Source organism: Ruegeria sp. BG7, assembly GCF_056535685.1.
Genome location: NZ_JBQFIU010000003.1, coordinates 112,618 through 216,406, shown reverse-complemented (window position 1 = coordinate 216,406; position 103,789 = coordinate 112,618). Strand labels below are relative to the sequence as shown.

The 103,789-nt window shown below is 55.7% G+C and carries 109 protein-coding genes, 6 pseudogenes and 1 riboswitch (1 of these 116 cut by a window edge); of the genes and pseudogenes, 53 read left to right on the top strand and 62 right to left on the bottom strand.

What is annotated here, in order from left to right; genetic code table 11:
- Window positions 1-170, bottom strand: a 170-nt coding sequence (locus ACR3EH_RS22150) for a VirB3 family type IV secretion system protein (RefSeq protein ID WP_480634887.1), incomplete at its 3' end; no start/stop codon positions are given.
- 34 nt (window positions 171-204) lie between these two features.
- Here ACR3EH_RS22150 and ACR3EH_RS22145 point away from each other — a divergent pair.
- Window positions 205-492 (top strand): hypothetical protein, encoded by a 288-nt coding sequence (locus ACR3EH_RS22145; protein ID WP_480634889.1) that lies wholly within the window; start codon window positions 205-207, stop codon window positions 490-492.
- Here the strand turns inward: ACR3EH_RS22145 and ACR3EH_RS22140 are convergent.
- The 3 genes and pseudogenes from ACR3EH_RS22140 to ACR3EH_RS22130 all read right to left on the bottom strand — a co-directional run.
- Window positions 450-793 (bottom strand): annotated as a pseudogene (locus ACR3EH_RS22140) (lytic transglycosylase domain-containing protein); the annotation flags it as partial. The gene ACR3EH_RS22145 and the pseudogene ACR3EH_RS22140 overlap by 43 nt on opposite strands.
- Before the next feature lie 799 nt (window positions 794-1,592).
- Window positions 1,593-1,904, bottom strand: coding sequence for a thermonuclease family protein (locus tag ACR3EH_RS22135; protein ID WP_171676710.1), 312 nt, complete (start codon window positions 1,902-1,904; stop codon window positions 1,593-1,595).
- Window positions 1,905-2,056: 152 nt separating this feature from the next.
- Window positions 2,057-2,413: a hypothetical protein gene (locus tag ACR3EH_RS22130; protein WP_171676708.1), complete on the bottom strand. Its 357-nt coding sequence runs from the start codon at window positions 2,411-2,413 to the stop codon at window positions 2,057-2,059.
- Between the two features lie 483 nt (window positions 2,414-2,896).
- Between ACR3EH_RS22130 and ACR3EH_RS22125 the strand changes: the two genes are divergently transcribed.
- The 4 genes from ACR3EH_RS22125 to ACR3EH_RS22110 all read left to right on the top strand — a co-directional run bounded on the left by ACR3EH_RS22125 (window position 2,897) and on the right by ACR3EH_RS22110 (window position 6,078).
- Window positions 2,897-3,283 carry a hypothetical protein gene (locus tag ACR3EH_RS22125; protein ID WP_171676706.1) on the top strand — a complete coding sequence of 129 codons (387 nt, stop codon included), beginning with the start codon at window positions 2,897-2,899 and terminating at the stop codon, window positions 3,281-3,283.
- A gap of 365 nt (window positions 3,284-3,648) precedes the next feature.
- Window positions 3,649-4,917 carry a helix-turn-helix domain-containing protein gene (locus ACR3EH_RS22120; protein WP_171676704.1) on the top strand — a complete coding sequence of 423 codons (1,269 nt, stop codon included), beginning with the start codon at window positions 3,649-3,651 and terminating at the stop codon, window positions 4,915-4,917.
- Between the two features lie 208 nt (window positions 4,918-5,125).
- Window positions 5,126-5,596 carry an autoinducer binding domain-containing protein gene (locus ACR3EH_RS22115; RefSeq protein WP_480634882.1) on the top strand — a complete coding sequence of 157 codons (471 nt, stop codon included), beginning with the start codon at window positions 5,126-5,128 and terminating at the stop codon, window positions 5,594-5,596.
- A complete protein-coding gene (locus tag ACR3EH_RS22110; RefSeq protein ID WP_480634881.1) occupies window positions 5,545-6,078 on the top strand; it encodes a hypothetical protein in 534 nt (177 codons plus the stop codon). Before ACR3EH_RS22115 ends, ACR3EH_RS22110 begins: the two co-directional genes overlap by 52 nt.
- A gap of 417 nt (window positions 6,079-6,495) precedes the next feature.
- Here ACR3EH_RS22110 and ACR3EH_RS22105 read toward each other — a convergent pair whose 3' ends face one another.
- Both ACR3EH_RS22105 and mntR read right to left on the bottom strand, forming a co-directional pair.
- A complete protein-coding gene (locus tag ACR3EH_RS22105) occupies window positions 6,496-6,993 on the bottom strand; it encodes a L,D-transpeptidase family protein (RefSeq protein WP_171676746.1) in 498 nt (165 codons plus the stop codon).
- A 472-nt stretch (window positions 6,994-7,465) separates the two neighbouring features.
- The gene (gene mntR, locus ACR3EH_RS22100; protein WP_171676701.1) at window positions 7,466-7,918 is read right to left on the bottom strand and encodes a manganese-binding transcriptional regulator MntR; all 453 of its coding nucleotides are present in this window, start codon (window positions 7,916-7,918) and stop codon (window positions 7,466-7,468) included.
- A 116-nt stretch (window positions 7,919-8,034) separates the two neighbouring features.
- Here mntR and ACR3EH_RS22095 point away from each other — a divergent pair, with 116 nt between their 5' ends.
- The 5 genes from ACR3EH_RS22095 to phnE are packed head-to-tail and all read left to right on the top strand — an operon-like array spanning window position 8,035 to window position 12,257.
- A complete protein-coding gene (locus ACR3EH_RS22095; RefSeq protein WP_480634880.1) occupies window positions 8,035-9,531 on the top strand; it encodes a cytochrome c peroxidase in 1,497 nt (498 codons plus the stop codon).
- On the top strand, window positions 9,498-9,887 hold the full coding sequence (locus ACR3EH_RS22090; RefSeq protein WP_480634879.1) for a hypothetical protein: 390 nt from the start codon (window positions 9,498-9,500) through the stop codon (window positions 9,885-9,887). The genes ACR3EH_RS22095 and ACR3EH_RS22090 overlap by 34 nt, the downstream gene beginning before the upstream one ends.
- Window positions 9,887-10,747 (top strand): phosphate/phosphite/phosphonate ABC transporter substrate-binding protein, encoded by an 861-nt coding sequence (locus ACR3EH_RS22085; RefSeq protein ID WP_171676699.1) that lies wholly within the window; start codon window positions 9,887-9,889, stop codon window positions 10,745-10,747. Before ACR3EH_RS22090 ends, ACR3EH_RS22085 begins: the two co-directional genes overlap by 1 nt.
- The gene (locus ACR3EH_RS22080) at window positions 10,744-11,514 is read left to right on the top strand and encodes a phosphonate ABC transporter ATP-binding protein (protein ID WP_171676697.1); all 771 of its coding nucleotides are present in this window, start codon (window positions 10,744-10,746) and stop codon (window positions 11,512-11,514) included. The genes ACR3EH_RS22085 and ACR3EH_RS22080 overlap by 4 nt, the downstream gene beginning before the upstream one ends.
- On the top strand, window positions 11,514-12,257 hold the full coding sequence (phnE, locus tag ACR3EH_RS22075; protein WP_171676695.1) for a phosphonate ABC transporter, permease protein PhnE: 744 nt from the start codon (window positions 11,514-11,516) through the stop codon (window positions 12,255-12,257). The genes ACR3EH_RS22080 and phnE overlap by 1 nt, the downstream gene beginning before the upstream one ends.
- A 202-nt stretch (window positions 12,258-12,459) precedes the next feature.
- On the opposite strand, the pseudogene ACR3EH_RS22070 reads toward phnE, so the two are convergent.
- A pseudogene (locus tag ACR3EH_RS22070) lies at window positions 12,460-13,219 on the bottom strand (transglutaminase-like domain-containing protein).
- 97 nt (window positions 13,220-13,316) lie between these two features.
- Window positions 13,317-13,745, bottom strand: coding sequence for a MerR family transcriptional regulator (locus ACR3EH_RS22065; RefSeq protein ID WP_170424832.1), 429 nt, complete (start codon window positions 13,743-13,745; stop codon window positions 13,317-13,319).
- Window positions 13,746-13,922: 177 nt separating this feature from the next.
- Here ACR3EH_RS22065 and ACR3EH_RS22060 point away from each other — a divergent pair, with 177 nt between their 5' ends.
- The 7 genes and pseudogenes from ACR3EH_RS22060 (at window position 13,923) to ACR3EH_RS22030 (ending at window position 18,357) form a co-directional block, all read left to right on the top strand.
- Window positions 13,923-14,522: an SCO family protein gene (locus tag ACR3EH_RS22060; protein ID WP_371810752.1), complete on the top strand. Its 600-nt coding sequence runs from the start codon at window positions 13,923-13,925 to the stop codon at window positions 14,520-14,522.
- 5 nt (window positions 14,523-14,527) lie between these two features.
- Window positions 14,528-14,950, top strand: a complete 423-nt coding sequence (locus ACR3EH_RS22055; RefSeq protein ID WP_171676691.1) for a disulfide bond formation protein B — start codon at window positions 14,528-14,530, stop codon at window positions 14,948-14,950.
- Window positions 14,947-15,606, top strand: coding sequence for a DsbA family protein (locus ACR3EH_RS22050; protein WP_171676689.1), 660 nt, complete (start codon window positions 14,947-14,949; stop codon window positions 15,604-15,606). Before ACR3EH_RS22055 ends, ACR3EH_RS22050 begins: the two co-directional genes overlap by 4 nt.
- Window positions 15,607-15,660: 54 nt before the next feature.
- Complete coding sequence (locus tag ACR3EH_RS22045; RefSeq protein ID WP_171676687.1) at window positions 15,661-16,104, top strand: copper chaperone PCu(A)C; 444 nt, start codon at window positions 15,661-15,663, stop codon at window positions 16,102-16,104.
- A complete protein-coding gene (locus ACR3EH_RS22040; RefSeq protein ID WP_171676685.1) occupies window positions 16,104-16,730 on the top strand; it encodes an SCO family protein in 627 nt (208 codons plus the stop codon). The genes ACR3EH_RS22045 and ACR3EH_RS22040 overlap by 1 nt, the downstream gene beginning before the upstream one ends.
- Window positions 16,727-18,093 (top strand): annotated as a pseudogene (locus tag ACR3EH_RS22035) (peptidoglycan DD-metalloendopeptidase family protein). Before ACR3EH_RS22040 ends, ACR3EH_RS22035 begins: the two are co-directional and overlap by 4 nt.
- A gap of 99 nt (window positions 18,094-18,192) precedes the next feature.
- A complete protein-coding gene (locus tag ACR3EH_RS22030; protein ID WP_170481525.1) occupies window positions 18,193-18,357 on the top strand; it encodes a hypothetical protein in 165 nt (54 codons plus the stop codon).
- A gap of 52 nt (window positions 18,358-18,409) precedes the next feature.
- On the opposite strand, the gene ACR3EH_RS22025 is transcribed toward ACR3EH_RS22030, so the two are convergent.
- A complete protein-coding gene (locus ACR3EH_RS22025) occupies window positions 18,410-18,814 on the bottom strand; it encodes a hypothetical protein (RefSeq protein ID WP_480634885.1) in 405 nt (134 codons plus the stop codon).
- Window positions 18,815-18,817: 3 nt separating this feature from the next.
- A pseudogene (locus ACR3EH_RS22020) lies at window positions 18,818-20,145 on the bottom strand (heavy metal translocating P-type ATPase); the annotation flags it as partial.
- Window positions 20,146-20,930: 785 nt separating this feature from the next.
- On the opposite strand from ACR3EH_RS22020, the gene ACR3EH_RS22015 reads away from it, so the two are divergent.
- Window positions 20,931-21,203: a hypothetical protein gene (locus ACR3EH_RS22015; RefSeq protein ID WP_171676679.1), complete on the top strand. Its 273-nt coding sequence runs from the start codon at window positions 20,931-20,933 to the stop codon at window positions 21,201-21,203.
- A 42-nt stretch (window positions 21,204-21,245) separates the two neighbouring features.
- Here the strand turns inward: ACR3EH_RS22015 and ACR3EH_RS22010 are convergent, their stop codons facing one another.
- The 4 genes from ACR3EH_RS22010 to ACR3EH_RS21995 all read right to left on the bottom strand — a co-directional run bounded on the left by ACR3EH_RS22010 (window position 21,246) and on the right by ACR3EH_RS21995 (window position 24,278).
- A complete protein-coding gene (locus ACR3EH_RS22010) occupies window positions 21,246-21,908 on the bottom strand; it encodes a L,D-transpeptidase (RefSeq protein ID WP_171676677.1) in 663 nt (220 codons plus the stop codon).
- A 614-nt stretch (window positions 21,909-22,522) separates the two neighbouring features.
- Window positions 22,523-23,068, bottom strand: coding sequence for a c-type cytochrome (locus ACR3EH_RS22005; RefSeq protein ID WP_171676675.1), 546 nt, complete (start codon window positions 23,066-23,068; stop codon window positions 22,523-22,525).
- Window positions 23,069-23,106: 38 nt separating this feature from the next.
- Window positions 23,107-23,574 (bottom strand): DUF411 domain-containing protein, encoded by a 468-nt coding sequence (locus ACR3EH_RS22000; protein WP_171676673.1) that lies wholly within the window; start codon window positions 23,572-23,574, stop codon window positions 23,107-23,109.
- 74 nt (window positions 23,575-23,648) lie between these two features.
- On the bottom strand, window positions 23,649-24,278 hold the full coding sequence (locus tag ACR3EH_RS21995) for a cation efflux transmembrane domain-containing protein (RefSeq protein ID WP_171676671.1): 630 nt from the start codon (window positions 24,276-24,278) through the stop codon (window positions 23,649-23,651).
- A 73-nt stretch (window positions 24,279-24,351) separates the two neighbouring features.
- Between ACR3EH_RS21995 and ACR3EH_RS21990 the strand changes: the two genes are divergently transcribed.
- Window positions 24,352-24,768, top strand: coding sequence for a MerR family transcriptional regulator (locus ACR3EH_RS21990; RefSeq protein WP_171676669.1), 417 nt, complete (start codon window positions 24,352-24,354; stop codon window positions 24,766-24,768).
- Window positions 24,769-25,265: 497 nt separating this feature from the next.
- On the opposite strand, the pseudogene ACR3EH_RS21985 reads toward ACR3EH_RS21990, so the two are convergent.
- The 7 genes and pseudogenes from ACR3EH_RS21985 to ACR3EH_RS21955 form a co-directional block, all read right to left on the bottom strand.
- Window positions 25,266-25,580: pseudogene (locus tag ACR3EH_RS21985) on the bottom strand (transglutaminase-like cysteine peptidase); the annotation flags it as partial.
- 496 nt (window positions 25,581-26,076) lie between these two features.
- Window positions 26,077-26,580 carry a hypothetical protein gene (locus ACR3EH_RS21980; protein WP_171676556.1) on the bottom strand — a complete coding sequence of 168 codons (504 nt, stop codon included), beginning with the start codon at window positions 26,578-26,580 and terminating at the stop codon, window positions 26,077-26,079.
- A gap of 66 nt (window positions 26,581-26,646) precedes the next feature.
- Entirely contained in the window at window positions 26,647-27,345 is a 699-nt protein-coding gene (locus tag ACR3EH_RS21975; protein WP_171676554.1) for a CbtA family protein, read from the bottom strand.
- Between the two features lie 4 nt (window positions 27,346-27,349).
- Window positions 27,350-27,520, bottom strand: a complete 171-nt coding sequence (locus ACR3EH_RS21970) for a CbtB domain-containing protein (protein WP_170481539.1) — start codon at window positions 27,518-27,520, stop codon at window positions 27,350-27,352.
- 34 nt (window positions 27,521-27,554) lie between these two features.
- Window positions 27,555-27,770: riboswitch (cobalamin riboswitch) on the bottom strand.
- Window positions 27,771-27,951: 181 nt separating this feature from the next.
- Window positions 27,952-28,287: a DUF1636 family protein gene (locus tag ACR3EH_RS21965; protein WP_170481541.1), complete on the bottom strand. Its 336-nt coding sequence runs from the start codon at window positions 28,285-28,287 to the stop codon at window positions 27,952-27,954.
- Window positions 28,288-29,420: 1,133 nt separating this feature from the next.
- Window positions 29,421-30,044: a transglutaminase-like cysteine peptidase gene (locus ACR3EH_RS21960; protein WP_253762183.1), complete on the bottom strand. Its 624-nt coding sequence runs from the start codon at window positions 30,042-30,044 to the stop codon at window positions 29,421-29,423.
- 348 nt (window positions 30,045-30,392) lie between these two features.
- Window positions 30,393-30,812 carry a MerR family transcriptional regulator gene (locus ACR3EH_RS21955; protein WP_170481544.1) on the bottom strand — a complete coding sequence of 140 codons (420 nt, stop codon included), beginning with the start codon at window positions 30,810-30,812 and terminating at the stop codon, window positions 30,393-30,395.
- Window positions 30,813-30,957: 145 nt separating this feature from the next.
- On the opposite strand from ACR3EH_RS21955, the gene ACR3EH_RS21950 reads away from it, so the two are divergent.
- A complete protein-coding gene (locus tag ACR3EH_RS21950) occupies window positions 30,958-31,281 on the top strand; it encodes a hypothetical protein (RefSeq protein WP_171676552.1) in 324 nt (107 codons plus the stop codon).
- Between the two features lie 4 nt (window positions 31,282-31,285).
- Window positions 31,286-31,504, top strand: coding sequence for a GDCCVxC domain-containing (seleno)protein (locus ACR3EH_RS21945; RefSeq protein ID WP_247748072.1), 219 nt, complete (start codon window positions 31,286-31,288; stop codon window positions 31,502-31,504).
- Between the two features lie 211 nt (window positions 31,505-31,715).
- Here the strand turns inward: ACR3EH_RS21945 and ACR3EH_RS21940 are convergent, their stop codons facing one another.
- The 11 genes from ACR3EH_RS21940 to ACR3EH_RS21890 all read right to left on the bottom strand — a co-directional run bounded on the left by ACR3EH_RS21940 (window position 31,716) and on the right by ACR3EH_RS21890 (window position 41,323).
- Window positions 31,716-32,192, bottom strand: a complete 477-nt coding sequence (locus ACR3EH_RS21940) for a DUF411 domain-containing protein (RefSeq protein ID WP_171676550.1) — start codon at window positions 32,190-32,192, stop codon at window positions 31,716-31,718.
- A gap of 347 nt (window positions 32,193-32,539) precedes the next feature.
- Window positions 32,540-33,088 carry a ubiquinol-cytochrome c reductase iron-sulfur subunit gene (petA, locus tag ACR3EH_RS21935; RefSeq protein WP_170515728.1) on the bottom strand — a complete coding sequence of 183 codons (549 nt, stop codon included), beginning with the start codon at window positions 33,086-33,088 and terminating at the stop codon, window positions 32,540-32,542.
- A 59-nt stretch (window positions 33,089-33,147) separates the two neighbouring features.
- Window positions 33,148-33,678 (bottom strand): c-type cytochrome, encoded by a 531-nt coding sequence (locus tag ACR3EH_RS21930; RefSeq protein WP_171676548.1) that lies wholly within the window; start codon window positions 33,676-33,678, stop codon window positions 33,148-33,150.
- A gap of 113 nt (window positions 33,679-33,791) precedes the next feature.
- Window positions 33,792-34,070, bottom strand: a complete 279-nt coding sequence (locus ACR3EH_RS21925; protein WP_170515721.1) for a DUF2933 domain-containing protein — start codon at window positions 34,068-34,070, stop codon at window positions 33,792-33,794.
- Window positions 34,071-34,087: 17 nt separating this feature from the next.
- Window positions 34,088-35,401: an APC family permease gene (locus ACR3EH_RS21920; RefSeq protein ID WP_171676546.1), complete on the bottom strand. Its 1,314-nt coding sequence runs from the start codon at window positions 35,399-35,401 to the stop codon at window positions 34,088-34,090.
- Window positions 35,398-37,683: a copper-transporting P-type ATPase gene (locus tag ACR3EH_RS21915; RefSeq protein WP_171676571.1), complete on the bottom strand. Its 2,286-nt coding sequence runs from the start codon at window positions 37,681-37,683 to the stop codon at window positions 35,398-35,400. Before ACR3EH_RS21915 ends, ACR3EH_RS21920 begins: the two co-directional genes overlap by 4 nt.
- Window positions 37,684-37,815: 132 nt before the next feature.
- A complete protein-coding gene (locus tag ACR3EH_RS21910) occupies window positions 37,816-38,865 on the bottom strand; it encodes a YncE family protein (protein WP_171676544.1) in 1,050 nt (349 codons plus the stop codon).
- Between the two features lie 132 nt (window positions 38,866-38,997).
- Entirely contained in the window at window positions 38,998-39,357 is a 360-nt protein-coding gene (locus ACR3EH_RS21905; protein ID WP_171676542.1) for a hypothetical protein, read from the bottom strand.
- 84 nt (window positions 39,358-39,441) lie between these two features.
- Window positions 39,442-39,810, bottom strand: a complete 369-nt coding sequence (locus ACR3EH_RS21900; protein ID WP_157054266.1) for a hypothetical protein — start codon at window positions 39,808-39,810, stop codon at window positions 39,442-39,444.
- Window positions 39,807-40,529, bottom strand: a complete 723-nt coding sequence (locus ACR3EH_RS21895; protein WP_371810746.1) for a TVP38/TMEM64 family protein — start codon at window positions 40,527-40,529, stop codon at window positions 39,807-39,809. Before ACR3EH_RS21895 ends, ACR3EH_RS21900 begins: the two co-directional genes overlap by 4 nt.
- Before the next feature lie 251 nt (window positions 40,530-40,780).
- Window positions 40,781-41,323: an EF-hand domain-containing protein gene (locus ACR3EH_RS21890; RefSeq protein ID WP_253762181.1), complete on the bottom strand. Its 543-nt coding sequence runs from the start codon at window positions 41,321-41,323 to the stop codon at window positions 40,781-40,783.
- A 172-nt stretch (window positions 41,324-41,495) separates the two neighbouring features.
- Between ACR3EH_RS21890 and ACR3EH_RS21885 the strand changes: the two genes are divergently transcribed.
- The gene (locus ACR3EH_RS21885) at window positions 41,496-42,221 is read left to right on the top strand and encodes a response regulator (RefSeq protein ID WP_171676540.1); all 726 of its coding nucleotides are present in this window, start codon (window positions 41,496-41,498) and stop codon (window positions 42,219-42,221) included.
- Entirely contained in the window at window positions 42,218-43,615 is a 1,398-nt protein-coding gene (locus ACR3EH_RS21880) for an ATP-binding protein (protein ID WP_170481601.1), read from the top strand. Before ACR3EH_RS21885 ends, ACR3EH_RS21880 begins: the two co-directional genes overlap by 4 nt.
- A gap of 73 nt (window positions 43,616-43,688) precedes the next feature.
- On the opposite strand, the gene ACR3EH_RS21875 is transcribed toward ACR3EH_RS21880, so the two are convergent.
- The 6 genes from ACR3EH_RS21875 to ACR3EH_RS21850 all read right to left on the bottom strand — a co-directional run bounded on the left by ACR3EH_RS21875 (window position 43,689) and on the right by ACR3EH_RS21850 (window position 54,148).
- Window positions 43,689-44,309, bottom strand: coding sequence for a class I SAM-dependent methyltransferase (locus ACR3EH_RS21875; protein ID WP_171676538.1), 621 nt, complete (start codon window positions 44,307-44,309; stop codon window positions 43,689-43,691).
- 566 nt (window positions 44,310-44,875) lie between these two features.
- Window positions 44,876-45,217 (bottom strand): copper-binding protein, encoded by a 342-nt coding sequence (locus tag ACR3EH_RS21870; RefSeq protein WP_171676536.1) that lies wholly within the window; start codon window positions 45,215-45,217, stop codon window positions 44,876-44,878.
- 29 nt (window positions 45,218-45,246) lie between these two features.
- The gene (locus ACR3EH_RS21865) at window positions 45,247-48,426 is read right to left on the bottom strand and encodes an efflux RND transporter permease subunit (protein WP_171676535.1); all 3,180 of its coding nucleotides are present in this window, start codon (window positions 48,424-48,426) and stop codon (window positions 45,247-45,249) included.
- A complete protein-coding gene (locus tag ACR3EH_RS21860; protein ID WP_171676534.1) occupies window positions 48,423-50,618 on the bottom strand; it encodes an efflux RND transporter periplasmic adaptor subunit in 2,196 nt (731 codons plus the stop codon). Before ACR3EH_RS21860 ends, ACR3EH_RS21865 begins: the two co-directional genes overlap by 4 nt.
- A gap of 617 nt (window positions 50,619-51,235) precedes the next feature.
- Complete coding sequence (gene cueR, locus ACR3EH_RS21855; protein ID WP_152460772.1) at window positions 51,236-51,622, bottom strand: Cu(I)-responsive transcriptional regulator; 387 nt, start codon at window positions 51,620-51,622, stop codon at window positions 51,236-51,238.
- 15 nt (window positions 51,623-51,637) lie between these two features.
- Window positions 51,638-54,148 (bottom strand): heavy metal translocating P-type ATPase, encoded by a 2,511-nt coding sequence (locus tag ACR3EH_RS21850; protein ID WP_171676533.1) that lies wholly within the window; start codon window positions 54,146-54,148, stop codon window positions 51,638-51,640.
- Window positions 54,149-54,321: 173 nt separating this feature from the next.
- Here ACR3EH_RS21850 and ACR3EH_RS21845 point away from each other — a divergent pair, with 173 nt between their 5' ends.
- Window positions 54,322-54,519, top strand: a complete 198-nt coding sequence (locus ACR3EH_RS21845; RefSeq protein ID WP_152460774.1) for a heavy-metal-associated domain-containing protein — start codon at window positions 54,322-54,324, stop codon at window positions 54,517-54,519.
- Window positions 54,520-54,555: 36 nt separating this feature from the next.
- Here the strand turns inward: ACR3EH_RS21845 and ACR3EH_RS21840 are convergent, their stop codons facing one another.
- The 8 genes from ACR3EH_RS21840 to ACR3EH_RS21805 form a co-directional block, all read right to left on the bottom strand.
- Entirely contained in the window at window positions 54,556-55,284 is a 729-nt protein-coding gene (locus ACR3EH_RS21840; RefSeq protein ID WP_480634878.1) for a DsbA family protein, read from the bottom strand.
- 1 nt (window position 55,285) lies between these two features.
- Window positions 55,286-55,759 carry a c-type cytochrome gene (locus ACR3EH_RS21835; protein ID WP_171676532.1) on the bottom strand — a complete coding sequence of 158 codons (474 nt, stop codon included), beginning with the start codon at window positions 55,757-55,759 and terminating at the stop codon, window positions 55,286-55,288.
- On the bottom strand, window positions 55,759-57,129 hold the full coding sequence (locus ACR3EH_RS21830; RefSeq protein WP_171676531.1) for a multicopper oxidase family protein: 1,371 nt from the start codon (window positions 57,127-57,129) through the stop codon (window positions 55,759-55,761). Before ACR3EH_RS21830 ends, ACR3EH_RS21835 begins: the two co-directional genes overlap by 1 nt.
- A gap of 39 nt (window positions 57,130-57,168) precedes the next feature.
- Entirely contained in the window at window positions 57,169-58,068 is a 900-nt protein-coding gene (locus tag ACR3EH_RS21825; RefSeq protein WP_171676530.1) for a c-type cytochrome, read from the bottom strand.
- Between the two features lie 9 nt (window positions 58,069-58,077).
- Window positions 58,078-58,647 (bottom strand): c-type cytochrome, encoded by a 570-nt coding sequence (locus ACR3EH_RS21820; RefSeq protein WP_171676529.1) that lies wholly within the window; start codon window positions 58,645-58,647, stop codon window positions 58,078-58,080.
- Window positions 58,648-58,707: 60 nt separating this feature from the next.
- Window positions 58,708-58,890 carry a hypothetical protein gene (locus ACR3EH_RS21815; RefSeq protein ID WP_157054267.1) on the bottom strand — a complete coding sequence of 61 codons (183 nt, stop codon included), beginning with the start codon at window positions 58,888-58,890 and terminating at the stop codon, window positions 58,708-58,710.
- 153 nt (window positions 58,891-59,043) lie between these two features.
- Complete coding sequence (locus ACR3EH_RS21810) at window positions 59,044-59,493, bottom strand: c-type cytochrome (RefSeq protein WP_171676528.1); 450 nt, start codon at window positions 59,491-59,493, stop codon at window positions 59,044-59,046.
- A gap of 68 nt (window positions 59,494-59,561) precedes the next feature.
- Window positions 59,562-60,152, bottom strand: coding sequence for a L,D-transpeptidase (locus ACR3EH_RS21805; RefSeq protein WP_171676527.1), 591 nt, complete (start codon window positions 60,150-60,152; stop codon window positions 59,562-59,564).
- A 348-nt stretch (window positions 60,153-60,500) separates the two neighbouring features.
- Here ACR3EH_RS21805 and ACR3EH_RS21800 point away from each other — a divergent pair, with 348 nt between their 5' ends.
- Entirely contained in the window at window positions 60,501-60,773 is a 273-nt protein-coding gene (locus tag ACR3EH_RS21800; protein ID WP_171676526.1) for a hypothetical protein, read from the top strand.
- A 10-nt stretch (window positions 60,774-60,783) separates the two neighbouring features.
- Here ACR3EH_RS21800 and ACR3EH_RS21795 read toward each other — a convergent pair whose 3' ends face one another.
- The gene (locus ACR3EH_RS21795) at window positions 60,784-61,437 is read right to left on the bottom strand and encodes a L,D-transpeptidase (protein ID WP_171676525.1); all 654 of its coding nucleotides are present in this window, start codon (window positions 61,435-61,437) and stop codon (window positions 60,784-60,786) included.
- A 365-nt stretch (window positions 61,438-61,802) separates the two neighbouring features.
- Here ACR3EH_RS21795 and ACR3EH_RS21790 point away from each other — a divergent pair, with 365 nt between their 5' ends.
- The 3 genes from ACR3EH_RS21790 (at window position 61,803) to ACR3EH_RS21780 (ending at window position 64,541) form a co-directional block, all read left to right on the top strand.
- Window positions 61,803-62,114, top strand: a complete 312-nt coding sequence (locus ACR3EH_RS21790; protein ID WP_171676524.1) for a DUF2933 domain-containing protein — start codon at window positions 61,803-61,805, stop codon at window positions 62,112-62,114.
- Window positions 62,115-62,153: 39 nt separating this feature from the next.
- On the top strand, window positions 62,154-62,327 hold the full coding sequence (locus tag ACR3EH_RS21785) for a hypothetical protein (protein WP_171676523.1): 174 nt from the start codon (window positions 62,154-62,156) through the stop codon (window positions 62,325-62,327).
- An 87-nt stretch (window positions 62,328-62,414) separates the two neighbouring features.
- Window positions 62,415-64,541 carry a protein-disulfide reductase DsbD family protein gene (locus tag ACR3EH_RS21780; RefSeq protein ID WP_253762179.1) on the top strand — a complete coding sequence of 709 codons (2,127 nt, stop codon included), beginning with the start codon at window positions 62,415-62,417 and terminating at the stop codon, window positions 64,539-64,541.
- 9 nt (window positions 64,542-64,550) lie between these two features.
- On the opposite strand, the gene ACR3EH_RS21775 is transcribed toward ACR3EH_RS21780, so the two are convergent.
- From ACR3EH_RS21775 to ACR3EH_RS21755, 5 genes are all read right to left on the bottom strand, one after another.
- Window positions 64,551-65,009, bottom strand: a complete 459-nt coding sequence (locus ACR3EH_RS21775) for an ATPase (RefSeq protein ID WP_171676522.1) — start codon at window positions 65,007-65,009, stop codon at window positions 64,551-64,553.
- Between the two features lie 114 nt (window positions 65,010-65,123).
- Complete coding sequence (gene ccmI, locus ACR3EH_RS21770; RefSeq protein WP_171676521.1) at window positions 65,124-66,272, bottom strand: c-type cytochrome biogenesis protein CcmI; 1,149 nt, start codon at window positions 66,270-66,272, stop codon at window positions 65,124-65,126.
- Window positions 66,269-66,757 carry a cytochrome c-type biogenesis protein gene (locus tag ACR3EH_RS21765; protein WP_171676520.1) on the bottom strand — a complete coding sequence of 163 codons (489 nt, stop codon included), beginning with the start codon at window positions 66,755-66,757 and terminating at the stop codon, window positions 66,269-66,271. The genes ccmI and ACR3EH_RS21765 overlap by 4 nt, the downstream gene beginning before the upstream one ends.
- Window positions 66,754-67,323 (bottom strand): DsbE family thiol:disulfide interchange protein, encoded by a 570-nt coding sequence (locus tag ACR3EH_RS21760; RefSeq protein WP_171676519.1) that lies wholly within the window; start codon window positions 67,321-67,323, stop codon window positions 66,754-66,756. Before ACR3EH_RS21760 ends, ACR3EH_RS21765 begins: the two co-directional genes overlap by 4 nt.
- A 4-nt stretch (window positions 67,324-67,327) precedes the next feature.
- Window positions 67,328-69,322 (bottom strand): heme lyase CcmF/NrfE family subunit, encoded by a 1,995-nt coding sequence (locus ACR3EH_RS21755; protein WP_171676517.1) that lies wholly within the window; start codon window positions 69,320-69,322, stop codon window positions 67,328-67,330.
- A gap of 236 nt (window positions 69,323-69,558) precedes the next feature.
- On the opposite strand from ACR3EH_RS21755, the gene ACR3EH_RS21750 reads away from it, so the two are divergent.
- Both ACR3EH_RS21750 and ACR3EH_RS21745 read left to right on the top strand, forming a co-directional pair.
- Complete coding sequence (locus ACR3EH_RS21750) at window positions 69,559-70,389, top strand: transporter family protein (RefSeq protein WP_171676515.1); 831 nt, start codon at window positions 69,559-69,561, stop codon at window positions 70,387-70,389.
- Window positions 70,390-70,401: 12 nt separating this feature from the next.
- Window positions 70,402-70,626, top strand: coding sequence for a hypothetical protein (locus ACR3EH_RS21745; protein ID WP_171676513.1), 225 nt, complete (start codon window positions 70,402-70,404; stop codon window positions 70,624-70,626).
- Window positions 70,627-70,673: 47 nt separating this feature from the next.
- Here the strand turns inward: ACR3EH_RS21745 and ACR3EH_RS21740 are convergent, their stop codons facing one another.
- Window positions 70,674-71,339 carry a hypothetical protein gene (locus tag ACR3EH_RS21740; RefSeq protein WP_171676511.1) on the bottom strand — a complete coding sequence of 222 codons (666 nt, stop codon included), beginning with the start codon at window positions 71,337-71,339 and terminating at the stop codon, window positions 70,674-70,676.
- A gap of 230 nt (window positions 71,340-71,569) precedes the next feature.
- Here ACR3EH_RS21740 and ACR3EH_RS21735 point away from each other — a divergent pair, with 230 nt between their 5' ends.
- The gene (locus ACR3EH_RS21735; protein WP_171676509.1) at window positions 71,570-72,625 is read left to right on the top strand and encodes a tyrosine-type recombinase/integrase; all 1,056 of its coding nucleotides are present in this window, start codon (window positions 71,570-71,572) and stop codon (window positions 72,623-72,625) included.
- Window positions 72,626-72,679: 54 nt separating this feature from the next.
- Here the strand turns inward: ACR3EH_RS21735 and ACR3EH_RS21730 are convergent, their stop codons facing one another.
- Both ACR3EH_RS21730 and ACR3EH_RS21725 read right to left on the bottom strand, forming a co-directional pair.
- Window positions 72,680-73,024, bottom strand: coding sequence for a type II toxin-antitoxin system RelE/ParE family toxin (locus tag ACR3EH_RS21730; protein WP_170417859.1), 345 nt, complete (start codon window positions 73,022-73,024; stop codon window positions 72,680-72,682).
- The gene (locus ACR3EH_RS21725) at window positions 73,021-73,278 is read right to left on the bottom strand and encodes a type II toxin-antitoxin system ParD family antitoxin (RefSeq protein ID WP_170417856.1); all 258 of its coding nucleotides are present in this window, start codon (window positions 73,276-73,278) and stop codon (window positions 73,021-73,023) included. Before ACR3EH_RS21725 ends, ACR3EH_RS21730 begins: the two co-directional genes overlap by 4 nt.
- Window positions 73,279-74,114: 836 nt before the next feature.
- On the opposite strand from ACR3EH_RS21725, the gene repA reads away from it, so the two are divergent.
- The 9 genes and pseudogenes from repA (at window position 74,115) to ACR3EH_RS21680 (ending at window position 82,112) form a co-directional block, all read left to right on the top strand.
- Window positions 74,115-75,299, top strand: coding sequence for a plasmid partitioning protein RepA (repA, locus tag ACR3EH_RS21720; protein WP_170417853.1), 1,185 nt, complete (start codon window positions 74,115-74,117; stop codon window positions 75,297-75,299).
- Window positions 75,299-76,267: a plasmid partitioning protein RepB gene (gene repB, locus ACR3EH_RS21715; RefSeq protein WP_171676507.1), complete on the top strand. Its 969-nt coding sequence runs from the start codon at window positions 75,299-75,301 to the stop codon at window positions 76,265-76,267. Before repA ends, repB begins: the two co-directional genes overlap by 1 nt.
- Before the next feature lie 177 nt (window positions 76,268-76,444).
- On the top strand, window positions 76,445-77,500 hold the full coding sequence (locus ACR3EH_RS21710) for a helix-turn-helix domain-containing protein (RefSeq protein ID WP_171676504.1): 1,056 nt from the start codon (window positions 76,445-76,447) through the stop codon (window positions 77,498-77,500).
- 153 nt (window positions 77,501-77,653) lie between these two features.
- On the top strand, window positions 77,654-78,763 hold the full coding sequence (locus ACR3EH_RS21705; protein ID WP_171676503.1) for a Fic family protein: 1,110 nt from the start codon (window positions 77,654-77,656) through the stop codon (window positions 78,761-78,763).
- Between the two features lie 244 nt (window positions 78,764-79,007).
- Window positions 79,008-79,121: pseudogene (locus ACR3EH_RS21700) on the top strand (IS6 family transposase); the annotation flags it as partial.
- Window positions 79,110-80,702 carry an IS21 family transposase gene (gene istA, locus ACR3EH_RS21695; RefSeq protein ID WP_371810747.1) on the top strand — a complete coding sequence of 531 codons (1,593 nt, stop codon included), beginning with the start codon at window positions 79,110-79,112 and terminating at the stop codon, window positions 80,700-80,702. The pseudogene ACR3EH_RS21700 and the gene istA, both read left to right, overlap by 12 nt.
- Window positions 80,699-81,430 carry an IS21-like element helper ATPase IstB gene (gene istB, locus ACR3EH_RS21690; RefSeq protein WP_171676501.1) on the top strand — a complete coding sequence of 244 codons (732 nt, stop codon included), beginning with the start codon at window positions 80,699-80,701 and terminating at the stop codon, window positions 81,428-81,430. Before istA ends, istB begins: the two co-directional genes overlap by 4 nt.
- A gap of 127 nt (window positions 81,431-81,557) precedes the next feature.
- On the top strand, window positions 81,558-81,764 hold the full coding sequence (locus tag ACR3EH_RS21685) for a hypothetical protein (protein WP_171676454.1): 207 nt from the start codon (window positions 81,558-81,560) through the stop codon (window positions 81,762-81,764).
- Between the two features lie 12 nt (window positions 81,765-81,776).
- Complete coding sequence (locus ACR3EH_RS21680; RefSeq protein WP_171676499.1) at window positions 81,777-82,112, top strand: ion channel; 336 nt, start codon at window positions 81,777-81,779, stop codon at window positions 82,110-82,112.
- Window positions 82,113-82,177: 65 nt separating this feature from the next.
- On the opposite strand, the gene ACR3EH_RS21675 is transcribed toward ACR3EH_RS21680, so the two are convergent.
- Window positions 82,178-83,494, bottom strand: coding sequence for a tetratricopeptide repeat protein (locus ACR3EH_RS21675; RefSeq protein ID WP_171676497.1), 1,317 nt, complete (start codon window positions 83,492-83,494; stop codon window positions 82,178-82,180).
- Between the two features lie 139 nt (window positions 83,495-83,633).
- On the opposite strand from ACR3EH_RS21675, the gene ACR3EH_RS21670 reads away from it, so the two are divergent.
- The 5 genes from ACR3EH_RS21670 (at window position 83,634) to ACR3EH_RS21650 (ending at window position 88,376) form a co-directional block, all read left to right on the top strand.
- A complete protein-coding gene (locus tag ACR3EH_RS21670; protein ID WP_171676495.1) occupies window positions 83,634-83,897 on the top strand; it encodes a hypothetical protein in 264 nt (87 codons plus the stop codon).
- Between the two features lie 16 nt (window positions 83,898-83,913).
- The gene (locus tag ACR3EH_RS21665; RefSeq protein ID WP_171676493.1) at window positions 83,914-85,581 is read left to right on the top strand and encodes a sulfatase-like hydrolase/transferase; all 1,668 of its coding nucleotides are present in this window, start codon (window positions 83,914-83,916) and stop codon (window positions 85,579-85,581) included.
- A 95-nt stretch (window positions 85,582-85,676) separates the two neighbouring features.
- Entirely contained in the window at window positions 85,677-86,408 is a 732-nt protein-coding gene (locus ACR3EH_RS21660) for a hypothetical protein (protein WP_171676491.1), read from the top strand.
- 119 nt (window positions 86,409-86,527) lie between these two features.
- Entirely contained in the window at window positions 86,528-87,637 is a 1,110-nt protein-coding gene (locus ACR3EH_RS21655) for an HlyD family secretion protein (RefSeq protein ID WP_171676489.1), read from the top strand.
- 43 nt (window positions 87,638-87,680) lie between these two features.
- Window positions 87,681-88,376 carry a lipid-binding SYLF domain-containing protein gene (locus tag ACR3EH_RS21650; RefSeq protein ID WP_171676487.1) on the top strand — a complete coding sequence of 232 codons (696 nt, stop codon included), beginning with the start codon at window positions 87,681-87,683 and terminating at the stop codon, window positions 88,374-88,376.
- A gap of 362 nt (window positions 88,377-88,738) precedes the next feature.
- Here the strand turns inward: ACR3EH_RS21650 and ACR3EH_RS21645 are convergent, their stop codons facing one another.
- Entirely contained in the window at window positions 88,739-89,650 is a 912-nt protein-coding gene (locus ACR3EH_RS21645) for a homocysteine S-methyltransferase family protein (protein WP_171676485.1), read from the bottom strand.
- A gap of 540 nt (window positions 89,651-90,190) precedes the next feature.
- Here ACR3EH_RS21645 and ACR3EH_RS21640 point away from each other — a divergent pair.
- Entirely contained in the window at window positions 90,191-91,696 is a 1,506-nt protein-coding gene (locus ACR3EH_RS21640) for an AMP-binding protein (protein WP_253762177.1), read from the top strand.
- A gap of 96 nt (window positions 91,697-91,792) precedes the next feature.
- Complete coding sequence (locus tag ACR3EH_RS21635) at window positions 91,793-92,638, top strand: MBL fold metallo-hydrolase (protein WP_171676481.1); 846 nt, start codon at window positions 91,793-91,795, stop codon at window positions 92,636-92,638.
- A 926-nt stretch (window positions 92,639-93,564) separates the two neighbouring features.
- Here ACR3EH_RS21635 and ACR3EH_RS21630 read toward each other — a convergent pair.
- Window positions 93,565-93,924 carry an ArsR/SmtB family transcription factor gene (locus ACR3EH_RS21630; RefSeq protein WP_171676479.1) on the bottom strand — a complete coding sequence of 120 codons (360 nt, stop codon included), beginning with the start codon at window positions 93,922-93,924 and terminating at the stop codon, window positions 93,565-93,567.
- 93 nt (window positions 93,925-94,017) lie between these two features.
- Here ACR3EH_RS21630 and ACR3EH_RS21625 point away from each other — a divergent pair, with 93 nt between their 5' ends.
- The 6 genes from ACR3EH_RS21625 to ACR3EH_RS21600 all read left to right on the top strand — a co-directional run bounded on the left by ACR3EH_RS21625 (window position 94,018) and on the right by ACR3EH_RS21600 (window position 100,552).
- The gene (locus ACR3EH_RS21625; RefSeq protein WP_171676477.1) at window positions 94,018-95,019 is read left to right on the top strand and encodes a succinylglutamate desuccinylase/aspartoacylase family protein; all 1,002 of its coding nucleotides are present in this window, start codon (window positions 94,018-94,020) and stop codon (window positions 95,017-95,019) included.
- A gap of 1 nt (window position 95,020) precedes the next feature.
- Complete coding sequence (locus ACR3EH_RS21620; RefSeq protein WP_171676475.1) at window positions 95,021-95,998, top strand: threonine ammonia-lyase; 978 nt, start codon at window positions 95,021-95,023, stop codon at window positions 95,996-95,998.
- The gene (locus ACR3EH_RS21615) at window positions 95,995-96,660 is read left to right on the top strand and encodes an aquaporin (protein ID WP_171676473.1); all 666 of its coding nucleotides are present in this window, start codon (window positions 95,995-95,997) and stop codon (window positions 96,658-96,660) included. Before ACR3EH_RS21620 ends, ACR3EH_RS21615 begins: the two co-directional genes overlap by 4 nt.
- On the top strand, window positions 96,653-97,843 hold the full coding sequence (locus tag ACR3EH_RS21610; RefSeq protein ID WP_171676471.1) for a MalY/PatB family protein: 1,191 nt from the start codon (window positions 96,653-96,655) through the stop codon (window positions 97,841-97,843). Before ACR3EH_RS21615 ends, ACR3EH_RS21610 begins: the two co-directional genes overlap by 8 nt.
- Window positions 97,840-98,550, top strand: a complete 711-nt coding sequence (gene arsH / locus ACR3EH_RS21605) for an arsenical resistance protein ArsH (RefSeq protein ID WP_171676469.1) — start codon at window positions 97,840-97,842, stop codon at window positions 98,548-98,550. Before ACR3EH_RS21610 ends, arsH begins: the two co-directional genes overlap by 4 nt.
- Before the next feature lie 265 nt (window positions 98,551-98,815).
- Window positions 98,816-100,552, top strand: a complete 1,737-nt coding sequence (locus ACR3EH_RS21600) for an adenylate/guanylate cyclase domain-containing protein (RefSeq protein WP_171676467.1) — start codon at window positions 98,816-98,818, stop codon at window positions 100,550-100,552.
- A 219-nt stretch (window positions 100,553-100,771) separates the two neighbouring features.
- On the opposite strand, the gene ACR3EH_RS21595 is transcribed toward ACR3EH_RS21600, so the two are convergent.
- From ACR3EH_RS21595 to ACR3EH_RS21580, 4 genes are all read right to left on the bottom strand, one after another.
- Window positions 100,772-101,188 (bottom strand): MBL fold metallo-hydrolase, encoded by a 417-nt coding sequence (locus ACR3EH_RS21595; protein ID WP_253762175.1) that lies wholly within the window; start codon window positions 101,186-101,188, stop codon window positions 100,772-100,774.
- A gap of 79 nt (window positions 101,189-101,267) precedes the next feature.
- Complete coding sequence (locus ACR3EH_RS21590; protein WP_171676466.1) at window positions 101,268-101,876, bottom strand: hypothetical protein; 609 nt, start codon at window positions 101,874-101,876, stop codon at window positions 101,268-101,270.
- Window positions 101,845-102,774 (bottom strand): homocysteine S-methyltransferase family protein, encoded by a 930-nt coding sequence (locus ACR3EH_RS21585; protein WP_171676464.1) that lies wholly within the window; start codon window positions 102,772-102,774, stop codon window positions 101,845-101,847. The genes ACR3EH_RS21590 and ACR3EH_RS21585 overlap by 32 nt, the downstream gene beginning before the upstream one ends.
- A gap of 119 nt (window positions 102,775-102,893) precedes the next feature.
- Window positions 102,894-103,789, bottom strand: the 3' end of a protein-coding gene (locus tag ACR3EH_RS21580; protein ID WP_171676462.1) for an ATP-binding protein. Its footprint extends 2,734 nt past the window's final position; 896 of the gene's 3,630 nt are visible here — the last part of the coding sequence; the start codon falls outside the window, past its right edge — the gene reads right to left on this strand; its stop codon occupies window positions 102,894-102,896.

Sequence of the window (103,789 nt, the reverse complement as noted above, 5' to 3'; positions counted from 1 at the left end):
AGGCGAAGCACGGTGTAGAAAGCAAAACCCGCAATGATTGCTGGCGCTATTCCGAACATGAAGAACGAAAGCATGGTCATCCCGAGGATCACCAGCAGATAGATCACGGGTAGGCCGCCCCATTCTGCAGGACGGCTTAGGCCGCGAAAGACGGTATTTCGGCGCGGCATCGATCAGGCTCCGATGAATGTATCGGCAAGGCCAATGACGGCACCCACAACAATCGCGACCACTGGACCCTTCAGCGAGCCCCGAACACACATAGGCAAGACAGCCCCAGATGAAGCCGACAGCGGCAAGGCTGACGCCAACAACCTTGGAGTCGGCCAGCGTTTCGTTGATAAAATCGCCAATGGCATCTTGCAGCCAGCCAGCGGAGGCGGGAGCTGCACTGACGATAATCATTGCCAGCGCGAAGAACGCGGTCTGTTGGATGAAGTGGGTTCTTTTCATGAGGAAGTGCTCACTTTGCTTAGGATGATCCGCACGTAGTTGCGGGTTTCGGTGAAGGGGGGGACGCCGCCGTATTCGACGACGCGGTGAGGCCCGGCGTTGTAGGCGGCAAGCGCCAGCTTCCAGGTTCGAACTCGCGGTACTGCGCCGCCAAATAGCGGGCACCACCGTCGAGGTTTTCTGCAGGGTTCTTTGGGTTCACGCCCAGGTCTTTCGCCGTTCCGGGCATGAGCTGTGCGAAGCCATAGGCACCCGGCGACAGAGCATCAGCCTGATACCGGCTTTCCTGCCAGACCAGCGCCATGAACAACTCTGCCGGAATGTCATGGCGTTCCGCCGCTGCGTGGATTTCTTTAACGATCCGCTCCTGCGACCAGCCGCCCGAGGATCTGCGAGGCCGCGGTGCCTTGCCCGCAATCTCGATCTTTTCTGTGGCTTGGCCTTCGGAGCTTCCGGTTTTTCATCGAGAGTGTACTCGCGCATCCGGATTGGACAGACGATGCCATTAACGATTTCTGCCCGCGCACCGTTCAGATACACGCTGCCGTCCGGTTCGTATTCGATGACCTGTGCACTGGCATCCGTTCCCAAAGCCGCCGTCAAGAATGCCAACAACGGCCAAACGGCGTTGATCCGACATCTGTTTTCGGTGAAGCTTTTGATGGAGCTGGTCACTAATTTGTCCTCCAAATTAGGTCAGTAGTTTTTACATAATTACTATTATGGGGCGCGGCGTTGGGTCATCGGGGCAGCGGGTATTCAGGTGCCACGAAACAGCACTGTGCCCGTCACGGGCTTTGTAGAAAGCCAGCGTTTTGCTCGGATCAATCAGCCTGAAACTTTGGCCGAAGTGTTGGGATACCCTGCTCGCCTCGGTTGTCAGTCAGCGCTAAGCGGTCGGAGGTGCAGATACCTTGTCCAGGGTCGCACCCATTGACTCTGGCGCGGTGCTGTCCAATCTAGGATCGGCATCTGGGGTTACTGTTTTTACCATAGTACAGTTCTCTTGATGTTGGAGGAATGCCCGGATGGATTTGGGGCGTTTCTTGTCCTGTCGGTTGTTGGCGCAATCGACAGGACCGCTCACTGCTCGGTGGTTTTGTTCAGTTTTTCTTTAAGCCGTCGTTCAGTCCTTTCGTCTAACCGCACCAGGACCCGCGTTTTCCGCCCGCGTATGGGCGCGCGAGGCCTTCAGAAATCAGGATTGATCCAACCTCTTTTCCGCTGACACGCGCGGTCGCGAGGAGGCGGCCGTACCTGTCCATTTCCGGGTTAATTTCCAATTCCACCTGGCCGTTGGTTTGAATGATTTCCCTCAGGCGATCTTTGGCTCTCAGTCCCAAAGCTTTTTCGGCGTCGCATTGTGCGCGGAAGGTCTCAGGCGCATCAAACCCAACAAGCCGATACCGGTCGTCACCATGGTCGATCGTGTCGCCGTCAACGGCGATCACCTCAGATGCGCCAAGATTTTTGTTTGCCTAGTTGGTTCAATCCAAACCGCAGCAATGAACAAAGACGTGAGTACAGCGCTGAGAAGCAAGAGCCGTCTCATGCGCGCAACCCAAAGACACAAGGCGGCAGCTCGTTCGCGCGTGGCCAGTCGTTAGGTTTTGGATTCCGCGTCCAGGGCTTGGGCTGCTTCGAGACCCTCCGGAGTGATCGACTCGATCGTATAATCCGACTTGACGCAGAGAATGCGCCCATCCCCAAATTCCTGGTGATGCTTAAAAAGCCCCGGCCAAAGATCGAACTCTCTGGGCTCAGCCCCCGCGCGTGAGATCTTCGACTTGCACAAGGCCCCGACATAATTCGGTGAGCTGTATATGCAGTGGTACTTAGGTCGTCCAAGGGAAGCGAGTCCGATAAATTCGTAGCGGCATGTAAAGGGAACCTGATCCTCTTTCAGGCCCCGGACCATCTCGATGGTTACCACAGTGTATTGTCTCTTGTTGTCCGCCATGACGACCCCCTATGGGCCGTCTTCTACATCCAAAAGTTGTGGACTAAAACACAATCTACGTCAATATAAGAAAGTCAGCCAATATACGAAATTGGATTGTCAGAAATATATTGGCCGGATATTGCTTAAGCGATTCGCAAGCAGGAGAGACCATCTTGAAACACTCAAAATCCGGAAATCGAACTCGCGCGAAGGCCCTTGCAGTCGCACTCGCCACACTGCCGGCATCGCAGGCCAGTGCCTATCCAATTGACTGCGCGATATTTCTTTGTCTCGCCGGAGGCTTCACCCGATTGCACCGCAGCCAGGGCGGAATTCATTCGGCGCATCACACCCTATCCGGTCGAGCCCCCGCTCCAACTCTGGCGCTGTCCGATGAACGCGTCACACAACACCTCAGGTCGGGGTCCAGTGGAAAGGCTGGAAGCTATCAAGCGCACGAGTGCCAGCCCTATTCCAGAGCTTCCATCTGACGATACGACAGTGCCATTGCTGGTAGATGCTGCGATCTCGATAGAAGCAATCCAGGCATTTCATGGCCAGTCCGGCGATAGCTTTCAAGCCACACCGATCAGCGTCGATCTTTCCTCACCCGATTTCGACGTTGTGAGATCCATCAGGGTTTGGGATGTGCGTCACTACAGCTATCGCCGTCGGTCACGGGAGGGAGATTGCGAGCGTTCGCTTGATCTGGTCGTTGGTAGCTATGACGACAACGTAAGCTTTCAATGGTCCGATCAGGCTCCCGCGCCAATCCCAGCCTGGCTGCCCCTTGGCAATCGATGTGAGCCTCCCAGCACCTTTCGCGGTGTTGGTGTTGAGTGGACAGACATATTCGGGTTCAGCGATTACGAACTCATCCGATACTGACGTTGTTTGCCTGGTAGGTGAATGCATTGCCACTGCAGAAGTCAGTGAACGTGCCAGCCGCATTGGCAACGAGGCCGTCTGGGCCAGAGGAACACCCCAAACCCTAAAACAAAAAACCGCAAGGCGGGGCCTCAGCGGGGATCTTCTTAAGTCAAGTTTGATCACCTGATTTATAGGAAATTCCCAAAATTCTGACAAGGATAAACGCATCTGTGCGAACGGTTTTTCTCTGTCTTTTTGCTGAGGTTCGACGCGCCTTGCTTCCCCGATGAGAAGCAGACCATGAGACCGTTGAACCATACCGAATACCCTGCCCCGCGAAGCTGCGATGACAATTCCGGCCTTTTAAAAGCGAGGCCAAAGCCATGAGCTTTCGGCACATTTCATCTGCCAAACTTCAAAGTGCGCGACGCTACCACAACGGCCTTCCCGAAGGCTGGAACCGTGACAGGTTTCGGCAGCTCTGTGTATGCTATGCCCAGATCAGGGGCGCATCGGCCCAGTGTATTCGCACCTATGAGATAATAATCGACATGATCTCGCCATCTGCTTTTCGGGACCCGTCTCTGGAACCCTTTTGCTACGCGCGACAGGAAACACTCATTGCCGGGCGTGGATTGACAGATCGGACAATCCACAATCATGAACGCGAGCTGGAAGCCATTGGCCTGATCGAGCGCAGGCTCGGCGCTAATGGCGCGCGGTGTAAGCGCAAGGGGCTTGGCCTATTCCTGACCCCTGCCCTGAACCTCATTCCCGAGATGCGCGACGCAGAAGTGCGGAGCAAGGCCGAGAAGAAAGAGCATGATGCGTTGCGCGGTGATCGATCACGGCTTTATCGATATGTAAAGTGCAGCCTCGCAGTGCTTACTTCACTTCCCTGCCCTCCTGACGGCGTGGAAGACATGATGAAGGAATTTCGATCCTGGCCGCGCGCCGACAAGCTGAAATACATGTCGCTGGAGGCGCTTAGGCTACATGTTCAGGCGGCTCACGACCTTTGGAAGCGGATCGAAGATCATATCGCAAAACCCGGTGAAATTTCGGGTGAACCCGAAGCTGGTTTCGGGTCCCATATACAAGACCATATTGAAGAAAAAATTCTGTCCTGTAACGCCGATGGCGAAGTAACAATGTCCTCGGCTGAAGCCTCGGAACCAGATTGTTCTGGCTCTGGGCCTGACGGCCCTCCGAATTGCTTAGAAAGCAATCATCCGACGGATCTGATATCATGCAAGGCCCAAAACCTGCCTCGGGTGAACAATCACATCCTGTATGACCTGGCCTCACCTGAGCTGCGCATGCATATCGATATTGCCGGGGGTGGAGTTCAGAATTCCTCTCCGACACTCTATGCGATCGAGACCGGCGTTTGGTCCCGGCTTTCGGAAATCGGCACCAATATCTCCGCTTGGCATGCGGCAATCGAACGGTTGACCATCATGGGGGCAATCGTGGCTGGAGTGGTCACGGATGCGAGGCTGAGTGATCCGCGGCTGCCGCCCGTGGTTAATCCGGGCGGATATCTTCGCGGAATGGTTAAGGCGGATGAACGAGGTGAATTGAACCTGATTTCCAGTTTCATGGGGCTGTTGGCGCGAAGGGCGCGGGAGGAGGACGACGGGCTTCGCTAGGATACGAGATCGTTGCTCCAACCCTGCTCGTTGGTATGTTGCCAGCTTCGCAAATTCATGGGCCTCACCGGCAAGATTTTGCTCTGTTTCCGCCTCCAGAACAGAACTGTATACAAACCTATGATTGGCTACGGGAATTCCCGAGTGGTTTGTTCGGCTTTAGGTTGCTACTGGGTCGCGAAGGCGACGCGGAACAGAAAGACGACCTATGAAAATCGCAGATATTGGCAATTCTGAACTGGATTTCCGGCAAACCGGGGAGGCACGCCTCCAGGAGATTTGCCAAAGGTTTGGATTGGAAAATGCTTCCTATGCCCATATCGACAAACATCACAACGTTGTCCACGGCTGCACCACGTTTTCAGCCGAATGGGTCAGGTATTACGTTGACAACGATCTGGTTCTGGCCGATCCCCTCATTCGGTTTGGCGCCACAATGATCGCACCGATCGACTGGTCAGTGTTCGACAACCAGGCTGACTACGCAGCGCTTTTTGAGGCAGCCCGAAAATTTGGCGTTGGACGTAACGGTCTTTCCATTCCGGTTATCAACCCCTTCGGGAGCGGGGCGTATTTACCGTCACGTCCAATGCTCCTCGCACCGAATGGGACGCATTGGTCGCGAAAATGCTCCCTGCCCTGCGCCATGAGGCACAGGTTCTGCACCTGCTTGCCCTAGATGTCATTGAAACTGTATTCAACTTTCCCTCGGATTCCCTGTCAGGCGATGAGCTGGATGTGTTGAAGATGCTCGCGTCGGGTTTGATACCGTCTGTCATTGCCAGGCAGACGGGGCATTCTTCGCGAATGTTAGAGGCACTGACTGCTTCAATCACCACCAAGCTCAAAAGCCGGACGATTGAACAAGCAGTGGCGCGGGCAGTCAGTACTGGATTTCTTAAGTGGAGCGATTTCTTTGCCGACCCTGTGGCCGAACTGGTCAATATGGAAAGTCAGCGACTATGCGGTGGGATTGTCCGTTGGGGTGGCAGGTCTCACGAGTTTATCGCTTTTGAAGACGGCAGACTGGTTCGGAACGCTGATAGCTTTCAGCCGGTCCAGATCACGGATCTCGCGAGAGAGTTTAACTTGAGTGCAAACGAGGTGGTCGAGGAACTTGCGTGTAACCGTGATCAAAGATTGCGGATTAGGTATCTCTGAATTCGGCTAAAACGCACTGCTTTGTCTTTGAAAAAGCCCGCAGGTGCATGTTTCACATAATTTACCTTACGCCGCTGTGCCACCGTAGTAGAGCTCACTCTAACTCTGGTTTCTAAATCTCCTATTCTGCTGAAAATGCGTCACGTTCAAAGCTTGACTACAGAGCCCTTAGACGCGAAGGCAGTAGACGCTGTCACCTTCGTTCGAACAGCCAAAAATTGGAGATTGAGGCCGTATCTCTGCAATGCCCTAGTATAACGGAGGATCTTGCCCAGCGTGGTTTCACAGGACGTGCTTACCAGTTCGCCGAAACAGCGAGTCTGGCGTTGGCCGTGAAAGCTCCAGTAATAGCTTCTGACGCCGTCAACGTAGCGCCAAGGCAAGTCCGCAATCGTTGTCTATTTGGAACCTGTCCCTCTATGAATAGATTTCGATTGGCGTTCCGTCTTTGACCATAGCGTAGATCTCTTCAATCTCCTGATCTGTGACAGCGACGCACCCTGCGGTCCAGTCACGCTTGTTCGTGGGATCAATTCCAGGGCGAGGGCCGCCATGTATAAAAATATCACCGCCCGGAGAACGACCCCGAGCTCGGGCAAACGCAGAATCCGCCTCGTTCGGATAAGAGATTCCGATTGAAAGATGGAAAAGACTTTCGGGATTGCGACGGTCAATTACATAGGAGCCTTCAGGTGTTCGCCCGTCTCCTTCGAATTGCTTGTGACCTTCGGGGGCAAATCCGAGTCCAATCGGAAAAGTTCGCAAGACACGCTCACTACCATCGAGGATAAGTAGGCGCTGCCCTTTGTATAGTCGAAGCCGAGTCACAACCGGCCCATTGTAAGTACGGAACTTGCTTGCACAGCCAGACAAAAAGGCGGCTATGCAGCCAGAGAGAAACAGACGTCTTTTCATAGGAACTGCTCGGCTCATTTTGATTTTTGTCAAAAGAATACCACTAAAGGCCAGTTGAACAAAGGTGTATTGGATCTCGCTAGGACAGGAACCGAAAACTAACTGATCAGTTGTGGCCACCTCGTCAGCAGTGCAATGAGTGCCACTTTGATTTCGACATATGTTATTCTTACGCAGTCTTTTAGTTTCGCCCATTCAGTATGGAGATCGCTGCTTTATTCAGATATTTTGCCGCTGGAAATCTTAACGCCGATTATTAAGTGAGCCAGATCGTCTACCGAATTGGATTCTTGTTCTAAGGGTTCGTTCACTACGCTGCACCTGTGTCGATTTTCAGGTACCACGTAGTTTCGTGCCGCGGGCCACTCACCCTCAGATAGCGTCACTATCTAGCTGCAACTTAGGACAATCTCTGTCGATCTGAAATTAGATCTGCCAAATTTCGCAAACATATTTGAGGCTCTATTTGCTTCTACTTTGCTTCATCGGCCCGCCCAACGAACCGTTCAAACACTGCAAGAGTTTCGTCACTTACATGATGCTCAATGCCTTCAGCGTCATGCTCTGCGACTTCCGGTGAAACGCCCAAGGCGATCAGGAACTCCACGACAATCCGGTGACGCCTTCTACAAGCTTCCGCCAATTGACGCCCGGCATCGGTCAGCTGAAGTGAGCGGTAGGGTATTTGCTCAATGAAACCCTCTCGTTTTAAACGAGCCAAATTCTTGGAAACCGTAGGTTGGGTCACGCCCAATCGCTCGGCTATTTCGACCGGGCGCGCCGCGCCATTCTGATGGATCAGCTCCGCGATAAGTTCAACGTAGTCTTCAACCATTTCGCTTTGGTGGGCCTGTCGCACAGCCTCAAACCCGCTCGCCTGGGTATCAATACTACGATCTGAATTTACCGGTTTTGTTTCGGTCATCGGCTCATGATTACGTCGCTGGTCTAGTCTCCAGTGTATGCACCTGAAAGCCGAGCTTGACAATGAGCATGCCTTCATCATTAAATTAGACAAGGCTAACTTTAATAGACAGTGCTATGAAACATCTGATAGCGTCCACACTTCTTTGCGCACTGCCAGTGATCGCGGATGCCACGGCGATTGAAGAATCGCCTTGGGCCCCACGCGCTGCCGCGTATCGACTGACCTTGTTCATGGGGAACCTAACCCCGGTTCCCTGGGATGAAATTGAGAGGAGTTGGACTTCGCCCGCACCTGGCAGTGACATTCAGGTCGCTCCCCTATCACGCGTCTCCGACAACGAAGCGCTTGCGATCAACCAAGCTATGCAAGCCGAAGATCGGCAGGCGCTGTTCGAAGCAAGCACAACTGCCATTGCGGAGGGAATCCTGCGCCATCTGGATGTCGCAAAGACCGCGCTGGGTCAGCCTGAGGCGGCCCGCGAGGTCGCGCAAGCGGCTGCTCTGTTCCGCGCATTCGAAGATGGTATCAAGGCTGCGGACACGTCGGCGGCTCGCGACCTGGGTCGGGCATGGCTGGTTCTGAACTCCACCCTTGGCAGCGCAGGAGTACTGGGCAACGGCGCCCAAACGGTGGATGCCGACCAATTTGCAGAAGCTCAGGCCATTGTCGCTGCCTATATTCGTGCCAACTATCTGCCATCCGAGTATGCCCAACGCGACAAGTTAACACCGCTGCCTGAAACAGTTGTGCTTTCCGGCGAACAAATCACAATGCCCGCCACGCTGCCGCCAGGGTCAAACATCGGAGATCAGGCGCAGCTGCCGCGGCTGGTTCTTCAGTTTGAGGAGGCGGGTGAGGATGAAGCTAATCTACCGCTGGTGGCCTACGGTGACATGCTGTTCGACAGCCCCGAAATCTTCGGCGGCCCGGCGCGTGAGTTGGGCATCGCCTGCTCGACCTGCCACAACCGCTCCGACGTGAACCGGGATTTCTTCATTCCGGGCCTTTCATCCCATCCGGGTGGGATGGATGTGGACGGATCGTTTTTCAATCCAATGTTCAATGACCGGACCGATGATCACTTGGACACGCCTTCTATGCGTGGCATCCGCTTTACCGCACCTTATGGCCGCGACGGGCGCGAACCCAGCCTGCGCCGGTTCATCCGAAATGTGATTGTGACCGAATTCGCGGGAAAGGAACCAACGCCGTTCCAACTGGACGCGCTGGAAGCCTATGTCAAACAGTTCGACTTTCTTCCCAACCCAAAGATCGACCGGTCCGGCAAGCTGACCGATCTGGCGTCAGATGCCGCCAAGCGCGGGGAGTTGCTGTTCAACACCAAATTTGCCGGACTTGGTGACAAATCCTGCGCTTCGTGTCACACGCCTGACCGTCAGTTCCGCGATGGTCTGACCTACGACATCGGCAGCGCTGAACCACCATTCCCCGGCGGCACGGCTTCTGCGTTCGAAACCCCGACGCTGCGCAACGTCAATTTCACTGCACCTTACATGCATGACGGATCGCTGCCGACGCTGGCCAGCGTTGTTGACTGGTTCAATGATACCAAAATTTGGGTTTGGACGAAGCACAGCGCGCAGATCTGACGGCCTACGTCGAAGCTGTTGGAGACGGTGAAGACCCCTATCAAGTATTCGAAGGTCGCAACAGCGTATTCCGCTTGTCCTGGGAAGAGCTGACGACATTCGCCAGTACGCTCGATACCCTGCTGCCGATGCAGGATGCCGAAAACATAGCGGTTCTGATCGACACGGTAGCTCCTGATCTGGCCGCGGATGCCAGTGTCATGGTCAATCAGAACGCCAAGCCCGAAATCTACGAATTCGCCGCGATCCTGCGAGCGGTTGGCGATGCCAGCGCCGAAGGAAACTGGACCGAAGCCATCCGCCAGTGGGAACTGTTCAAGTCCATGCAGGCCGAAATTGACGAGAGGATGTTCTGATGTTGTCGCGCCGCAATTTTCTGGTCGCTGCAGCCGCATCTGCAGCCATGCCCGTAATGGCTGCAACTGACCAGGGGCTGAAGCTGGCCTTCATCCCGCAGGAGAACCCCGAAAAGCTGTTGGGTGACATCAACGTCATCACCGGCTGGCTTTCAGAGCAGATGGGCGTCCCGGTCACGGGGTTTGTCACGTTCGACCACGCTGCTGCCGTTGAGGCGCTGCGCAACGGTGATGCCGATATCTCGTTCATGGGAGCGTTGCCCTTTGTGTTGGCCGAAGACCAGATCGGCGCCGTACCGCTATTGTCCGAGGTTTATCGCGGGCAACCCAGCTATTCGGGCCGGGTCTTCGTGCGGCGTGACAGCGGAATCGAAACGCTGGCCGATCTCCGGGGACGTGACATCGCCTTTTCCGATCCGGTCTCGGAATCCGGTTACATCTATCCGCTTGATCTGTTTGTGCGCGCCGGGCTGTTCGCGGGCACGGGCGATGCCGACAGCTTTTTCGGGCAGAAATTCTTTGCTGGCGGATATCAGCAAGCGATGCAGGCCATGGCCAACGGACTGGTCGATGCGGCAGGCGCAAGCCAGTATGCCGATCTCTATCTGACCCCGGATCAGCAGGCCGAGGTCAAGGTGCTGGCGGAATCAGAACAAATTCCCAGCCACGCAATCATTGCCCGCCCTGATCTGGACGCCGGGCTGCAGGCAAAGTTCATTGAAACCATGCTGCGCCTCAACGAGAGTGAGAACCGTCATCTGTTGGCCTACCTCTATGGCCCGGATGGCTATCTTCCTGCTGATCCATCGGTTTACGAGGGCGTGCGCGAGACTGCGCGGCGGTATGGGTTTCTGAAATGAACCCTGTAGTTTCACTCAACGCGGTATCGCAGCACTTTGCCAGTGCGGCAGCTCTTACAGATGTTTCAATATCAGTGCAGCCCGGTGAAAGCGTCGCGCTACTCGGTCCTTCGGGTGCGGGCAAATCAACGTTGCTGGCGTTGTTGGACGGTCGTTTGAGCGGTTGGCAGGGCGAGGCTCAGGTTTTGGGCCAGCCACTTTTGGCAACAGGAATTCCATCCCGCGAGGACCGTGCCAATACTGGCTTTGTCTTCCAGGAATTCGCATTGGTTGATCGGCAGAGTGTTTATCAGAATGTGATGAACGGTCGGATGGGCCGGATGAATATCTGGTCCTCACTCTGGGGTCGGTTCCGGGAAGAGGACCATATGTGCGTGACACGAGCGCTTCAGGATACGGGGCTGTCCGATCTGGCAAGCCGCCGTGCCGATCAGTTGTCGGGTGGACAACGGCAGCGCGTTGCGATTGCCAGATGTCTGGCACAAGAACCCGAGTTGATCCTTGCGGATGAGCCCGTCAGCAATTTGGATCCTGCTCACGCCGAACGAATTCTGAGCCTGATCACCAGCTCTGCACGTAGCCGCGGAATCGGCGTCATTTTCAGTTCGCATCAGCCAGACCTGTCGCGCCGCTTTGCTGAGCGCATCATAGGCCTGCGAGATGGCGTGGTATTGTTCGACAAACCGTCGGCTCAATTGACCAACGGGGACATCGATGAACTGTATCACGGTGCCGGTGTCACATCGGGGCTGCGTGTAGTCAGTTGATGGGCCGATCTGTCATTTGGGTCATGCTGGCACTGGCGATCCTATGGTCGTTGACCAGCGGGGATATGGGATTGGGCAAGCTGCCAGGCGCGGGCCCCCGTCTGGCAGAGTTTCTGGGGCGTATGATTCCACCTGACCTGTCCGTTTGGCGCGAGGTTCTGACGGGGCTGGCCGAGACACTGAGGATCGCCATTCTGGGAACATTGTTTGCTGTAATCCTGTCCGCGGGACTGGCCGTTCTGGCGTCTGAAACTATGGTGTCACCAGCGATCTGGCGTCCCGTCCGTGCCTTGCTTGCGGTTATCCGTTCGATCCCGCTGATCCTGGTCGCTATGCTAATGGTGGGCGCTGTTGGGTTGGGTCCACTTCCCGGTATTCTGGCAATCACATTTCACGCGACCGGCATGTTGGCAAAGTTCTATGCGGAAGCCATCGACAACGTTGCTATCGCTCCTGTGGCGGCGCTTGAAAGCGCGGGAGCCAACAGAATTCAACAGTTGCGTTGGGCGATCTGGCCGCAGATGGCGCCTGTGATCATGCGCGATACCGTATTTCGGTTTGAACTAAATCTGCGCGAAAGCCTGATACTGGGCATTGTCGGTGCCGGTGGCATCGGGTTGTATGTGCAAACCTATGTACGGTCGTTTCAGTATGAAAAGGCTGCGACCGTGACGTTGGCAATCATTGTTCTGGTTTTATTGTCAGAGGCGCTGAATACGGCCTTGCAAAAACGATTCAACTAAGCCGGAATTTCCGAATTCTCCAAAGAAAAGGCTCGCGTCTTTCCTTTTCTTCCATCGCGGTTGAAGGTTGGATGCTTCGCTTGAAACCGGGACGGTGTAGTCTGCTACACACGCCCTCACGCTGGTTTGTTAAAGCCTCAAGCTTGCTTGATTGATTGAAAATCGCCTGCGTTGAGGAAAATTCTTGGTTCCAATCTAGCGTTCAAACGGATTCACCGCTGTTTCCATGGGAATGTGTTGCCGAAACAATTGCTACCAGCCTGCCAGTGCGTAGTGCTCTGACACGTGCGTTCATCCAATGCCTCACGACGACTCGGTACATCAGTTCACGGAAAAAGCCAAAGTTCTGCCTGTGACGGACATAGAAGGAGTCAGGAGTCAAAGACCCCAAAATCCTGCACGATGCCGTTTCTTTGAATGTATGTGTCACGGCCTTCCCATTCGACCTGGGGATCGCTCAGGCAATCCGTCCCCACACCATACCCACACAGGCTTTCTGTTTTGGGAAATGTCTGCTGCAACACGCGTAAGAAAAGCTCATCCAGAATAAAGCCTTCCAGCTTTAGCCACGTACCCTCTGCTTCGACTTCGACCCATGAATGCACAATCTCCGTCGGCGCCATCGGATAGAAAAGCTCGGGAACCACACCCCTCTGCAATTCTTTGTGGATCGTAAAGCCATGCAAACGGCATCGGATACCGCTGCCGCGAAACAGTGCCATCAGAAGAGTGCCCTTGGTATTGCATTGCCCATAGCCATTGGCGAGTACCTCTGACGCCGGGATATCGTCTGCACGGTTGTAACCAAAGGCAATCTCGTTACGCACGAAATCATAAATAGCGCCAATTCGATCCAATACAGGCAGATCGGGCCAGCTCCGTTCAGTTATGAGCCCCAAAATTGCGGGTGTTTCAAAATCAAGCAGAGGTGTGGCGGTTAGCAACGGGTCTCGGTTCAGCATTTGGTCTCTCGTCGAATCAACTCAGAAAGACTTGTAATTGCTATAGTGACTATAGCTTCAAGAGGCTAATTCCAGTTCGCAATAACGCTGCCCGGAGTTAGGCGCCGATGTCTTCGTGATCAGTAAGACATTCGGAATGATCGCGTAGAACTTCGAGAACGCGACAATCCGAGGTGTTGCCGCCACTGCATTCATGCACCATGCGCTCTAGCTCGGTCCGCAACGCTTCTAGCCGCGCCATTCTTTGCTCAATCTGTTTGAGTTGTCGGCGCGCGATACTGTCGGCTTCATGACATGGGCGATCCGGATCGTCGGACAAATCAAGCAGTTCGCGTATCGCCTCAAGCGAAAACCCCAATTGGCGGGAATGACGGATGAATGCAAGGCGATCCAGTTCGGCATGGCCGTAACGCCTCTGGCCACCTTCGGTGCGCCCCGGTTCCGGCATAAGTCCGATCTGCTCGTAGTAGCGGATCGTCTGAACCTTGGTTCCGGTCTTTTTTCCAAGCGTTCCGATCGTCAGCATCTGGGTCTCCTTACAAAGCTACAGCTTATGTAGGCTCGGGTTGACGCCGCACAATAGCACCTTCTAGACGGTGGACCTGTGACACCCAGCCGCAGGCTCAAAATCCCCTTTGAACCTCTAGCAGGTAGAGGGTGTACATGCCGTTCTGAACCAAGAATCACAGGCGGACGGCTAACTTTGAAACTGACCGTATTTCAAAAAATCTTATGGGTACTGGCTGGTGTCGCAACGGTGGCATTTGCCTATCTGATGCTGTGGTCAGAATATAGACCTGCGCGGATTGAGGAGGGGTCTGTTCCGTTCGAAGCCAGGTTCGAACTGACAGATCACTCTGGTGTTGTCCGTACCCAGAACGACTTTGCAGGCAAGTGGATGTTGGTGTTTTTCGGTTTCACCAACTGCCCCGACGTTTGCCCTACAACACTGTCCGAGGTGGCAGCAGTGCAGGAAGGTCTGGGAAATCAATCAACCCAAGTGCAACCTATCTTCATATCCATCGACCCCGAGCGCGACACTCCGACCGTCCTGGCCGAGTATATACCACTTTTCGATGCGGGGATCATTGGGCTTACAGGCACGCCAGAACAGATTGCGCAAACGTCCAAGACCTTTCCGATTTTCTACGAACGGATCGAACAAGCCACTGCGCCGGACGGTTATACGATGGGGCATACCTCTCATCTGTTTCTGTTCAACAAGGACGCTGGATTCGTTCAGTCCTGGTCATATGGCACGCCTGCCGAAGAAATTCTTGCGGATCTGAAACAGAGACTCTGAGCACCATGTCCCGGTTTTCCAAAGATACACTTCTTGGCCTGGCCTGGGCGATTGCCCTGGTTGCGTCTCTTTCTGTTCTGTTCATTGGAGAGATCCTGGGGCAGACGCCCTGTGTGCTGTGCTGGTTCCAGCGTGCGTTCATGTTCCCATTGGCGATCGTACTGGGGCTTGGCCTGTGGTGGCAGGACCAGAACGTGGGCCGATATGGGATAGCACTGGCATTGGGGGGCGCTGCTGTCGCCTTGTGGCACATGGGCCTGTATGCTGGTCTAATCCCCGAAAAAATCCAACCATGCTCGGCCAGTGGTCCGTCCTGCACGGACGCAAATCAAAGTGTTTTGGGCATCCCGATTCCGCTGATGGCGCTCGTTTCATTCGCGCTAATCGGCGTTCTGTGCGCCCTTTCACTCAAGGAGAAACAAGTATGAACAGACGTGGCCTGATTTTGTCCGTTCTCGCATTCGGTGGTGCCGGATTCGGAGCCGCTTCCTGGTACGTGAACCGAACGACCGCTTCAGGCAATACCGAGCCTGTCGCACCCGAAATCGCTGAAACACTTATCCGTTCCTACTCGCCTGTTCTCGGCCCAAAGGACGCACCGGTTACAATCGTCGAATTTTTCGATCCGGCTTGTGAAGCCTGCCGCGCCTTTCATCCGGTCGTGAAGGACATCATGGCACAGCATGGAGACGCCGTGCGCGTTGTGATCCGGTACACCCCTTTCCATGGCGAGGGCTCAGAGGAGGCGATCCGCGTGCTTGAAGCGGCACGCATGCAGGGGGTCTTTGAACCAGTGCTGGAAGCCGTGTTGCGAGAGCAGCCCAAATGGGCCGCGCATGGTGCGCCTGAACCTGGTCTTATTATTCGAATTGCAGCAGCAGCGGGACTGGATGCCGAGGCCGCGCAGGCACAAATGCTCGCACCCCAGACAGTCGGTGTGCTCAATCAGGATCGCGCTGATGTCGAAGCGGTCGGTATACGGCAAACTCCGACATTCTTCGTCAATGGCAAATCTCTGGATCCGTTTGGTGAGGCTGAATTGAGACGCCTGGTCGCTGCAGAAGTTGCAGCACTGCAAAGCTGAGCAGTAGCGAGAGGTACTATGAGACTCACTGCAAAAAATACATTTCCAGCAGGAATGCTAAGTGCATTCGGTCTGACGGCCATTCTATCGGCACCGGTACTGGCAGGGGTCGATGATGTTGTCGTTGAAGATGCCTGGTCGCGCGCTTCTATTGGTACCAACCGACCTGGCGTCGCTTACATGACGATCCGCAACACCGGCAACGAGGCCGTAACGCTGACGTCTATCCGCACCGATCTTGCGATGATGCCCGAGATCCATCAGACATCGACCAATGCAGAGGGCGTCAGTTCCATGGCACCAGCTGGCGAGCTGGAAATTGCGCCGGGCGGTTCCGTAGCGCTTGAGCCGGGCGGGCTCCACGCAATGCTCATGCGGCTGCAACGCCCTATGACCGAAGGCGAGAGCTTTACGCTGACTCTTATCTTTGCCGATGGCGCAGAAAAGACTGTCAACGTGCCGATATTTGGCATTGCTGCGCGAGGCCCTGGGAACTGATGCAGCGGCGACGCGTTCTCAAATTCGGGGCTGCTGGACTTGGTGTAATCGGCCTGACACTCTTTGCTGGATGGTGGCAAGTGGATGGGCCGGGAGCGGCTCAATCTGATCGCCTTCGTCCCCTTGCGTTGTCGGGCATGAGTTTTCGCATGGTCGATCACGAAGGGACTACCGTCACCCCGCAATCGCTGGTCGGACGTGCAACAATGGTGTTCTTCGGCTTTACCTACTGTCCGGATGTTTGCCCGACGACACTCTCAGATATTTCCCTCTGGCTGGATGATCTGGGCAATGACGCGGATGAGGTGAACGTCGTGTTCATAACTGTAGACCCTGAAAGAGACACCGTTGAAGCCATGGCCGATTATGTCAGCTACTTTCATCCGGCAATTCGCGGATGGGTCGGCGTTTCGGACCAAATCGCTCAGGCCGCGGACGATTTTCGCGCCACTTATGAAAAAGTTCCAATGGAAGATGGCGACTACACAATGAACCACACTGCAAGTGTATTTCTGTTTAGCCCCACAGGCGAATTTGTCAGCACCATCGACTATCATGAGCAGAAAGAATTCGCTGTACCCAAGATCCGCCGCGCTTTGAAAAGTGGAGCGGATACAACATCATGAACGCACGATTTCTAGCAACCTCGGCGATCGCGATCAGCAGCGTCTCGATTGCTTCGATCATGTTCATTGCCTCGAACAGGTCTGAAATGACGGCGCCTGCGCCCACGGTCTTTCAGGTGCCCAAACTTCCTGCGGAACCGCAGATCACATCGGCTCCGTTGCTGAACGTACCATCGGCAGAACTCGCTCCAAGCCCCGTATCGATTCGACCTGCTCAGCCGGAACCCATTCAGGCAGAGGAACCTTTGCCACCTGTTGAACCACCTTCACGAACATGGACGCGCGAGCTTGCAGTGGGTGACACACTCGACAGTATGCTGTCTGACGCGGGGATCGACGCAACCGATCGCGCCGAAATCGCACTTGCACTTGGCGCTGAATACGACTGCGGCGCTTGCGGCCGGGTCACTCGATAACAGTCGTTGCAACGGCAGCGGATCAACTGCGGAGTGTGGAGCTCGCCGTGGACGATGGCGTGAGAATTGAAGTGACACTTAGCGAGACGTTGTCCACGCGCGTGGTCTCACCGGAACCCGACACTGTCATTCTGGCCCGCAAAACAGAGATCGAAACTTCGATCTCAAATGCTCTGAGCAGCGCAAAGATCCCGGTTCGTTTTGCGGTGGATCTCGCTCAAATGCTGAGCGGCACAGTGGATTTTCGACGCGATCTGACCGGTGGCGAAACGCTTCGGCTTCTCTGGCGTGAAAAGAGCATTGATGGCGAGAAGGTAGGCCAGTCCGAGCTCATTTTTGCGGCGCTGGAAGTTGATGATCGGCTTTACGAAATAGCATGGCCAGACGACGACAACGGTCGCGCCACGATCTATGTTGATGGTGAACTTCTTCGTGTCTTTGCCCAACCCGTCGAAGGCGCGCGCCTGAGTTCAGTCTTTGGTCGGCGAAAACACCCGGTCTACGGCAATGTGCGGATGCATACAGGTGTCGATTTTGCTGCTGCACGCGGCACGCCGGTACATGCGACAGCTCCGGGCCGGGTATCCTATGTTGGTTGGCGCGGGGGGTATGGGCGTGTGGTGGAAATCGCTCATGGATCGGACACGGTCACGCGATATACGCATCTTAGCGCAACCGCCGAAGGTCTATCCAAAGGTCAGCGCGTGGAGGCTGGCGAGATGGTTGGCCGTGTCGGGTCGAGCGGCACTGCGACCGGCCCCAATCTTCATTATGAAGTATTGGTTGACGGGCGCCCAACGGACCCGCTTTCTGACGATCGACTTGCTGCCGCTGCGAACAACGAGGTTGAAAGCGAAGCAGCGCGAAAACGCTTAAGAAATGCTCGGGCACAGCTTGAGGAACAGCTGGGCAATCCCGTCGCAAAAAAACGCGAATCTAGTTCGTGAGAGTTTCTTAAAACGGCTTCAGGAGCGCGGCTATCAGTTTGCAGGTATGCGCGCCTGAAGCGGACTGCACTCCAGAAGAACCAAATCAGAGGATGTAAAATGATGGCAATCGCGGGGGCCTTGGTTGGCGCCGTTTGGGGTGGGGTCCTGGCAAAGCGCCGGAATGGCAACAGCCTTGATATTCTTCAATACGCTACAGGATATGCCATCGCTTTTGGCCTGGTGGCGTTTTTTCTTTCGATCGCAGTTGTGCGCCTGATGTAACGCGCCAGTAAGCGAGGCGAAAGCCGGACACCTTGAAGTCCGGCTTCCACTCTTATGTGGTCGCAGCGCCTATTCCCTGCGAGCCAAGGGTATTTGCCGCAGTCTGGGCGGTGTGATCTTCCGGAGCTTTCAGAAGCCGTAAGGCATTGGCCACGACCAGCAAGGACACTCCGACATCCGCGGCGATTGCCCCCCACATGGACGCCAAACCAAAACCCGTCAGAGTGACAAACAATGCTTTGGTCGCAAGTGAGAAGCCGATGTTCTGACGGATGATCGACATGGTTCGACGTGAATGGTCGATCAGCCAGGGTACTTTAGCGATGTCATCAGTCATCAGAGCAATGTCTGCGGTCTCAATCGCAGCATCAGACCCAACTGCACCCATCGCAACTGCATAATGTGCCCGAGCCATCGCAGGCGCGTCGTTGACGCCATCGCCGATCATCGCAACCATCTCGTGCTGTTCTGCCAGTTCCTCAATCGCAGCGACCTTGTCTTCCGGTAGAAGCTGAGCCCGACTTCGTCGATACCGGCTTCGGCTGCCACCGCTCTCGCGGTTTGTTCGTTGTCACCTGTCAGCATGATGATCGACTTCACGCCCTGCGCGTGGAGCCGGGCCACAATGTTTCGGGCTTCGGGGCGAATGCGGTCCCGCAGCTCAAGCAAGCCGGTGACTCCGTTCTCATCCCCGACAACCACAAGTGTGCTTCCCGCGCTCTCAATTTGGTTGCGCAATTCGGCAGGGATGGACGCGCCAAAGCCCTTCTCTTCAGCGAAGCGGTCGGAGCCAAGCCAGATACCTCCGCGCTCGGTGCGGCCGTCCAGACCACGACCGGGAACGGTCTGGATGTCTGCAGCCGCCGATATCGAAATGTCGGTCTGTTCTGCCCTGGTCAAAATGGCGCGGGCCAGCGGGTGTGAAGATCGAACCTCAAGGCTGGCAGCGCTTGCCAACAGCTCCTGCTCGGATGCGTCGCCCAGCGGATACACATTGGCCACTTCGGGCTCGCCCATGGTGATCGTGCCGGTCTTGTCCATGGCCAGTGCGGAGGTACGCCCGGGGGCTTCGATATATGCACCGCCCTTAATCAGAACCCCGGCCCGGGCCGAAGCGGTCAAAGCCGCAACGATTGAAACCGGCGTCGAAATGACGAGTGCACAGGGGCAGGCGATAACCAGAAGAACAAGTGCATTGTAAAACCAGAAGCCCCACGATGCGCCAAATGCAAGCGGCGGGATCAGGGCGATAGCCACTGCGACGACCATAACGATGGGCGTATAGATTCGCGCAAATTTCGTAACCCACTGCTCAACCGGCGCACGGCGAGCATGAGCATCACCGACCATCCGGATGATCTTGGCAAGCACGGTATCGGACGCTGTTTTCGTTGCACGTATTTTGAGGGTGCCTTCACCATTGATTGTGCCGGCATAGACCTCATCACCCAGCTCTTTGGGAATCAGCGCGCTTTCACCTGTGATTGGAGCCTGGTCAACGGCACCCGCCCCTTCGATGACTTCGCCGTCAAGTGGAATGCGATCCCCACCCCGAACGATGAAGCTGTCGCCGACAAAGACATCCGCCGCCGGGACCGTTGCCTCTGAGCCGTCAGCACGAACCAGCCGAACCGTCGGGGGGGCCAGATCAAGCAGCGCGGATACCGCGTTCCGAGCACGTCCGACACTCCAGCTTTCCAGATAAAGAGAGAGCGAAAAGAAAAAAGCCACAGTTGCCGCTTCAAAAAACTCACCCAGAGCGATGGCACCAGCGACGGCAACAACCATCAGAAGGTTCATATCCGGCGAAAGTCGATGCGCCGAAGACCAGGCCTTGGGGGCCACCAGCCAGACGCCAAACAAGATCGCGACTGCGAACAAAGAGGCCTCGGCTAAAGGCATCGGAACCTCACCATGTCCCGAAAACAGCCCGAGCGCACCGCCCATGCCTGTTTCGAAAATGTGCCAACCAAAACCTGCCGCCCAAAACCCTCCGCTGAGTGCGGTGAACCGCCGCTGCCGCGCAATATGCGTCGCCTGATCCTGGGCGGCATTTCCGTCATCCCAAGGTTTGGCGGTCATACCGGTGCTGGCAACCAGCAGCATGACATCTTCGTCAGATATCTTGGCAGAACTTTCAAGAAGCGTCATTCGACCGTTGATGACATCAAAAGCGAGATGCTCTTCACCACCAACTTTCGGGCCGATAACCCGGTTCAGGATCGCAACCTCTTCGGCGCAATCTAGGCCAGAGACCTGAAAGCTTCTGCCACCTTCGGGAATCGGACCGGAGGGCGCGATGTCACCACACCCGCTACTGCCGCACGCGTTGTGACCTTGTATATTTTCGTGGCCATGGTCGTGGTTGTGGGTATCGGATGACATAGTTAGACCTCAAGAATCTCTGCGGTCCTTTGCAAATAGTTCCTACAGCAACTAGAGCTTCAATACCTTTTTCAATCTTTTTCAATCCGGTTCGTTGCCCGCGATATTGATGCTTCATTCCTTCTTGCGGGCTGGCCGTGTGGGTGCAACCTAGTTGCAGAAGACGTAAAAAAATTTGGAACAGGTCAATGCTGAAACGGATCGCAATTACCATCACGTTAGTCTCGATTACTGCCGGTTGCTCAGCCCAATTCACAGAGGGCAAGAGTAAAGCACTCGAACCAGGCAATCTGCCAGATTCGGTCGTTGCGCTGGCAGGGCCGGGGCAGGATCTGGCTACGGCACGCCTTTTACCAGATGACAATTGCTTCTGGTATGAGCACAGCGGACCTGTCGAGACGACATTGGTACCACTGCGCGCGACGAATGGCGCTCCGATCTGCGCTGCGCGCGACGCCTGATCAAAAAAGAGAGCAGCGAAGTCCGTATACGCTGCCCAATATTTAAGAGCGGGCTTTGACGCTATCTTCGGCCGAGTATAGAAAAGCGGTCGAGCCGATTTTTACATTTGGGTAGAGATCATTGATATGAGCCATGATCATTCTCACACATCCAGAACTTGCGCGACCACCGATGCTTCTGGGCTGAGGTGTGCCGTGAATTCTGAGATATGTATCTCGACCCCCAACGTATAGGTAGAGAGCTCGAGAGCCGAGAGCATTACTTGGCCCGGGTTCCATGCCATCCCGGAATTCCGCGTATTCGGGGTTGCGCTCGATCATTGAAGCCGTTGGCGTCCAATGTGGCCACTCGACCTTGCGCCGGATAGCATAGGTACCGGGCTCGTAAAGATTCCCACGCGCGATCGCTACGCCATAGCGCATTGCTGTCCCGCCTTCCTCGATATGGTAAAGATAGCGCGCGACGGCATCGACATGGATGTCACCAGGAACCAAACCATCATTTGCTACGACACGTCGTGGTAAAAAACGGTCATGAACGCCCCATGGATTTGAGGTCGCTGGATCGTAATCAAATGGCGTGACCTGGCTGTCCCAATAGGTCTTTTGCGACGAGGTTGGCCATGTTTTGGCGATCAATGGACTGGCCGCAGACGCCGAGAACAGTGCTGTGGTTGATTGAATGAAATGGCGCCGTGTCAGCATAAGTCTCGTCCTGGTTCACAAGTGTAATGTGGTTGCATCGCCTTTTTGCGATCAAATTCGAGTCTTAAAGCCTCTAGCAGCTAGAGCTTCAAGAGGTTTTAGGCAACACTTGGTTTATCCAGTCGATCATGTTGCCGGTTGCGCAACCACTGCTTTGATCGAGTTTGCTTTGGATTTGGTAATAAATACAACTGCAAGAACCGAAATTTCTATTGTAGCCGCTACATAGCCCAATTGGCCCTAAGCTGCGTATTTGGGCGTTATGAGGAACACGACGTGAACACGCAGCTATGATGTGTAACTTTTGAGTCTGCGAGGCTTGAAGACTGTCACATTAGGGAGAAATCGACCCATTTGAGACAGCATAATTCGTCACATTCGCATGTCTCCTACGGGTCTACCTTTTTGTGACGCGATACTGACAGCCGCCGTTCGCTCATGGCGCGGCGGATTAAACGATAGAGCCCTAACCTGCTCGTGCTGCGACGTACATAAATGTCTGCTTCCGTGAAACTTACTAGAATGGCGCATTGTCAGCTTTATGCCTGCTGAGAATTGTCGTCATTGTATCGACAGCAAAAACACTCATCAAAAACCAACAGATTGACGACAGATCAAGGGAACCCCGCACGCATATAAACGATGATCTTCCAAATGTCTTCTTCGCTCAGCGCTTCCTTGAAGGCTGGCATGTCTGTTCCGAAGCGTTCGCCGCCCTCGGAAATTGCCCAAAGAAGGTACTCGTCCCCCGACATCGGCATCTGAACGAACCACCGTAGGAGAGCGGGAGAGGGCACGAGCGAACGTCCGGCTTCACCATCGCCCAAGCCCTCAGCTCCATGACAGCTTGCGCAGTTTTCCGTGTATAGCGTCTTGCCCTCCGAAACATTCTCGGGCGTTGCACGAATGGTGCTCCGAGCCCCGCGGTAGGCTGCGGGCACGTCCTCGTTCATATACGTCCAATGTCGTTGCATGCGCTGCTGCTGGCCAGGCCCCATATTGCCGTGCCCCCAACCACGCATGTGCTCAGACCTCATGTGGTTAGATCCCATTGGCCCGTGACCCCACCAATCTCCTCGTTGTTGTTGTGCGCAACCCACTGTAGCAATGGTGATAGACAGAACGCTCAAGGCAAGAGTGCGTAATCCAAGCTTCGTCATCTTCTCCTCCTTACTGTTTCCGCTCGATGAACGTCGCCTCAGGCCGCTTCGTAACTCTTGAACACCTCGGTGCTACCGTCCTTGAGGATCAAAAACACGTCGTAGGCCTCACGACGATCTTCCGGCCCCATCCCAGGGGAACCGTAGGGCATGTCAGGAACAGCAAGTCCAACAGCATTGGGTTGCTCCTCCAGCAGACGACGAATGTCGGCAACAGGCACATGCCCCTCGATCATATAGCCATCGATCTCGCCTGTGTGGCAGGACATCATTTCTTCGGGAATGCCGTTGTCCAATTTGTGGCGGACAAGCTGTGTTCCAAAGCTGCGCTCCTCGGTAACGCGAAAGCCTTCCTGCCGTAGGATGTCGATCCAAACCTGGCAACAGCCGCAGTTCGGATCCTTGAGAACATGGATGGAAGGCGTGTCTTGCGCAAACACGGCAAATGGTACTGTGCTGGCAAAGCCAGCGGCGTAAGTCAGTACTTGGCGGCGTTTCAGGTCCATAGTGAGAGCCCTTTGTATTTCCAACTCAATTGAGTCAATTTCGCATCATTCGAGATCAAAGGTCATGATCCACGTCAAACATGCTGATGTTCGCCAACTTCCCGGCGCTCGGCGAGCGCTTGGCGCACGATCTGGAAAGCAGAGGAAAGAAACAACGTTGCCATGACCGCCGCAACAATCAGGTCAGGCCAACCGCTAGCTGTGCCCCAGACGCCTAAAGCTGCAAACATAACGGCCACATTGCCAATGGCGTCATTACGCGAACATAGCCAGACAGAGCGCACATTTGCATCGCCGTCCTTGTAACGGACGAGCAAGAGAACACTTGCGAGATTGGTCATAAGAGCGAAAAAGCCAACGATGCCCATGATCTCGGCCTCCGGCACTCCGACATAGAACACCCGGTACACGGTCGATCCAAACACCCAAAGACCCATCAGCAGCAAGCTCACCCCTTTGGCCAGAGCGGCATTGGTGCGTGCACGGATTGAAGCCCCGATCACTGCCAGCGAGATACCGTAGGTCAAAGCATCCCCAAGGAAGTCTAGAGCGTCGGCCTGAAGTGCCTGAGACTTTGCATAGTGACCAGCAGTCATCTCGACGACGAACATCGCCGCGTTCAGAGCAATGACAATCCACAGCCGCCTTTTGTAGTCGTCTGATACCCCGTCGAATTTGGCGTTGTGTGCGCAACATCCTGACATTGGGAAGCCTTTTTGTATCTGTCGTAACCATAGTGTAGTGTCTCTAGTTACTAGAGGTTCAAGAGGTATTTTCATGTTTTCTATCGGGGAGCTTTCCAAGCGCACGAAGGTCAAAGTTCCGACTATCCGCTACTATGAGGAGATGGGCCTACTTGCCGCACCAGAACGCACCGAAGGCGCCCAACGGCGCTACGATATGGCAGGGCTGGAGCGTGTAAGTTTCATCAAACATGCGCGCGATCTTGGTTTCTCAATTGAAGCGATCTCCGAATTGATTGTGCTTCAAGGCCACCCGGATTGTTCATGCCAAGCCGCGACGGACATCGCCGTCTCACAACTTTCCGAAGTAAGAGCAAAGATCAAACGACTACGGGCACTTGAAAAAGAGCTAATTCGGATTTCGAAGGGCTGTGATAACGAGGGGGGGTCAGAGAACTGCTATGTACTCGCGTCTCTTGCCGATCATAAACTGTGTCACCACGATCACTAAACTATGAGCGGACATTGCTTTAGTCGCTGCGAAAGACTGTTTTGTCCGCTCTGCGTAAGCTCATGCGTGGTGCCGCGAATGACCAAAGTTACACATCTTATTCTCTTGTTCCACCTGACGCTCAAATACGCAGCTTCGGGCCAATTGGGCTTACATGTTTTCGATTTCCGGCGATGCAAGCCAAAGGAATAAGACGGGGAATCGGCGCGGTGAGCTCAATGGTGCCAATTCCGTAAATGACCCATTTCCGTGAGCGTTCAGTCGCGAGTCAGGAGATCTACCGTTAGGCGCCGGGTGAGGCTTTGGGAGAAAGAAAGTGCATATCGAACCGGGCATCGTGAACGGCGCCAAAATCGCGCTTTCCAGTGTTGCCGCCGCAGGCCGGTTACTTACACGGTGAAAGTCTGATCGAAAGAAAAAGCGGAGACCTCAACTGAACGCCGCAAAGAACCAGAAGTTAAAGGGCCAGTGCTTATTGTGGCGCGCCACATTTACTTTTAGCCGTTAGCAATCTGCACCCAACGGTCAGGGTGAATCGGGTCCTGTATTCGAAGGAATAGATACTTTGTTTCCTTCCACGTTTTGATCCTGTTGGTAACATTGTCCAGAACCAAATCGCCTTCACTCGAGCGATAGACTAGAACAGCATGGCCACTGCGATTGGTGTCCAAGACAGTTGCAATTAGTAGCTTCGTAGGATCCAAACCGTTCTGCACAAGTTCAAACTTCTTTTGCAAAGCGAAGTCTTCGCAATCTCCTGATCCATGTGTCGGCAGGGTCCAGTACTCCTTTGTACCATATTGGCTTTGATCCGAAACGGCGCGATCCTCCGATTGACGCGCATGTTGATCGTTTTAACGATCTGCTTTTCCTGCGCCTCGGACAGTCCAGAACTACGAGTTTTCGCGCACGCCCAAGAGTAATCATTGCATAGTGATTTGGCCCCCGACGGCGCTTCAATCTTTCTATCAAGATCGATGAAGGGAAGCTCAGAGGCTTGCAATGTAGCGGTAGAGACAAAGTAACTGCATATGAAACCGGCTATCGATAGATAAACCGGTATCTTTTCCGAAAACCGTTCCTGAGCTAAAGTGGGTTTTGTCATATCTGCCTTCCCCATGCTCAGTTTTCCAGTGCATCCGCAACTGCCGGACCAAGAGTACTCTATCGCAAGCCTTCATGTTCTGCGGTGCTTTGCAACAGCTTGTCTGTTCTTGGATACAGAGCGGCAAAAACCCGCACGCACGCTGTACTTGCCGCTTTGACCTGCTGAACCCACGTAGTTGTCTTCTCAGCCAGGAATGTCACTCAGGAGTCATCGCCGTCAGGCTGGACGGTCACTTTGGCCTCTACGGGCACACCCTCAACCATCAGAGGGCTGTGGCTGTTGCCATTGAGAGAAACTTTTACCTCAACATTGCCATCGGGGAGCGACGGAAGGTGTAACCAATTGGCATAAAGGCGGCCCAGCTTTTCGCCGTTGATATAAACATGCGCGTGACCTTCGCCTGGAACGTCAGCCGAGGAAGCATTTTCCGGAGCAAAGCGAAAGTTCTGCGGTGTCACACGCAGATTCCAGCCCGCCATAGGATCCTTAATCATCTGGATCGCCACACTGGGGGCGTCGCTGTCGGCAGGTAGATTAGTGGCCGCGGAGTGGTCGTGCGCTGCCATCTCCATGTTGCCGCCATGTTGGGCCGGGTCAGTATGATCATGGCTCTCAAAGGTGCTACCGCTGCTGGCGGCAATCACAAAGCCAGCACCGCCGCCAAAGACAAGTCCGATGGCAAAGAGAGCGAGAGAACGGGACATCTTGTCATCCTCAATAAAGAAAGCCCCCGCCGGTGTAACCAGCGGGGTAGCAATGGAGGAGCGCGATCAGACTGCAGCGCCTGCGCGCTTGCCTTCTGTCTGCCAGAAGTAGCCGGTGAAACTGCCCAAGAGTGCCCAGGCGGCCATGCCGATGCCGAAGGCCCGGGCAGCAAAAAGCGCCCCGATCTCGGTCGGAACCGGCCCAGAGAAACTGTCGGGCTCAGGGGCCCCGATAATATGCGGTACCATTAGCAGCACGGCCGCAATCAGGTAGCTTACCAGGTTACCTCCAAAGGCAATCAGCCACATGGCCACGCCGGCTGCGGCAACGGTGACCGTCCACCAGATCTGACGCTCTCCGACATCTGCTGCCGCCACTCCGGGAACTTCTGGAGCCAGCGACAAGCCAGGAGCAAAGTGGAAGGCGACAAAGCCCGCAAGACCCCAAAGCAGGCCGGTGCGGCCGTTGATTTCATGCCCCTGACGTTCGGCTACCGACATCAAAGCCGCCAGGACTAGCGCATAACCAGTGTACGTAAGCGTGGTGAAGATAATGCTGAGACCATCGCGCATCGGCTCGGCGAACATGCCGGGCAGGTCGGGATGCGCAGTTACCGGATCAGCGCCAAAATGTACCAGGTCGCCGCCTTCATAGAGCTCGGCGTGAAGTAGCACGGGCTGCACGAAATACAACTGCAGAAGGGCGGCAATCAGCCCCGCTGCAGCACCAGCGAACAAGCCGCTGGTCAGAATACGACTGAACATTGTCTTAGTGGCAGGGGAAGCCAGTTGCGTGGCGCACATCATGAGCCGCGTCATGCAGGCCAGAAGCCTGAACATGGCCAGTCACGGTAATGATCCCCAGACCCAGAACCACGGCGAATACTGCAGGCAGAAAGGATGCGCCAGCGGCGGATGCCTTGATCGTTTTTGTCGTCATTTTAATCCTCCTCACCGTCACACCCGACGGCATAAGTTGTGTCCATTCTACGGCCGGTCTCCTGACTCGCAGGTCACAGCAGACTTCCCCCTTCCCGGCGCCATTACGCCAGTGGTATTGGAAGGCCGCTCGCCGCTCACAGTCGCGGGGGCGGTCAAGGCTTCAGTGCAGTAGTTTAATGCACCGTCCTCATTCCCGTTTCAGTCCCAGTGCGTAAGCACCTTTGGACACCGTAGAAGCCTTTATTCTTCCATAGTGCTGCGTTCCGTCAAGTACGAAAGCGACATCATAGCATTCTGCAGCGGTTAATCTTAAGTAATGGCAGGATTGGTTTAGATTTTAGCCGCTAAGTGCAGAAGGCTAAGTCGAAAAACACAAACTGTAAGCTGAAAACTCCACACCGGAGTTTTGGCCGGCAAGTTGCATGTGGGCTATCTTTTTTGTGCCGGTATACGTGCAATCGCCTTGAAACGTAGCTTACCTAGCTTCCTGGCGTCAGCGAAGTCGCCGTCAGTACTGTCCTCATACATCCGCATGAAAATCATTATGTCCGGAAGATCGACTGCAGTAATCTCTCCGAACAGATAGGCGGTCTTGCCGCTTTGTCGCACCGCCAACGTCTGTGGTCGGCGACAACCGGACATGCAATCTACTTGCTGCAACTCGGCTTGCACCCCCGATGCCTCCAGCGTTGCGGCTAGCTGATTATAAAGGGTGGAATCCGCGTCGCGGCAGGTTCTGCAAAGCGTGAGGGTAGGCAGGCACATGCGTCAGGCTGATCCTTGATCGAGAACTTCCATCTGAGATTTCATATTTGCTGGTCGGTTGTTAGCTCGGTTTCAATACCTGTTTTGACTCTAAATCTGGAAAAGAGTCTATACTCGAGCAACAAGCACACATTAGCCCTAGCCCTCTAAAACTATGCAAATACACCGAGTGCGAGACGGGGATTTGGCAGAGCGAAGAAGCAACCATCAGACGAAGAGATTTCCAAGTTTCTATGTGAGATTGAGCTGAAGCAGGTGGTAGGCGATGAAGTGGAACAGCTCACGCGAAACATCTTTGTTCTTCAATAATCTGAAACAGCATTGCCTCCGGGATCGGCTCGCCATTACACGCCTATTTTCAGGTCCGCGCGCACCGCGCCTCCCAAGGTGAATTCTGGGACGCGACAGGTTCTTGTAGCGCGTAACTAGGTTCGTTCTATCGTCATTTACAGTCCAGATCCGGGACATATAGCGGGGTTCGTGCTTGATCGTTACCACGACCGATCATGGGACTGAATGCGTCGCGCCAACTGACGACATTCAAAAGAAAGTTCGCTGATGCGAAACGCCTAGGCATCAAAAACTTTTCTGTCTGCGTCACCAGAACTGAGGATCGCCCAAGCTGCCATCGGTGCTCGCCGCAACCCGCTGTGACGGGTGTTGTGATAACGGCATATCTCCGGGTGCAGCCAGTCTTCGAACTCCTCCAATGTCATCGACGCAGTGCCGGAGCCGTCGCATTTCCCCTTATCCTTGGGGGATGATTGCGTTCTTCCCTAAAGTAGATGAACGGCCTCCATGGTCGTCCTAATCAGGCGTTCGATATCGTCGCCGTAATGCGCTCGACCCAGTGGCCTTTACTTGACGGAGATACCCCAATCTGAGCAGGTCAAATGGAAGGTTTCGCTGCGGAAACGCGCCCATTGTCTACGTGTATGGCTTGCGGAATCCCAGCGGTGGGCCAATACAACACCTCGGAGATATCTGGCGCGCGGATCGAATTCGTTCACACGCAATGGTGCAAACACAAGCAGATGGACGAGTCGGACGGAGCAACGAAACTCAAATATGCGCCCAGAACAATGCAGGTCGTGACATCAATTGCGAGAGGCAACCAATGTTTACCCAACGGTTTAGCCGCTAGAAACCTGCACCCAACGGTCAGGGTGTAGTGGGTCCTGTATTCTTAGGAAAAGATACCTCGTTTCCTTCCACGTTTTGATCCTGTTGGTAACATTGTCCAGAACCAAATCGCCTTCACTCGAGCGATAGACTAGAACAGCATGGCCATTGCGATTGGTGTCCAAGACAGTCGCAATTAGTAGCTTCGTAGGATCCAAACCATTCTGCACAAGTTCAAACTTCTTTTGCAAAGCGAAGTCTTCGCAATCTCCTGACCCTTGCGTCGGCAGTGTCCAGTATTCCTTTGTCCCATATTGGCTTTGATCCGAAACGGCACGGATTCTCCGATTGACGCGCGTGTTGATCGTTTTAACGATCTGATTTTCTTGTGCCACGGACAGACCAGAACTACGAGCGCTCGCGCACGCCCACGAGTAGTCTTTGCATAGTGATTTGGCACCCGACGGCGCTCGCATTTCTCTATCTAGTTTGATCAAGGGAAGCTCAGAGGCTTGCGATGTAGCGGCAGACACAAAAAAGCTGCATATAAAACAGATCATTGGGAGATAACCCAGCAGGTTTTTCGATAACATTCCCTGAACTAAAGTGGGATTTGTCATATCTGCCTTCTCCATGCTCGTTCCTCTGAGGTATCCAAACTTCCCGGGCCAATGTATTTCATTCCAAGCCTTCATGTGCTTTGAGGCATTGCAACAACTTCTTAGCCTCTAGGGGTAAAGCGGCAAAAATTTGCAGATTCTTTGGTATTTCTTCCTTAGTTGACAGCATCAGAGCATCCACGCCATCACCAGTCCGGCATAGCTAACAGAGCGACTTAGAGGGTAAGCTGATCGCAATTCTCTCATTCAACAAATATACAACAGAGATCGGCCGTCATCGTTTAAGGTTACGAAATACTGGGACAATGAAGCCGCTCCTCCACAAACTGGGATAGGCAGTTTCGGTTTTTCCGGGCGCTGCAATTAATGGCCGCTAATGACATCTTTGACGACAGGCTCGTTGAGCAACGCCGTTAGCAGGGGGCATGCTGCTTCTCCTTCAGCACAGGTCTGCACAAGTTCTACCAATGCTTGCTCCAGCCGTTGGAGAGCGGCGATTTTTGACCTAACGTTGTCGAGGTGTCTTGTTGCGACGCCTTCGGCGTCACGACAGGCTTGCTCCGGCGCTTTGGACAATTCGCGAAGTGCACATGCATCCTGAATAGTAAAGCCAAGATCGCGGCAGCGTTTGATGAATCTGAGCTCGGATATTTCCCGTTCCGTGTAAGCGCGGCGCCCCGAGGCGGTTCGACCGGCTTTCTCGACTATGCCTTCCCGTTCGTAGTAGCGGATCGTCTCGATCGACAGGCCGGTCAATCTCGCCACTTCGCCAATCGCAATCATGTGATGACCTTTCCCTTGAACCTGTAGCCACTACAGGATGCATATTGTCGGTCATGATGTCGAATTTCGCAAACCGCACGAAGCAAAAATCGAGGAAGCCGAACCGGCTTCCGCCCAAGATCGTCAAAGTCGGAGAAAGCTGACTATGAGCAAATTTGTAGGGGCGAGTTTTCTTAGATCGTTTACCGCATTTGGCGTTGCGACCTGCTGCATCTTGCCGATGGCCTTGATTTTACTTGGCTTGGGAGGGAGCTGGCTGGCCGTATTTGGCAAGATCGCCGCCGCGAGTTATTGCGTGCTCGGCGGTTCGACGGCCCTGCTGCTTCTCTCTGGCATCGTCGCGTACCGCCATGGTTCACTCGACCGCCTCAAATGGTGGCTGACAGGCAGTTTTGCGTTGACGACTATCGCTTGGGTTATCGTACTCAACGAAATCCGAATAAATGATTTCCTGATAACCTTAATGTGACGCCATGAGTGAAGAACGCCCGAACCTTGTCAGCACGATCATCTGCCCGGAATGTGGACATTCAAGACCTGAAACGATGCCAACAGATGCGTGCCAGTGGTTCTACGAATGCACATCTTGCGGAAAAGTCCTGAAGCCACTTCCCGGCGATTGCTGCGTCTACTGTTCCTACGGATCGGCCCCATGCCCGCCAATTCAGGCGGGCGACAAATGCTGCGGTTGATACGGCGACCGTGATGTCGGTTTTGTCCGCAAAGCCGGTCATCAGGCTTTGCGGACGCAGGTATTTTTTCACCGTAGGCTGGAACTTGCCCGATAGGACAAGGCAGGCGCGAAGTCGCGGATCAACTGGTTTGCCGTGAAGAATGTCACGTAAACCGGGCAGAAGAAGCGAGGGCCGTGTTTTTCAGGATCTCGCCAGCGCTACCGGCACTTCATGCCGCCGGGTAGCTGGCGAACACCTCTGTGGTTCCATCCTTGCGGATCAGGAAGACGTCAAAAGCTTCGCGTTCGCTTTCCGGTCCCATGCCAGGTGAGCCGAAAGGCATTCCCGGAACCGACAGTCCGACACCATCCGGGCGTTCGCCCAGCAGGCGCCGAATGTCAGCGGGTGGGACGTGTCCTTCGATCATGTAGCCTTCCACGCGGCCCGTGTGGCATGACATCATGCCCTCCGGAATCCCATTGGCGGTTTTGTAAGCGTTCAAGGCCTCCCAAGCACTGTTTTCCACGCCTACTTCAAAACCTTCCGCCCGCATGATTTTGATCCACGATCCGCAGCACCCACAATTCGGATCCTTCAGGACATGGATTGAGGGGCTTGTTTTCGCGAAGACGGGAAGCGCCGCGCTCCCCACAAGGGCCGCGGCTCCTTGCATCAAGCGGCGGCGGCTCAGGTTATTCATTGTCATGTTCCCTCCTGGGAAAGCTTGTCTTAAGCCGATGTAAAAAACGCACCGGTAGGATTTAATGCGGACCGCAGATACGGGACCGCCATATTCGTCACCCTCGGATACTCATCAGATATGGCTTTCTGGGCGACGCAGGGATTTCTCACAATGATCTGGCGCAAACTCAACTCGGAAACGGAAGCCTTGATCTCCTCTTTTTCTGCACCTGCCACTCTGGGTCCGGCCTGGCGATAATCCGGTTCTCAAGCAACCCCGCTACCTTCCGTTCAAGGCCCGAATTGCGCCCATTTCTCACTGCTGAGTTCGATAGCGCTTACGATCGAACAGTTCTGATTTTCACCACGCTGTCACCCTATTTTTAGCCGCGTGTCGGTCACGAACTCGTAAGGGGGCAGATCGAGGTTGCGGGGCGCGGGGCCTTTCCGAATTCTGCCTGACGTGTCGTAATGTGAACCGTGACACGGACAGAACCAACCGTCCCAGTCTCCGGTGGGTTCGCTGCCACCCTGCCCGAGCGGTATGCATCCCAGATGGGTGCATACGCCAACAACTACCAGCCATTCAGGTCGCTGTACGCGCTCGGAGTCAGGTTGCGGGTCGATCATTGGTGCATCGTCTTCTGCCTTAGCCAGCGCGATCCGCTCTTTAGTCCTGTGGTCGATAAAGATCGGTTTGCCTTTCCATTTAACAGTGATCCTCGTTCCTGGTCCGACTCCTTCAAGATCTATGTCGACAACGGCTTGGGCGGAGATGTCTGCACTGGGGTTCATGCTGTTAACAAGTGGCCAGACCGCCGCGCCCATGGCCACGATGGCGGCACCGCCGGTGACGAAGTATAAGAAATCTCGCCGAGTTTCAGGCTCTGAAGGTGCCTGTCTTTCAGAAAATTCAGACATACTGTTCCTCCTGTGCGTCAGGACGGGTTCATCGAATGGTAGGACACGAACGACATTGATCAGTCGCTCTGTTTCTCTTCTTCACCCTGATGCTCCATTTCCGATTCATCGGAGTGATCTTCGTCGACGTCATGGTGCATCATTCTGGCGATGCCTTCCGGAATCTGATCTCGTGTCAGTTTTGCCTGTTCCCGTGCGTCATGGACAAAGGCGATGATGTCGGCCAGTTCCTGTCCGTTAAGCTCGATCTGTTCGCCCAGTTCTTTCTTTTGTAGTTCGACCATCGCAGCCGAACCGCGCCACATACGGGCGGCAAAATCAAAGGGGTTCATCATGTCTTCCATAGTGTCGGTATCCAGCGCCTGGGCGTCCTCGCCGCCCACACCGTTAACCGAATGGCAGACGATACAGCCTTTGTTGACAAACAGCGCCCTGCCCCGTTCGGCATTCATTTCAGGCATGATGAGCCCCATGGGCAATTGGTCCGTCGCCCGCAAGTGCTCAACTTCACCGTGCGAAGCCATTACAGGCAGTGCACCGGCCGTCAGGGGCAGTGCAATTGCGGCTATCCGTATTGGAGCTGCTAACATGGCAATTTCCCTTCCTTCTTGGATTACGTATTTGCTCTGCTCAGTTGGCCATTCCTACTCCTTGTTGCGCAGTGTTCTTGCCGCAAAGCCGCCAGCCATACAGGGCGCCGTTCTCAGTGTTTGCCGTGGCCGCGATGCATTAAGAAATGCATGCCCACGCAGACCAGCAAGAACAGCAACGGAGAACTGAGCAAAGGATAGAGTGTCTCGCGGTATTCCCAGCCCAGAACAGCGGCGCCCAACGCGATCGCAATGACAACCGGGAGCCAATTACGCTTGGCACCGTTGGCCGTCTGATCTTCGGTTTTGGGCGCTTCGGGCGTTTCGTCAGAGCTGACCCTTTCGGTCGTCTCCTGTGTGGCGCGAGTTTCGTCGAAATTTGATTGGGTCATAGCTGATTTGCCTCCTTTTAGATGATCCATTGTTTGAGAAAGATGCGCTCGTAGGCGAAGACCAAGCCGATGCCAGCAACGGCATAAACCACGATCATCGGATCCGAGCGTAGCTTGAGTATTGTGAACGCAGTCAGCACCACCGCATCCAGCGTCAGAGCGGTCAGCAAGACCCATCCCCGGGCGTTGATCTGACCGCGCAAGCGTCGCCAGACACCCCAATGCACCGCCATGTCCATCACCAGGTAGAAGAACGCCCCCAACGAGGCGATGCGAGACAGGTCGAACAACACCGCAAGCAGACCCGCAATCACGACCGTGTAGATCAGCGTGTGAGACTGGATGCTGCCCGTCATGCCGAAATGGCTGTGCGGGATCATCTTCATGTCGGTCAGCATCGCCAGCATCCGGGACACGGCGAAAACGCTGGCGATCAGCCCCGAGGCCGTTGCCACCATCGCCAGCGCAACGGTCAGGTAGAACCCGCCCTGCCCCAGCACCGGCTTGGCAGCCTCGGCCAGAGCATAGTCCTGCGCCGCGCGGATCTGCTCGGGCGGCAGGCTGACGCCGACCGCAAGGGCGACCAGCAGGTAGACCACCGCGCAGATCGCGATCGAAATCATGATGGTGCGCCCGACATTGCGGTGCGGGTCGACGATCTCAGCCCCGCTGTTGGTGATGGTGGTGAAGCCCTTGAACGCGAGGATCGACAGGGCCACCGAGGCGACGAACCCCAACGGCGCCGCCGGTTCCGAGCCCTGAACCTGCCAGGTTCCGCCCGCCGCCCAAAGTGCGGCGATGCCGAATATTGTGATCCCGCCGATCTTGAGCGCCGACATGATGATCGACCACAACCCCACCGACCGGTTGCCCGACCGGTTCACCGCATAGGCAAAGACGATCAGCGCAACCGCGACCAAAGGTACCAGCGGTCCGCTCTCGATGTTGAACGGGCGGAGCGCATAGCTCGCGAATGTACGCGCGACGAGGCTTTCGTTGATCACCATCGACAGCGCCATCAGCAGCGAGGCCGCCGCCGCAACCGCCCCGGGCCCGTAGGCCTTGGTCAGGATCATGGCGATGCCGCCCGATGAGGGCCAGGCGTTGGACATGGCGATATAGGTATAAGCGCTGAAACCCGTCACCACGGCCCCGACCACGAAGGACAGCGGAAACCACGGCCCCGCCAGCCCGGCGATCTGTCCGGTCAGTGCAAATATCCCCGCGCCGATCATAACGCCGGTACCCATGGCGACGGCCCCGGTCAGCGAGATTGATCCGGGCTTCAGCGCGCCATCGGCACCGTGCGTATTATGCTCGTGCGTGCTCAAATCTTCGCCCCCCGCAGTCGCAGCGCATTCAACACCACTGAAATCGATGAAGCACTCATAGCGAAGGCGGCGAACATCGGGCTGATCAGGATGCCGAAAAGCGGGAACAGAAGACCCGCCGCCACCGGAACGCCCGAGGCGTTGTAGATCAGGGCAAAGAATAGATTCTGCCGGATATTGCGCATAGCAGCGCGAGCCAGCCTTCGGGCGCGCACGATGCCATCGAGGCTACCGTTGACCAGCGTGAAGCCTGCACTTTCGATTGCTACGTCAGCGCCAGTCCCCATTGCGATGCCTACATCGGCCTGCGCTAATGCGGGTGCGTCGTTCACCCCGTCACCGGCCATGGCGACCTTTGCGCCTTTCTCCTGCAGTTCGCGAATTATTCGGGCCTTGTCCTCGGGTAGAACGTCGGCACGAATCTCGTCGATACCCAGACGTTCGGCCACCGCCTTTGCAGTGCGTTCGTTGTCGCCAGTCGCCATGATAATTCGGAAACCCAGCTCGTGCAGCGCCTTGAGGGCGGCGGGTGTTGTTTCCTTGACCGGGTCGGCGACGCTAACCAACCCCGCCACTGAACCATCAAGCGTCACGAACATCACCGTTTCGCCGTCATCCCGACGCGCATTGGCCTTGGCCGTCAGTTCGGCCGCCTCGAGTCCGAGATCGGTGACCAGTTTCAGGTTGCCGAGCGCGACGGGGCGGCCATCCACCGTGCCTTTCACGCCTTTACCAGTCACCGCCTCGAAGTCACTGGCGTCGGACAGGGCCACGCCACGTTCCTCGGCTCCTGTGACGATTGCCTCAGCTAACGGGTGCTCCGAGCCCTTCTCCAGCGTTGCGGCCAGCCGCAGCACCTCGACTTCGTCATGGCCAGGTTCGGGTAATATAGCCACAAGCTTTGGCTTGCCCATTGTCAGGGTACCGGTCTTATCGACAATCAATGTGTCGACCTTCTCGAACCGTTCCAGAGCTTCGGCATTTTTGATCAAAACTCCGGCTTGTGCACCTCTCCCCGTGGCCGTCATGATCGACATCGGAGTGGCCAGGCCAAGCGCGCACGGGCAAGCTATGATCAGTACCGACACCGCTGCGATCAAGGCGTAGGAGAGTGCCGGAGCCGGTCCCCAAACCGCCCATGCAATGAAGGCCAATACAGCGATGCCAATGACCGCTGGCACGAACCATCCGGCAACTTTGTCGGCGTATTTCTGGATCGGTGCGCGCGAGCGTTGCGCGTTGGCCACCATTTCGACAATCTGGGACAGCATTGTGTCAGAGCCCACTCGGGTTGCTTCGATCACAAGGCTACCGGTGCCGTTGATTGTCGCCCCTGTGACCGGCTCACCCTGTACCTTTTCAACCGGAACCGGCTCGCCAGAGATCATGCTTTCGTCAACAGATGAGCGCCCTTCGAGTACAATGCCGTCTACTGGCACCTTGTCGCCAGGGCGTACGCGAAGGCGGTCGCCTACCTGTACTTCTTCAAGCGGGATTTCCTCTTCACTGCTGTCAGGGCGGATAATGCGGGCGGTCTTTGCGGCCATGTCCAGCAAAGCGCGGATCGCCTTACCGGTGCCTTCGCGGGCCCGCAGTTCCATCACCTGCCCGAGCAGAACAAGTGTAACGATAACTGCGGCCGCTTCGAAATAGACCCCAACATGGCCTTCTGAATCTCGAAAACCGTCCGGAAATATGTGGGGCATCAATACGGCGACAACGCTGAACAGCCACGCGGCCGAAACCCCCATGGCAATCAACGAGAACATGTTTAGATTCATGGTGCGAAACGAATTCCACCCTCGTTCCAGAAATGGCCAGCCGCACCAAAGAACGACCGGAGTGCCAAGTATCAGTTCAATCCATAGGGTTGTACGCTCACCAAAAATCTCTCGCACGCCAGACAGCCCAACGTAGGGGCCCATCGTGAAAACCAAAAGCGGCAGCGTCAGAACCGCACCTACCCATAGGCGCCGGGTGAAATCCACCAGTTCCGGGTTCGGCCCCTCGTCCACCATCGCCGCGCTTTCCAGCTCCAACCCCATGCCGCAGAGTGGGCAGGACCCGGGATGGGTTTGCCGCACCTGCGGATGCATCGGGCAGGTATATACGGGTCCGTCATAGCCTGTCGGAACGATGTCATATTCACCGTTGTCGTCCGTCGCTCCATGATGCGCGGAATGGTGGTGATGCGCATGCGCATCCACCTCGCCCTCGGGCACAAGGTGCATCCCGCATTTGGGACAGTCGCCGGGCCCAGATTGACGCACGTCAGAATGCATGGGGCAGACGTAAGCGACCTCGGTCGGGCCGTTCGCGTGGATTCTGATGTCGTGGTCTTCTGTCATGTTCTGCTCCCTGGTTTAAGCTTTGGTCGTAGAGCCGTTTAATTACACAATGCCGGGCACAGTCCTTCAGGGCAGAACAACCATCTGGTGGCCCTCACCCAGTATCGGCACTTCGGTAATAGCCGTCAGGCTGACTTGATCGACGATCCAGACCTTCGGTTCGGTTCGGCTTGATACCATCACCTTGCTTGAGTTCGGTATGGGCGTCAGGTGATAAGGTGCCGGTGACAGGTTGGTCGATCGCTGTTTGCCCGTAGCAAGATCAATCGACAACAACCGGTCGGTGCCTTTGGCGGCCACGAACAGTACGCCCTCGCGGTCGGACAGGCCGATCCCGTGCAACTCGCCTCCAATGTCATAGGTTTCGGTGACAGAACCGCTGGCAAGATCTACGCGGAAGGCCTTGCCACCATCACTGTCGGCTACGAAGGCGGCGCTGCCGGTGGCGTTAAGTACAAGATGCTCAGGGCCTTCGCCGACGGGGATGTTGCGTACGACGAAGCCTTTGACGACATCTACTTCGCTAAGTGTACCATTGCCGGTATTGGTGACATAGACCCTGTCGCCGTCAGGCGCGAATACCGCATAGTTGGGCATTGGCCCGGTTGCTACGAAACCAAGGAAGCTGAGCTTATCGAGATCGACGATCGAAATACCGTCACCGCCTGGATGGGTCGCCACCGCGAACCGCCCGTCGGGCGACACCGCGGTGTGATGCACCGCACCTGGAACCTCGATCTGGCGGACGACCTCGCGTGTTTCCGCATCAAGGATCGTCAGCAGGCTCCGCCCCTTGTCTTTGGGCAACGCGGTGACATCGCGCTTGGCGTGGTGCGCAGCGTGTTCATCCTCGGACATACCTTCGGGCTTTGGTGGCGTTGTGGCCTCGGTTTCTGCGTAGCTGCCTGCGACCAGGTACTTAACGTCGGGCGCGCCTGCCAGCCCATGGACCGCCACGAGCCTCGGCAGCCGCTCGACGGTCTTGCCGGTTTCGGAGTCGATCACCAGAACCGAGTCCGCGCTGCCTTCGGGAATGAACACGGTTGACGCCAGCGTGAGAGAGGGCGCGGTCAAAGCTACTACGGACAGGCCAGCGGCCAGATTGAACAGGGTCATTTAGGTTTCCTTTCGTCAACTGAAACGCGCGCATTGGCGGGCACGTGCAGAAAAATCCGGTAGATGACGGCCATCAGGAAGGGCGTCAAAAGCAGGGTCAGAGCGATGGCCTTCATGGCTTTGTCCTTTCAATCAGTTGAGTTTTGTGCGAGCCGCAAAGACATTGAACAGTCCGCCGAACAGCAACGCGGCGTACCAGCCGTAGAGAAACGCCCACAACAGTCCCAACAGGAATGAGGGCAGGCTGAGCCAGGTCACTCCGGGCATCAGGCCGATCCAAGTCCGGTACATGGCAAAACTTGGAAAGATCAGGTCAAAGGCCACGCACAGCAGGTAGGTTGCGGCCAGAAACAGGCTGAGCGCCCAGCCAAGGGTTATCACCGGAACACCCGGCTGATGTTCTTGTATCCCCATCACACAGGAGCCACAGGCCAGGCGCAACAGTGCGAATAGCACCGCGCCCGTGACGAAAAAGTACAGAATGGCAAGCATGGTAAGTGTCCTGAACCGAGTTGGGCCGCAATCAACGGCTTGGGCAAGACCCCGGAGCGAATCCGGGGCCATTGCCGGTCACGTTCAGGACAGGTTTGGCGGATGTGGTAGTGGGGCGACCGGCAGGCTTGCGCGTGGCCGGAACCGTTCTGGCGCCACGGGCGTAGCAATACGCATCGAGAGCAATTCAGGTGCCGCCATAACTGCCATCGCATAGCAGCCCGGGTGCACTGAGCAGTCTAATTCTTCTGATGGATGAGACGCGGGATACCCACCGCTGTCATCGATCACAAGCTCGGCCTGGGTGGCGGCCTTCGCGATGTCATGTCCGGCATGGGACGGCACAACAGAGATCAGCATCGAAACCACCAACGCACAGATCAACAGGACCTGCAGCCGGCCCATGGCTCGGGCCGTCCGTGTCGCAGTTGATATCCATTGTGCGCGGATCACTTAGGGTTTCCTCCATTCTCCAACAGTTTAGGGCCGCTTGGACCGGTCGCATTGATCTGGCTCAATTCGTGGTCTGAAGAGCCAACGGGCATCTTGCGATTCCAAGCCAACCAAATAAGTGGCGCCCCCGTCAACAGCCCAAGCCCGATAACCGCAAGGCTGGTGCCGCCTGTCGCGGTTTCGGTAATCTGGCTGCCCAGATGGGCCAGAACGAAACTGGCCGGCAGGAGTCCAGCCAAGGTGGCCAGGGCGAACCGCCAAAATTGAAGTTGGGTCAGACCGGCGGCATAGCTGACCATGTCGAAAGAAACGAAAGGCATCAGGCGGCTGGTGAACACGGTCAACATCAGGGCATTCTGCGATCCAAGCAACCCCATGTCCAGCTTGTCGCCGAACCACCGGCGCAGCGCGTCGCGCCCCAACCAACGGGCTATCAGGAACGCCAGCAGCGCCCCCAACTCCGCCCCGATAGCAACCAATGCGGTTCCCAGCCCATGCCCATATGCCACCCCGGCAGCGACAGCGATCGGAGCGCTGGGGATTGGGCTGGCAACCACTGCGGCTGTCATGAAGCCGATGATGACAACGGGTCCGAACGGGCCGGCCCAATCCACCCACGCAGTAATGACTTCGCGCGATAGTCCTGCGTCCAACGCGCCAGACAGCCACAACCAGATGGTGGCGATCAGAAACGCGATCAAAACCGCGATGAAAACCAAACGGCTATTGCTGTGTAGGCCTTCCAGCTTTCGTTCCTCCTATGACATAGCCCTCCACCCCTATACGGGAGTGACGGATTCCGAGGTCACTTAGCGATGTATTTGACCAGTGCCACGATCGCCAGAACGATCAACACTGCAATCAGCGACATCCAAATCATGCCAAACCCCATTCCAGCGCCATACCCCATCATCGCTTTGTTCCTCAGTGGTTTGTGCCGAGTGCGATGACCCGGCTACACGGTTGCGTTTCAGTTGTTGGTTTCAGAAGCCTTTGTCACAGGTTTCGAGGCCTTCATGCCGTGTTTCGGCGACATCGTCTTCGCGCCTTTCTCGATTTCCCCTGTGGTCACCGTGCCATCGCCATTGGCATCCAGATGCTGAAATCGGTCCACCATGGTTTCACGGATCATTCCGGAATGCAGCGCTTCGAACTCATCAATCGACAGGTTGCCATCTCCATTAACGTCATGCGCCTGCATCCGGGCCTTCAGACCTTCGGCGATCTCAGATTCGCTCGGGCGACCGTCCTCGTCCATGTCCAGAACCGCCAGCCAGTTGCCGCCCATCATACCCTTACCATGCATACCACCCATCATCTGGCCATGCGTTTTCATCATCATTTGCATCATGCCTGCGTGATCGCCCATCATCCCGCCGGGCGCACCCTGCATCATGCCGCCCTGATGGCCCTGCATCTGCGCGCTGCTGCCATGCTGACCGGCGGCAAGCGCGGGCAGCGCCATCAAAGTCGCGGCAAAGGCTCCGGCGGCCAGCGTGAAGGTAACTTTCATGACTTTCACCTCTCGGGTTTTTGTTTCTACACAAAGCATATGGCCGCCCTCGGCCGCGCCACCACCCCCCTACTCAACCCGGTTTGTATCGTTGTGTCGCAGCCGGCCCAACTGATACAAAGGGTTACAAAAAAGCCGGGATTTGTACCGCGCCGGGGCCTATGATCGCGCCATGACCGAAGCACCACATATCTTGATTGTCGACGACCACCGCGAAATCCGTGATGCTGTCAGCCGTTATCTGGAAAAGAATGGGTTGCGCGCCAGTACCGCGCGCGACGCAACCGAGATGGACGCGCGACTGGCGGCCGGTCGGATTGACCTTATCGTACTCGACATCATGATGCCGGGCGAAAACGGATTGTCGGTCTGCCGCCGCCTGTCCGCGGCCGGTGGCCCGCCGATCCTGATGCTGACAGCCCTCAGCGATGATACCGACCGTATCGTGGGTTTAGAGATCGGCGCCGATGACTACCTGCCCAAACCATTTAACCCACGTGAATTGCTGGCCCGGATCAAGGCGATCCTGCGGCGTTCCGAAACCACCGTCCCCCCGGCTGGCGATCTGAGCGGCAAACGGATCGCGTTTGGAAGCTGGGTACTGGATGCCGACAGTCGCACTTTGATATCCGCCGAAGGGGCCGAAGAAAGTCTGACCACCGCCGATGTCCGGCTCCTGGCCGTATTCCTGCAGCGGCCCCGCAAACTCCTGTCACGCGACGAACTGCTGGATTTGACCGCCGGCCGCAGCCCGCACTTGTTCGACCGTACGATCGACAACCAGGTCAGCCGCTTGCGTCGCAAGATCGAAGCCGACCCAACGCGCCCGAAGCTCATCACCACGGTAAGAGGTGGCGGTTATTGCCTGTCGACCGACGTGAGCGAGCTTACGGGATGAAAGCCTTTGCCCAAAGTCTGCGCGGTCAGCTTATCCTTTTGATCATCGCCGCGCTGGCTGCCGCGCAACTGGTCAGCCTGTGGCTGTTCGTCGACGAACGCTCAATGGCAGTGCACATGGCCCTTGGCCTGGAAACCGCCGGACGCGCCGCAAACATCGCGCGGCTGATTGAAGAAGCTCCACCCGAGATGCACGACGCGATCCTGCGGGCGGCAAGCTCTCCACTGGTGCGTTTCAGCCTTACAGATACGCCCGCGGTCGATCACACCGGGCATAGCGCTGGTGGGACGGTCGAAAACACAATCCGCAGAATTCTGCCAGGCTATGAAAACCGTCCCATCCGGGTAGAGTTGCATGAGTTCTCTCCTGATATGCTGCCGGTCGAAGGTGTTCCGTCCACAATGGCTGAAATGCACATGGCAATGATGCGTGATCACGTTTCCGCAATTGAAATGCAGCTGTCGATCGCTCTGACGACCGATCAATGGCTCAACGTGGATACCCGGTTCCATAACCCTCCTCTGCAATGGCCTTTGCAGTCCTTCGTCAGCTTCGGTTTCACTGCAACTTTAATTCTTGGAGCAGCCATTTGGTTTCTACTGACACGGCTGACCGGCCCGTTGCGCCGCCTGTCACTGGCTGCAGACCAGTTTGGTCGCGGTGAAGACGTCCAGGAACTGACGGTTTCTGGTCCGACCGAGGTGCGAGATTTGACGCAGGCGTTCAACCATATGCGTGACAGGTTGACTCGCTATGTTGCCGATCGGACCAGACTATTGGGGGCGCTGGGTCACGATTTGCGGTCGCCTCTGACGGGATTGCGGGTTCGCGCCGAACTGGTGGAGGAAGAGGAGACCCGTGACCATCTGATCGAGACCATCGAGGAAATGCAGGATATGGTGGACTCCACCCTGTCATTTGCCAAGGGCGTAGCCACGCGCGAACCTTCCAGTACCGTCCCAATTGGTGAATTCGTAACCAAAACGACCGAAGACATTGTGCAAGCCGGCAACGTGGTTGAGGTATCGGTAGCAGACAATCCGGCCGTCACGCTTCGACCGATGCTGATGAAGCGAGCTCTGCGCAATATCATTGAAAACGCCTGCCGGTATGGTGCCCGGGCCGACGTCTCGGTCAAGCAAGAGGGGAATGAGGCAAAAATATTGATCCAGGATCAGGGCCCCGGCATCCCCGAGCATATGCTTGATGCGGTATTCGACCCATTTGTGCGGCTTGAAACATCCCGCTCGCGAGAGACTGGCGGAACCGGCTTGGGGCTGTCGATCGCACGTACGATCATCCAGTCGCACGGTGGCACAATAGAATTGCTAAACAGAGAAACTGGCGGCTTGTGCGCTAAGGTGGTTCTGCCAGTTTTTGAGGGCCAAACGTAACTTGTGAACACAATAGGCATGTTCCGAAAGCTTATTGGAAGCCCACCACTTTGGGCCAGCTTCAGGTGTGGGCTCAACCGCAGCGTCGGAGTACACTGAACTGGAAAGACTGGCTTTCCCCCCAAGGGGTTTGGTGCAGGTGATGGCGATGCGCGACGAGTTCAAAGTGGTCCTCGAAAAGCATGGCGATATCGCTCGGACTATAGCGGGCGACCGGGAGACCACTGCAAGTCTCCGGCCCATCAAGTGCAAACGTAGCAATGATCGCATGGCCGCCAATTTTTACCCCTCTCTTCACTCTTTCCATATAGGCCGCGCGTTGCGATGTATCCACGAGAAAGTGAAAAACCGCCCTATCATGCCAGACGTCATATCTGCGATCGGGGACCCAAGAAGTTATATCTGCGGAAATCCAAGTGACTGTTTCAGCGGCGCGCCCCAACCTTTCCCGGGCCGTGTCCAACGCGACCTGCGATAGATCGAGAACTGTCACGTCATGGAGCCCCTTCGCAAGCAACGCTCCAGCAAGACGAGATGTACCCCCGCCAATGTCGATGACGGATGAAGGCTTAGACACTCTGATCAACTCGATGAGTTCAAGCGATATCTCCGGATCATCCTCGTGCCAACTCAATTGGGTGTCAAACTTCTCGCCATAGACATCGTCCCAGTGCTCTCTTGTGTTAGCTGTCATGTCGTATCGTTTTCCCAAGTCGTCGCCCTGAAGATATCCTCATTTTGACCGCTCCGCGCTGCGTTTTCGACTGAAGCAAAAACCAACAAGGCAACGCCCCAGACAATTCGACGCTGGTCCGTTGAATGGCCGCGTGAAGTCATCTCAGCGACAATGTAGTACACACATTCCAATTGTGAAATGTTTTAGGTGGGATTTGCTTGTCGGTCAGATTCCCACTGGGCTGCGCAAGCAACTCCAGAATTTAGCGCAAGTTTAACTGCAGTGGCGCGGGGCGGAGATACCGAAGCGTTGGCAGTTTCTGTACTGCTTGCCTGGATTGCTCTGTTCCTTCAGAGTAGCCGGAAGATTTTCTGAGCTTTGGAGCTTCAATCAGTCAACGAATTGCTTATTGCGCCTTTAACCGACAATGGACTGATAACTTATGAGCAGAGCCACAGATCGTTAAAATACGATTTGGTTCTTGAGTGGCTCCTACTCCATTTCTCTTAGTTCATAGAATTTCCTACGGTCCTTGAAACGGCGAACAATCACATCATTGGTGAATAGCTGCCGCATCAACAGACTCAGTTTTTCATGATCGCGCCGATCGCATACATACCACCATCGCTTTTGACCAACATCAGTGTGACTTCGTCACCGGCGCTAATCTCACCCATCATCTGGGCATTCTCAAGAAGCTGCAAATCCATCGTCATCGCGGGCCACCCGATCTCGGGGATCGGATCATGGCTGACGTTGGCGGTTTCGTCGCCAATTGAGTTCACCAAAGCTTTTGCGTGAACCGCCCCTTCCATCTGTTCGGACGACATGGACATGTTGGAATGGTCCATGTCGTGGTTCGTTTGCGCGAAGCTGGTTGTCGTAGACACGGCCAAAAGGGCCACAATAGCAGTCAAAGTTTTCATCAGATGCTCCTGTTTCAAGGTTGTGGGTATTATTCTGCCGGAAGCGCAGGGGGCACTTCCTGGATCGTGTGGGAGATCTCTCGGTTCACGCGATTGAGCGCGAGCCGTTTCCAAATCACGAATATTGCGGGAATGACGAAAAGCGTGAGAAGGGTTGCTGTCACCATGCCCCCAATCATCGGCGCAGCGATCCGCTGCATGATTTCAGAGCCTGTACCGGTGCCGTACATGATGGGTATCAGTGCTGCGAAGATCGTGGCTACGGTCATTACCTTCGGCCGAACCCGAAGAACGGCGCCTTCGAACACCGCGTCTTCGATATCGTCACGTGTCAGCTTTCGCTGTTCCGATTGCGCCAGCCCACGACGTTTCTCCCAAGCAAGATTGAGGTACAGCAACATGACAATCGCTGTTTCCACCGCAACTCCCGCCAGCGCGATGAAACCCACGAGTACAGCTATCGAAATATCGAAGTTAAGATACCACAGGAACCAAACCCCACCTGCCAATGCGACCGGAAGCGCCGCAAGAATTATCCCGACCTCAATCACTCGATTGAACGCCAAGAAAAGCATGAGCGTGATAATTAGTAGGGTTGCAGGAGCAACGATCGTCAGCCTGTCCTGCATTCTCTCTATGTACTCATACTGCCCCGACCAAGTCAGCGAATAACCTGGAGGCAGGTTGACCTTTTCTGTAACCACTTCTTGTGCTTCGGCCACATATCCGCCCAGGTCGCGCCCCGCTATGTCGATGAACACGAACCCGGTTCGTCGAGCGTTCTCCGATCGAATCATTCCCGGCCCGTCAACTATTCGAATATCGGCGAGAGCAGACAGTGGCACATGAGCACCCGACGGTGTGACGACAGGAAGATTTTCGAGCCGTTCCGGGCTGTCTCGCCATGCTTGAGGGTACCGTAGGTTTATCGGAAACCTCTCCAGCCCCTCTACAGATTCCGACACTTGCATACCGCCAATTGCGGTCTGAACTACGTCCTGAACTTCTCGAACACTCATCATGTATCGGGAGGCGGCATCTCGTTTGACGTCGATTTCGATGAAACGCCCGCCAACAGGTCGCTCTGCGTAGGCGGAAGCCGTCCCTTCAATATCAGCGACCGCACGTTCTACTTCGATCCCTATATCTGTAATGACCTCCAAGTCGGTGCCGGATATTTTGACACCGACAGGAGTACGGATACCTGTCGCAAGCATATCGATGCGGTTCTTGATAGGTTGGATCCAAACATTTGTAACGCCCGGAACCTGAACGATACGATCGAGCTCATTCCGGATTTTCTCCATTGTCATGCCGGGGCGCCATTCTTCTTCCGGCTTGAGTTGGATTGTGGTCTCCACCATCGTTAGAGGTGCTGGATCGGTTGCAGTCTCCGCACGCCCAACTTTACCGTGAACAGTTTCGACTTCAGGCACGGTAGCTATCAGGCGGTTGGTCTGCTGCAGTACCTCACGGGCTTTTCCCGTCGAGATCCCGGGGTAGAAGCTCGGCATGTAGAGAAAATCACCTTCGTTCAACTCGGGCATGAATTCAGAGCCAATTCTCTGGTACGGGTACCACATGGACGTCACCAGAACGCCGGCCAACAGTGTTGTTGCCCATGGCCAGGCAATTGCCGCGTCCAGAAATGGGCGGTACACGAACACGACCAAGCGATTTAGCGGATTTTTTCGCTCCGGTAGAATACGCCCCCTTACAAAGTAACCCATCAAGACCGGAACCAACGTTATCGAAAGGATGGCGGCTGCAGCCATGGCGTAGGTCTTGGTATAAGCGAGTGGCGAGAAGAGCCTACCTTCCTGATTTTCCAGAACGAAAACAGGCAAAAAACTAACCGTGATAATCGCCAGAGAATAAAAAAGGGCTGGTCCCACCTCAGAAGCGCACTCTTGCACAATCCGCCATCGGTTCTCTGCTGTGAGCTTTTCTTTTTCCAACCGCCTGTGCATCGCCTCGATCATCACAATCGATGCGTCGACCATCGCACCAATAGCGATGGCTATGCCGCCGAGCGACATGATGTTTGCGTTTACTCCTTGTGCCTTCATCAGAATAAATGCGGCAAAGATGCCCAGCGGGAGCGACAGAAGAATCACAAGGGATGACCGCAGATGAAGTAGAAAAGCCGCGCACACAAGAACAACGACGATGAATTCCTGCGTCAGTTTCTTCTGGAGGTTATCGATAGCACGCTCGATCACACCAGATCGGTCGTAGGTCGTTATGATTTCGACCCCTTCCGGCAGGTTTGAGCGCAACTCTTCTATGCGCGCTTCCACCGCTTTGATCGTCGCTAACGCGTTCCCACCCCATCGCAGGATGACCACTCCGCCAACCGCGTCTCCTTGCCCGTCGAGCTCCCCGACACCACGGCGCATTTCAGGCCCCAGGCGGATTTCAGCAACGTCTCCAAGCGTCAGAGCGGCGCCGCGCTCGTTGACCATCAATGGCGCGCTTGCAAGGTCTGATAATTCATCAATGTAGCCCGATGACCTGACCATGAATTCGGCTTCACCCATCTCAATGACGCTGCCGCCCGTCTCGCGGTTGGCCGCCTGAATAGCCGTCCTCAGTTGCGCAAGTGTTATGTCATAGGCACGTAGTTTATTTGGGTCGACGACGACCTGGTACTGTTTGACCATTCCGCCGATGGTGGCGACTTCTGAGACGCCTTCCACGGCTTGTAATTCGTATTTCAGAAACCAATCCTGCAGAGTCCTGAGCTGAGCCAGATCATGATTTCCGGTTCTGTCAACCAGCGCGTACTGATAAATCCACCCGACCCCTGTCGCATCGGGGCCAAGTTGTGGAGACACACCTTCAGGTAAGCTACCGGTAATCTGGCCCAAGTATTCGAGCACACGCGACCGAGCCCAGTAGAGGTCCGTCCCGTCCTCAAAGACGACATATACAAAGCTGTCTCCAAAGAACGAGAACCCGCGAACGTCTTTTGCACCGGGTACGGCCAATAAGGCCGTCGCCAATGGATATGTAATTTGGTTTTCGACAACTTGAGGTGCTTGCCCGGGATATGGCGTGCGAACAATTACCTGGACATCCGACAGATCCGGGATTGCATCAACGGGCGTCTCACGAATGGCCCAAATACCCGCAACTCCTATCATGAATGCGAGGGCCAAGATGATGAACCTGTTGGCGAGAGAAGAACGAATGATTGCCGTGATCACTGCGTAACACTCCCATCAAGCGCGACCTCTAACAGCGTCATCGAAAAGTCGGGATTGCGGCGAAGGATCAAAGAAACATCAATCCCTACAGGCAAATTAGAAACCTCAATCCCCTCCGCAACCGGGAAATCCATGGTCATGCCCGGCATGCCGATCTCGGTCATTGGACCGTGTGTTACGTTCGCGGTACGCGCATTCGGGTCGATACTGTTAATTCGGCCAGAAACCTGAAGCGGCGGTGCAATAGGCGTTGCCGCAGCCAACACCATCGTCATGCCATCTGCACGCGCGAAAGTCAGAGTCATTTCAGAACCGACTTCGAGCATGTTTGGGTCCAATGTTGGCTCTAATGGGAAATCCATGGTCATTCCCGGCATCCCAATCTCAGTCATCGGTCCGTGAGTGATAGTTGCAGTCCCTGCCTCAGCATTGACGAGGTTGATCGTGCCGGTGACAACAATCGGTGGAGCAGAAGCTGTGATGGTTTCTTCGGGTTCAACTGAATCCGTCGGCGGCGAGCCCTCTTCGCGAACTGCCACAATCGAGAACATCCCCCCTTCTCCCTCAGCCAGATCAAACTCAATTGGCATGTCGATTGGCACGGTAGTGAGATCTACTCCCACAACAGGCAAATCCATTGTCATGGCGGGCCAACCGAGCTCGGGGATCGGTCCGTGCTCAAGCGTCAATTTGCCGTCTGAAGTGACGGCGCGCGCGATTCCGGCTCCAGTTCCGGCAATACCATCGTCTGGTGCAAGCTCCATCAAGCTCAGAAGCCCATCCGCACCCCTCGCGATCACGAAAGCAACCGCGTCGCCAGAATTCAAACGGTCGAGCGAAACACCAGACCTAACCGGAAACTGCGAAGTCATTGCGGGCCAATCGAGGCTTTCGAGAACATCGTGACGAACAGTTGCCATACGATTTTGGGCATCGAGTGAAACCAGGGTACCTGCCCCGCGTGCTGGTTCGGTGTCCGTTGGTGCCATACGCGTGAAGCCGGCGCTCAAAGCACTTTCACTGTCGATTAGAAACTGTGCGGATGCGACAACTTCCTCGCCGGGTTCAAGCCCTTGTAGAACTTCTGTTCGTCCCCCCTCGCCGAAACTGTCTCGAAGACCTGTAGTCACCAGTCTCGGGCGAAAGGTACCATCGCCCGTTTTCAAGATGACGCGTTCCGCCGAACCAGTACGAATTAGCGCCTCTGATGGAACAGTGAGAACATTCCGGCTTTCATCCGGTATAAGACTAACACTGCCAAACATGCCCGGCCGCAGCACGCCGTCGGTGTTATCGAAACTCAGTCTGACGGGAAGAGTTCGGGTTTGCGGATCAAGCTCAGGGTAAACATAGTCGATTTCGCCTTCGAAGGTGCGACCAGGTAGGTGCTCGAACCTTGCTATTGCGCGCATGTCATCCGACAAACGTGCAATATCTCGTTCGAAAACATCGACGATCAGCCATACTTCGGAAAGATCGGTGACCGAAAACGCAAGCGTGCCTGGCTGCAGGTACATTCCATCGGCGGCGTTCAGCGCTATGACAACACCGTTTTGAGGCGCCTCAATTTCCACATTTCGAACCAACTCACCGCCCGCCTCGATCTCTGCAACCTGACGTGCGGACATACCGTGGCTGATCAACTTGTTGCGCGCCGCGTCCAAAATACGCGGGTCACCAGCTTCGACTGCGCGTACAAGATCGCCGGTTGCAGCTGCGATCAGCGGTGAAAAGAGTTCGAATAGAACTTGCCCCTTCTCAACGCGATCACCGACCGCGCGAACTTTCAGTTGCTCAATCCAACCTTCAACGCGTGTATGAACGTGATTGGTCAGGTGTTCGTCAAAGCCGACGAAACCCACCGTCTCGATACGAGGCTCGATATCAGTCATGCGTGCAACCGCAGTTCGCACGCCAATTGCGTTGATTTCTGCAGCGCTCAGGGTGACTTCTTCAGGGTCGCCGGTAGGTTCCTGCCCAGAATAAACCGGGATCAAGTCCATACCCATAGGCGATTTTCCAGGTCCAGGCTGCCGAAAATTCGGATCCATCGGAGCTACCCAATAAAGGACTTCTGGTTCATTCGACTGGCCCTGATCAATTGGATTCAGGTACAGTCTTTCAAGAATGACACCTCCACCCAGGCCAAACGCCAAGGCAAGTACTGATAGTGCCGCATATCTTCCACGCATAATAATCTCCCGACGGTCGCAATGAATGCTGGAACCGAAACAACATGAAAACCCGCGCTTGCGGGCCTGAGGATGTCAGGAGATTTGAGGAGGACGATCGGGAGTCAGAGGTCCCTGAGACAGATGGGTGTCCGAATCCATGTTTCGGTTTTGCTGCCCGAAAGCTGTAGCCAACACAGCAACACTCACTTGGGTAGGATATTCACCAACGCAGCAGATGCCGGAATGACATTCTCCGCTGTGATTTACGTGGCTATCCGTGTGGATTTGGCCAGTCGTCGGATGCAAACCGCTATGGTCGTGTTTGAAGTCTGATGACTTTGCAGCCATTGCAACGCCGTGAGGCTCAGAGGTGCTACTGTTTTTGACGTCAGTGCTCGCGACCACAACAGTGCCGACGAATGTCATCGCCAAGCAGACGCATGTCAGAAACGTCATTCGCAACACTGAGAAAAACTTCCACTCCATCCCGTGCAGTTAGGACGAACGTAACGTGTGTTCAAGCCAGTCGGAGAAAAAAACAGGTGAGTCGGTGCGCTGCATAGAAATGAAGCGGATTCCCGCGAATACACGTAACAAACTGCCAAAATCGGAGGCAGTTCATACGATGAGCGCATCTAAGTTTGGCCGAGGTTCTTCAGGATCGGGCAGTCAGGGCGGTGGTCGCCAGCACATTCGTCGATCAGATGAGACAATGTAGCATGCATGGCCTTCAGGTCCGCGATCTTGGCATCTATTTCTTTTAGGTTCTGTTTGGCGATATCCTTCACGTCCGCGCTTGCGCGCTCTTTGTCCTCGTACAACGCCAGTAGCGAGCGGCAATCTTCAATGGTAAAGCCCAATGAGCGGGCCCGCCCGATGAAGGCCAGTTTGTGCAATTCCTTTTCATCGAAATGGCGATACCCGTTCAGGCTGCGCCTGGGTTTGATGAATCCGATATCCTCGTAATAGCGGATGGTTTTGGCAGGCAGACCCGAACGTTCTGCTACATCTCCGATATTCACAGCGGTTCTCCTATTCTATTCAGCAGGCGCTGATCGCAGCGCCTGCTCTTCATTCTGCGAGATCTGTTCTCGCCCAACTTTGATCGACTTAACCCGGCGCAACCGCAGCGCGTTGGTCAGGACAAATACACTGGACAGCGCCATGGCACCTGCAGCCAGAACCGGCGACAGCAACGGGCCGCCAAACGGATAGAGCACCCCCGCTGCAACCGGTATGAGCAGCGTGTTGTAGCTGAAAGCCCAGAACAGGTTTTGGCGGATGTTACGCATGGTGCGCTGACTAATATCGAAAGCGTTGACCACGCCTGTCAGGTCACCTGACATCAAAACGACGTCAGCCGCCTCGATGGCGATGTCAGTGCCTGTCCCGATCGCAATTCCTACGTCAGCCGCCGCCAGAGCGGGGGCATCATTGATGCCATCACCCACAAAGGCCAGTTTTCCGCCATTTGAACGCAAATCCTGCAACGCGGATACTTTACCCTCGGGCAGAACCTCGGCCACGACATGATCGATGCCAAGCTGCGCCGCAATGGATTTGGCAGTAGCGGCATTGTCGCCAGTAATCATCGCTACTTTCAGCCCCAGTCCGTGCAAAGCTTCAATTGCGTCTGGCGTGGTGGTCTTGATTGGGTCCGCCACAGCGATTACGGCCGCGATAACCCCGTCTACGGCAGCATAAAGTGGAGTCTTTCCGTTGATTGCCAGTTCAGCGCCCCGATCAGACAGCGCGCCCATTTCAACCCCTTCGCGACTCATCAGGCGGTCAGCCCCGATCAAGATTGTATGGCCTTCGACTGAAGCGCTTACCCCGTAACCGGTGATCGACGTGAAGTCTTCTGGCTTCGAAAGCTCCAGACCACGGGTTTCAGCCGCGCGCACGATGGCCGTGGCGATCGGATGTTCGGATGTGACCTCAACGGCAGCCACAAGGCGCAGAACCTCATCCTCGGCCAATCCTTCGGCCACAATAAGGTCGGTCAGCTCCGGACGCCCTTCGGTCAAGGTCCCCGTCTTGTCCACTGCAACAACGGTGGTTTCCTGCAGCATTTGCAAGGCGTCGCCCTTTCGGAAAAGGACACCCATCTCGGCCGCGCGGCCGGTGCCGACCATGATTGAGGTGGGTGTGGCCAACCCCATGGCGCAGGGGCAAGCAATGATCAGTACCGCAACCCCGGCTACCAACGCCAAGCTGAGCGTGGGATCGGGTCCGAACAACATCCAAACCAGCACAGTCATTACGGCCACAGCGATCACTACAGGCACGAACCACAGCGTGATGCGGTCAACCAAGCCTTGAATCGGAAGCTTGGCACCCTGTGCTTGTTCGACCATTTGAATGATCTGGGCCAACATAGTGTCTGCGCCGATCTTTTCAGCCCGGTACGTCAATGCGCCCGTGCCATTGACTGTTCCGCCGACCACAGTTGCGCCCTCGGTCTTTTCGGCAGGAACCGGCTCGCCGGTGATCATGCTTTCATCAACATATGACGCGCCGGTCACTACGGCACCATCCACCGCGATTTTTTCGCCCGGTCGAACGTGCACAATATCCCCTACAACGATCTGCTCGATCGGTAGCTCAACAACCGATCCGTCGCGCTCAACTCGCGCTGTTTTTGCCTGCAGACCGACCAATTTTCGGATCGCTTCACCGGTTCGCCCCTTGGCGCGCGCCTCGAGGAACCGCCCCAGCAATATGAGAACCACGATCACCGCTGCGGCCTCGTAGTAGACGTTTGCGGTGCCGGCGGGAAGAACACCCGGCGCAAAGGTGGAAACAAGCGAGAACCCATAAGCCGCCGAAGTGCCCAGGGCCACCAGAGAGTTCATGTCCGGCGCGCCTTTGAACAAGGAAGGGAATCCCTTGGTGTAGAACTGCAAACCAGGGCCAAAAAGAACGATCGTGGTCAGAAGGAATTGCAGGTAATAGCTGTTCTGGATGCCGATCGTGCTCGCTATCAGGTGGTGCATGCCCGGAATAACATGCGAGCCCATTTCAAGGATAAAGACCGGCAAAGCGAGCAAGGCGGCAAAGCTTGTTCGCCGGGCCAATTGGCGAATCTCTTTGGCTTTGCGGTCTTGTGGTTCGGTCTGCGTCGCGGATCGCAGGCTCGCCGGATAGCCAGCAGATGCCGCAAGCGCCGCGATGGCTTCGGGTGTTGTGACTCCCTCAGCATAACGTACAGTTGCACTTTCGGTGGCCAGATTGACCGACGCGGACAAGACGCCATCATCTGCTTGCAATGCCCGTTCAACGCGCCCCACGCACGATGCGCAGGACATGTTCTGAATATCCAGCGTTACCTCTTCCGTCCGTGCCGGATATCCGGCGCTGTTTAACGCATCAGCAATGGCCGCTTTATCGGCTGGATCGCGGAAATCGACCTGAACGCTTTCGCTGGCGAGATTAACCGAAGCGGCATCTACCCCTGGCACATCTTTCAACGCGCGCTCGACGCGCCCTACGCAAGAAGCACAGCTCATACCCTGAACTTGAAACCTTGCACGTGAAATTTCAGTCATATTGTCACCACCAATGTTCTGCTGACGGGCAACATAAGGGTTCCAGCAAGTGGAAGGTCAAGGGATGGGGTTGACTTTCTTTTCCGCTAATTTTGGCGATCCAATTTTCACGACTTGACCTTCCTGTGCTGGAATACTTTAGCCGGGACAACGGAAAACAGGAGCAAACATCCATGACGACCCTAAATATCCCGGATATGAGCTGCGGGCACTGCAAGTCAGCTATCGAAAAAGCCGTTGCCACGGTGGATTCCTCCGCACAGTTGGACTTTGACATGGAAAACCGCAGGGTACGTGTCTTAAGCGCCAATCCACTTGATCATATCCTTGCTGCTCTGAAGTCCGAGGGATACGAAGCCACGGTCGCATGAGAAACTTAGGGGCGCACATTCAGTCGCCCCTTGGTTTTATCTTGCGTCTCTGACTGCCTCGATTAGCCGGGTCATTTCATCTTCGGCGATCAGCCCCGGGGCAAGAGCATCTCCAATCACAAACGAGGGGGTGCCACTGAAGCCAAGCTGTCGGGCCAATTCCATGGACACCTGAATATGTGCGTCGACTTCCGGCGCCTCCATATCTGCGCGCAATTGATCCTCGTCCAGGCCGAGTTCACGGACAACTTTCAGGACACTGGCCTCAGTGGCACGACCGTCCAGAGCCATAAGCGCCCAATGAAATTCTTCATATTTTCCCTGATTGCGTGAGGCAAGCGCGGCGCGTGCCGCGAAGTCGGAACCTTCTCCGAGTATGGGCCATTCTCGATAGACAACTCGTACATCGGAATCGCCTGCGATTACGTTCTTCACAACCGGGGCAGCGCGTTTGCAATACGGGCAGTTGTAGTCAAAAAACTCGACCACGGTTACATCGCCTTTCGGGTTTCCGATGACAGGCGCATTCGGATCCTGTTCCAGCAATTCACGCTGATTTTCCAAGACGCTTCCAATTGCTTCGGCTTTTGCCTGATTCTCGCGCTGTTGAAGCAGTTGAATCGCCTGCATGATGATCTCAGGGTTTTCCAAAATGGCTTCCAGAGCCAGCCGTTTCACATCGGAGTCAGACAGTTCGTCGGCGCGTGCCATAGGAACGCCAATCGACATGGCGATGGCGATTAAGCCTGCAAGTATTCGTTTCACATCAGTTTCCTTCCGTTTGTTCTGCCTCGGTGCGCTGCTCTTGCAGCTTGCGTTCCCGATCCGGCCAACTCTCCTTGATGAAGGCAAGGATGTCCCAGATTTCCTGATCCGACAGAGTGTCCTCGAAACCTGGCATACCGCTTTTGACATCAGAGACGCCCATCTGTTTTAGTGTTTGGTCCCCGCCAAGCTTTGTATAATCGAACAACAGCTTGTCGCCGTGATGCCAGGTGTGCCCTGTTCGGTCATGCGGGGGAGCCCGCAAGACGCCATCTGGATCAGGTGTCTGCCAATCTGGTTGACCCTCCAAATCTGCCCCGTGGCATGACGCGCAGTTTTCGGCATACAAAACTGCACCACGTGCCGAATCCGCCGATGAACTGTTCTGCGCACGCCCACCCAAGCCCCAGCCAGCGACCGCGACAATGATCACCACAGCAGCCAGTGACAGCCAATTCGCCGCGCTCTTGTTCATCACGCCACGCTCAGCCAGGTCTTCATACCAGCGGCCTGATGCGACAGCATGTGGCAATGAAACAGCCAGTCCCCCGGGTTATCCGCAACGAACGCAATCTCCCGCGTTTCCATCCGGTCAACCAGGATTGTGTCCCGCAGCGGCCCCAGGCTGCCGTTCGGCAGAACTTCCTGAAAGTGCGTCCCGTGCAAGTGCATGGCGTGCGCAAAGACAGTGTCGTTCTGCATCTGAATACGGACTATGTCGCCACGCGAAACGGAAGCGAGCGGGTCTTCGGGTAACCCTGCGACTCCGTTGAATGTCCAGATCTGTCCTTCCTGAACCAACTCATTAGCGCTCATGACTTGGCCGTTGTAAGTACCTTGACGCAGTCCGCCCATCGCCCCGCCTTCCATCACCAATGGAACCTTTAAGGCGTCAGAAACATCTTCAAGAAAAGAAACAGGGTTGGGTGGCAGAGCTTCAATCTCACCGCGGCTGGCAGATGTACCGCTTCCCGAAACCGGGATCTCAGCGATAACAAATGATTCATCGCGTTCGTGAAGAGTTATTTGAACGGCTTCGTTCGATTCCGCTGTGACGTCGACGATCAAGTCTGCTCGCTGTGCAGGTCCGAAAACAAGTGTTTCGAAATCTTCTGGCTGCCTTACAGGCATGCCATCATAAGCGACCAGTTTCCCGTTTGCGCCACCTACTGACACATACATGATCCGATCAGTTGCCACGTTGACCATTCGAATTCGCAATCGCTGGTTCGTCAAAACTTCGGTCATTGGCGATATGCGCGCGTGAACGTAGTTTCCCATCCGACCTGCATGGGTCCAATCATGCATTGCACCAAAATCATCAACTATTTGAGCGTCCTTAGACAACCGCCAGTCATCCAGAAGGATCGTGATGTCATGGTCCGTGTCCGGCGGGTCCGTTTCGTCGACGATGAACGCGCCGTAAAGGCCCCTGGCCACTTGTTCCGTTGACTGGTTGTGAGAGTGATACCAGAAGGTCCCCGCGTCCTTCAGAGGCAAGTCATACTGAAATTCGCCGCCGGTTGGTACAGCCTCCTGCGTAAGGCCCGGCACCCCGTCCATATTGTTTGGAACCCGCAATCCGTGCCAATGGATTGCTGTAGGCTGAGGTAGCGAGTTCAGGAGTGTCCGGCGAACCGTTTCGCCTTGCCGGGCACGAATTTCAGGGCCCGGAACACCGCCATCATATCCCCATATCTCGGTCTCCGGATAGTTGTCGGGGGCAACACGTGCCAACCCTGAACGCGCCTCGATTATTCGGGGGGCGGTAGCCGCCCTCCCGATAGTCGGCATTGCGATTAGTGCCGACGTGCCTGCAACGAATTGCCTGCGATTGAGCTTCATGAGGACTTCCCTCCAAAGAAAATTTGATCTCTCACTCGATTACCCCCCGTCGTGCACATCTAGCAGATAAGTCGCCATTGCCTTCCGGTCTTCGTCTGTCAGAAAGCTGGTGCTATAGTTTACGACCTCTCCCATGGCGCCGCCGAAGACATCGCCATCAGGCATGACGCCGGTGCGCAACGCGTAGGCCAAATCATCTACCGTCCAACCACGCTTTTGCAGGGTCTCAAAGTCGATGGCCGGTGCCTTGTCACCGCCCGGCAGGGAGTCACTTCCTTTGAAGTGTTCCGTGTCCGAATTTCTTGCGCCAGCCAGGTTCCTCCCGGTGTGGCAGGCCGCACAATGCGTGGCACCTTCGACCAGTAGCCGACCCCGGTTCCACACTTCGTCATTGCCCGGCACGGGATCAGTGCGGGGTGGTTCCAGAAAAGCCGCGCGCCACAGCTTCAGGCCCCATCTCTGATTGAAGGGGAACGCCATTTCCTGCTCTTTTGACGGTTCCGCTACCGGTGGAACCGTTTGCCAGGCTGCCCAGAGATCGGCGATTTCCTGATCCGTGAAGTTGGCATAGAACGGATAAGGAAAGGCTGGGTAATAGGGTTCACCATCAGGCGACACGCCCTGACGCACCGCGCGGGCAAAATCCTCGATTGTCCAGTCACCGATCCCGTGGTCAGGATCTGTGGTCAGGTTCGGTGAATAGAGCGTGCCGAACGGGGTATCCAACTCCACCCCACCGGCCAAGGGCGCGCCCCCTTTGGCAAAATCTGTGTGGCAAGCGATACAGCCACTTGCCCTTGCCAGATACGCCCCGCGGTTAACGTCACCCTGAATGTCGAGAGCTTGTAAGGGCTGGCCAATCGGCCAAGCCATCACGGCAACAAGTCCCGCTGACGCCGTTAGGGCGGCAGCAAGGCCCAATCGGAATATCGGTCTCATGACGCATTCCTATTCCGACCGAAATTGCGTGTGACATGCCGAGCATGTCTGGCTCAGCATCATGAACACACCATCTGCCGGCATTTCAGAAAGTTGTGCCTGGTTTGAACTGCCGCCCATCATTCCGGCACCCATCATAGAACCGCCACCCATCATGGATGCGCCGCCCATCATGCCCGAACCATGGCCCGACCCGGACATCATCAACCCGTTGTCCGCCGCAAGCGCAAGGCCTTCAGAGTAGGTTTCCAACTGTCTGGCTAACTCTGCAAATGAACCCCAATCCTGCCAGATCTCCGATTTGGCCTCCGAGGGTTTGCCATCAGATCCCTCTGGAAACAGCTTTGTCATGCTCTCGCCAGCGTGACGCCCGATTTTCTTGGCCTCGCTTCGTACCGTTTGCGCATTGTAGGGCGTTTTCCCCTGCATCATCGGCGTAAGGATCTTCATGCTGTCCTTCATCGCGGACATACCATCCATGCGTTCTTTGACGATGCCGGTTGCGCCACCATGCGCCAGGGCGGCGGCTGCGAACAGAGAAATCAGGGCAACGCCTGTGGTCATTTTTAGAATGTTCATTGTTTTGTCCTTGTCGTCTGCTTCGACGCGCCCAGGTTGAGCGCAATTCGACTGGTCAGATCAGGACACGCGGCGGTGGTGGGTCAAACGCCGCGATACCGAGAACCCGGTATTGGGCTCGAGGGATCGAGTATCTTTGTTCAGTATCTTGGGGGCCAGGCGGTGGTGGACCCATCGAAAATAGACCAACAGCGTTGCAAATCGTTCCGCCATGACAATGTCCGGGATGACCCTGCTTGACATGCTCAACGTCCGCGGAGTCCGTTTGGTCAATCACGTGCTGTGAACCATTGCCATGTGCATGAGCAGAATCGGCCGTCACAAGCAGCCCGCCAATGGTCAGCACCATTGACAGTATGATGTAACGAATTGCACTGCCCATTCGGCTCGTCACCTTCAGAAAATCCCGTTTTCCTGCTGCAGCTCTCTGATATACGCAACGATGCCCTTCACATCCGCACGGGTCAAGCCATCGACCGGCGGCATATTGCCGAACTTCCAATGGTGTGCCCGAACTCCATTCTGGACTGCCACATAAAATGACTCGTCCGAATGGTGGCCTGGCTCATAGATTTTATGCACCAAAGGTGGTGCAAGGCCTTCCAGACCTGTTGCATTCGCGCCATGGCACGCCGAGCATTTGGCGTCGAATGCCACTTTGCCGACGGCCGCAAATTCGCTCAGTTGCTCTGGCAGGTTGACGTTTTCGATTGGGTCTCCTTGCTCCAGTGCTGACGTATCGGGCGGCGTCATCGAGTGACCTGTTGGTTGCTGATTTAAGTTGTAGACGAACGCGGCGGCGCCTGCGATCACTACTCCGCCTATCAAGAGTGTAAGTTTATCCATCTCTGTTCTTCACATGATTGTCAGTTTCTGACTTTTGGGCCCGCTCAGAAAAATCGCATTGACCAAGGTCAGATCAGTTTTACCTGCGTGCCTACAGCCGCCAGCTCGAACAATTCCGCAATCTGATCGTTGTATAAGCCGATGCAGCCATTGGAGGATTTTCTTCCGATCTTGCGTGTGTCGTTAGTGCCGTGGATCCGGTAGTATTGCCAGCTCAAATAAAGTGCATGTGTCCCCAGAGGATTCTCCGGACCCGGGCCCACATAGTCGGGCCAAGCAGGGTTGCGCTTTTTCATTGCTGGTGTCGGTCGCCAAGATGGCCCCTCAACCTTGCGAGTTACTGTGGTGTAGCCCAGCCTTGTAAGGTCTTCCGTCAGCGGCACGCTGGTTGGATACATCCGATAGACGCTCTCGTCTTCTGACCAATATTGCAGGACCTTGGACTGTGTATCGGACAGGATCACACCATTCTTAAGCGTATCAAAGTGATCCTGCCATTTAGCAACGCGGAATGAGGAAACATTCCGGCGCGTCCCCTCAGTTGTCGTTGATTGGGCCCAAACCGCCGGTGCTGGAAAAAGGGTTGTCGCAGCAAACGCGGCAATCACTCCGCGTCGCGTAACAGCCTTTCTATCACTGTTCGTTTTCATGCCTGCCATCCCAAAGTTTATTCTTTTTCCGACTCAAATAACTCGTATGCCCGGTTCCTGCGCTGGAAGGTCAACAGGCAAATGACATTTCATATGGGATGCCTCGTCTGAATTGTCGTTGCCGTTGTCGCAGGGATATTTCCTTAAAAGGCGGACCCAAATCATCAAGTCATTGTGGAAAAGCAATTTTCTTGGACGTAATTCCAGGATGCTATAAGCAAAACCTGACTTTTTTGAATCAGCCGAGCACAAAAAAGCAACGCTAACAATTGCTTAGTTCTTGGTGAATTGATGTGATCACCCGTCGATGCGAGGGTATCAGGTACTACAAATGACAAACACAGTGGACTAAACACCATGTGCTTCAAGAAAGCTTTCCAAGCACTGGCCGCACTTATGCTCGTCAGCGCCTGCACCGAAACAACGTCGATATCTGCAGAAAGCGAGCCCGGAACGCTTTCCCGAGTTCCTGACGCCGTTGCCCAGATTGCTGCTCCGGGCCAGGACCTGAACGCCGTTAAAATCATGCCTGAGGACGGTTGCTATTGGTATCGCTACGTGGGGCCGGTTGAAACAACCTACCTGCCACTCAGGACTATTGAAGGGCGCCCAATCTGTACGCGCGCCTGACAAGCGCCTATCAGCTGGTCGCGGTCAGAAGGCGCTCGGGAGGGTAGAGATGAGCCGTGGACCCTGGCCTGACACGATCATAAAGCCCGATGATATGTGGCATCGCCATCCTTACGCAGCCAGAACTTGCGCGACCTCCGATAGATCTTGGATAAGGCGTTCCGTGAATTCGCAGGTATGTGTCGCGACCACCTTCGAATAGATAAAACGCCCTTGATCCCAATGGGTTTGTCGGCCCACCGGGCACACCATCTGCGAATTGCGCATATTCATCAGGGTCGCGCTCAATCATTTCGGCTGTAGGAGTCCAACGCGGCCATTTGGCCTTTCGCTTGATTGTGTAGACACCGGGCTCGTAAAGATTGCCTCGGGCAATGGCTACGCCGTAACGCATTGCTGTGCCACCGTCTTCGATGAAATACAGATATCGTGCCACCGCGTCGACATGAATGTCACCCGGAATAAGTGGTCGATTGGTTTGCACACGCTGAGGCAGGAAACGTGGGTGTAACCCCCAGGGATTGGATGTTGCGGGATCAAAATTGGCTGGCGTTACTTGCGCATCCCACTCCGACCATTGCGAGGCAGCCGCCGACGTCACTCCAAGAACCGGCTGAGAGAAAATGGCAAGCGAACTTGCAACAAAATGTCGTCTGGTCAGCATTTATAGCGCTCCTGTTGCCTGGAGTTAGTACTCAGGGGATTAGACAATCCGCGACGGGGGAAGATTTGTCCATTTAATTGTTCGTTCGATACCGCCACGATCCACCCGCGAGTTTTCAAGGCATAAAGTGACCTAGGCAGCTTCGTGTTTAACCTGAACCTTCACCAAGCCTCGGGTCGACAATGCCTGCTGTGTCATATCCCCTGAAATCTTCCAGGTTCGGACCGCGTCTATGTATCGAGTAGCGCCCTGGGAATTGCAGAACTGGTTTGACAGCTTCAAATTCGCTTCCCGCCAAATCAGCTTGACCTTCCATCGTGGGAAGGCGTTAGCAGAGGTCTCCAATCCGAAATTTGGAGTTGAATGTGAAAGAAAAACAGATTGCAGACGCGCCGCAGGTGTCAGCACCGGTTAGCGGCGGCAAGATCCTGAAATGGGGCATGATGGTATGTTGCATTGCCATGATAACGCCGATCGTTCTCTACTTCATCGCCGGCGGGACGGCTGGCGGGCTTTCTGACTCCTTGGGTCTTTTCGCACCGTTGATCCTGTGCCTCGGAGCCCATTTCTTTATGCACAAGGCGATGGGAAAATCCTGTCATTCGAACAAATCTGAATCGGAAGGACCAAAGGCAACAGACGCCGCGGTCGGACCGAACGCAGTACACCGGCAATAATCTTCAATCATGAAGCTTTGGTGCTCAAGGTTGGCCGCCATGTCGCTGGCCGCTCTTTCGCTGGCGGCTTGCGCACCACGCCCTAAACTATGCCCGTTGCAACCGCCGCAGCCTGAATACGCACTGCCCCAAGGTTGCCGGGTTCAGTGGGAGGGCGCGAATGGCGGGGCCTATTTCATCTGCGAAGACGGGCGCGAAGGTTTCGTGAGCTGATCGTGGGGATGTGACATTCCGGCTCGTTGACCCTCCAGCGCTGGAATCTGGCAGAAACGGGTGCAAAACAACCGATGGCAACGCGCAATGGCAAGAACACTCCTAAATTTATGTATTATGATCTTGGGGTTAATCTTTGGCCAGACTTCCGCCGGGACAAGCCTTGCAGCTACATCCCAAGCGTATGAATCAGAGCCCCTGGTCGCACACATAATTACCGCGCAGGACGGGATCGCGCCTGACGTCAAGACGATCACTGCAGGACTGCATCTGAAACTGGGCGAAGATTGGAAAACCTACTGGAAGTCGCCTGGTGAGGTGGGAATTCCGCCCAAGATCACTTGGAACGGCTCGCAAAACGTCAGCGACGTACAGTTTCACTGGCCCGCGCCGATCCGTTTTCGCGCCTTCGGGATCGAGAATTTCGGGTACAAGGACGAAGTGGTCTTTCCGCTGACCGTCACACTCGAGAACCCCGGAGCGCCAGTTGACTTGAAGGCCGCTGTGACAACGCTGATCTGTTCCGATATCTGTGTGCCGGTCGAGTTTTCGCTGGACTTGTCGCTGACTCAGGGAACGGGTCGGGATCAGGACTCGGCCCGGCTTATAAATGCCTTTCTGTCGCGGGTGCCAACCACGGGAAACACAGGCGGAATGAAGTCCGATGCCGCGACCCTGGATACCGTGTCCGAGATGCTGACGCTGAATTTCACCAGCGACCTGCCCTTTGATGCGCCTGATGTCTTTCCCGACATGGGACGTGATACCGCGTTTGGTGCACCCGACATCCGGCTCGCTGGCGACAGGCGTCAGCTATGGGTGCAGTTCCCGGTCCTCGCTCTGGCACAGGACCCCCCCTCCTTGTCCGTCACGGTTACCGACACCAACCGCGTGGCCGAGTTTTCGCCCCGTACCGACTCTCCCCCTACCCCGCCACCATATGAGATCGCGGCCGCCGAAACTTCAGCCAGCGCGCTGGTCTGGATCATTTTGCTGGCGGTGGGCGGCGGGTTGATTCTGAATGTCATGCCCTGCGTACTGCCAGTGCTTTCGATCAAGCTTTCCTCGGCGGTAAAGGCTCGCGACCGCTCTGCGGCTCAGATTCGCGCCGGGTTCCTGGCTTCGGCAGCCGGAATCCTGACATTCATGTGGCTGTTGGCGGCTATCACCATTGCGGCGCGGTCGCTGGGCTATTCCGTCGGCTGGGGCATCCAGTTCCAGAATCCGCTTTTCCTTGCGGTGATGATCGTGGTGCTGGCGGTTTTTGCAGCCAGCCTCGCGGGCCTGTTCGAGATCACGCTGCCGCAGTCGCTGAACACCCGGCTGGCCCATGTCGAAAAGGGCCGCGTGTCGCTGGTCGGGGATTTCCTGACCGGAACTTTTTCAGCAGTTCTGGCGACGCCCTGCTCGGCCCCCTTCCTCGGCACGGCGGTGGCCTTTGCCTTGACCGGCCGACCGGAGGATATCGTGGCGATCTTCACCGCAATGGGGGTCGGGCTGGCCATTCCTTACTTGCTGGTTGCAGTACACCCGAAACTCACCGCCGCTCTGCCTAAACCGGGGCGTTGGATGGTGGGATTAAAATGGGCCCTGTCGGCGGCACTGCTGACCACGATCGGCTGGTTGGTCTGGGTGATGGTCGGGGTGGCCGGAGACACTGCTGCAACTGCTACCGTGCTGGCTGCAACTGTGCTGGTCCTGTTGATCTGGAAAAGTACGATGATGCCACCCGTTCTGCGCTGGACAGCCCTGTTGCTGACGCTGACCGCAGCGTTTGCTGCACCGGTTGCGATTGCCGGCAAAGACCGGTCCAAGCTGCTTGAGCCAGCCGGAGAGATCCCCTGGATTACCTTCAGCCGCTCCGAAATCGCGCGCCTTGTGTCGCGCGGCGAGGTGGTTTTCGTCGATGTCACAGCCGACTGGTGTCTGACCTGCAAGGCCAACAAAGCGCTGGTGCTGGAACGCGGCGAGGTTCTGGCAACACTGCAATCGGACAAAGCAATTCCGATGCAGGCCGACTGGACCCGCCCCGACGATGTGATCGCCCGGTTCCTTGAGGACAATGGCCGGTTCGGGATCCCCTTCAACATCGTCTACGGCCCGTCGGCCCCCGAAGGCATCGCCCTGCCAGAGATCTTGACCACGAACGCCATTCTCGACGCGATGGAACAGGCCGCGCCGATTGCGGGCGGAGCTGTGGAAAGCGGATCCTGACCCCGGAGTTCACATATCCCGGATGCGATTGCTCTGCTGCGCCAAACGCATGGTCTCGTGCTCTTCCATATCCAGTAGCGCCTGAAGGAGTTCGCGTGCCTCGGGTATTTCGGCCCGCCCTTGCAAATACCGATATAAATCGATCACCTGATTGTGAAGATCGAAGACCGCTTCGCAGATCTCATCGACGCTCATCTGTGCGAACGGTCTGTCGCAGGTGCGATGTGGGTCGATCGGCTCATGGCCCAAATAGTCATATACCCACGTGTTGAGCGCTTTGGGATCGGCTCGTTTCACGAAGCCATCGACGATTTTCTCCAAAGCAGCCTCATGGTCGGCGAGGTAGGTAAGCAACATCCTGACCAGCTCCTGCTCGGACTGTGTCGAACAGTGGGCCAAACATTCAGCGAGCCAATGATGCATTTCCCGCGTCCAGACAATTAGATCAGAAAACGTTTCAACTTTCATGGTCTCAACCTCCTAAAGATCGGCATGTGATAGCCTAAACCGGAATTTTCCAGATGGCTCACTGGGCATCAGCGCGAAGTCGGCGCCGGCCCGATCCACGCCGGGCTGCGGGAATCAACCCCCCAGTTCCAGCAATGCCCGGTCGATTGCCACCTTGCGCGGATCCTCCTGCGGCAGGTCATCCGCCAGATCCCTTGCCCTGCCATAGGCGTTCCGGGCGCCGTCGCTCTCGCCCAGCACCGAATAGGCGTTGCCCAGCCGCATCCAGCCGTCCAGATCGCCTGGGTTTTCCTGCATCCGGCTCGCCAGCCGTTCGACCATCGAGCGGATGAAGGTCTGCCGATCTTCGTCGGACATCTCCTCGGCCGTCGCCACCTGATCGGCAGTTGGGCCGGGCATGGAAGGGGCAAAAGCCGCCAGATCCACCGGCGCCCGTCCGATCGACGGGGCGATGCGGTTAAGCTGGGCCACAAAACTCTCCATCCATGGCCGGAACTCCTCTTCGGCGTCGATCCGCGTCTTCAGTAGATCATAGGCCTTATCAGGCGATCCAGCCTGCTCCAGACCAATGGCTTTGTAGAATGTCGCTGCTGGGTTCGATGGGTCCAGTTCCAAGGCTCGTTCAAACGCCCGATCAGCCTTGGGCGTAACGACACCGTCATCGGCATAGACCAACGCCTCGCCATATTGCGACACCAGCGCTGAATTCGCATTGGGTCGGTCCAGCAACCCCTCGAACGCATCTGCGGCATCTCCAAAACGTCCCATACGCATATAGGTCTGAGCCAACAACACCCATCCCTCGGTTGGCCCGCCGGTTTCATCCGCCTCGAGCCGCGACTTCAGGCGCACGGCAAGGTCGGCGATTTCACGGGCTTCGGCCTGCTCCCCCTCGCGTTGGGCAAATGGCTGGCTGGGGATGTCGGGATTACCCAGTTGCCAATAAAGACCGGCTCCGAGCGCAGGAACTGCCAGCGCGGCAAGTAGAATCAGTGCACGCCCGGAATGGCCCATCATCGCTTTGTCGTCCGATTGCCGGTCAATCGCTTTCAGGCGACGTTCTATCTCGGCTCTGGCGGCCTTGGCTTCTTCGGCCGAGATAATTCCTCGTTCCAGGTCCTTCTCTACTTCGCCGATCTGGTCGGAAAAGATGGCAGAGGCGCTTTCTCGTCTCGACAAATCCGAGGTCTTGCGCCCCATACCGGAGAGGGCGAGCGTCAGAAACACCGCCACGGCCATGAATGAAAAGATAATCCAGATCATGCGTGCGGCTCCGTGAGTGAATGGTTTTCGGGATTCCGTTCTTCGCTCGCGCCGCGTTCCGTCTCTTGTTTTCGCGACTTCCGATATCGGCGCGCATTTTGGGTCAATACCGCTGCAGTCGCGATACCACCCAGCCCCAGGATGACGAAAGGCGCAACCCACAGAATGTAAGTTGATGGCTTCCATGGCGGGTTGAACAGAACATAGTCGCCATAACGCGCAACCAGAAAGTCCAAAACCTGCTGGTCCGTGTCGCCTGCCACCAGCCGTTCGCGCACAAGCAGACGAAGGTCGCGCGCCACGCCAGCGTTAGAACTGTCGATGTCTTGGTTCTGGCACACCACGCAGCGCACCTGTTTTGAAATCGCCCGGGCCCGCTCTTCCAAAACCGGATCTGCAAGTATCTCGTCGGGCTCAACCGCGAATGCCGACTGCGACACCAGCGTCGCCAAAGTGACTGCGGTAATTACAATGCGACGTATCATGAGGCCTCTCCTCCGGCCGCCCGCGCCTGATCCAGCGCGGTGCGCATCTTTGAAATTGCCTCGTCGCCCAGCACCGGGCCGACAAAGCGGAATACGACCTTGCCCGCGCCATCAATCACAAAGGTCTCCGGCACGCCGGAAATCCCCCATTCGATCCCGGCTCGGCCGTCCAGGTCGGAACCGATGCGCTCATAAGGGTTGCCCAGATCGTCGAGCCATTTCCGCGCGTCCTGCGGCTTGTCTTTGTAGTTGATGCCCATCAGGCGAATGCCCTCATCGCGTACCATACGCGTCAGCACCGCATGTTCGGCCCGGCAAGGCACGCACCAGGACGCAAACACGTTGACCACGATCGGAGCTGACCCGTCATTTTCCACAAGATCGGTGCTGGACAGCCCGTGGGTATCCAGCCCATCAACCGGCGGCAAGTCGAACTCAGGCACCGGCTGCGAGATCAAAACAGACGGGATTTCGTTCGGATCGCGATCGGGATTCAGTCCCCATAGCAAGAAGGCACCCAGGATGCCGGAAATAGTAATTGGGAACAGTGCAAATAGACGTTTCATTGCCCTACTCCGCCGCCACCGGAACGGAGCTCTGCCCAGTCCGTTTTCGTGGTGCACCGACGCGTAGACGCCGATCGGAGAGTGACAAGACACCACCAAATGCTAACAATCCTGAACCTATCCAGATCCAGACCACCAATGGCTCATACAAGATACGCAGGGTCCATTTGCTCTGTTCTGATTCCGCCGCCGGTTCCGATATCGAGGCGTAAAGGTCCCCTGCCAACGTCGTTCGAATTGCCGACTCGGTCGTACTGGTACCCGCCACGAGATAGGCCCTGCGCTCGGGTTGAAGCGTGGTGACATAAGCGCCATTGCGAAATACCGTCAGTGTGGCCGTGCGAGACAGATAGTTCGGACCGCGAAGCTGTTCCACACCGTCAAAACGCACGTCGAACCCTGCTATCTCAATCTGTGTTCCGGGCTCGGCAAAAGTCACGACCTCGGATTTCCAAGCGCTGGACCCGATAAAGCCGATCATACAGACAGCCAACCCCGCATGGGCCACGACCATGCCGTAATGAGAACGCGGTAGGTTGCGGGCCCGACGCAGGGACTCGGCCAACGGCGCCTCACCCAGTTTAATTCGGCTGGCCCACTCTGTCAGCACAGCGCCCAGCAACCAAACCGCAAGGCCGATCGACACTACCGCCAAGGCTGGGCCGCCGGTATCCAGATACCACACAAGCAATGCTACGAGCAGGCTAACCCCGGCCACCCATTTGAGCCGGGACAGAACACCGCGCAAATCCGCCCGCTTCCATGACAACAGCGGCCCAATCCCCATTACAACGACCAGAACCAGCATGATCGGCACGAAACTGGCGTTGTAATAGGGTGGTCCAACCGAAATCTTTTCACCTGTCACAGCCTCAAGCAAAAGCGGATAAAGCGTACCGAATAGAACCGTCGCCGTTGCGGTGGCCAGCAGCAGGTTGTTAATAAGCAAACCGGCCTCGCGGCTGATCGGGGCAAAAAGACCGCCGCCCTCCATCTCCGGTGCGCGTATGGCAAACAGCGTCAATGAACCACCGATCGCGACAGCCAACAGCGCCAAGATGTAAATGCCGCGTTCGGGATCGACCGAAAACGCATGGACCGATGTAAGCAAGCCTGAGCGGACAATGAATGTCCCTAACAAGGACAACGAGAAGGTCAAAACGGCCAGTAGGATCGTCCAACTTTTGAAGCTGCCGCGCTTTTCGGTCACAATGGCCGAATGGAACAGCGCTGTGCCAGCAAGCCAGGGCATAAACGAGACATTCTCGACCGGATCCCAGAACCACCAGCCACCCCAACCCAGTTCGTAATAGGCCCACCAGCTGCCCAGAACGATACCAAGTGTCAGAAACACCCAGGCCGCCAATGTCCAGGGTCGGACCCACCGCGCCCATGCCGGATCGACCCGCCCCTCAATCAGGGCAGCCACGGCGAAAGAAAATACGATCGAGAAGCCGACATAACCCAGGTATAGGAACGGCGGGTGCATAGCCAGGCCGACATCCTGCAACAGCGGATTTAAATCCTGACCATCCAGCGGTGCCGGAAACACCCGGTCGAACGGGTTCGAGGTGAACAGCATGAATGACAGGAACCCCGCACTGATCCAGGCCTGAACTGCCAGAGTGCGCGCCTTGAGTTTCAGCGGGATGTTCCGAGCCAACAGAGACACACCCAGCCCGAAAATCACCAATATCAGAATCCACAACAGCAGCGACCCTTCGTGGCTACCCCAGGTCGCAGCCACCTTGAAAAGCATCGGTTTCAGCGAATGAGAATTGCTGGCCACATTTAGCACAGTGAAATCGCTGACCACGAAGGACCACATCAGAGCGGCGAAGGCGATAGCAACCAGCGCTGTCAGCAGGACCGAGGTCGCAGATGCCGATCGCATCCACATGACATTGTTCCGTGCTGCTCCAATCAAAGGTAATACGCTTTGCACCAAGGACACGGCCAGGGCAAGCGCCAGGGCGAACTGCCCGATTTCCGGTATCATTCCAATCCCTCCGGATTTCCGGTTTTGCGGCCTTGTCCGACAATCCAGCGCTGGAGGGTCAAGCGCATTATTGCCGCACCCCCTTCGGCTGATGCATGCTTGACGAGCGCAAATCTGGCCGGCGGCCTTGACCTTCCAGCGCTGGAGACCCCCACCATTCCGGCTTCACCAATGGGCGTACCGAACACTTTGTTTTCAGGACACGGATTCAGGAAACAAACGAACACGAGGGCAAAATGACACGGAACAACAGCAAGATTTCGTGCGTCTGGCAACGCCTCCAGGCCGTAATACTGGCTGGGGGGCTGAGCCTCGGGTCACCTGCCATGGCCCAACCAGAAAACCGTCCGGCTGACAACGTGGCGATGAACCCGCAAGCCTCCAGCAACATGTCAGGTATGGGAAGCATGTCCACGATGATGCGCCCCGATGCGGTGCCGCCAACGGGTGTCGTTGGCGGTATGCATCCGCCTGAGGGAGTTTTGATGCCGATGTTCTCTTACATGAACATGGAGATGGACGGTAAACGTACCGGAACGCAGTCGCTGTCTACCTCGGACGTGCTGTCGCAGTATCCGATCGCGCCGCTCAGCATGAGCATGAACATGGCGATGGTCGGCCTGATGTACGGTGTGACCGACGAAATCTCGGTGATGGCGATGCTGCCCTATACCCGCAAGACGATGAAGCACCAGACCCGCATGGGCCAGACCTTTAAGACCAAGGCACAGGGGTTTGGCGATCTGAAGATCATCGGCGGATATGATATCTACAAATCCAACAGGCAGGTGCTGGAACTATCTCTTGGCCTCGGTCTGCCGACCGGCTCGATAGACGAGACCGACACCACACAGGCCGGGCCGGACCAGCTGCTGCCCTACCCCATGCAACTGGGTTCAGGCACTTACGACCTGCTGCCGGGCGTCACCTATACGGGCCAGAACGCGGATTGGTCGTGGGGCGCCCAGCTGGCGGCCATGATCCGGATGGGTGAGAATGATGCCGGTTACACCTTGGGCAACGTCTATTCAGCAACAGTTTGGGGTGCACGGCGCTGGAATGACTAGTTCAGCTCTTCGTTGCGGGTGGTCGGCGACATCGTCAAAAACATTGACGGGTCGGATGCGCGCCTGAACCGAGGCATGGTGCCCACCGCCGATCCGACCCTGCGCAGCGGCCAGTTTCTGAGCATCGGAATCGGAGTGAATTACCTTGTGTCGGGGTCGGGTGCTTTGGCGGGCACGCGTCTGGGTATCGAGGGCGTGATCCCGGCGTATCAAGATCTGGGATGGGCCCCAGCTTGAACGCGATTACGCAGTCTCCTTCGCGATACGCAGGGCGTTCTGACCCTTCAGCCCCAAACCGACTGTAAACGGACAATCAGCGCCGCCGCGGTGGTCAGAACGACCACTGACACCGCCATCAGTAGCAGGGTCAATATCACAGGTCCGCCGCGCCCGGGTACGCGACGTGCCAGTTGGGCCGCAAATCCAGTACCGTGGGCGATCTGGCTCTGAACAACGGATAGGTATAGCGGCAGCGCTCCGACCAGCGTGGCGTACAGGTAAACGCCTGAGATGTTCTCGAAGTAGGCGGAGCGCACCAGCGTCGGACCGACTACCCGCAACGCCACTACGGGATCACCGCCGAAAGACCCGAACCAGTCCGCCGAAAGCGCGTAGATCAGCGCATGCAGCCCGATGAACAGGACGGCCCGAAGCAGCAGGTCAATCAGCAGATACCGGGCCGGGATGGCTCCTTTGCCCCGCGCCCTTACCCCAACTGCGAAAAGAAAAAAGCTGAGATAATTTACGAGGAACACAACCGGCAACCCGTTCGTCACGACCTGGCGCAAAAACCGAACAAACGCGGGACCACTGTTCAGGAGGTGCGTCGCAAAGCCCGGCGTGCGCAAAACGAAGATGGCCAACAGTGAAAACAACGCGAGGCAACTGACAATCAGCGTGTTTCTGGCAAACTTCCAGAAAGGCAATTCAGTGGCAAAATATCTGTTCATTTCATTTAGTTTGCCAACGGTTCCAGCGCAATGTCGATGCCAAATGGGTCACAGACCTGCCACAGAACCTTCGATTTTATAGTTTCGCAAGCCCTCGACCCGCCTTACGCGCGAAAATCGACCGTTTTGACCATTACATTTGCAACCCAGCTTTGTTATCTTTAAACGTGATAAGTACCCCTTATCAAATATGATTGATTTTGCAGGAAAATGCGCGCAAAATAGCCCCCATGAAGCCTCCTGCGCCCTATCTCCCTGCCGCCTCCCCTGCCCTGTCTGTCGAAGACCAGGACGCGCTCACCGATCTCTATGTGCGCGGCACGCCGGCCAACACGCTGCGCGCTTATGAGCGCGATCTGCTCTACATTACGGCCTGGAAGGCAGCACGGTTCGGAGTGCCGTTGGACTGGCCCGAGAGCGAGGCCACAGCGCTGGCCTTCATTCTCGATCACGCCCGCGATCTGGGAGATGCCGCGCCCGAGGATGTCGCGCGTCAGAGTGCCGAGATGTTGATCGCGCAAGGGCTACGCAAGTCCCTCGCCTGCCCGGCCCCTTCTACGCTGGACCGGCGCATCGCCTCCTGGCTTGCCTTTCATCGAATGAAGAACCTGACCAGCCCTTTCGGTGCGCCGCAGGTGAAGCAGGCCCGTGCCAAGGCGCGCCGCGCCGCCGCCCGGCCCCCTGCCCCAAAATCGCAGCAACCGATTACCCGCGATGTGCTCGAGCAGTTGCTGTCCACTTGTCGGGGGTCCCGGCGGGATTGCCGCGACCGCGCCATCTTGATGCTGGGTTGGGCTTCGGGTGGTAGACGGCGCTCGGAGATCACCGGGTTGATGTTTGAAGACGTCTCGCTGAAGGAGTTCAACGAGAAAAGCCTGGTTTGGATTTCACTGCTGGAGACCAAGACGACAACCAAAGGTGAAACGCCGCGGCTGGTGTTGAAAGGCCGCGCAGCCCAAGCGCTGGCCCATTGGATCGAGGTGGGTGAGATTCAGGACGGCCCCTTGTTCCGGCCTGTTTCAAAAGCCGATCGGGTGTTAACCCGCCGCCTCAGCCCGGATGCCATCGCGCAGATCGTCAAGCGTCGGGTGAAACTGGCGGGCCTGCCGGACGGGTTCGCTTCCCCCCATGGGCTGCGCTCGGGCTTCCTGACCCAGGCCGCGCTGGACGGCGCCCCGATCCAGGCCGCGATGCGCCTCTCCCTGCATCGCTCCATGGCCCAGGCGCAGAAATACTACGACGATGTGGACATCGCGGATAACCCGGCGACTGATCTACTGGGGTGAGTAGTTACTGACTATTTAATAATCCCCGCTTGAGGGAAACTCCGGCTGCTGTGCCTATGTCTTGTTTCCTGTCGCATCTGTTAACGTGGCCAGCGCGGAAACATGTCGCGGCAGATCGCAACGGGAATGCAGGATATCAACAATGATCACCGCGTCCGGCTGATCCAGATAAACCAGGAAATGCTCTCCTGCGCGCACATATCTGAGATCCGCCGCCTCTTCGACCAATATAGAACAACTTCGGCTGGCCACCCTGCCCTCTGTGATGGCCTGACAGCGCGCTATTAGTTCTTGTTCATAAAGATCGGCTTGATGCGATCCAAACTTGTCGATGGTCCATCGGGCAATTTCCACCAGGCTGGATTCAGCGCGGCGTGTCAGTCGAAAGGGTCTGGTCACGCCTTGGCTCGTGCCCTTGCAAAGGCACGACGGATCGCATCCGAACCCCTGCCTTCTGCCAAATCTCCGGCCTGAGCCTGCGCTACACCCTCCTGCAAGCCTTGTTTGAGAGACTCCAGCCCCGCTTCTTCCCGCTCCAAAAGCCGAAGGCCGGCGCGCAACGCTTCACTGGCGTTCTGATATCGACCGGACGCAACCAGATTCTGCACCAGTTGATCCTGCGATTCTGTAAGTACAACATTGCGGGTTACCATGGCGTAAGCCTCCTTTTTGGCAATATATGCCAACGAGACCGTCTGTTCAACGATTGAGGAGCCCAAAATCACTAATTCGAGCAAGCTGGTTTTATGGACGCTAATGGGACGTGAACACACGGATCATGTCTGTGATCCCATATGAATCCAATGACGGTAGAGACTTGCGTCAAAAGCCGCGCCGCGCAAGCACAGCTGCACTGGATCGAGGACAGTTCCCTGTTCCGTCGCAACTTACAGGCGCACAATTCCCGAAACCCCGCCCTCACGGTATGCCATTTCTTGGGCAATTGGCGAGCGGCTGACTCTAGCCGGAATGTTCGCGTGTTTTCCTCTGCGCACGGGCTGAGCTCGGTGTATCTGACCCAGATCGCCATGCCATTCTCACCGCATCGTACTCCCGTACTGGCGCAGAAGTATTGTTACGAAGTTGGTATCGCAGAAAACTCGATAACGAAATTGTTGGTGAGAGAATTTGACCAATCAGCTCAACTAGCTCCCTGCCCTTCCCAATTGCGCAATTTGCGCCAAAAGCCGTTCGGCCTTCACTCCAACTCCATGCTAGAGGCGTTCTACTCAAAGCGGAGCATAGGGAGGAGTTTTACAGGAATGCCTTCGCATGCCTACGTTAGAACTTCATCGACTGAAAGAACCCATGATCCCGCTCAACCGAGTTTACAACTGTAAACCACCCTGCTCTGATGCAAAGCGTATGTAGTCCTCCGCGTTGGAAAACCTACAATATAGGCGAAAATCCTTGACTTAGTGCTATGAATCACGGCTGTTTATCTCAAGTGGCGCAAAAATGACCACATTCTTTAATTTGAGGCAACTACATGATTCCCGTGACACCACTTGCGGCAGAAAGACCATCGGCACTCGCCACGGAAATATCTGAGAGATTAAACTCGGCTATCCGGGAACATCTACTTGCTGCATTTGCCCCCGACAATACCAAATCACTGCGAAATTTTGCAGCGCCAGAAGCTGCTGAACTCTTAGGAGTCTCAGGTCAATTCATGCGCAAAGTCCACGCAGAGGGAACGATTCCTGAACCGAATGACGTACGCAGCGGTAGGCGTTACTATACTGCCCAAGAACTTTGGGAGGCTCGCGAAACGCTTGAGAAAACCTCACGCAAAAAAGGGCGCTATGTCCCTCGCCGGACTGAAGGAGAAAAGCTCCAAGTCTGGCAGTTGATGAACTTCAAAGGCGGCAGCAGTAAGAGCACCACAACAATTCACTTGGCTCACTATTTTGCGCTTCGCGGTTACCGTGTGCTGGCTGTTGATCTGGATCCTCAAGGCTCTCTTACATCCATGTGCGGCATAAGCCCCGAAATAGAGTTTGACGGGCTGACGATTTACGATGCTATTCGATATGAAGATCCGGTAGATATGGCGGACGTCGTGCTTCCGACGTACTTCCCCGGTCTCTCTGTGGCTCCGTCACGGCTTGTTCTTTCCGAATTTGAGACAGAATCTGCCGTTCACTCCAACCCAGACCATCCGTTCTTTACAAGAATACGGAATGCCCTGGCCCAGGTGGAAGGAGATTTTGACCTTGTTCTGATTGATAGCCCACCTCAGCTAGGATTCTTGACAATTGCTGGGATGGCGGCCGCCAGTTCATTGCTTGTGCCACTTACACCTTCGATGCTGGACGTGTCTTCGACGGCTCAATTTCTCGAACTCGCTGGTGCTTACATGGCAGTCATTGAAGATGCCGGCGCTACGCTCGAATACGACAACTTCAAATTCCTGATAACGCGTGACGAGCCAACAGACGTACCGTCTCAACAACTGGCTTCGTTCATGCGGGCACTGTTTCAGGATCGCGTTATGTCAGCCACAGCCCTCAAAAGCACCGCGGTCAGTGACGCCACAATGCTCAAACAATCAATTTACGAAGTCGTGCGGTCAGAAATGACACGCGCAACTTATGATCGGGCAAAGAACTCAATGGATGCGATCGGCTCTGAGGTAGAGCAAATGATCCATCAAGCATGGGGACGCAGCTAATGGCTAGAAAGTCGCTTCAGGAGATGTCGGGGATCGCAAACACCATCGCGCGCTCTAGCCCCAAGGCCATCGATAAAACTCCAAAACCCAATGCCCCTGCTCTTGGTGCGCTTCAGGGCTCTCTTGCCGCAATCAGGGAAATTGACCCTGCTCTGATCGACGACTGGGGGCCTGCCGATAGGCTCGGTGAGTTTACAGCTGTAAACATTGACGAAGAAGACGATAGTTTTGAAAGCTTGATGTCGAGTATACAAGACGGTGGCCAACAAGTTCCCATTCTTGTCAGAAGATCGAAATCCGACGGTCGATACGAGGCAATTTATGGACGGAGGAGGCTCAAAGCCTGTCGTGAACTTGGTATTAAAGTCCGCGCCAATGTTCAGGATATCGACGATGCTTCAGCGCTTCTCGCCAAAGGGCTTGAGAATGCTGCGAGGCGCAATCTTTCCTTCTACGAGAAAGCACGTTTCGCCGAGGCGATCCTGACTTCCGGGCATGACACGGCAACGGTGCGGCAAGTATTGAACGTTTCGAAATCAGGGCTGTCTCACCTGACAAAAATTACGCAACATGTTCCTGCAAAGATTGGTGACATGATCGGCGCAGCCCCAAAATCAGGCCGCCCAAAATGGACCGTGCTTGCAGAGCACTTCGTTGCAGGCAAGCTAGCGGAAGATGAAGCTGCAAATCTTCTTGCAACCATTGAGCCATCGATGTCGTCAGATGATCGGCTGGAAATGCTCCTAAAAGCAGCTGCCAAACGCGGTGCAAGACAAAGAGAAGGTGCAGCCGAACTCAACCCAATCGAAGGCGTTACAATCAAATCTACCAACGGATCACTAACTGTTTCGGTCAAAAGGACCGGAGCTAACGCTGGCTTCGCTAGCTGGTTGGACGAAAACATGGCTGAAATCATTAAGCGCTCACACGCTGAGTTTACAGCTGTAAACGCCAAGAAAAAGAACTGAGGACGAGCAGAAAGGAGGAAGGCAAACAAACAAAACCCCCGAAACCGGAGCTTCGAGGGCTGCTGCGCAAAGCGCAATTCTTAGATTAGACACCTAGAATCTAGCAGCACCCGAATCGCCACACAAGAAAAAACGCTCTTGAGCGAACGGGTAATTTTTGTCTGCCGATAGATAATCATGAAAACACTAACAGCATTGGCTCCAAATGGAGCAACCTTGTCGGCAACGACAGGGCAGGGGAGTAGTACGCCCAAAAAATGGATACTTCTTCGCGCCGTTGAAGAGGCCAGAGAACCTCTTGGGTTAAAATCCACAACTCTCAATGTCCTGAGAGCCATGATTTCCTTTTTGGGCGGTGATCAGATTGCTGCGGACCAAGATGATCATCACATCTGCTTCGCTTCCAACGCGGCGATCGCCAAACGAACGCATGTCAGCGTGCAGACAGTTGAGCGTCATATCTCGACGCTGGTTGCGCTTGGACTTATCCGCCGCGTAATGAGCGCAAACGGCAAGCGATGGGCGCGCCGGGATCGACAGGGCAGGGTGGTCACCGCAACCGGGCTCTCGTTGATGCCTTTGTCTGAACGGCACGCTGAGTTCATCCAAGAAGCCCAGAGGCATGCTGATCGAGTTCTCGAGTTCACTGTACTCCGTGACAATGTTTCCGCCGCTCTGGCGCGCCTTAGGGAACTCGTAGCAAATGACACCGCGATCTCTGATTTGATGACCACCGTACGCAATGCTCTGCGTCGCAAACCAGATGCGAGTGTACTCAGCAAGCTTCTGGCAGAAATCTCTGTGGAAATCTCCGAGATAACACAGACAGATACAGAAAATTTGAGGGCCAGTGACAGTGAAATTGAGGGGCACAAAGAGGACTCTCTGAATCCAGAAGTTAAGAAAGAAGAACTTTCTCAGATTCAGGTTTCTCCAGGCCAAATGGAGCGCAGTTTTCCACGGCTATGCTCAGAACTACGCTTTGCTAAAGATCAGCACCACTGTGATCGGCTTATGGACGATATCGCCGAGTACCTACGGCTTGGCCAAACCTGGTATGCAATGAAATCAACGTTTGGCCCAGCTATTCGCTTCATTGTTCTTGGATACATTTTTCAACGTGCTGAGAACATACAGTCTCCAGGGGCTTACCTGATTTCATTATTGGCTAAGATTGAAAAGGGAGAGCTGTCTCCAAAGGCAATGCTGTCGCGGACCTCCAATGCCACGTAACTTTGGGAAGGAGGATGAGGTTTACCGTTTTCAGATTACACATCCAATCGATGATCGGATTGAAGAGTTTGAAAAAGGTGAGCAATAGGATTGACCTCTATAAATCACGTAACCATAAATAGTGAGCTATAGAAAGGAAGCTTATACCTCACGATGTGGAACTGGCAGAACCATGATTGGCCGAATTTTCGTTACGACGCCGCAAGGCTCGAACCATACGAGCAACAGTTCCTGTTGTCCTCAGGGGAAGTTCTTGGAGCGGTTCATCATGTGAACACATCAGATCGAGATCAATTGCGTGTTGACTTGCTCAGCGAAGAAGCGATGAAAACCAGCGCGATCGAAGGTGAGATGCTGGATCGCCTCAGCGTGCAATCTTCCTTGCGCCGTCATCTTGGACTGGCTCCCGGCAGCTATCCATCCAAACCGCGGGAGCAGGGCGTTTCTGAAATGATGGTGGATGTTTATTCCAACTATTCAGAACCACTGTCACACGACACTTTGTTTCGGTGGCATGACATGCTTCTGTCCCATGACAGGCATCTGGAAACGATTGGAGCATACCGGAGCCACGAGGATGCGATGCAAATCGTCTCAGGCAGGATCGACCGCCCAACGGTGCATTTCGAAGCGCCACCTTCACATCAGGTTCCGGCTGAAATGGACCAGTTCGTAACCTGGTTCAACCGGACCGCACCAGATCGTCCCAAGCCCTTGCGCGCCCTGACCAGAGCCGGGTTGAGTCATCTGTATTTCGAAAGCATTCACCCCTTTGAGGACGGCAATGGCCGGTTGGGTAGGGCGCTGGCTGAAAAGTCCCTGGCACAAAACATTGGTCAGCCAAGCCTGATTGCGCTTGCTTTCACGATTGAGCGAGAGCTGAAGGCTTACTACGACCAGCTCGAACGCCACCAAAAGACACTGGACGTCACACCATGGCTCGTTTGGTTTGCCGGGACCGTTCTTACAGCGCAGCAGGTGACTCTTGAGCGGGTTGGGTTCTTCATATCCAAGACGCATTTCTATGACCGGCATCGCGATCAGTTCAACGCCCGCCAAGGCAAGGTAATTGCCCGGTTGTTCAAGGCTGGGCCGGATGGGTTCAAAGGGGGATTGAGTGCCGAGAACTATATCTCGATCACCGGAACGTCCCGCGCCACGGCGACGCGGGATCTCCAGAACCTGGTAGAGAAGGGCGCTTTGATCCGAACGGGTGAACTCCGGTACACGCGATATTGGTTAAAGCTAGATCGGGACGGGTAGGGGGCTGAAGTACGGCACGAAGGGCGGGATGCAGTCATTCGCTGCGTGTGCAACACGGCGACGGTGCGGTGAAACAAGCGGACGTTCAAGAAGTGTTGGGCGATAGCAAGAACCACATACGGTCAACGTGCCCTTTTCCTGACCAACCCAAATGCTTCAGGATCTGTTGCAAACTTTTGACTGTTGCCTCTCACTAGTGCTTCGAGTGAATGGAAATCGAAATATTGAAGTCGAAAGTTTGTTTATGATCTCTTTCAAAGGCGCACAGTATCCGAAAGATGTGATCCTCTTCGCAGTGTTCTTCTATGTCCGATACGGTGTGTCATATCGCGATCTGGAAGAGATCATGCATGAGCGATGTGAATCGGCATGCAAAATTGACCCACCTGTTTTCGTTAAGATCCGCACAAAAGTGCGGAGGAAAGAGCAGGTGTTATTGATGGAAAGCGTATCGAAGATCCGGCGATGGGTATTGGTTGAGGAACGCAGCATCCGGTCTGTTGCGCGGTCGACGGGATTATCACGGAACACGATCAAGAAGTATCTGAAGGATGAGAGCCCGCCGAGCTACCAGCGCCAGGCCCCGCCGGTTCGGCACAAACTTTGCAATGGGTTTGATCTCCGGCTTCAGGAGTTGTTCGATCAGGACCAGAAGCGACCACGCCGGGAGCGGCGGACGGCCCAGAAGCTCTATGAGCAACTCGTAACGGAGGGCTACACCGGGTCTTATTCCCCGGTTCAGCGCTTTGTGCGCGACCTGAAGCGGGCTGGCACTGGTTCGAGCGAAGCGTTTATTCCGCTGCATTTTGCGGCAGGTGATGCGTTGCAATTTGACTGGAGCGAAGAACGGGTTGTCCTGGGCGGTGTCGAGCAGAAGGTGAAGGTTGCCCATTTCCGCCTGTGTCACAGCCGCAAGCCCTTTGTCGTGGCTTATCCCGGCGAAGCCCAGGAGATGGTGCTGGATGCGTTCGTGCGGGCATTGGCGTTCTATGGCGGCGTGCCGCGCCGGGTGATCATCGACAATCCCAAAACGATGGTGACCTATGTCTCGCGCTCAAAGGACCGGATATTCCATCCCCGGTTCCTGGCCTTGATGAACCACTATGTGATGGAACCGGTGGCCTGTACACCCGCTGCGGGCTGGGAGAAGGGGCAGGTTGAGAACCAGGTCCAGTTTTTGCGCGGCCGGTTGTTTGTTCCCAAACCCGCCTTTGGTGATCTCGATGCGCTGAACGATTGGCTGCGCCTGCGCTGTGAAGAACTGGCAGAGCGCGCCCATCCCGAGCATCAGGATCGCACCATTGCAGAAATGTTCGAAGACGAGCGTGCTGAGCTGCGCCCTCTGGGCCGGGCATTTGATGGATACGTGGAGAAGACCGTCCGCGTCCGCTCCACCTGCCTGGTTCAATTTGCCAGCAATCGATACAGTGTGCCCTCCCGGTTCGCCGGACAACATGTGTCGCTGCGCGCCTATGCTGGCCGGATCGTGCTGGCGTCGGGCCAAGAAGTCATCGCCGAGCACAAACGTCGCTTCACTCGCAATGTCAGCTATTTTGAGCCATGGCATTACGTGCCGCTGCTGGATCGCAAGCCCGGCGCCCTGCGCGACGGCGCCCCCTTTGTGGACTGGCAACTGCCCGAGGCCATGCATCGGATCAGGGAGCATTACATGGCCGGCAAAGGCGGGGATCGGGAGTTCGTCGATTTGCTTCTGCTGGCCCAGGATCACGGAATCGAGGTGGTCGAGACGGCTTGCGAACTGGCGGTGGAACAAAACACCTTGCGCCTTCCTGCCATCATCAACCTGATCAACCAGTTGGTAGAACCGGTCATCACACCGCTCAACGACGCCTATACCTATCCGCAACTAACCTTGCGGCCCGAGGCCGATTGCAAGCGCTATGAGATGCTGTGCTCAGCTGAGGAGGCGGCCGCATGAACGCCCTCATCGACCAACTGACTACCTTGAGGCTGCATGGAATGGCAGCTTGCGCCCATGATTTGCTGTCCGCGCGCAAGCCACCAAGTCTGACCACAGCGATAAAGCAACTGATCGACGCCGAGACTGTAGAACGCCGGGTGCGCTCCATCCAGTATCAAATGCGGATCGCGAAGTTCCCCCATCACAAGGACTTCGCCACCTTCGATTACGGTGCGGCCGCGGTTACCCAGAGCCAGATCGAACCGTTCTGCACAGGCCAGTTCACCGACGAGGCGCATAACCTCATTCTGGTGGGCGGAACCGGCACGGGCAAAACCCACATCGCCATCGCGCTTGGAACCACCCTGATCAACAACGGCAAGAAGGCCCGTTTCTTCAACGCCGTCGACCTGATCAATGCGCTGATCAAGGAACAGGCCGAGGGCAATGCCGGGAAGATCATCCGGCAGCTCTCCGCCCTGGACTGCGTCATCATCGACGAGTTGGGCTACATCCCGTTCCCCAAGTCCGGCGGTGCGTTGCTGTTCCATCTGATCAGCAAGCTCTATGAGAAGACCAGTGTCATCATCACCACCAACCTGGAGTTCGGCGAATGGGTCTCGGTCTTCGGCGATGCCAAGATGACAACCGCGCTTCTGGATCGCGTAACCCATCACTGCGCAATCATCGAGACAGGCAACACGTCATACCGGTTCGCACAGAGCAAGCGGCGCAGAAAAACATAAACGTCGCGCAAGCAAAGCCCCCAGACGGACTCGCTATATGAGGGCGGCCCGCCTGGGGGCTTTGCGCCACATAGGGTGGGTCAAATTTAAATGCTGAAACCGGGTCAGTTTTGAACGCTCATTGACAATGCTGTTTGAGACCAGCCCTCAGGCACAGGTTCTGGTGCCGTTGGTTGCAGCTGTTGCGTTTGGCCTTTTGGCATCCACTTTGCTGGTCATCTTCGTGTTCCCAACGGCGCTCGGAATTTACTTCGACATTGTGGATGTCAAAAAATGGCAGGCCAACAGACAAAAACGCGATGAACACGAACCGGCAGCTGTTTCAGTCTCATAGGCGAATAGCGGTATGGTTCGTAACTTTCTGTTCAACTACCTTGGCCTGTTTCGCGCTCTCGCGGGCGCATTGACGGATGTCCGGTCTTTGCACTTGCTTGCCATGTCGGCATCATTGGTGTTCGTCAGCACGAGCTTCTACGTTTTGGTCGAAGGTTGGAGCATTCTGGATGCGGCCTATTTCTCTGTCGTCACCATGTCGACCGTTGGATATGGGGATATCGCGCCAACCACGGCAATGGGCAAGGTTTTCACCATGATCTTCACTGTCGCCGGGATCGGGATTTTTGTTGCAACGATAACGACGGTAGCCTCGATTTTTGTGGGGAACTTCAAAGTCCGAAAGTAGCCAGAACTTGCGGGAGGATTAGCAAAATTTATGTAAATCCTCTGCTCGATCGAATTGCCGACGCTTCACTGACTCCACCCAGCTTTGCGCAATTGGTTCATCAAGCTCTCAGCGTCTTCGGGATCGCGAAATAGCCGAAACATGAACTCCTCAATGCGGCTGTTCGGCCAGGCTTTTTGGTATTCCTGAACGCGTTTTTGCGCTTCTGCCGTTCTCCCGGACGCCTGTAGTGAAGCAATCAGATGCGCTGTGTTAATCTCGCTGACTGGTTCACCAGAAGCTGCTGCATCCATCAGGTGGTCAATCGAATCCTCATAGTTCCCCAGATAATAACTGGCGTTGCCAAGAACATTGCGCCAGGGGAACCGCGATCCCTGACGGTTTTCATGAATTTTAGGATCAGAACTCGCGACGGCTCTTTCAAAGTCGCCTGAGAAGAACGCAATGATTGCGTCAAATTCCAGAACGATCAGATCATTTGGATTCAATTCCACCGCGCGCACCGACAACCTGTTTGCTTCATCAAAATCCCTCTCAAACATCAATAGCGCGGCCATGGCCGACTGGCTCCACGCCTCTGATGGTGCCAAACGCATCGCCTCTTCCGCATAGAGCCGGGCTTGCACCAGCATTTGATCGCGATCCGGACCTTCAGGAGCTAAACCTCCGAAGAACGTAGCCGCTTGTGCCGCCCCGGCATAACCACCGAAATAATCCGGTTTCAGTTCGATCGCTTTTTCGAACAGTGTCAGGGCCGCCAATAGTCGTGTTGGTTGAGTGGCTGGAAACAGCATCGAACGGGCATCTTCCGCGATATTTCGGGCCTGCAACGCCGCGGGGGAGGTTTCGAACAAAACCGCGCGCTCAACCTGGTTGCGCTGATCCGGATCGAAACTGGTTGGCTGGGTTGTTTTGTCTGTCCGAAAACCAAAGAAGACGGCCGCAAATCCCACAAAAAGAACAACGATCGCGCCTACGACAATGCCCAACTGGGGTGCAGACGACGCTTCGATCTGCGATTTCTCTGGTGGTACGTTGGTTTCGAAATGAGGTGCGTACCCGCCCTTTGCGACATGGATGCGAAGCGGGTCCTGCGCGCCTTCTTCCAGATAATACACATCCAGCCTGCGCCGCAGGCGGCCAGCGTCGACGCGCACGACATTTGCAGTCGCGATGTCTTTTTCGGATCGGCGTCCATAAACGTCCTGCGCGATCCGTTTTCCAAGAATTTTGTCGCCTCGACCCTCTAAGCTCTCGACAACAATGTAACGCAGAAATTCCTGCAGTCGGTCAGCACCAGCGAACACCTCGCTGGACAAGACACGATCTAACGCGTCCCGCACATCTGTTTCGCTAGATACTCCTGAGGATACGTCCTGCATCTTGGTCCGAGGGTCTCCAGAATTTAGATTTAAATTCATCCGCTTACAGCAGCGTGTAACCGTTACATGCCGTTAAACCATATATCTAAACAACTGCGTGAATTAGGCAAGTTCTACGCGGCGCAACCGGAGTTTCGCGATGGAGATTGAAGAGCTGTGGACCGCAGGACTGTCGGAATGCTTCACCGGAGAATTTGACAGTGTTCGTGCACTGTTTTTAAGCGATCAGAACTTTGCCGAGATGTGCCGGGATTTTGTCGAGATACACAAGCTGAGCGTGTTGGCAGATGCACAGGATCCGCATGTGCACGAGTGCCTGACAGGGCTGAAAGAAGAAATACTCTCGCACTATTCAGACGCAAACGATCGAAGGTACCCCTTGAAGCACTTGAAAATGAATTGAGATCAACGGAGAGACTATGAAACTGACCAACCTCGCAATAGTTCCCTTGATGCTTGCAGCACATCCGCTGCTTGCGCAGGAGGAGCCCATCATCCACGATTCAGAATATTACATTCTGCTCTCGGAGCACGGTGATCAATGGGCCGAAGATGACGCAGCCGTGGACGCTCGGCTGGCGGAATTTCGTGAGAAGAACGGTGGCAAACCCCCGAACATCATCAACATTCTGATCGATGATCTGGGTTTTGGTGACATGGGAATTCCCGAGCTCAACGCACTCCGTGGATATGAGACGCCCAACATCAATGACTTCTCGGACGAAGCTTTGCGCATGGTGCGCATGTATACCGAACCATCCTGTACACCAACAAGGGTCGCACAGATGACCGGCCGTCTGCCGGTGCGCATCGGCATGGGTGACACCGCCGTTGACATCGCCGGATTTGGCCTGCCGGGGAGCGAGAAGATCCTGCCCGAAGTTCTGAAAGATGCGGGTTATGCCACCAGCCATATCGGCAAGTGGCACATGGGCGACATCCCCGAAAGCTGGGCCATGAACAACGGGTTCGACTACGCCCAGATGGCCGTGCACCAACAAGGTCAGCTAACCATTTTCAATGACGATGCCATCCACGAAGGTGTGTCTGTTGGCAATGCTGACTATGTGCCGGCCTATACGATCGACAGCAACTTCCGACCTGATGCCTCGGCCATGATGACCACGATCGAAGGTGAAGCTGGTGGCCCGATCCGCGAGATCCGCATGGAACCGGGCGAGCGCTGGAATGCGTTGAAATACAACGAAATGAACCAGGCCTTCCAGGACAAAGCCATGGAAGAGCTGGCGCGTCTGGCAGGTGGCGAAGAGCCATTCTTCTTGCAATACTGGCCGCTTCTGCCGCTGGACAACACCCGCGCTGGCCGTGATGGTCCTCAATCACCGAACGGTGGTCTATATGCGGACAAGATGCAGCTAGTGGACGAATGGCTGGGTGCGATGTTCGACTCGATGGAAGAACTGGGCGTTGCCGACAACACCATCGTCGTTGTGATGGGCGACAACGGTCACTTTACCAAGTATTCGCCGGAATCCGGTTACACGCCGATGATCTTCCGCGGTGGTAAAGCCGACACGACCGAAGGTGGCGTACGCACCGACGCGTTCATTCGCTGGCCCGGCATGATCGAAGCGGATGGCCTGCTCAATAGCATCGTTCACGTATCGGACATGTACACGACGCTGGCCCGGTTTGCCGGTGCTGATCAGTTCATCCCGAGGGACCGTCTGGTTGACGGTGTCGACCAATCCGCTGCGCTTCTCTTTAGCGATGAGCAGAAAGCACGCCGTGACCACGTGATCATCTATGCCGACACAAAGCCCGAAGCGATCGTCAAGGACCAGCTCAAGCTGCAACTGCCTCCTCCGGGTAAAAATCCGATCGTCGCCAAGTTCTTCAACCTGTACCACGACACACGCGAAGAACATTCAGTATCAACGGAAGTAGGGGCCTGGGGTGGTCAGGAATTTGTGCGAATCTTGAATCGCCACGTGGCACGCAAAGAGCTCTATCCCGATACACCGCCGGCCTTCGGGATGCCTTACGAGGGGGTTGAGAACATTCGGCCCGAAACACAAGCTGCCGTAGATGCGTTTATCGTTCGTAAGGAATCTCCGAACCAGTAAACGGTAGCGGCGGTCCGGTATCCGGGCCGCCGTATTCAAATGAAATTTCAGTAAAATCATGCAAAGGCATTAGACCTGAGAAAGGGAGCCACGCCTTGAGGAATATTACGACTACAACAGCTTTGGCCACAGCGCTGGCTTTTGTTGGGACGGCCACGTTCGCCGAACAAGATAAATGGGATTTTCGGGCATTTATTTACCTCTGGGCCCCTGAGCTAAGTGGAACGACCGTCACCGGCCAGGACATGACCTTGAGTTTCTCGGATCTGCTGGACAATCTGGACTTTGGCCTCATGGGGGCGCTGGAAGCCAACAAAGGTCCGATATCCATCTTGGGTGACTTTCAGTATCTTGATCTGAGTTCAGATCAGGATGCCGCTGTTGGTCCCGGTATCCCAGCGACCGCTGATGCCAGTGTCACCGGGTTCGTGTTCACGGGGTCGGCGGGATACGATTTCAGGCACGCTTACCCAGGTCAACTTGTCGGCTATGGCGGGTTTCGCTACCTCGACCTGGACACGACAGCGAACTTGTCCGTCGGTGCTGGGTCGCAGAGGGTTTCCGGCTCCATTTCAAACTTTGATGCAATTGTCGGTGTGCGTGGTGTGCAGCCGCTGGCCGACAAATGGGCGCTCTCTTTCATTGCCGATGTGGGGGCGGGTGAAAGTGACCTGACCTGGCAGGCTGGGGTGACCTTCGATTACCGGATCAACAATTGGGATCTGAGCTTCGGCTACCGCCACCTTGCATGGGAAATCGGCAACTCCGATGTCGTGAGCGATCTGTCATTCTCTGGCCCGATCGTCGGGGCCAAGTTTGCATTCTGAGCACTCGTGGAGAGTGCTAATACTCTGAGTTCTGTGAAGGCACAGAACATCTCAAGCCGCCTGACGGTGCGGAAAACACCGTCGCTGAGATCACTGGTTATCCCAAAGGGGCATGAAATATGCTAATCGTTCTGGCACTTTATTTCGGCTTGGCCTGGCTTGTGTTCTCTAAGCTCCACCTGCTGCCTTGGAATGCCATCTCAAAGACGGTTGTCTACGGGGGCGCGGTAGTGATCGCTCTGGTCGTGATCGGGGCCTTGAACCACACCACACCAAGCGGCACAGCGTCGGTTCAAGGCGCGGTAATCAGCATAGCTCCAAATGTTTCCGGTCCAGTGACCGAGGTTGCCGTCGAACCCAACCAGCCTGTGTCAGAAGGTGAAGTCCTGTTCCGGATCGATGATACGGAACAAGCCGCTGAAGTGGCGCGGCTTGAGGCATCTTTGTCCTCAGCGCAAGCCTCAGCGGATCAGCTGATACACGATCTCGAAGCAGCTGAGGCTGATATTGCCTCTCTCGAAGCACAGCTGGAATTTGGAATTGCACGCCGCGATGACATCATCCGCCTTGCGGACCGGGGCGCATCATCAGAGTTCAAATTGCAGGAGGCAATTTCTACGATTGAGCAACTAGAGGCTGGATTACGGGCCGCCAAAGCGCGCAAGGCAGGTCTTGAACGGCGCATTGCGGCACAAGTGGACGGCGTTGATGTCGGTGTCGTAGAAGTTGAAAACATGCTGGCACAAGCACGTTGGGCGTTGGAGCAGACCGTTGTTCGCGCCCCTGCAGATGGCTTGGTGACGGGCTTATCTTTGCGCCCGGGAAACCGTGTTACGACGCTGCAAGGCGCAATAAACTTCGTTGTGCCGGACGACCGGGTTCTGATTGCCACGCTTCCCTTGAGCAGTCTGCAAAACGTATCCGCAGGGGACAAGATTCGCATCGCAATGCGCAGCGCGCCGGGACAGGAGTTCGAAACAACCATACGGGACATACCTCCGGCAACCAGCGAAGGGGCTTTGGACACCCGAAGCGGTTTGCCCTCGCTGGGCGAACTTGCCGGGTCCGCGGCCTATATCGTGATCGCCGACATTCCGACCGATCTGAACGAAAAGACAACCAAATTGGGCGCATCTGGAACAGCGCTTGTGATTACCGAAGGCGCAGGGGCGATTTCGGCGTTGGCGGAAATCCTGTTCTGGATCACAAAGAAGATGAACTATCTTTGACACCAACTGGCCGAGTTTTTGGCGGGAACGGCTCTGGTATTGAGTGCTTGATACGTCTGCAGAACTATATGAGGGGGAGAATATGCGACGTGCTAAACTAATCGTTGGAATTGCGATAGCTGGGTTTGTGCTTCTGTCAGCGGACTATGCTGTGCATGCACAAAATCTACTCGACAAAGTCACAGAGGGCGTCTCGGGCGCTGCTAAAAAGGTTGGAGATGTCGCGGAGACAACAGGGGAAGCTGTCATCGACACAACTGGGAATTCGACTGCGTCTGAGATCGACAGTGGAGTGAATGTAGCGCTTGAACAGCTTTATTCGAGTTCATCTGAAGCCAAAGACCTGTCAGAAAAATCGGTAGCGATCCTGGTTTTTCCAAAGATTACCAAGGGGGGCCTGATGGTTGGTGGTCAATTTGGTGAGGGAGCGATGCGAGAAAATGGCAGCACGACCGGGTACTACAGCATTGCAGGCGCTTCATACGGGTTTCAGGCGGGTGTTCAGCAATTTTCCTATGCCATGTTTTTCCTGGATGACGCGGCGCTGGAATACTTCCGCAACAATGATGGTTGGGAAGCAGGTACCGGTCCGACTTTGGTGGGCGGCGATCAGGGGTGGTCAGCTTCGATGGGAACAAATGACCTGCAAGGCGACATCGTGCCAATTGTGTTCGGGCAAGAAGGCCTGATGGCCGGCACAAGCCTCCAAGGGACAAAAATCACCAAAATCGAAAAGTGAAAGTAGCGCAATGTGCATCGAGCTTAGTTTGGCAACGCCTTAGCTGATGTAGTGAAAGACGCAGGACAAATGCTAGGCGAAAAACTGTGATTGGGTCGGAGTTGGACCCCGGTTAGAGCTTTTACTATGGCGGAAGGCAAGTGTTTATTGCGAAACGAAAGCTCGCCTCGTACCGCAGACTGTGAGTTCGACCTTGACCAGATTTTTCGATTGCGGCGAATGACTACCAAGCGGGCTGCGTCCGCAGCATCGCGACCCGCCGCTGGACGCCGGCTCTGGGTCCGATCTCCTAACAAGTTGTGGAAAGAAATCACGGTATCACCTTAGATTTCAGCGCTATCGCTCAGATTGAACGAAGTTGGCTACGCCAATTCGCTGGCCATCGATTTCAGGTGGCGCATGTCGGTGCCGCAGCACCCTCCAAATACTTGAATCGACGGATTCTGCTGCGCAATCGCGGCAATCTGTTTGCCAAGCTCAATTGGATCGCCTTCGTCCAGCTCATCTGCTTCGTCAAGTTCCGCATGCGAGCAACTCGAAGCGTTTGCCACCATGCCTTTAAGTCGGGGGTGGTTGCCAAGCGCTCCGGCGAAATGGGTCGGATGAGCGCAGTTGACCATAAAAAACAGCGCCGCCGAGTCGGTTGCATCGTCGATCTGATCAATTCCGTCCACAAGTTTGGTCCCGTCCGCAAGACACCCGTCCGTTTCGACAACCAGAGACATGATGATCGGCAGATCTGCGTCTCGGGCAGCGAGGATGCATCCCGCAGCCTCACTTGGACGGTTGAACGTATAAGCGGTGACCAGGTCGACGCTTGTGTCTTTCAGGCTGTGCATTTGAGCGGCGTGGTATTGGCGTGCATCTTCGACCGTCACCGGAGGGATGTCGGCGTAAGGGTCATAGCGCGGGCCGATACAGGCCGACACCAGTACATCATCGCGAGCGGCAGCCTGGCGCACCTCCTCCATTAGACTGACCGCATCTTTGTTCACCTCAACGAGCCGGTCTGTATCGTACCCCAACGGCGCTGCCCGATCGGCGTTCGCCATCCATGTGGGTGCATCAAGGATGCATCCGACACTCATTTCATGGGCGAGATCGACAAGTGCCTCCATTTGACCGGCCAGTATTGCCCTGGTGCCAGGTTCTTCCAGCAATGGAAACGATGCGAAACCGGGTAAATCAACGCCATGATTGAATATCAGGTCGGTGCCAGTGCCGGCATAAACCAAAAAGGTTTTGTCACCTTCGAGCGGGAACTGTCGCGCCATTCTGATCCACACCTATTGACGTCAAGTCTTCATAGATACCTACATTGTCTCGGATCTCTTGTGAACCTTAGGGCGGCGACAGGGTGTCTTCCGCGAGCATGACCTCATCTTCCCGGGCAACTCGCTACTGCAGCGAGTGTCCCCTTTGGCGGACCGCACCGCGGAGTCATCAAGCCATTGCCAATGGTCGATTTGGGCCGACTGCGCAGGGTATCAGAACAGAGGTGTTGTGGATGCGGCACCGCTTCCGAGGTCGGCCTCTCGAACCCAAACCGGGCTTTGGTATGGGACTAATGGACCGCTCGTGGTGCACTTACGTTCGCGTAATCTCCAACGTGGAAATTCGACCCATTTGAGTGCAAGGTAACTGAAGGGCTGCATTTGGAGGAATGCGTTTTGATGGGATCGAATTCTGACTCTGGGACTCCTCGAGACTACTCCAAAACGGCCGAGAACTTTGACCTGGACCTTGCAAAGTCCTTCTTTTCAGGCAGTTTTAGCGACGGGATCAATGCATGCGTAGAATGTTGTGACGCCCATTTGCAGGGCAATCCCCTGGCTTTGAACTGGATTGCATTGGACGGGCACCATGAGACACGCAGCTTTGTAGAGTTGCGCGACGAAGCTGCGCGTTTTGCCAACTTGCTGAAGAAACAAGGCATCCAACCCGGCGACATTGTGGCGGGTCTGTTGCCGCGGACCCCGGATCTCGTGACAGTTGTTCTCGGCGCCCTCCGGGTTGGTGCGGCCTATCAGCCCTTGTTTACAAAGGCCATTCAGGATCGTTTGACCATGAGCGGTGCGAAGCTGGTTGTCACTGACGCCGCGAACCGCAAAAAGCTTGGCGGAGTGGAAGATTGCCCGCCAATCGCGACTATCGCAAACACCCCGCAAGAGCTTGTTGCCGGAGACATTGATTACCGCCGGACAATGGCAGCGCTATCGTCGGAGTTCGCCCCAGTTTTGCGGAACGGCGATGATCTGATGTTCATGATGGCGACCTCTGGAACTACAGGCCCCGCAAAAGGAGTGCCCGTGCCCCTAAAGGCTCTGACTGCTTTTCGATCTTACATGGTCGAGGGGATTGGCCTGCAGCATGAGGATGTTTTCTGGAACATTGCAGATCCGGGCTGGGCCTATGGTCTCTACTATGCAGTGATCGGCCCGCTCCAATTGGGTCATGCAACCACTCTGGTCGAAGGGCCATTCACTGTGGACAGTACATATGACGTGATTTCGAAATTGGGCGTGACCAACTTTGCAGGCGCGCCCACTGCGTTTCGACTAATCATCGCCGCCGGAACCGAACGCGCGTCACAGCTGCGCAATCAGATCCGCTGCATCAGCAGCGCGGGAGAGCCATTGAACCCCGAAGTCATCCGCTGGTTCAAGTCCGAACTGAATGCGCCGATCAAAGATCATTATGGGCAGACCGAAACGGGTATGCTGGTGAATAACCATCACGGGCTCGAACATCCGGTTCGTCCGGGATCGGCAGGCTATGTGATGCCGGGATACAGGGTCGAGGTTTTGGCTGAGGATGGCAGCATTGCCGATCTCAATGAGCCAGGTCAATTGGCCGTCAACATTGCGGAGTCACCTCTCTTGTTCTTTGGCGGCTACCTGAACAAGGGCAACAAGTCGATCGAAAACGGATACTATCTTACTGGGGACACGGTGGAGCGGGATGAAGACGGCTGTATCACGTTTGTTGGTCGGAACGACGACGTTATCACCTCTTCGGGTTATCGCATCGGACCGTTTGACGTTGAAAGCGCTCTGATTCAACATCCCTCTGTGACGGAAACGGCGGTCGTAGGCGTTCCTGACAAGGAGCGGACCGAAATAGTGAAAGCGGTGGTCGTACTGGCGGAGGGCAAAGAAGGTACTGACCAGTTGGCTGAAGAGCTGAAGGAGTATGTCAAACAGCGCCTTTCTGCGCACGCCTATCCTCGGCTTATCGAATTTGTCAAAGAACTGCCAAAGACACCCAGCGGCAAAATTCAGAGGTTTCTGCTTCGACAAGCAAGTGTCGGCGCCACGTGATCGAGCCTATCGGATACAAGCTACGTTGTTTAACGGCATGGCAAATCTGCTGGGCAGAGAATGGCGGTTTCAGCATAGTAAGAAAGGACACCAGTCATGTTGTGCAAAGTAGGTGATGTTGAAGTCTGGCGTATTCTGGAAATCCATGCTCCTTTTCTGACTGCGGAAGAGTTGTTTCCCACTGCGGGGCCAGATGTCCGGGCTATTGTCGAAGCGCATGTTCCCGGCGGTGTTTGTGTGCAATCCGGGCAGCTGATCCTGCCGATTCAGGGTTTTCTGCTGAAAACACCCACGCATAACGTCCTGGTCGACAGTTGCGTCGGCAATGACAAAACTCTGCCGCGGCGACCCGACTGGCACAAGCGATCAAGCCAGCGATTTATCGCAAGCCTTACGGCGGCAGGGCTGGATGTGGGGGATGTCGATTATGTTCTGTGTACCCATCTGCACGCCGATCATGTCGGCTGGAACACGCGCCTCGAGGACGGGCGCTGGGTTCCGACCTTTCCGAATGCGCGCTATCTGATGCCTGCGGCAGACGAGGTCTATCAACGCGAGGATAACAGCGATCTCTACATCGAAAGCGTTCTGCCCGTCGTCGAAGCCGGGCAGGCGGAACTGGTGGAGACCGGACACAAGCTTGGCGACCATGTCACTCTGATCCCCACGCCAGGCCATACACCCGGCCATGTCTCGGTCGAAATCACCAGTGGTGACCGGCGCGCTCTGATTACCGGTGATGCAATCCATACAACCGCCCAGTGCTGGCATCCCGAGTGGCATTTTACGTTTGATTCCGATGCTGAGATGGCCGTGACATCCCGTCGGAAACTGTTGGAAAGCGCCTCGGAAACAGGATGTATTGTGCTGGGAAACCACTTCGCTTTGCCGTCTATTGGTCGGGTGAAGGCGGACAACGACGCGTTTCGCTGGGAGGACTAGCCCAGATTGTATTTTGATGTACGCGGGTCTGTTGTCGGATGGAGGCTGACGTGAAAGTTTGACGCGCTCCTCAGCTTACAGGCAATGATCGGCTAAACTAAATCTCGAACCCATTAGGCTATGTCACATTCCCTTGAATTCTTGTTTCACAAGCTTTCTCTATTCACCATTTTGTGAAAGCCTGAGGCGGTTATGAGTGACAGAGTGTGCAATTTTCAGAAAACAGTGGTTCTTTCTGAACTCCAATCAGCTCTCTTGGGCGGAATTTGTCATCACTGTGAGGTGACAAGTTCGGAACTGGCCAAGCGTGGAGAGGTGCTGGAAATATGTGGTCAAGAGTACTGTTTCGATTATGAAACCGGTGTGTCCACGGAGACTGAAATTTTGTTGTGCCCCGGCTGTCACGAGGCAAACCATCTGGACGCGCAGCAACAACATAACCCTTGCCACATCTCTGCAAGACGCAGCCGAGAAGAAGTGAACTACTCGCCAGGCTCTTGAGACGAATGATTGGAAGAACGGTAGCTGGTTCATTTTCGGTAGTCCGCCAGGCCGAGATCGTCCCACACCCAAATGAAATCAAAGTCTGCAAAAGGAGAGCCGGTCTGGCGCGCGTTGCGGTTTTCGATTGTCTGTCAACCGCGGTGAGAAAATCGGCCACGGGGCAGAGCAAAAGTCGGCCACTGTTGGGGTGACCGGCGCCTTATCGCACCAATACTGATCGTAGCCGCGTTGATCATCGGCGAGTTCAAGCCTTGAAATGGTCTTGTCAGAAGAACTTGCGTTGAGGCGGGCAGGGGGTATGAGCAATCATAGAAATCAAAAATGCTGCGCCCTTCACGAATGGCTGCTCTTGGGAAGCCAGCCAGTGAATTCTGGAGGATGGCCAATGTCGGCTCTGGGCCGTCCAAGTAAGGCCGGGCTACTCACATATCTATTTGGTCTGAAACGCCTTCGTCTCCGGCGCTAAGCAACGTCAGAATGTCCTGGCAGTTATCTATACGTCCACCGCAGCAGTCCGCCAGGAGAAAGCCGACGACGCCGTTGATCGCAGGTAGATGTGCAGCGTAGCGGATTTCACGTTGGTTACGGGTGCTTGTCAACAAACCGGCGCGTTTGAGGATGGCAAGATGGCCTGATAGTGTCGAAGGCTTCGCATCGAGCTGCTCTGCAATTGTCAGCGCGGGAACACCATTGGGCGACGCTTTCACTAAAAGCCGAAACGCAGCCAATCGTGTCGGATGGGCGAGAGCGGCAAAGGTGTCGATAGCGGAGTTTTGGTCCATAATTCGTCAATGCCCGAAATATCGAAGCTTGACCAGTGGGCAAGACTGCAATACCCCAAAAGCCAATTCGGCAATCGCCGAAATGAGGGGCGCATGAGCGGAACATCGATCACATCGGAAGTTGATTTTGAGGCGATGGGCAAACAGCAGGGCTACCTGCGGGTGCCGCATTCGGTCCATCGCTCCGCCTATGGGTGGATCCCGTTGCCGATCACTGTCCTGCGCAATGATGACGGACCGACACTGGTTGTTTCAGCCGGCGTGCATGGAGACGAATACGAGGGCCAGATCGCGGTGGCCAACCTTGCGCGCCAGCTCGACGCGTCCGATATCCGCGGACGGCTGATCTTGCTGCCGATGGTGAATCTTCCGGCCGCAGAGGCCGGTTGCCGAGTGTCCCCAATCGATGATGGCAACCTGAACCGGCTTTATCCGGGTGATCCGAAGGGAACGCCCTCTGAAATGATTGCGCACTATCATGAGGAGGTAATCCTGCCCTTGGCTGACTACGCGGTCGATCTGCATTCCGGCGGATCGTCTCTGATCTATCCCTCCACCGTTCTGCGAGGTCCGTCCCATTCGCCGGAAGAAGAACAGGGTTTGTCGCTGCTGACTGAGGCCTTCGATCTGCCTTATGCGTGGGTGTTTACCAGTGGCGGTGGAAAAGACAGTTCAGCGCGGACGGCCATGGGGGCTGCCAACCGTAAGGGCGTCGTCAATGTCATGGCGGAACTTGGTGGCGGCAACTGCGTAACGCCGGACATTCTGCGCCAAACAGAGAGGGGGCTGCGACGGATCCTGCACGCCCTTGGTATGTTGCCTGGCCATGAACCCGATGAAGCGCAGGGCACACGTGCGCTCAATGCGAAGGGCTCTGTTTACGCCTACGACGCAGGCCTGTTCGAGCCGCTGAAAACCATCGGCGACGCTGTCGTCTTTGGCGAGGTCATCGCGCGGATCCATCATCCCGAAACTCCGGGCCGCGCCCCGGATGAGGTTACATCGCCCTACGACGGCATCGTTCTGGCGAAGCGCGCCATGGCACAGGTCAGGCGTGGTGATGCGCTCTATCAAATCGCGGCGGAGGCGGGTTGATATGGGGCGGCATCCGGTATCCCTCAGTGACATGCGCGAGGCAGCGACCGCCTTGGACGGCGTGGTGAGCCGCACGCCGCTGCTGGAAAACCCGGATGTGAACGCGATGCTCGGAGGGCGTCTGCTGCTCAAGGCCGAGAATATGCAGCGCACCGGAGCTTTCAAAATCAGAGGTGCCTATCATCGGCTTTTGAACCTGACGGATGAGGAGCGGGCGAGGGGCGCGGTGTCCTATTCCTCCGGCAACCACGCGCTCGGGCTGGCGCAGGCGGCCGCGATCATGGGAACCTCGGCAGTGATCGTCATGCCGTCGGACGCGCCCGAGGCCAAGCAAGCCGCCGTCCGGGCCATGGGGGCCGAGATCGCAACCTATGACCGCGACACACAGGACAGCGCGGATGTTGTGGCGCAGATCATCGCCAATACTGGGCGGATTGAAGTTCCCCCGAGTGCGCACCCGCAAATCCTGGCCGGGGCGGGAACCGCTGCTTTGGAAATTATTGAGGCCGCGGGCGGGCCGATTGATGCAGTCCTAATCCCCTGCGGCGGCGGCGGGCTCACGGCGGCGACGGCTGTGGTCATGGCAGAGGCCTCACCCGGAACCGAAGTCTTTGCCGCCGAACCAACGCTTTTCGATGATACGCGCCGCTCGCTCTCAACGGGCAAACGCGTGCCGAACCCAAAAGGCCAGCGAACCATCTGTGACGCGATCATGACGCCGATCCCCGGCGAGATGACGTTTGCCATCAATCGCGACCTTCTGGCCGGTGGCGTGACCGCCACGGATGACGAGGTACGGGGCGCTATGCGCTTTGCGTATCAGCAATTCAAGATCGTGACAGAGCCCGGCGCGGTGGTGGGTCTGGCCGCCATTCTAAACGGACAGGTGCCGATTGAGAACCGCACCGTCGCGACCGTGATCACGGGTGGCAATATCGACCCCCTGCGCTTTGCACAGCTTTTGGAGACACCCCAATGACCCTTGATCGCCGCCTGATGGCCGAATGGCTCGGCACCTTTTCCCTGCTCGCGACAGTCGTCGGTTCCGGCATCATGGCCGAACGACTGGCAGGCGGCAACGTGGCGGTAGCCCTGTTGGGCAACACGATCCCCACCGGAGCGATCCTCGTTGTGCTGATCACCGTGTTCGGGCCTATCTCGGGTGCGCACTTTAATCCTGCCGTGACGCTGTCCTTTGCCTTGCGGCGCGAGATCGCCCCAAAAGAAGCCACTCTCTATGTCATGGCGCAGATCTTCGGAGGCATCATAGGCGTGCTCGCGGCGCACGTCATGTTCGAACACCCGTTGATTGATGCCTCTACGACAGCGCGGACGGGCATTGGCCAATGGGCGGGCGAATTCGTTGCGACCTTTGGTCTGATTGGCACAATCCTTGCCTGCATCAAGGCGCGCCCTCAGGCGGTGCCGATGGCCGTTGGGCTATATATAACGGCGGCTTACTGGTTCACGTCTTCTACCTCTTTCGCCAACCCTGCCGTCACCATCGCGCGCGGGTTCTCGAACACTTTCGCTGGAATTGCGCCGGGAGACGTCGCCGCTTTCATTGCGATGCAGCTGGTCGCGGCTGTCCTCGCGACATGGTTCTTCCGCTGGATGCTTGAGGACGCGTCCGATGGCTGAGTTTGACTTTGATGAAGTGATCGACCGGCGCGTGGTTCCCGGTTTGAAGCACCATAAGATGGTACTGGGCGAGGACGGGATGGATCTATTTCCGGCAGGTGTCGCTGATATGGATTACCGCGTAGCCCCTTGCATCACTGATGCAATGGCAGAACGCGCCGCGCACGGCGTGTTCGGATACGAAACCGTGCCGGATGGCTTGATACCTGCGTTAACCGGCTGGCTGGAAAGCCGACATGGCTGGATAGTCGATCCCGCCCATATCCTGCGCTCGCCGAACATACTCAATGCGCTCTCCATGGCCGCGAACCTGTTCACCGAAGTGGGTGACGGGATTATCGTGCAGCCGCCCGTCTTCTTCGATTTTGCGGATATCATCGCCGAGAACGGCCGCGTTCTGGTCGAGAACCCTCTGATCCTGGAAGACGGTCGCTACCATATGGATTTTGATGGGCTGGAGCGGGCCGCGTGCGATCCACGGGCGCGCATGCTCTTTCTGTGTAACCCGCACAATCCAGTGGGCCGTGTCTGGACCCGAGATGAGCTTGCCCGGCTGGGTGACATCTGCCGCCGCCATAGTGTTCTTGTTGTCGCGGACGAGATACATGGCGACATCACCTTTCCCGGCCATGCTTATACGCCTTTTGCCAACGTGTCAGAGGCGGATGCTCGCAACGCAATCATCTGCCTGTCGCCCGCCAAGAGTTTCAATATCGCCGCGTGCTGTTTGGCCTTCACAATCGTCCCTGATGAGGCCCGCCGACAGGCCTTTCAGGCCGAAAATAGCCGCCTCACGGTCAATAAAAACAACGCCTTTGCCTCTGTCGCCATGCAGGCGGCCTACGCCGAGGGTGGCCCATGGCTGGACGCTGCAAACCGGTACATTTTGGGCAACCTCGCTCTCGTGCGCACCCGTATCGCAAAGCTACAAGAGGTAAAGTTGATCGAGCCAGACGGCACGTTTCTGCTTTGGCTCGATTTCAGGAAACTGGGCCTCAAGCCGGATGAGCTAACAGCCGTTCTTCGCGAAAAGGCCGGTTGGGCAATTACGCGAGGCATCGTTTTTGGCCCTCAAGGGGCTGGATTTGGCCGCATGAACATTGCTTGCCCAAGAAGTAAACTTATCGCGGCGTTGGAGACTCTGGAACGCGCAATGGCCGAGCACCGAAAGGACGCAACATGACCGACACGCCTCAGTTGTCCGAAGATCATTTCCAGCCATTCGCCAACGACCGGTTGTTTGCCGAAAAACGATCAACTCATGGACCGCGTATCTTGTTACTCTACGGCTCGCTCAGGCAGCGATCCTTCAGCCGACTAATGACCGAGGAAGCCGCACGTGTTTTGGAACGGCTTGGTGCGGAACCTCGCAGCTTTGATCCGTCCGGACTGCCGCTGCCGGACGATGCCGACGCCGACCACCCGAAAGTGCAGGAACTACGAGATCTCGTCACGTGGAGCGAGGGCATGGTCTGGTGTTCTCCAGAACGCCACGGTGCCATGACCGGTATCATGAAGTCCCAGATTGACTGGATACCACTGTCCATTGGCGCAGTGCGCCCGACACAAGGCAAGACACTGGCGGTCATGCAGGTCTGTGGCGGCTCGCAAAGCTTCAACGCCGTCAATCAGCTTCGCGTTTTGGGGCGCTGGATGCGGTGCCTGACTATCCCGAACCAATCTTCGGTTCCGAAAGCGTTTCAACAGTTTGGCGACGACGACAGAATGAAGCCGTCCTCATATTACGACCGCATGGTCGATGTGATGGAAGAACTGGTGAAGTTCACGTTGCTGACCCGCGACGTGTCTTCTTACCTCGTTGATCGCTACAGCGAACGAAAAGAAACAGGCGAAGCGCTGATCGCGCGGGTCAACAGAACTGCAAGTTGATTTGCTACCTAAGACAGCAACCAAAGTCCGCTTTGGTGAAGCTGCGCCGCGGCATTAGCCCGTCCGCTCAAGGTCTGGTTCGGGCCGCAGCATTCCGCTGACACGAGTTGGAGAAAACAGCTGTATTGAGCCCCGAGCTTGCCTTCAAAGCGATGCGATATTTGCTGGCTTAGAAGTTTCGCTTCAACGGTGCTGAGATTGCGGCGTCGTCCGCTTGTCGCCTGAGACATAGCCATGAGCTTAACCCTGGGCTAATCTGAGGTTCATGGAAAACAGCAAACCGAAGCGGCGACTTGCCGCCATTTTGGCCGCTGACGTCGTTGGCTATTCGAACATGATGGGCGAAGACGAAGCAGGTACGCTTGCTCATCTGAAGGATTGCGAGAGAAAGCTGATCCAACCCACCGTCGGCGATTTTCTCGGAAGCATCGTCAAGAAGATGGGAGATGGATACCTCGTTGAATTTCCGAGCGTTGTTTCAGCCGTGCAATGCGCGATTGAATGGCAGGAGCAAATGGAAGGCCCGCTGGTGTTTCGCATAGGCATTAACTTGGGTGACGTAATTGTCGAAGATAATGACTTGTTTGGTGAAGGGATCAACGTCGCTGCCCGCCTGGAGGCACTTGCGGAACCGGGTGGAATTTGTCTTTCCGAGGATGCATGGCGTCAATCGAAAGGAAAAGTTGAGGCACAGTTTGAGGATCTTGGTTCCAAGCACCTAAAAAATATAGCTGAACCGGTGCGTGTGTATCGCTTGACAACCGGTGCACGCGCTTTCCCCGATGAACTGCAAAAAGCAGCACGACGCAACGATTCAAATTCGACCTGGAAGCCTCCCACCGTTCTCCTTTCACCGTTTCGACACCAGGGTGCCAGCATTGACGCAGAAAGCCTGGCCTCAGGGCTGACTGAAACCCTGGGCTCGGCGCTTGCCCATTTTGAGGAGTTCGAACTCATAGATCCCAGTAGCGCTAAGCAGGCCATCGCAAACTCCGGAGCTCTCGAAGCCGGTCGTCGGCTTGGAGCCGAATTCGCGCTAGAAGGCATGGTACAGGTTGCTGTTCAAAAGGCACGCATAAGTGTGCAGCTTGTGAAAGTCTCCAATGGTCAACGGGTTTGGTCCGACACACTCGACCGCAGCCTTGATGATGTCTTTGAGCTTCAGGATGGCATCACCGCGTTGGTCGCATCCACAATGAGCGATGCGGTCGGTGAGGAGCAGGCGAAGGCGATTGCCGAGAAACCGGATTCCGAGCTCTCGCCTCATGAGCAGGTTGTGCGCGGTCTTCAGCTCCTTCACCGGGTCAATCCCAAAGACAACGAAGTCGCCAGAGGCCACTTCGAGAACGTATTGCAATCAGATCCCAAGGGGCTTTGGCCCAAGCTCTGCCTTTGCTGGACATATGCCATAGAACTGGCCGGCGGCTGGCCGTCAACGCGAGCAGATGCACTCGAGTTCACCCTCAACGAAATGATCGATCTAATGCGCCGCTATCCGCGTTCTGCTCACATTCACCGGCTTATGAGCCGCCTGCGCTATTTCGAAAGCGATTACGCAAAAGGCGTGGCCCATGCCGAACGGGCCTACGAATTAAACCCATATCATAGCGACATGATGATCGCACTTGGCCTTGCGCGATTGTGGAATGGTGAGCCGGAACAGGCCTTGGTCCATCTTGAACGTGCATTTGCAACAAATCAGTATGCGCCTGATGTCTTCAAAAATTACTTATCGCTTGCCTATTTCCTACACGATCGCAGTGACGACGCACTCAAGATCCTGGCAAGCAGCGAGGGCGGGCAGACGATCACAAGACTTTACCGGATACTCAACTTGGTAGGATCCGATCAGGTTGAGGAAGCAAAGACAGAGGCACAGTCGTTGCTTGGCGAATACCCAGACTTTCGCCTCGACCGCACACAACTAATAAATTCGTTTCGGCGTGGTGAGGATCGCACGCGTGTCGTTGAAGCCTTGCGGACGGCAGGTCTGCCGGGATGAGCCATTGGGGCCAGGGCGGAAACCATCCTCAGACAAAGAAAGGAGATCAAACACCAGACAATCCAGAAATGCCGCTTGCTGCATCAAAACAACGCGGCATAGATTGAAACTACAGCGAGCTTGATCCTCCAAAACCAATCAAACGCTCGTGTTCCAAATCATTCGATGACGGACAGGGGAGAAGTGCTCTTCGAAATTGAGGCGGAACCCCTTCTGTGATCAGCGATAGAATTCTGGTGCTTTTTTCAGTTCAGGCCATTGCTCTGGACAATGTCCATAAATCACGAAGGCATCCCGCTGGGATGCCAGACGCATGAGTCGGTCCGCGCTTGCAATCGCGCCCTGCTCATCCCATGACCCCGCGAACTTCTCGTCGATCTCCGCGGGCCGGGAGATTGCATCGCTGGTCAGCAAGAATACACCCGATGGAAGATCAACCATTATGGCGATCTGACCCGGTGCGTGTCCGGGGGCTACCAGCACTGTAAGACCAGGTCCGATTCCAACATCGCCTTCAACCTCAAAATAATTCCGATTGGGCCATTCCAAGGGTTGGACATCGCCCCAATAAAGCGGTCGCGGTAAGGCCCGTTCTGTGGCTGATATTAGGATAACTGAGATACGTTTGCTCGGCATGCAACTGGCTTGGTTGTGCAGTTGGCGGATCGCATCCGATCGGAGTACGGTCCGCGACAAAGGCGACCCGTTGAATCGCCTAAAATCCCTTGTCGGAATCAACGATCTCGAATGTCATTTCTGACGGCTCAACTGCCCATTGTGCATTCTGGCGCAGCCAGGCGGTGCCCCCGATGTTAAAACCTGAGATGTGCAGAATTGTATTTCTGGTCGCACTTGGCTGACCAACGATCTCGACTCCGCGCGTGACTAGTGTCTCGCCGCTTGTGAAGCGGAAGACTTGCACAGTCGATATCCTGAGCCCCTTGTTGGCTTGCATGCCATCGGTGATATACCAACCGCTTGCTAACCATGTGCCGATCACCTTGTCGGCAAAGACCGGTTGACCGCTGGCGGAGAAGCCATTGCGGTCATCTACAATTGTGCCAGCGGGATATATGACTCCGTGATCAACAAAGCTGTGGAGTTGACCTGCACCATTCTTCAACTCTTTCGGAGCTGCAAACGCAGGCCCCGCCGGTTCCTCTACGACTTGAAAAACTGTGGGAGGATCGGCGTTCGCCTGTGTGAGGAACGCGGTGGCAAGTGCTGCCGCGATTGGCAATTTCCCTGATCTAAACACGATATTTCCTTTCCATTTTGAACGACTGGTCGCCCTAGGCAATGGCAGCAGTGATTTCTTGGACATGGCGGTGATCGGTGCCGCAGCATCCGCCGACCACGTTGAGATTGGGTAGGAGTTCCTTCAATTCGACATAGAGACCTGCCAATTCGCGTGCATCGCCCTCATCAAGCTCTTCTGCCTCATCCAATTCGGCATGACTCAAGCGCGACGCATTGGCCCGGACTGAATGGATACGCGACAGCCAATCGTCGTTGCCGCGCAGCTTGTCCGAGAAATGGTCGGGATGGGCGCAATTGACCATGTAATAAACGGGCGGTGTGTCGCAGGCGGCGTCGACGGATTCGATGGCTTCGCCCAGCGGTGTGCCGTCCGGCAGACGACCGTCGGTTTCTACCGTAAAGCCGATGACGCAGGGCAACCCAGCCTTGGCTGCGGCCCGTGCGATGCCTATGGCTTCGTTCGGGTTGGTCATGGTAATCGCCGACACCATATCGGCGTTTGACGTTGCGAATGCCCCGATCTGAACGGCGTGATAGGCCTCGGCCTCTTCCATAGTCATTGTTTCGCCGGGCACATAGCCATCACCGCGTGGCCCGATATTGCCGCTGACAACGACAGGGACAGAGGCGTTCGCGTTGGCGCGCAGGTCCGACAGTAGTGCGATGGCTTCGCGGTTGATCTCGACGATGTCCGACGCCGAATAGCCAAGGCGTGCGCCCCATTCCGGGCTTGCCCTCCAGGTCGGGCTTTCAAGAATGACGCCCATGTCGCGTTCCTCGCCGAGTGCGATGAAGGGTTTGAAATAATCGGCCAGGGCCTGGCGGCCCGCATCCGAACGAACGGTTTCGAAGGAAGCGAATTCCCGCAGCTCGGTTCCATTCTTGAAGATCAGCCAGGTCTCAAGACCGGCATCGGTCAGAAAGGTCTGACCATTGAGTTGCGGCAGGTTGTTGCGGAACATGTTTCTCTCCTGAATTGCTCGACGGGCGGTTGCCCGGCGTGATGCGAGAGAAATTGCAGAAGATGCGTGACCTGACCGGTAGGAATGGCGTGACAGAACCGTAAAAGCGGTCTTTCGAATTATTCGTCAAACAATTCTGGCCAGAAGCCGCTGAGATGTGCTGCAGTCAAATCCTTGCGCAACGCAGCGACCTCGGTCTGGTCCGGGTTGGCTTCAGCCCGAAGCAGAGTTGTTCGGATCGAGAGTTCAGCGAATCCAGTCAGTTCCGCCCCGGATCGTTCCCTGAGTTTGTGCGCGTAGCTTATTGCGACATCGGGCATATCGCGGGTAGCCTGTGCCGCGAAATGGTGAAAGAAAATCAGCGCGTGCGACATGCTCGCCTGCGCGAATAGCGCTTCCCCTCTTTCAAGCCAACTCATGCGTTCGTCGCGATCATCCAACGAACAGGCGTGGAGCGCGGCAAAGGCTGGCCACATATAAGGTGTTGGTCGTTCTCTGACATATCGACCGGATATCTCGCCCAGCGTCTCCTTATCACCTAGTAACAGCGCCCGCGTGCACTTGGCGCCGTCGATATCGCTTTGGAACCGGTTCTCGCCAATCCTGTCCAGGAGTGCCGAGATTGCTTTAAGTTGTTCTTCGAACCCATCGAAATTCCGGTCCAGAACAAGGTAATCCAAAAAATCTACCCGTGCGGCAAATTCGTTGCGGGCATTTCCCTCGGCAACGGCGCGTTCGATTGCAACCGTCGCAAGGGACATCGCCTCGTCGCCGGGATCGACAAAGAAACTTGTGTAAGACAGCATGTGGCGATGGGCATTGGCGACCATTCCTAGGTTGTTCTGTTCTGCGAAGGCAACGCATTCTCGAAAACGTTCGCGGGCCGAGATCAGCTCGAATGCCGCATAATGTGCATCGCCCAGCCCGCCGAGGGATCGCGCAATTTGGGTGTCGTGGCCACCCTGCCGGGCAAGCAGCAAACCCTCGCTATGTGCGGAGAAGGCTGCTTGAGCAT

Coding starts and splice junctions, on each gene's coding strand:
- phnE (WP_171676695.1), top strand. CDS start 11,514: ATGGGCCGATCTGTCATTTGGGTCATGCTGGCACTGGCGATCCTATGG.
- ACR3EH_RS22080 (WP_171676697.1), top strand. CDS start 10,744: ATGAACCCTGTAGTTTCACTCAACGCGGTATCGCAGCACTTTGCCAGT.
- repA (WP_170417853.1), top strand. CDS start 74,115: ATGATTCCCGTGACACCACTTGCGGCAGAAAGACCATCGGCACTCGCC.
- ACR3EH_RS21910 (WP_171676544.1), bottom strand. CDS start 38,865: ATGACCCTGTTCAATCTGGCCGCTGGCCTGTCCGTAGTAGCTTTGACC.
- ACR3EH_RS22115 (WP_480634882.1), top strand. CDS start 5,126: ATGAAAATCGCAGATATTGGCAATTCTGAACTGGATTTCCGGCAAACC.
- ACR3EH_RS22095 (WP_480634880.1), top strand. CDS start 8,035: ATGAAACATCTGATAGCGTCCACACTTCTTTGCGCACTGCCAGTGATC.
- ACR3EH_RS21890 (WP_253762181.1), bottom strand. CDS start 41,323: ATGAAAGTTACCTTCACGCTGGCCGCCGGAGCCTTTGCCGCGACTTTG.
- ACR3EH_RS21975 (WP_171676554.1), bottom strand. CDS start 27,345: ATGTTCAGTCGTATTCTGACCAGCGGCTTGTTCGCTGGTGCTGCAGCG.
- istB (WP_171676501.1), top strand. CDS start 80,699: ATGAACGCCCTCATCGACCAACTGACTACCTTGAGGCTGCATGGAATG.
- ACR3EH_RS21990 (WP_171676669.1), top strand. CDS start 24,352: ATGTTTTCTATCGGGGAGCTTTCCAAGCGCACGAAGGTCAAAGTTCCG.
- ACR3EH_RS21915 (WP_171676571.1), bottom strand. CDS start 37,683: ATGCATTCTGACGTGCGTCAATCTGGGCCCGGCGACTGTCCCAAATGC.
- ACR3EH_RS21875 (WP_171676538.1), bottom strand. CDS start 44,309: ATGACAGCTAACACAAGAGAGCACTGGGACGATGTCTATGGCGAGAAG.
- ACR3EH_RS21995 (WP_171676671.1), bottom strand. CDS start 24,278: ATGTCAGGATGTTGCGCACACAACGCCAAATTCGACGGGGTATCAGAC.
- ACR3EH_RS21965 (WP_170481541.1), bottom strand. CDS start 28,287: ATGTGCCTGCCTACCCTCACGCTTTGCAGAACCTGCCGCGACGCGGAT.
- ACR3EH_RS21675 (WP_171676497.1), bottom strand. CDS start 83,494: ATGCAGGACGTATCCTCAGGAGTATCTAGCGAAACAGATGTGCGGGAC.
- mntR (WP_171676701.1), bottom strand. CDS start 7,918: ATGACCGAAACAAAACCGGTAAATTCAGATCGTAGTATTGATACCCAG.
- ACR3EH_RS22145 (WP_480634889.1), top strand. CDS start 205: ATGACGGCACCCACAACAATCGCGACCACTGGACCCTTCAGCGAGCCC.
- ACR3EH_RS22030 (WP_170481525.1), top strand. CDS start 18,193: ATGATGGCAATCGCGGGGGCCTTGGTTGGCGCCGTTTGGGGTGGGGTC.
- ACR3EH_RS22130 (WP_171676708.1), bottom strand. CDS start 2,413: ATGGCGGACAACAAGAGACAATACACTGTGGTAACCATCGAGATGGTC.
- ACR3EH_RS21755 (WP_171676517.1), bottom strand. CDS start 69,322: ATGATACCGGAAATCGGGCAGTTCGCCCTGGCGCTTGCCCTGGCCGTG.
- ACR3EH_RS21880 (WP_170481601.1), top strand. CDS start 42,218: ATGAAAGCCTTTGCCCAAAGTCTGCGCGGTCAGCTTATCCTTTTGATC.
- ACR3EH_RS22065 (WP_170424832.1), bottom strand. CDS start 13,745: ATGCTGACGATCGGAACGCTTGGAAAAAAGACCGGAACCAAGGTTCAG.
- ACR3EH_RS21795 (WP_171676525.1), bottom strand. CDS start 61,437: ATGCTGACCAGACGACATTTTGTTGCAAGTTCGCTTGCCATTTTCTCT.
- ACR3EH_RS21600 (WP_171676467.1), top strand. CDS start 98,816: ATGGAAAACAGCAAACCGAAGCGGCGACTTGCCGCCATTTTGGCCGCT.
- ACR3EH_RS22040 (WP_171676685.1), top strand. CDS start 16,104: ATGCAGCGGCGACGCGTTCTCAAATTCGGGGCTGCTGGACTTGGTGTA.
- ACR3EH_RS21585 (WP_171676464.1), bottom strand. CDS start 102,774: ATGTTCCGCAACAACCTGCCGCAACTCAATGGTCAGACCTTTCTGACC.
- ACR3EH_RS21970 (WP_170481539.1), bottom strand. CDS start 27,520: ATGACGACAAAAACGATCAAGGCATCCGCCGCTGGCGCATCCTTTCTG.
- ACR3EH_RS21905 (WP_171676542.1), bottom strand. CDS start 39,357: ATGCTTGCCATTCTGTACTTTTTCGTCACGGGCGCGGTGCTATTCGCA.
- petA (WP_170515728.1), bottom strand. CDS start 33,088: ATGTCTGAATTTTCTGAAAGACAGGCACCTTCAGAGCCTGAAACTCGG.
- ACR3EH_RS21670 (WP_171676495.1), top strand. CDS start 83,634: ATGGAGATTGAAGAGCTGTGGACCGCAGGACTGTCGGAATGCTTCACC.
- ACR3EH_RS21760 (WP_171676519.1), bottom strand. CDS start 67,323: ATGAAACGTCTATTTGCACTGTTCCCAATTACTATTTCCGGCATCCTG.
- ACR3EH_RS22050 (WP_171676689.1), top strand. CDS start 14,947: ATGAACAGACGTGGCCTGATTTTGTCCGTTCTCGCATTCGGTGGTGCC.
- ACR3EH_RS22105 (WP_171676746.1), bottom strand. CDS start 6,993: ATGAAAAGACGTCTGTTTCTCTCTGGCTGCATAGCCGCCTTTTTGTCT.
- arsH (WP_171676469.1), top strand. CDS start 97,840: ATGACCGACACGCCTCAGTTGTCCGAAGATCATTTCCAGCCATTCGCC.
- ACR3EH_RS22110 (WP_480634881.1), top strand. CDS start 5,545: ATGCTCCCTGCCCTGCGCCATGAGGCACAGGTTCTGCACCTGCTTGCC.
- ACR3EH_RS21630 (WP_171676479.1), bottom strand. CDS start 93,924: ATGGACCAAAACTCCGCTATCGACACCTTTGCCGCTCTCGCCCATCCG.
- ACR3EH_RS21735 (WP_171676509.1), top strand. CDS start 71,570: ATGAAGCCTCCTGCGCCCTATCTCCCTGCCGCCTCCCCTGCCCTGTCT.
- ACR3EH_RS21925 (WP_170515721.1), bottom strand. CDS start 34,070: ATGACCCAATCAAATTTCGACGAAACTCGCGCCACACAGGAGACGACC.
- ACR3EH_RS21590 (WP_171676466.1), bottom strand. CDS start 101,876: ATGTCCAAGAAATCACTGCTGCCATTGCCTAGGGCGACCAGTCGTTCA.
- ACR3EH_RS21710 (WP_171676504.1), top strand. CDS start 76,445: ATGAAAACACTAACAGCATTGGCTCCAAATGGAGCAACCTTGTCGGCA.
- ACR3EH_RS21845 (WP_152460774.1), top strand. CDS start 54,322: ATGACGACCCTAAATATCCCGGATATGAGCTGCGGGCACTGCAAGTCA.
- ACR3EH_RS21655 (WP_171676489.1), top strand. CDS start 86,528: ATGCTAATCGTTCTGGCACTTTATTTCGGCTTGGCCTGGCTTGTGTTC.
- ACR3EH_RS21860 (WP_171676534.1), bottom strand. CDS start 50,618: ATGCGTGGAAGATATGCGGCACTATCAGTACTTGCCTTGGCGTTTGGC.
- ACR3EH_RS21980 (WP_171676556.1), bottom strand. CDS start 26,580: ATGTCCCGTTCTCTCGCTCTCTTTGCCATCGGACTTGTCTTTGGCGGC.
- ACR3EH_RS21620 (WP_171676475.1), top strand. CDS start 95,021: ATGGGGCGGCATCCGGTATCCCTCAGTGACATGCGCGAGGCAGCGACC.
- ACR3EH_RS22010 (WP_171676677.1), bottom strand. CDS start 21,908: ATGCTGACACGGCGCCATTTCATTCAATCAACCACAGCACTGTTCTCG.
- ACR3EH_RS21870 (WP_171676536.1), bottom strand. CDS start 45,217: ATGAAAACTTTGACTGCTATTGTGGCCCTTTTGGCCGTGTCTACGACA.
- ACR3EH_RS21960 (WP_253762183.1), bottom strand. CDS start 30,044: ATGGAGAAGGCAGATATGACAAATCCCACTTTAGTTCAGGGAATGTTA.
- ACR3EH_RS21725 (WP_170417856.1), bottom strand. CDS start 73,278: ATGGTAACCCGCAATGTTGTACTTACAGAATCGCAGGATCAACTGGTG.
- ACR3EH_RS22000 (WP_171676673.1), bottom strand. CDS start 23,574: ATGGACCTGAAACGCCGCCAAGTACTGACTTACGCCGCTGGCTTTGCC.
- ACR3EH_RS21850 (WP_171676533.1), bottom strand. CDS start 54,148: ATGACTGAAATTTCACGTGCAAGGTTTCAAGTTCAGGGTATGAGCTGT.
- ACR3EH_RS21950 (WP_171676552.1), top strand. CDS start 30,958: ATGAGCAAATTTGTAGGGGCGAGTTTTCTTAGATCGTTTACCGCATTT.
- istA (WP_371810747.1), top strand. CDS start 79,110: ATGCATGAGCGATGTGAATCGGCATGCAAAATTGACCCACCTGTTTTC.
- ACR3EH_RS22045 (WP_171676687.1), top strand. CDS start 15,661: ATGCTAAGTGCATTCGGTCTGACGGCCATTCTATCGGCACCGGTACTG.
- ACR3EH_RS21765 (WP_171676520.1), bottom strand. CDS start 66,757: ATGATACGTCGCATTGTAATTACCGCAGTCACTTTGGCGACGCTGGTG.
- ACR3EH_RS21615 (WP_171676473.1), top strand. CDS start 95,995: ATGACCCTTGATCGCCGCCTGATGGCCGAATGGCTCGGCACCTTTTCC.
- ACR3EH_RS21815 (WP_157054267.1), bottom strand. CDS start 58,890: ATGTCAAGCAGGGTCATCCCGGACATTGTCATGGCGGAACGATTTGCA.
- ACR3EH_RS21635 (WP_171676481.1), top strand. CDS start 91,793: ATGTTGTGCAAAGTAGGTGATGTTGAAGTCTGGCGTATTCTGGAAATC.
- ACR3EH_RS22055 (WP_171676691.1), top strand. CDS start 14,528: ATGTCCCGGTTTTCCAAAGATACACTTCTTGGCCTGGCCTGGGCGATT.
- ACR3EH_RS22015 (WP_171676679.1), top strand. CDS start 20,931: ATGCTGAAACGGATCGCAATTACCATCACGTTAGTCTCGATTACTGCC.
- ACR3EH_RS21830 (WP_171676531.1), bottom strand. CDS start 57,129: ATGAAGCTCAATCGCAGGCAATTCGTTGCAGGCACGTCGGCACTAATC.
- ACR3EH_RS21810 (WP_171676528.1), bottom strand. CDS start 59,493: ATGGATAAACTTACACTCTTGATAGGCGGAGTAGTGATCGCAGGCGCC.
- ACR3EH_RS21595 (WP_253762175.1), bottom strand. CDS start 101,188: ATGCCGAGCAAACGTATCTCAGTTATCCTAATATCAGCCACAGAACGG.
- ACR3EH_RS21780 (WP_253762179.1), top strand. CDS start 62,415: ATGGCAAGAACACTCCTAAATTTATGTATTATGATCTTGGGGTTAATC.
- ACR3EH_RS21750 (WP_171676515.1), top strand. CDS start 69,559: ATGACACGGAACAACAGCAAGATTTCGTGCGTCTGGCAACGCCTCCAG.
- ACR3EH_RS21775 (WP_171676522.1), bottom strand. CDS start 65,009: ATGAAAGTTGAAACGTTTTCTGATCTAATTGTCTGGACGCGGGAAATG.
- ACR3EH_RS21680 (WP_171676499.1), top strand. CDS start 81,777: ATGGTTCGTAACTTTCTGTTCAACTACCTTGGCCTGTTTCGCGCTCTC.
- ACR3EH_RS22085 (WP_171676699.1), top strand. CDS start 9,887: ATGTTGTCGCGCCGCAATTTTCTGGTCGCTGCAGCCGCATCTGCAGCC.
- ACR3EH_RS21645 (WP_171676485.1), bottom strand. CDS start 89,650: ATGGCGCGACAGTTCCCGCTCGAAGGTGACAAAACCTTTTTGGTTTAT.
- ACR3EH_RS21820 (WP_171676529.1), bottom strand. CDS start 58,647: ATGAACATTCTAAAAATGACCACAGGCGTTGCCCTGATTTCTCTGTTC.
- ACR3EH_RS21685 (WP_171676454.1), top strand. CDS start 81,558: ATGCTGTTTGAGACCAGCCCTCAGGCACAGGTTCTGGTGCCGTTGGTT.
- ACR3EH_RS21705 (WP_171676503.1), top strand. CDS start 77,654: ATGTGGAACTGGCAGAACCATGATTGGCCGAATTTTCGTTACGACGCC.
- ACR3EH_RS21625 (WP_171676477.1), top strand. CDS start 94,018: ATGAGCGGAACATCGATCACATCGGAAGTTGATTTTGAGGCGATGGGC.
- ACR3EH_RS21665 (WP_171676493.1), top strand. CDS start 83,914: ATGAAACTGACCAACCTCGCAATAGTTCCCTTGATGCTTGCAGCACAT.
- ACR3EH_RS21610 (WP_171676471.1), top strand. CDS start 96,653: ATGGCTGAGTTTGACTTTGATGAAGTGATCGACCGGCGCGTGGTTCCC.
- ACR3EH_RS21930 (WP_171676548.1), bottom strand. CDS start 33,678: ATGTTAGCAGCTCCAATACGGATAGCCGCAATTGCACTGCCCCTGACG.
- ACR3EH_RS22025 (WP_480634885.1), bottom strand. CDS start 18,814: ATGGTTGCGATGATCGGCGATGGCGTCAACGACGCGCCTGCGATGGCT.
- ACR3EH_RS21945 (WP_247748072.1), top strand. CDS start 31,286: ATGAGTGAAGAACGCCCGAACCTTGTCAGCACGATCATCTGCCCGGAA.
- ACR3EH_RS22120 (WP_171676704.1), top strand. CDS start 3,649: ATGAGCTTTCGGCACATTTCATCTGCCAAACTTCAAAGTGCGCGACGC.
- ACR3EH_RS22005 (WP_171676675.1), bottom strand. CDS start 23,068: ATGACGAAGCTTGGATTACGCACTCTTGCCTTGAGCGTTCTGTCTATC.
- ACR3EH_RS21835 (WP_171676532.1), bottom strand. CDS start 55,759: ATGAACAAGAGCGCGGCGAATTGGCTGTCACTGGCTGCTGTGGTGATC.
- ACR3EH_RS21740 (WP_171676511.1), bottom strand. CDS start 71,339: ATGAACAGATATTTTGCCACTGAATTGCCTTTCTGGAAGTTTGCCAGA.
- ACR3EH_RS21805 (WP_171676527.1), bottom strand. CDS start 60,152: ATGGCAGGCATGAAAACGAACAGTGATAGAAAGGCTGTTACGCGACGC.
- ACR3EH_RS21800 (WP_171676526.1), top strand. CDS start 60,501: ATGTGCTTCAAGAAAGCTTTCCAAGCACTGGCCGCACTTATGCTCGTC.
- repB (WP_171676507.1), top strand. CDS start 75,299: ATGGCTAGAAAGTCGCTTCAGGAGATGTCGGGGATCGCAAACACCATC.
- ccmI (WP_171676521.1), bottom strand. CDS start 66,272: ATGATCTGGATTATCTTTTCATTCATGGCCGTGGCGGTGTTTCTGACG.
- ACR3EH_RS21940 (WP_171676550.1), bottom strand. CDS start 32,192: ATGACAATGAATAACCTGAGCCGCCGCCGCTTGATGCAAGGAGCCGCG.
- ACR3EH_RS21825 (WP_171676530.1), bottom strand. CDS start 58,068: ATGAGACCGATATTCCGATTGGGCCTTGCTGCCGCCCTAACGGCGTCA.
- ACR3EH_RS21785 (WP_171676523.1), top strand. CDS start 62,154: ATGTCGCTGGCCGCTCTTTCGCTGGCGGCTTGCGCACCACGCCCTAAA.
- ACR3EH_RS21885 (WP_171676540.1), top strand. CDS start 41,496: ATGACCGAAGCACCACATATCTTGATTGTCGACGACCACCGCGAAATC.
- ACR3EH_RS21955 (WP_170481544.1), bottom strand. CDS start 30,812: ATGATTGCGATTGGCGAAGTGGCGAGATTGACCGGCCTGTCGATCGAG.